Annotated in this window: 106 protein-coding genes and 2 pseudogenes (1 of these 108 only partly in view); 59 read left to right on the forward strand and 49 right to left on the reverse strand. The window is 69.3% G+C overall.

Features of this window, described 5'->3' with window-relative positions; translation table 11 throughout:
• Positions 1 to 3 precede the first annotated feature (3 nt).
• Positions 4 to 522: a GNAT family N-acetyltransferase gene (locus OHN74_RS28380; RefSeq protein ID WP_327697414.1), complete on the forward strand. Its 519-nt coding sequence runs from the start codon at positions 4 to 6 to the stop codon at positions 520 to 522.
• 59 nt (positions 523 to 581) lie between these two features.
• Here the strand turns inward: OHN74_RS28380 and OHN74_RS28385 are convergent, their stop codons facing one another.
• Positions 582 to 1,070 (reverse strand): DinB family protein, encoded by a 489-nt coding sequence (locus OHN74_RS28385; RefSeq protein WP_327697415.1) that lies wholly within the window; start codon positions 1,068 to 1,070, stop codon positions 582 to 584.
• A gap of 89 nt (positions 1,071 to 1,159) precedes the next feature.
• Here OHN74_RS28385 and OHN74_RS28390 point away from each other — a divergent pair, with 89 nt between their 5' ends.
• Positions 1,160 to 1,963: a class I SAM-dependent methyltransferase gene (locus OHN74_RS28390; RefSeq protein WP_327697416.1), complete on the forward strand. Its 804-nt coding sequence runs from the start codon at positions 1,160 to 1,162 to the stop codon at positions 1,961 to 1,963.
• Positions 1,964 to 2,512: 549 nt separating this feature from the next.
• Here the strand turns inward: OHN74_RS28390 and OHN74_RS28395 are convergent.
• The gene (locus OHN74_RS28395; protein ID WP_327697417.1) at positions 2,513 to 2,869 is read right to left on the reverse strand and encodes a DUF192 domain-containing protein; all 357 of its coding nucleotides are present in this window, start codon (positions 2,867 to 2,869) and stop codon (positions 2,513 to 2,515) included.
• Positions 2,870 to 3,617: 748 nt separating this feature from the next.
• Between OHN74_RS28395 and OHN74_RS28400 the strand changes: the two genes are divergently transcribed.
• The 4 genes from OHN74_RS28400 to OHN74_RS28415 all read left to right on the forward strand — a co-directional run bounded on the left by OHN74_RS28400 (position 3,618) and on the right by OHN74_RS28415 (position 8,826).
• Positions 3,618 to 4,394 (forward strand): isoprenyl transferase, encoded by a 777-nt coding sequence (locus tag OHN74_RS28400; protein WP_327697418.1) that lies wholly within the window; start codon positions 3,618 to 3,620, stop codon positions 4,392 to 4,394.
• Between the two features lie 347 nt (positions 4,395 to 4,741).
• A complete protein-coding gene (locus OHN74_RS28405; RefSeq protein ID WP_327697419.1) occupies positions 4,742 to 6,067 on the forward strand; it encodes a PhoH family protein in 1,326 nt (441 codons plus the stop codon).
• Positions 6,068 to 6,505: 438 nt separating this feature from the next.
• Entirely contained in the window at positions 6,506 to 7,219 is a 714-nt protein-coding gene (locus tag OHN74_RS28410; RefSeq protein WP_327697420.1) for a transglycosylase SLT domain-containing protein, read from the forward strand.
• Between the two features lie 170 nt (positions 7,220 to 7,389).
• Positions 7,390 to 8,826, forward strand: coding sequence for an AI-2E family transporter (locus tag OHN74_RS28415; RefSeq protein WP_327697421.1), 1,437 nt, complete (start codon positions 7,390 to 7,392; stop codon positions 8,824 to 8,826).
• 22 nt (positions 8,827 to 8,848) lie between these two features.
• Here the strand turns inward: OHN74_RS28415 and OHN74_RS28420 are convergent, their stop codons facing one another.
• Positions 8,849 to 9,787, reverse strand: a complete 939-nt coding sequence (locus OHN74_RS28420) for a M56 family metallopeptidase (RefSeq protein ID WP_327697422.1) — start codon at positions 9,785 to 9,787, stop codon at positions 8,849 to 8,851.
• Positions 9,788 to 9,942: 155 nt separating this feature from the next.
• Positions 9,943 to 10,476, reverse strand: a complete 534-nt coding sequence (locus tag OHN74_RS28425; RefSeq protein WP_327697423.1) for an alkyl hydroperoxide reductase — start codon at positions 10,474 to 10,476, stop codon at positions 9,943 to 9,945.
• Positions 10,477 to 10,568: 92 nt separating this feature from the next.
• Here OHN74_RS28425 and OHN74_RS28430 point away from each other — a divergent pair, with 92 nt between their 5' ends.
• The 4 genes from OHN74_RS28430 (at position 10,569) to OHN74_RS28445 (ending at position 13,716) form a co-directional block, all read left to right on the forward strand.
• Positions 10,569 to 11,522 carry a hydrogen peroxide-inducible genes activator gene (locus tag OHN74_RS28430; protein WP_327697424.1) on the forward strand — a complete coding sequence of 318 codons (954 nt, stop codon included), beginning with the start codon at positions 10,569 to 10,571 and terminating at the stop codon, positions 11,520 to 11,522.
• 193 nt (positions 11,523 to 11,715) lie between these two features.
• Positions 11,716 to 12,780 (forward strand): MarR family transcriptional regulator, encoded by a 1,065-nt coding sequence (locus tag OHN74_RS28435; RefSeq protein ID WP_327697425.1) that lies wholly within the window; start codon positions 11,716 to 11,718, stop codon positions 12,778 to 12,780.
• 100 nt (positions 12,781 to 12,880) lie between these two features.
• Complete coding sequence (locus tag OHN74_RS28440) at positions 12,881 to 13,279, forward strand: roadblock/LC7 domain-containing protein (RefSeq protein ID WP_327697426.1); 399 nt, start codon at positions 12,881 to 12,883, stop codon at positions 13,277 to 13,279.
• Positions 13,280 to 13,287: 8 nt separating this feature from the next.
• Positions 13,288 to 13,716 (forward strand): hypothetical protein, encoded by a 429-nt coding sequence (locus OHN74_RS28445; RefSeq protein ID WP_327697427.1) that lies wholly within the window; start codon positions 13,288 to 13,290, stop codon positions 13,714 to 13,716.
• 111 nt (positions 13,717 to 13,827) lie between these two features.
• Here OHN74_RS28445 and OHN74_RS28450 read toward each other — a convergent pair whose 3' ends face one another.
• The 5 genes from OHN74_RS28450 to OHN74_RS28470 all read right to left on the reverse strand — a co-directional run bounded on the left by OHN74_RS28450 (position 13,828) and on the right by OHN74_RS28470 (position 18,765).
• Positions 13,828 to 16,158 (reverse strand): ABC transporter permease, encoded by a 2,331-nt coding sequence (locus OHN74_RS28450; RefSeq protein WP_327697428.1) that lies wholly within the window; start codon positions 16,156 to 16,158, stop codon positions 13,828 to 13,830.
• The gene (locus OHN74_RS28455) at positions 16,155 to 16,844 is read right to left on the reverse strand and encodes an ABC transporter ATP-binding protein (RefSeq protein ID WP_327700314.1); all 690 of its coding nucleotides are present in this window, start codon (positions 16,842 to 16,844) and stop codon (positions 16,155 to 16,157) included. The genes OHN74_RS28450 and OHN74_RS28455 overlap by 4 nt, the downstream gene beginning before the upstream one ends.
• Positions 16,845 to 16,852: 8 nt before the next feature.
• Positions 16,853 to 17,380, reverse strand: a complete 528-nt coding sequence (locus OHN74_RS28460) for a PadR family transcriptional regulator (protein WP_327697429.1) — start codon at positions 17,378 to 17,380, stop codon at positions 16,853 to 16,855.
• A 162-nt stretch (positions 17,381 to 17,542) separates the two neighbouring features.
• The gene (locus OHN74_RS28465) at positions 17,543 to 17,821 is read right to left on the reverse strand and encodes a hypothetical protein (RefSeq protein WP_327697430.1); all 279 of its coding nucleotides are present in this window, start codon (positions 17,819 to 17,821) and stop codon (positions 17,543 to 17,545) included.
• Complete coding sequence (locus tag OHN74_RS28470; protein ID WP_327697431.1) at positions 17,818 to 18,765, reverse strand: SPFH domain-containing protein; 948 nt, start codon at positions 18,763 to 18,765, stop codon at positions 17,818 to 17,820. The genes OHN74_RS28465 and OHN74_RS28470 overlap by 4 nt, the downstream gene beginning before the upstream one ends.
• Positions 18,766 to 19,038: 273 nt before the next feature.
• Between OHN74_RS28470 and OHN74_RS28475 the strand changes: the two genes are divergently transcribed.
• Positions 19,039 to 21,480 (forward strand): transglycosylase domain-containing protein, encoded by a 2,442-nt coding sequence (locus OHN74_RS28475; protein WP_327697432.1) that lies wholly within the window; start codon positions 19,039 to 19,041, stop codon positions 21,478 to 21,480.
• 91 nt (positions 21,481 to 21,571) lie between these two features.
• On the opposite strand, the gene OHN74_RS28480 is transcribed toward OHN74_RS28475, so the two are convergent.
• The 5 genes from OHN74_RS28480 to OHN74_RS28500 form a co-directional block, all read right to left on the reverse strand.
• Entirely contained in the window at positions 21,572 to 23,626 is a 2,055-nt protein-coding gene (locus OHN74_RS28480; protein WP_443060464.1) for a SpoIIE family protein phosphatase, read from the reverse strand.
• A 568-nt stretch (positions 23,627 to 24,194) separates the two neighbouring features.
• Positions 24,195 to 24,887 carry a cytidylyl-2-hydroxypropylphosphonate hydrolase gene (fomD, locus tag OHN74_RS28485; protein WP_327697434.1) on the reverse strand — a complete coding sequence of 231 codons (693 nt, stop codon included), beginning with the start codon at positions 24,885 to 24,887 and terminating at the stop codon, positions 24,195 to 24,197.
• A 73-nt stretch (positions 24,888 to 24,960) separates the two neighbouring features.
• Entirely contained in the window at positions 24,961 to 26,346 is a 1,386-nt protein-coding gene (locus OHN74_RS28490) for a class II fumarate hydratase (protein WP_327697435.1), read from the reverse strand.
• 54 nt (positions 26,347 to 26,400) lie between these two features.
• Positions 26,401 to 27,375, reverse strand: coding sequence for a hypothetical protein (locus tag OHN74_RS28495; RefSeq protein WP_327697436.1), 975 nt, complete (start codon positions 27,373 to 27,375; stop codon positions 26,401 to 26,403).
• A gap of 98 nt (positions 27,376 to 27,473) precedes the next feature.
• Entirely contained in the window at positions 27,474 to 29,147 is a 1,674-nt protein-coding gene (locus tag OHN74_RS28500; RefSeq protein WP_327697437.1) for a fumarate hydratase, read from the reverse strand.
• A gap of 180 nt (positions 29,148 to 29,327) precedes the next feature.
• Between OHN74_RS28500 and OHN74_RS28505 the strand changes: the two genes are divergently transcribed.
• Both OHN74_RS28505 and OHN74_RS28510 read left to right on the forward strand, forming a co-directional pair.
• Complete coding sequence (locus tag OHN74_RS28505; protein WP_327697438.1) at positions 29,328 to 30,026, forward strand: DUF1707 SHOCT-like domain-containing protein; 699 nt, start codon at positions 29,328 to 29,330, stop codon at positions 30,024 to 30,026.
• Positions 30,027 to 30,314: 288 nt separating this feature from the next.
• The gene (locus OHN74_RS28510) at positions 30,315 to 30,686 is read left to right on the forward strand and encodes a WhiB family transcriptional regulator (protein WP_327697439.1); all 372 of its coding nucleotides are present in this window, start codon (positions 30,315 to 30,317) and stop codon (positions 30,684 to 30,686) included.
• A gap of 220 nt (positions 30,687 to 30,906) precedes the next feature.
• Here OHN74_RS28510 and glpX read toward each other — a convergent pair whose 3' ends face one another.
• Positions 30,907 to 31,941, reverse strand: coding sequence for a class II fructose-bisphosphatase (gene glpX / locus OHN74_RS28515; RefSeq protein WP_327697440.1), 1,035 nt, complete (start codon positions 31,939 to 31,941; stop codon positions 30,907 to 30,909).
• 119 nt (positions 31,942 to 32,060) lie between these two features.
• Here glpX and OHN74_RS28520 point away from each other — a divergent pair, with 119 nt between their 5' ends.
• Positions 32,061 to 32,600 (forward strand): DUF4245 domain-containing protein, encoded by a 540-nt coding sequence (locus tag OHN74_RS28520; protein WP_327697441.1) that lies wholly within the window; start codon positions 32,061 to 32,063, stop codon positions 32,598 to 32,600.
• Between the two features lie 101 nt (positions 32,601 to 32,701).
• On the opposite strand, the gene OHN74_RS28525 is transcribed toward OHN74_RS28520, so the two are convergent.
• The 3 genes from OHN74_RS28525 to xseA all read right to left on the reverse strand — a co-directional run bounded on the left by OHN74_RS28525 (position 32,702) and on the right by xseA (position 34,928).
• Positions 32,702 to 33,292, reverse strand: a complete 591-nt coding sequence (locus OHN74_RS28525; protein WP_327697442.1) for a malonic semialdehyde reductase — start codon at positions 33,290 to 33,292, stop codon at positions 32,702 to 32,704.
• Between the two features lie 163 nt (positions 33,293 to 33,455).
• A complete protein-coding gene (locus tag OHN74_RS28530) occupies positions 33,456 to 33,710 on the reverse strand; it encodes an exodeoxyribonuclease VII small subunit (protein WP_327697443.1) in 255 nt (84 codons plus the stop codon).
• A gap of 9 nt (positions 33,711 to 33,719) precedes the next feature.
• Positions 33,720 to 34,928 (reverse strand): exodeoxyribonuclease VII large subunit, encoded by a 1,209-nt coding sequence (gene xseA / locus OHN74_RS28535; protein ID WP_327697444.1) that lies wholly within the window; start codon positions 34,926 to 34,928, stop codon positions 33,720 to 33,722.
• Positions 34,929 to 35,105: 177 nt separating this feature from the next.
• Between xseA and OHN74_RS28540 the strand changes: the two genes are divergently transcribed.
• Together OHN74_RS28540 and ppgK are read left to right on the forward strand one after the other, a co-directional pair.
• On the forward strand, positions 35,106 to 36,143 hold the full coding sequence (locus tag OHN74_RS28540; protein ID WP_327697445.1) for a 4-hydroxy-3-methylbut-2-enyl diphosphate reductase: 1,038 nt from the start codon (positions 35,106 to 35,108) through the stop codon (positions 36,141 to 36,143).
• 29 nt (positions 36,144 to 36,172) lie between these two features.
• The gene (ppgK, locus tag OHN74_RS28545) at positions 36,173 to 36,919 is read left to right on the forward strand and encodes a polyphosphate--glucose phosphotransferase (protein WP_327697446.1); all 747 of its coding nucleotides are present in this window, start codon (positions 36,173 to 36,175) and stop codon (positions 36,917 to 36,919) included.
• A 40-nt stretch (positions 36,920 to 36,959) separates the two neighbouring features.
• Here the strand turns inward: ppgK and OHN74_RS28550 are convergent, their stop codons facing one another.
• Positions 36,960 to 37,529: a DUF6542 domain-containing protein gene (locus OHN74_RS28550; protein WP_327697447.1), complete on the reverse strand. Its 570-nt coding sequence runs from the start codon at positions 37,527 to 37,529 to the stop codon at positions 36,960 to 36,962.
• A 203-nt stretch (positions 37,530 to 37,732) separates the two neighbouring features.
• Between OHN74_RS28550 and ychF the strand changes: the two genes are divergently transcribed.
• The gene (ychF, locus tag OHN74_RS28555) at positions 37,733 to 38,821 is read left to right on the forward strand and encodes a redox-regulated ATPase YchF (RefSeq protein ID WP_327697448.1); all 1,089 of its coding nucleotides are present in this window, start codon (positions 37,733 to 37,735) and stop codon (positions 38,819 to 38,821) included.
• Positions 38,822 to 39,320: 499 nt separating this feature from the next.
• Here the strand turns inward: ychF and OHN74_RS28560 are convergent, their stop codons facing one another.
• From OHN74_RS28560 to OHN74_RS28580, 5 genes are all read right to left on the reverse strand, one after another.
• Positions 39,321 to 39,575, reverse strand: coding sequence for a hypothetical protein (locus OHN74_RS28560; RefSeq protein ID WP_327697449.1), 255 nt, complete (start codon positions 39,573 to 39,575; stop codon positions 39,321 to 39,323).
• Positions 39,572 to 40,402 (reverse strand): MBL fold metallo-hydrolase, encoded by an 831-nt coding sequence (locus OHN74_RS28565; RefSeq protein ID WP_327697450.1) that lies wholly within the window; start codon positions 40,400 to 40,402, stop codon positions 39,572 to 39,574. The genes OHN74_RS28560 and OHN74_RS28565 overlap by 4 nt, the downstream gene beginning before the upstream one ends.
• 211 nt (positions 40,403 to 40,613) lie before the next feature.
• Complete coding sequence (locus OHN74_RS28570; RefSeq protein ID WP_327697451.1) at positions 40,614 to 41,753, reverse strand: ABC transporter substrate-binding protein; 1,140 nt, start codon at positions 41,751 to 41,753, stop codon at positions 40,614 to 40,616.
• A 446-nt stretch (positions 41,754 to 42,199) separates the two neighbouring features.
• A complete protein-coding gene (locus OHN74_RS28575) occupies positions 42,200 to 43,231 on the reverse strand; it encodes a LacI family DNA-binding transcriptional regulator (RefSeq protein ID WP_327697452.1) in 1,032 nt (343 codons plus the stop codon).
• Positions 43,228 to 45,633 (reverse strand): glycoside hydrolase family 2 protein, encoded by a 2,406-nt coding sequence (locus tag OHN74_RS28580; RefSeq protein WP_327697453.1) that lies wholly within the window; start codon positions 45,631 to 45,633, stop codon positions 43,228 to 43,230. Before OHN74_RS28580 ends, OHN74_RS28575 begins: the two co-directional genes overlap by 4 nt.
• Positions 45,634 to 45,916: 283 nt before the next feature.
• Between OHN74_RS28580 and OHN74_RS28585 the strand changes: the two genes are divergently transcribed.
• From OHN74_RS28585 to OHN74_RS28615, 7 genes are all read left to right on the forward strand, one after another.
• Positions 45,917 to 47,239, forward strand: coding sequence for an ABC transporter substrate-binding protein (locus tag OHN74_RS28585; protein ID WP_327697454.1), 1,323 nt, complete (start codon positions 45,917 to 45,919; stop codon positions 47,237 to 47,239).
• Between the two features lie 87 nt (positions 47,240 to 47,326).
• Entirely contained in the window at positions 47,327 to 48,295 is a 969-nt protein-coding gene (locus OHN74_RS28590; RefSeq protein ID WP_327697455.1) for a carbohydrate ABC transporter permease, read from the forward strand.
• Complete coding sequence (locus tag OHN74_RS28595) at positions 48,292 to 49,143, forward strand: carbohydrate ABC transporter permease (protein WP_327697456.1); 852 nt, start codon at positions 48,292 to 48,294, stop codon at positions 49,141 to 49,143. The genes OHN74_RS28590 and OHN74_RS28595 overlap by 4 nt, the downstream gene beginning before the upstream one ends.
• A 225-nt stretch (positions 49,144 to 49,368) precedes the next feature.
• Complete coding sequence (locus tag OHN74_RS28600) at positions 49,369 to 51,384, forward strand: glycosyl hydrolase (RefSeq protein WP_327697457.1); 2,016 nt, start codon at positions 49,369 to 49,371, stop codon at positions 51,382 to 51,384.
• A 151-nt stretch (positions 51,385 to 51,535) separates the two neighbouring features.
• Positions 51,536 to 52,948, forward strand: a complete 1,413-nt coding sequence (locus OHN74_RS28605; RefSeq protein WP_327697458.1) for a DUF6351 family protein — start codon at positions 51,536 to 51,538, stop codon at positions 52,946 to 52,948.
• A gap of 132 nt (positions 52,949 to 53,080) precedes the next feature.
• Positions 53,081 to 53,257, forward strand: a complete 177-nt coding sequence (locus OHN74_RS28610) for a hypothetical protein (RefSeq protein ID WP_327697459.1) — start codon at positions 53,081 to 53,083, stop codon at positions 53,255 to 53,257.
• A gap of 135 nt (positions 53,258 to 53,392) precedes the next feature.
• On the forward strand, positions 53,393 to 54,229 hold the full coding sequence (locus OHN74_RS28615; protein WP_327697460.1) for an oxidoreductase: 837 nt from the start codon (positions 53,393 to 53,395) through the stop codon (positions 54,227 to 54,229).
• A gap of 29 nt (positions 54,230 to 54,258) precedes the next feature.
• Here OHN74_RS28615 and OHN74_RS28620 read toward each other — a convergent pair whose 3' ends face one another.
• Positions 54,259 to 55,371: a pyridoxal-phosphate dependent enzyme gene (locus OHN74_RS28620; RefSeq protein WP_327697461.1), complete on the reverse strand. Its 1,113-nt coding sequence runs from the start codon at positions 55,369 to 55,371 to the stop codon at positions 54,259 to 54,261.
• Positions 55,372 to 55,536: 165 nt separating this feature from the next.
• On the opposite strand from OHN74_RS28620, the gene OHN74_RS28625 reads away from it, so the two are divergent.
• The 4 genes and pseudogenes from OHN74_RS28625 to OHN74_RS28640 all read left to right on the forward strand — a co-directional run.
• Positions 55,537 to 56,751, forward strand: coding sequence for a DUF4190 domain-containing protein (locus OHN74_RS28625; protein WP_327697462.1), 1,215 nt, complete (start codon positions 55,537 to 55,539; stop codon positions 56,749 to 56,751).
• A gap of 212 nt (positions 56,752 to 56,963) precedes the next feature.
• On the forward strand, positions 56,964 to 57,716 hold the full coding sequence (locus OHN74_RS28630) for a GntR family transcriptional regulator (RefSeq protein WP_327697463.1): 753 nt from the start codon (positions 56,964 to 56,966) through the stop codon (positions 57,714 to 57,716).
• Positions 57,717 to 58,070: 354 nt separating this feature from the next.
• Positions 58,071 to 58,244, forward strand: coding sequence for an SPOR domain-containing protein (locus OHN74_RS28635; protein ID WP_327697464.1), 174 nt, complete (start codon positions 58,071 to 58,073; stop codon positions 58,242 to 58,244).
• A gap of 64 nt (positions 58,245 to 58,308) precedes the next feature.
• Positions 58,309 to 58,462: pseudogene (locus OHN74_RS28640) on the forward strand (DNA mismatch repair protein MutT); the annotation flags it as partial.
• Positions 58,463 to 58,467: 5 nt separating this feature from the next.
• Here the strand turns inward: OHN74_RS28640 and OHN74_RS28645 are convergent.
• Entirely contained in the window at positions 58,468 to 59,856 is a 1,389-nt protein-coding gene (locus OHN74_RS28645; RefSeq protein ID WP_327697465.1) for an MATE family efflux transporter, read from the reverse strand.
• A gap of 112 nt (positions 59,857 to 59,968) precedes the next feature.
• Here OHN74_RS28645 and OHN74_RS28650 point away from each other — a divergent pair, with 112 nt between their 5' ends.
• Together OHN74_RS28650 and OHN74_RS28655 are read left to right on the forward strand one after the other, a co-directional pair.
• Positions 59,969 to 60,493 carry a PadR family transcriptional regulator gene (locus tag OHN74_RS28650; protein WP_327697466.1) on the forward strand — a complete coding sequence of 175 codons (525 nt, stop codon included), beginning with the start codon at positions 59,969 to 59,971 and terminating at the stop codon, positions 60,491 to 60,493.
• A 75-nt stretch (positions 60,494 to 60,568) separates the two neighbouring features.
• Positions 60,569 to 60,970, forward strand: a complete 402-nt coding sequence (locus tag OHN74_RS28655) for an NUDIX hydrolase (protein ID WP_327697467.1) — start codon at positions 60,569 to 60,571, stop codon at positions 60,968 to 60,970.
• Positions 60,971 to 61,041: 71 nt separating this feature from the next.
• Here OHN74_RS28655 and OHN74_RS28660 read toward each other — a convergent pair whose 3' ends face one another.
• On the reverse strand, positions 61,042 to 61,218 hold the full coding sequence (locus tag OHN74_RS28660) for a hypothetical protein (protein ID WP_327697468.1): 177 nt from the start codon (positions 61,216 to 61,218) through the stop codon (positions 61,042 to 61,044).
• Entirely contained in the window at positions 61,215 to 61,478 is a 264-nt protein-coding gene (locus OHN74_RS28665; protein WP_327697469.1) for a hypothetical protein, read from the reverse strand. Before OHN74_RS28665 ends, OHN74_RS28660 begins: the two co-directional genes overlap by 4 nt.
• Here OHN74_RS28665 and OHN74_RS28670 point away from each other — a divergent pair.
• From OHN74_RS28670 to OHN74_RS28680, 3 genes and pseudogenes are all read left to right on the forward strand, one after another.
• Positions 61,460 to 61,837, forward strand: a pseudogene (locus tag OHN74_RS28670) (NUDIX domain-containing protein); the annotation flags it as partial. The gene OHN74_RS28665 and the pseudogene OHN74_RS28670 overlap by 19 nt on opposite strands.
• A 147-nt stretch (positions 61,838 to 61,984) precedes the next feature.
• A complete protein-coding gene (locus tag OHN74_RS28675) occupies positions 61,985 to 62,416 on the forward strand; it encodes an ATP-binding protein (protein WP_327697470.1) in 432 nt (143 codons plus the stop codon).
• A 310-nt stretch (positions 62,417 to 62,726) separates the two neighbouring features.
• The gene (locus OHN74_RS28680) at positions 62,727 to 65,465 is read left to right on the forward strand and encodes a SpoIIE family protein phosphatase (protein ID WP_327697471.1); all 2,739 of its coding nucleotides are present in this window, start codon (positions 62,727 to 62,729) and stop codon (positions 65,463 to 65,465) included.
• Positions 65,466 to 65,607: 142 nt separating this feature from the next.
• Here OHN74_RS28680 and OHN74_RS28685 read toward each other — a convergent pair whose 3' ends face one another.
• Positions 65,608 to 67,182 carry a hypothetical protein gene (locus OHN74_RS28685; protein WP_327697472.1) on the reverse strand — a complete coding sequence of 525 codons (1,575 nt, stop codon included), beginning with the start codon at positions 67,180 to 67,182 and terminating at the stop codon, positions 65,608 to 65,610.
• A 170-nt stretch (positions 67,183 to 67,352) separates the two neighbouring features.
• Between OHN74_RS28685 and OHN74_RS28690 the strand changes: the two genes are divergently transcribed.
• Entirely contained in the window at positions 67,353 to 67,658 is a 306-nt protein-coding gene (locus OHN74_RS28690) for a hypothetical protein (protein WP_327697473.1), read from the forward strand.
• The gene (locus tag OHN74_RS28695) at positions 67,655 to 68,677 is read left to right on the forward strand and encodes a phosphotransferase family protein (protein WP_327697474.1); all 1,023 of its coding nucleotides are present in this window, start codon (positions 67,655 to 67,657) and stop codon (positions 68,675 to 68,677) included. Before OHN74_RS28690 ends, OHN74_RS28695 begins: the two co-directional genes overlap by 4 nt.
• Before the next feature lie 11 nt (positions 68,678 to 68,688).
• On the opposite strand, the gene OHN74_RS28700 is transcribed toward OHN74_RS28695, so the two are convergent.
• The 4 genes from OHN74_RS28700 to OHN74_RS28715 are packed head-to-tail and all read right to left on the reverse strand — an operon-like array spanning position 68,689 to position 72,582.
• The gene (locus tag OHN74_RS28700) at positions 68,689 to 69,498 is read right to left on the reverse strand and encodes a succinate dehydrogenase/fumarate reductase iron-sulfur subunit (protein ID WP_443060465.1); all 810 of its coding nucleotides are present in this window, start codon (positions 69,496 to 69,498) and stop codon (positions 68,689 to 68,691) included.
• Positions 69,495 to 71,435: a fumarate reductase/succinate dehydrogenase flavoprotein subunit gene (locus OHN74_RS28705; RefSeq protein ID WP_327697475.1), complete on the reverse strand. Its 1,941-nt coding sequence runs from the start codon at positions 71,433 to 71,435 to the stop codon at positions 69,495 to 69,497. The genes OHN74_RS28700 and OHN74_RS28705 overlap by 4 nt, the downstream gene beginning before the upstream one ends.
• On the reverse strand, positions 71,435 to 72,271 hold the full coding sequence (locus tag OHN74_RS28710; RefSeq protein ID WP_327697476.1) for a hypothetical protein: 837 nt from the start codon (positions 72,269 to 72,271) through the stop codon (positions 71,435 to 71,437). Before OHN74_RS28710 ends, OHN74_RS28705 begins: the two co-directional genes overlap by 1 nt.
• A gap of 20 nt (positions 72,272 to 72,291) precedes the next feature.
• Positions 72,292 to 72,582, reverse strand: a complete 291-nt coding sequence (locus tag OHN74_RS28715) for a hypothetical protein (protein ID WP_327697477.1) — start codon at positions 72,580 to 72,582, stop codon at positions 72,292 to 72,294.
• A 314-nt stretch (positions 72,583 to 72,896) separates the two neighbouring features.
• Between OHN74_RS28715 and OHN74_RS28720 the strand changes: the two genes are divergently transcribed.
• Complete coding sequence (locus tag OHN74_RS28720; RefSeq protein WP_327697478.1) at positions 72,897 to 75,164, forward strand: ABC transporter family substrate-binding protein; 2,268 nt, start codon at positions 72,897 to 72,899, stop codon at positions 75,162 to 75,164.
• 93 nt (positions 75,165 to 75,257) lie between these two features.
• On the opposite strand, the gene OHN74_RS28725 is transcribed toward OHN74_RS28720, so the two are convergent.
• A complete protein-coding gene (locus OHN74_RS28725) occupies positions 75,258 to 75,845 on the reverse strand; it encodes a hypothetical protein (RefSeq protein WP_327697479.1) in 588 nt (195 codons plus the stop codon).
• Between the two features lie 326 nt (positions 75,846 to 76,171).
• On the opposite strand from OHN74_RS28725, the gene typA reads away from it, so the two are divergent.
• The 7 genes from typA to OHN74_RS28760 all read left to right on the forward strand — a co-directional run bounded on the left by typA (position 76,172) and on the right by OHN74_RS28760 (position 85,412).
• Positions 76,172 to 78,079 (forward strand): translational GTPase TypA, encoded by a 1,908-nt coding sequence (gene typA / locus OHN74_RS28730; protein WP_327697480.1) that lies wholly within the window; start codon positions 76,172 to 76,174, stop codon positions 78,077 to 78,079.
• 418 nt (positions 78,080 to 78,497) lie between these two features.
• A complete protein-coding gene (locus OHN74_RS28735; protein ID WP_327697481.1) occupies positions 78,498 to 79,544 on the forward strand; it encodes an ABC transporter permease in 1,047 nt (348 codons plus the stop codon).
• A 99-nt stretch (positions 79,545 to 79,643) separates the two neighbouring features.
• Positions 79,644 to 81,437: an ABC transporter substrate-binding protein gene (locus OHN74_RS28740; protein WP_327697482.1), complete on the forward strand. Its 1,794-nt coding sequence runs from the start codon at positions 79,644 to 79,646 to the stop codon at positions 81,435 to 81,437.
• 110 nt (positions 81,438 to 81,547) lie between these two features.
• Positions 81,548 to 82,525: an ABC transporter permease gene (locus OHN74_RS28745; protein WP_327697483.1), complete on the forward strand. Its 978-nt coding sequence runs from the start codon at positions 81,548 to 81,550 to the stop codon at positions 82,523 to 82,525.
• A gap of 15 nt (positions 82,526 to 82,540) precedes the next feature.
• On the forward strand, positions 82,541 to 83,602 hold the full coding sequence (locus OHN74_RS28750; protein WP_327697484.1) for an ABC transporter ATP-binding protein: 1,062 nt from the start codon (positions 82,541 to 82,543) through the stop codon (positions 83,600 to 83,602).
• Positions 83,603 to 83,615: 13 nt separating this feature from the next.
• Positions 83,616 to 84,740, forward strand: a complete 1,125-nt coding sequence (locus OHN74_RS28755; protein WP_327697485.1) for an ABC transporter ATP-binding protein — start codon at positions 83,616 to 83,618, stop codon at positions 84,738 to 84,740.
• Between the two features lie 294 nt (positions 84,741 to 85,034).
• Positions 85,035 to 85,412: a VOC family protein gene (locus OHN74_RS28760; RefSeq protein ID WP_327697486.1), complete on the forward strand. Its 378-nt coding sequence runs from the start codon at positions 85,035 to 85,037 to the stop codon at positions 85,410 to 85,412.
• Positions 85,413 to 85,425: 13 nt separating this feature from the next.
• Here the strand turns inward: OHN74_RS28760 and OHN74_RS28765 are convergent, their stop codons facing one another.
• From OHN74_RS28765 to OHN74_RS28790, 6 genes are all read right to left on the reverse strand, one after another.
• Positions 85,426 to 86,010: a Uma2 family endonuclease gene (locus OHN74_RS28765; RefSeq protein WP_327697487.1), complete on the reverse strand. Its 585-nt coding sequence runs from the start codon at positions 86,008 to 86,010 to the stop codon at positions 85,426 to 85,428.
• 30 nt (positions 86,011 to 86,040) lie between these two features.
• The gene (locus OHN74_RS28770; RefSeq protein ID WP_327697488.1) at positions 86,041 to 87,087 is read right to left on the reverse strand and encodes an ABC transporter ATP-binding protein; all 1,047 of its coding nucleotides are present in this window, start codon (positions 87,085 to 87,087) and stop codon (positions 86,041 to 86,043) included.
• Positions 87,088 to 87,096: 9 nt separating this feature from the next.
• Positions 87,097 to 88,080, reverse strand: coding sequence for an ABC transporter permease (locus tag OHN74_RS28775; protein WP_327697489.1), 984 nt, complete (start codon positions 88,078 to 88,080; stop codon positions 87,097 to 87,099).
• A gap of 189 nt (positions 88,081 to 88,269) precedes the next feature.
• Positions 88,270 to 90,051 carry an ABC transporter substrate-binding protein gene (locus OHN74_RS28780; protein ID WP_327697490.1) on the reverse strand — a complete coding sequence of 594 codons (1,782 nt, stop codon included), beginning with the start codon at positions 90,049 to 90,051 and terminating at the stop codon, positions 88,270 to 88,272.
• Between the two features lie 103 nt (positions 90,052 to 90,154).
• Complete coding sequence (locus OHN74_RS28785) at positions 90,155 to 91,171, reverse strand: ABC transporter permease (protein ID WP_327697491.1); 1,017 nt, start codon at positions 91,169 to 91,171, stop codon at positions 90,155 to 90,157.
• Positions 91,172 to 91,650: 479 nt separating this feature from the next.
• The gene (locus OHN74_RS28790; protein ID WP_327697492.1) at positions 91,651 to 93,807 is read right to left on the reverse strand and encodes a S9 family peptidase; all 2,157 of its coding nucleotides are present in this window, start codon (positions 93,805 to 93,807) and stop codon (positions 91,651 to 91,653) included.
• A gap of 174 nt (positions 93,808 to 93,981) precedes the next feature.
• Here OHN74_RS28790 and OHN74_RS28795 point away from each other — a divergent pair, with 174 nt between their 5' ends.
• Together OHN74_RS28795 and OHN74_RS28800 are read left to right on the forward strand one after the other, a co-directional pair.
• Entirely contained in the window at positions 93,982 to 94,176 is a 195-nt protein-coding gene (locus OHN74_RS28795; RefSeq protein WP_006375723.1) for a hypothetical protein, read from the forward strand.
• Between the two features lie 91 nt (positions 94,177 to 94,267).
• Positions 94,268 to 94,483, forward strand: a complete 216-nt coding sequence (locus tag OHN74_RS28800) for a hypothetical protein (RefSeq protein ID WP_327697493.1) — start codon at positions 94,268 to 94,270, stop codon at positions 94,481 to 94,483.
• Between the two features lie 261 nt (positions 94,484 to 94,744).
• On the opposite strand, the gene OHN74_RS42940 is transcribed toward OHN74_RS28800, so the two are convergent.
• The 3 genes from OHN74_RS42940 to OHN74_RS28810 are packed head-to-tail and all read right to left on the reverse strand — an operon-like array spanning position 94,745 to position 97,179.
• Entirely contained in the window at positions 94,745 to 95,380 is a 636-nt protein-coding gene (locus OHN74_RS42940) for a DUF3592 domain-containing protein (protein WP_443060466.1), read from the reverse strand.
• Between the two features lie 10 nt (positions 95,381 to 95,390).
• Positions 95,391 to 96,854, reverse strand: a complete 1,464-nt coding sequence (locus tag OHN74_RS28805; protein WP_327697494.1) for a hypothetical protein — start codon at positions 96,852 to 96,854, stop codon at positions 95,391 to 95,393.
• Positions 96,847 to 97,179 carry an SAV_915 family protein gene (locus OHN74_RS28810; protein WP_327697495.1) on the reverse strand — a complete coding sequence of 111 codons (333 nt, stop codon included), beginning with the start codon at positions 97,177 to 97,179 and terminating at the stop codon, positions 96,847 to 96,849. Before OHN74_RS28810 ends, OHN74_RS28805 begins: the two co-directional genes overlap by 8 nt.
• Before the next feature lie 143 nt (positions 97,180 to 97,322).
• Between OHN74_RS28810 and OHN74_RS28815 the strand changes: the two genes are divergently transcribed.
• Entirely contained in the window at positions 97,323 to 97,625 is a 303-nt protein-coding gene (locus OHN74_RS28815; RefSeq protein ID WP_327697496.1) for a hypothetical protein, read from the forward strand.
• 239 nt (positions 97,626 to 97,864) lie between these two features.
• On the opposite strand, the gene OHN74_RS28820 is transcribed toward OHN74_RS28815, so the two are convergent.
• The 3 genes from OHN74_RS28820 to OHN74_RS28830 all read right to left on the reverse strand — a co-directional run bounded on the left by OHN74_RS28820 (position 97,865) and on the right by OHN74_RS28830 (position 99,205).
• Positions 97,865 to 98,005, reverse strand: coding sequence for a hypothetical protein (locus OHN74_RS28820; protein WP_327697497.1), 141 nt, complete (start codon positions 98,003 to 98,005; stop codon positions 97,865 to 97,867).
• Positions 98,006 to 98,120: 115 nt separating this feature from the next.
• Entirely contained in the window at positions 98,121 to 98,333 is a 213-nt protein-coding gene (locus OHN74_RS28825; protein WP_327697498.1) for a DUF397 domain-containing protein, read from the reverse strand.
• On the reverse strand, positions 98,330 to 99,205 hold the full coding sequence (locus tag OHN74_RS28830) for a helix-turn-helix domain-containing protein (protein ID WP_327697499.1): 876 nt from the start codon (positions 99,203 to 99,205) through the stop codon (positions 98,330 to 98,332). Before OHN74_RS28830 ends, OHN74_RS28825 begins: the two co-directional genes overlap by 4 nt.
• Before the next feature lie 156 nt (positions 99,206 to 99,361).
• Between OHN74_RS28830 and OHN74_RS28835 the strand changes: the two genes are divergently transcribed.
• From OHN74_RS28835 to OHN74_RS28885, 11 genes are all read left to right on the forward strand, one after another.
• Positions 99,362 to 99,937, forward strand: coding sequence for an ATP-binding protein (locus OHN74_RS28835; RefSeq protein WP_327697500.1), 576 nt, complete (start codon positions 99,362 to 99,364; stop codon positions 99,935 to 99,937).
• Between the two features lie 167 nt (positions 99,938 to 100,104).
• Entirely contained in the window at positions 100,105 to 101,046 is a 942-nt protein-coding gene (locus OHN74_RS28840) for a helix-turn-helix domain-containing protein (RefSeq protein WP_327700316.1), read from the forward strand.
• Positions 101,047 to 101,226: 180 nt separating this feature from the next.
• On the forward strand, positions 101,227 to 101,574 hold the full coding sequence (locus OHN74_RS28845; RefSeq protein WP_327697501.1) for a hypothetical protein: 348 nt from the start codon (positions 101,227 to 101,229) through the stop codon (positions 101,572 to 101,574).
• Positions 101,571 to 101,828, forward strand: coding sequence for a hypothetical protein (locus OHN74_RS28850; RefSeq protein ID WP_327697502.1), 258 nt, complete (start codon positions 101,571 to 101,573; stop codon positions 101,826 to 101,828). The genes OHN74_RS28845 and OHN74_RS28850 overlap by 4 nt, the downstream gene beginning before the upstream one ends.
• A gap of 73 nt (positions 101,829 to 101,901) precedes the next feature.
• Complete coding sequence (mshB, locus tag OHN74_RS28855) at positions 101,902 to 102,810, forward strand: N-acetyl-1-D-myo-inositol-2-amino-2-deoxy-alpha-D-glucopyranoside deacetylase (protein ID WP_327697503.1); 909 nt, start codon at positions 101,902 to 101,904, stop codon at positions 102,808 to 102,810.
• Positions 102,807 to 103,262: a DUF6113 family protein gene (locus tag OHN74_RS28860; RefSeq protein ID WP_327697504.1), complete on the forward strand. Its 456-nt coding sequence runs from the start codon at positions 102,807 to 102,809 to the stop codon at positions 103,260 to 103,262. Before mshB ends, OHN74_RS28860 begins: the two co-directional genes overlap by 4 nt.
• Positions 103,263 to 103,418: 156 nt before the next feature.
• Positions 103,419 to 105,884 carry a hypothetical protein gene (locus OHN74_RS28865; protein ID WP_327697505.1) on the forward strand — a complete coding sequence of 822 codons (2,466 nt, stop codon included), beginning with the start codon at positions 103,419 to 103,421 and terminating at the stop codon, positions 105,882 to 105,884.
• Positions 105,885 to 106,050: 166 nt separating this feature from the next.
• Positions 106,051 to 106,980, forward strand: a complete 930-nt coding sequence (locus OHN74_RS28870; protein ID WP_327697506.1) for an ABC transporter ATP-binding protein — start codon at positions 106,051 to 106,053, stop codon at positions 106,978 to 106,980.
• A complete protein-coding gene (locus OHN74_RS28875; RefSeq protein ID WP_327697507.1) occupies positions 106,977 to 107,717 on the forward strand; it encodes an ABC transporter permease in 741 nt (246 codons plus the stop codon). The genes OHN74_RS28870 and OHN74_RS28875 overlap by 4 nt, the downstream gene beginning before the upstream one ends.
• Positions 107,714 to 108,892 (forward strand): sensor histidine kinase, encoded by a 1,179-nt coding sequence (locus OHN74_RS28880; protein WP_327697508.1) that lies wholly within the window; start codon positions 107,714 to 107,716, stop codon positions 108,890 to 108,892. Before OHN74_RS28875 ends, OHN74_RS28880 begins: the two co-directional genes overlap by 4 nt.
• Positions 108,889 to 109,506, forward strand: coding sequence for a response regulator transcription factor (locus tag OHN74_RS28885; protein ID WP_327697509.1), 618 nt, complete (start codon positions 108,889 to 108,891; stop codon positions 109,504 to 109,506). The genes OHN74_RS28880 and OHN74_RS28885 overlap by 4 nt, the downstream gene beginning before the upstream one ends.
• A 38-nt stretch (positions 109,507 to 109,544) precedes the next feature.
• Here the strand turns inward: OHN74_RS28885 and OHN74_RS28890 are convergent, their stop codons facing one another.
• Both OHN74_RS28890 and OHN74_RS28895 read right to left on the reverse strand, forming a co-directional pair.
• Complete coding sequence (locus OHN74_RS28890) at positions 109,545 to 110,408, reverse strand: transglutaminase-like domain-containing protein (RefSeq protein WP_327697510.1); 864 nt, start codon at positions 110,406 to 110,408, stop codon at positions 109,545 to 109,547.
• A 17-nt stretch (positions 110,409 to 110,425) separates the two neighbouring features.
• Entirely contained in the window at positions 110,426 to 111,424 is a 999-nt protein-coding gene (locus OHN74_RS28895; RefSeq protein WP_327697511.1) for a GNAT family N-acetyltransferase, read from the reverse strand.
• A 141-nt stretch (positions 111,425 to 111,565) separates the two neighbouring features.
• Between OHN74_RS28895 and fdxA the strand changes: the two genes are divergently transcribed.
• Both fdxA and OHN74_RS28905 read left to right on the forward strand, forming a co-directional pair.
• Complete coding sequence (gene fdxA, locus OHN74_RS28900; protein WP_003985062.1) at positions 111,566 to 111,886, forward strand: ferredoxin; 321 nt, start codon at positions 111,566 to 111,568, stop codon at positions 111,884 to 111,886.
• Between the two features lie 131 nt (positions 111,887 to 112,017).
• Positions 112,018 to 113,109 (forward strand): bifunctional succinyldiaminopimelate transaminase/glutamate-prephenate aminotransferase, encoded by a 1,092-nt coding sequence (locus OHN74_RS28905; RefSeq protein WP_327697512.1) that lies wholly within the window; start codon positions 112,018 to 112,020, stop codon positions 113,107 to 113,109.
• 92 nt (positions 113,110 to 113,201) lie between these two features.
• Here OHN74_RS28905 and OHN74_RS28910 read toward each other — a convergent pair whose 3' ends face one another.
• A protein-coding gene (locus OHN74_RS28910) for an ATP-binding protein (RefSeq protein ID WP_327697513.1) crosses the window boundary here: on the reverse strand, positions 113,202 to 113,316 show its end. The gene runs 206 nt beyond the window's last position; 115 of the gene's 321 nt are visible here — the last part of the coding sequence; the start codon falls outside the window, past its right edge; it ends in the stop codon at positions 113,202 to 113,204.

The following is a 113,316-nucleotide window of genomic DNA, read 5'->3' on the forward strand; positions in this document are numbered from 1 at the left end:
ACCATGACCGACAACGTGCCCGAGAAGCCGACCGACGGCGGAGCCGGCAACGACGTTCAGCTCCGCGACGTCGTGGAAGCCGACCTGGAGTTCCTGCTCGCCTGCGAGAACGATCCCGAAGCCGTCCGGCGGTCGCGGTTCACGCCCAGGTCGCGGGACGCCTTCATGGCGCACTGGAAGTCGAAGATCCTCGGCGACAGCACCGTGTTCGTGCAGATGGTCACCGTGGACACCGAGCCGGCCGGCAGCATCGTCGCCTGGTGGGAGGGCGAACAGGGCGTCGGCGGACAGCGCTTCATCGGATACTGGCTCGGGCGGCCGTACTGGGGGAGAGGGGTCGGGAGCGTCGCCCTCGGGCTGTTCCTGCTGCGCGAGACCAACCGGCCCCTCTACGCCGATCCCTTCGCCGGGAACACCGCCTCTGTCCGACTCCTCGAAAAGCACGGCTTCCGTCGCACCGGCACGGTCCGACATGGCGACAACGAGCACATCCTGCTCGTCCTCGACACTGAGAGGTCATGAAGCCGCGAGTCCATGAAGTCGCGAGGCCATGAAGCCTCACCAGGCAATCAGCCCCTGACTTACGACGGTTCGTACTCCCCGGTCACCCCGTCGATCAACTCGCGCACGATGTCCATGTGCCCCGCGTGCCGTGCCGTCTCCGCCGTCATCCGGACCAGGACCCAGCGCAGCGAGCACTCGTCGTCCCGCCATGTCGGCTTGCCCATGGTGTCCAGGGGGAGTTCCGTCAGTACGCGGTCGGCGGCGGCGCGGGCGCGGGCGTAGAAGTCGGTGATCCGTGCCGTGGTCTCGTCCGGGCCCGCGGTCATGTCCTCCCCGAGATAGGGATCGAACCAGAAAGGCTCGGTCTCGCGGCCGAACGTCTCCACGAACCAGCCGTACTCGACCGACGCCAGATGCTTCACCAGCCCCAGCAGACTCGTCCCCGACGGTGTCATCGGCCTGCGGACCTGTTCCTCGCTCAGGCCCTCCAGTTTCCACAGCACCGCGTCCCGCTCCTGGTCGAGCTTCGCGCGAAGCGTCGTCGTTTCGTCATCGGCGTACAGCATGTCCCGGACCACCCCTTCTGCCGTTCTGCTTCCGTCGTGCGGCGGAAATTATCAGCGGCCACTGACAACTGCCTGGGAACATCACCTTCATGTCCGTGCCCGAGCCCGCCTCCGCACCCGTCTCCACCTCCACCTCCGACTTCGAGCAGCTCCTCGCCGAAGGTGCCGCCGTCCCCACCGACGGATGGGACTTCTCCTGGTTCGACGGCCGGGCCACGGAGGCGCGGCCCTCCTGGGGATATGCCCGGGCCATGGGGGAGCGGCTGGCCCGCGTGTCCGCCGCCCTCGATGTGCACACCGGAGGCGGCGAGGTACTCAACACCGCCCCGAAGCTGCCCCCGCTCACCGTCGCCACCGAGGGCTGGCCGCCGAACGTCGCCAAGGCCACCGCCCTGCTCCACCCGCGTGGCGCGGCAGTCGTCGCCGTGCCGGACGACGCGCCGTTGCCCTTCGCCGCCGATGCCTTCGACCTGGTCGTCAGCCGGCACCCCGTCGCCCCGCATTGGACCGAGATCGCCCGCGTCCTGCGACCCGGCGGTACGTACTTCGCCCAGCACGTCGGGCCCGCCAGCGCGTACGAACTCGTCGAGCACTTCCTCGGACCGCAGCCGGCCGAGCAGCGCAGCGCCCGTCACCCCGACCGTGAGCGGGCCGGCGCGGAAGCCGCCGGGCTGGAGATCGTCGAACTGCGCGCCGAGCGGCTGCGGATGGAGTTCTACGACATCGCGGCCGTCGTGCACTTCCTGCGCAAGGTGATCTGGATGGTGCCAGGGTTCACTGTCGACGCCTACCGCCCTCAACTCCGGTCCCTGCACGAGCGGATCGAGGCCGAGGGTCCGTTCGTGGCACACAGCAGCCGCCATCTCATCGAGGCCCGCAAGCCGACTGGCTGATCCGGCTGATCCGGCTGAGCTTCCCGCTCGGCCGGACCGGTTGCCTCTGCCTGCCTTCGACCGCCTCCGCCCCCGCCGGAGGTGTCGCTTCCGCCGAAGAAGCAGAACTGGCGAGTAACCGTCGCCCTGGTCCCATTCGGTCCCATTCGGTCGCCTTGGGGCGCCTTGGGGCGCATCAGCCCAGGAGGTCAGTGGCGATCCTCGGCCTCCACGTCGTCGAATAATCCGGTCGAACCATGGCATCTCATGACTTATCAGTCGCAAACATCCGGATATCGTTCGCGCTCGTCCGAATATTGGCGAGATCTCGGCGCAGGGTGAGTGGTCGCACTCGTCGACCGTGAGACATGTGTGCATATGCCCGAAAAGGTTTCACGAGGTTTCCACATCGTTATCGCGGTCGTTCACGAGCATGGCTCGGCGTCGCGTAAATTTGGCCAAAGGTAATTCGCGTGAGCAAAGTGACGCGGACGGCACCGCGCAGAGGAGGGGCCTGCGCGGTGCCCTGCCTGTCTGCCCGGCGCGCGCACGATTCCGTTCCGCACCTGCTCAGTGGTCCTCCGGTACCGCCTCGCCGGCCCGGATCGTGAGCTGCGCACCCCGGCGTACGCCCCACCCCTCCAGCGCCCCGGCCTCAGCCTCCAGGATCGACCGTACCCAGGGGCGGGGCAGCCCAACTCGGCCCGGACGCATGGTCCTTACCGCCCGGACCCGCGCTTTTCCGTCGAGATAGGCGACGTCGATCGCGAATCGCATCCCGAACGTGTGTACCGAACTCGCGGGCTTCAGCAGCAGCGCGCCCTCGATTCCGTCCCGTCCCAGCAGTCCGCGTCGGCGTGCTCGTCCCGACTCGGCGAGCTCCAGCGGAATCGGCTCCGGTGTCTGAGCGGTGGTGAACGTGGCCATGGCTGCGAAGTTAGCGAGGGCGTCAAGCGGGCGTTCGCGACAGGGTCGCCCCTGGGAGGGACGCCGGGCCCGGAGGTCCGCCCGAGGTCGTCCGGCACCCGGATGGCCCCGGGGTTGTCCAGGGATGTCCACCAGGGGGGTGAAACCCGCCGGATCCCTCTGGATCTCCCTGAATTCCGCGATATTTCCTGGGAATCAGCTGTTTTCCAGCCATGATCCGACCATGGAAACGGGCTTCCGAGACCATCCACGCGTTGTCGGGCGACTTCGGAGAGTAGTTGTTCCGCGTCGATGTACGCAGCATCACTCACGAAGGGTTATGGTGGAAACCCCCCCTCGGGCCGGTCCGTCTCCCCCCCACGGACCGGCCCGTTTTTTGTGCCCGGTCGGAGCCAGCCGGATACCGCCGCTCTCCGACCCCCTTCTCCCCACCCCGCCCCACCCTGCCCCCAGCTCTCCCTTCCTCTTCCTCGCGTCCTCCGTGCCTCCGCTTCCCTCCCTTCGCCATCCTTCTTCTCCGCACTTCTTCTCCATCCGTTCTCTCGGGTCGGCAAGGTCCCCTTTGCCCACCCCTGGCCCTCCCGGGCGCAAGGCCCCCGTTCCCCCGGGCGCAGGACCTCCCTTCCCGCAGCGGTACGCTTCCCTTCCGGGGATCGCCACCCCCGAGGACCGCCATACGGGCAGGGATCGCGCCAGGGATTGCGCCCGGCATCGCCTGTCCGATCCGTACGGAGGGGCTGACAAACACGTGAACCTGCGCGACAACCTGCGCCGACTGCTGGTCCGGGTCTACACACGCAGGGTGGAGGGCCACCTCGACCACGACCAGGTGCCCAAGCACATCGGCGTCATCGTGGACGGAAACCGGCGCTGGGCGAAGGCTGCGGGCTCCACCACCGCCCAGGGGCACCGGGCCGGCGCGGACAAGATCGAGGAGTTCCTCGGCTGGTGCTCCGAGACCGATGTCGAGGTCGTCACCCTCTGGCTGCTCTCCACGGACAACGTCAACCGTCCGCCGGAGGAGCTGGCGCCGCTCCTGGAGATCATCGAGAACGTCGTCACCTCCCTCGCGGCCGACGGCCGTTGGCGCGTGCACCACGTCGGCAACCTCGATCTGCTCCCCGGGCAACTGCGTACCCAGCTCAAGGAGGCGGAAGAGGCCACCGCGCATGTGACGGGCGGGATACTGGTCAACGTCGCCATCGGCTACGGCGGTCGGCAGGAGATCGCCGACGCCGTGCGCTCGATGATGCTCGACGCCCACGACAAGGGCACCTCGCTGGAGGAACTCGCCGAGAACGTCGACATCGACCTGATCGGCAAGCACCTCTACACCAGCGACCAGCCCGATCCCGACCTCGTCATCCGTACCAGCGGCGAGCAGCGGCTGTCCGGGTTCATGCTCTGGCAGACGGCCCACTCGGAGTACTACTTCTGTGAGGTCTTCTGGCCGGCCTTCCGCAAGGTCGACTTCCTGCGTGCCATGCGTGACTACGCGGCCCGCCACCGGCGTTTCGGCGGCTGATCCGGCTGAAACCGGTTCGGCCCCGGAAACCATCCTCCGGGATGAAATTCACCCCCTCTGGGGCGGAAGTAACAAGGAGTTCACCAGCGCGCCGCCATAGGTCGTGGCATGGCCGCGCATGTTCGAGGGCATAAGCCAAGCAGGTCGACACCCGAACCACGGGTGTCGTATCTCAGCAGACGGCACGGGGCCGTCCGCCCGGGAGGCCCTTTGCACCAGCCCGACCGTGTGGTCACAGCACGGGCGAACAGGCGGAGGGCCGGTTCTCGGCCCGCGCAATGGGGCCGTCGACCGGTCCAGATCTCCTTCGTCGCTCCCCGACCTCATCCGAGGGGGTACGTCCTTCCGTGGTGACCAGCACAAAGCGCCGTATGCCAGACCGGCGCACCTATGTTCTCGACACCAGCGTCCTGCTGGCCGATCCAGGCGCCCTGAACCGCTTCGACGAGCACGAAGTCGTGCTGCCGATCGTCGTGGTCACGGAGTTGGAGGCCAAACGGCACCATCCCGAACTCGGCTACTTCGCCCGGCAGGCCCTGCGCATGCTGGACGAGTTCCGGGTCCGGTTCGGTCGTCTCGACGCCCCGATTCCGATCGGGGAACTGGGTGGGACCGTCCGTGTCGAGCTCAACCACTCGGACCCCAGCGTGCTGCCAAGCGGCTATCGCCTGGGGGACAACGACTCCCGCATCCTCGCGGTCGCCCGCAACCTGCAGGCCGAGGGGTACGACGTCACAGTCGTGTCGAAGGACCTGCCGCTCAGGATCAAGGCCTCGTCCGTCGGGCTCCTCGCCGAGGAGTACCGCGCGGAGCTGGCCATCACGGGCTCTTCCGGCTGGACCGGAATGTCCGAACTGACCCTGCCGGGCGAACAGGTCGACCTTCTCTTCGAGGAGGGGCACGCCTACGTCCCCGAGGCCGCCGAACTGCCGGTGCACACCGGTCTGACGATCCAGTCGGAGCGAGGCAAGGCCCTGGGGCGCGTCACGGCCGAGGGCAACGTCCGCCTCGTACGAGGGGATCGCGAGGTCTTCGGTATCAAGGGGAGGAGTGCCGAGCAGCGGATCGCACTCGACATCCTGCTCGATCCGGACATCGGGATCGTGTCCATGGGTGGCCGGGCCGGCACCGGCAAGTCGGCGCTGGCGCTCTGCGCCGGTCTGGAGGCCGTGCTGGAACGGCGGCAGCACCAGAAGGTGATGGTCTTCCGGCCGCTGTACGCGGTCGGCGGGCAGGAACTGGGCTATCTGCCCGGCTCCGAGTCCGAGAAGATGGGCCCCTGGGCGCAGGCGGTCTTCGACACGCTGTCCGCGGTCACCAGTCGCGAGGTCATCGAGGAGATCACCGCACGCGGCATGCTCGAAGTGCTGCCCCTCACCCACATCCGCGGCCGGTCGCTCCACGACGCGTTCGTGATCGTGGACGAGGCGCAGTCGCTGGAGCGGAACGTCCTGCTCACCGTGCTGTCCCGGATCGGCTCCAACTCACGGGTGGTGCTCACCCATGACGTGGCACAACGGGACAACCTGCGGGTCGGCCGCTACGACGGTGTCGTCGCCGTCGTCGAGAAGCTGAAGGGGCATCCGCTCTTCGCACACGTCACCCTCACCCGGTCCGAGCGGTCCCAGATCGCCGCCCTGGTGACCGAAATGCTGGAGGACGGGCAGATCTGACCCTGTTGGGTGGATAGGGACTCGCTCGGGCAATTGGGCAATTGCGCCCGGTTACCCTGGAGTTCGTGAAAGGGCGCCGTCCGGCAAAGGCGAAGAGCCTAGCCGGGCGGCGCTTCCGCGTCTGCGGCTTTCCTCAAATCACCTGGGGCAAACGAGGTGTGAGCTTTCACACGCAACTCAGAATTGCCAGCCGGCGTCCAGGTGCGGCAGAGTCTCACTCCTGTCAGGCCCCGCATACGACACATCTGTACCGCCAGTAGTACGGCAGCACTCAAGCACCGCCTTCAACTCCATACCGTCGTCGTATGCCGCCCGCGCACCACGCGGCGCTCCCCGTAAAGGAGTTGCCCACCGGGCCCGTGTCTCCCGTGACCGTGCAGTTGGGAGGCCAGTGTCTTGGGGGCAAGATTGCGTCCGCCAGGGTCACCGAAGCGGGCGATGCTGGAAGGAAACCGTGTGAGCCGGATTTCGGTCCGGGGACTCGCAGTGGCCTCGGCCACCGCGGTCACCGCTGTCGGCGCAGTTACAGGTGTGGCCTCGGGTAGCACCGGGACCCCCAACGACGCCGAGGCCCTGGTAGGCGACACCACGCTGCTCACGGACATTCCCGTGGGTTCCCAGGCCGAGGTGCAGACCGCGTCCCTGACGCAGCAGGCCGACATCCAGGCCATCGCCGCCGACGCCACCGCCAAGAAGGACGCCGAGGAGTCTGCCCGCAAGCAGGCTGCCAAGGACGCGGTGGCCAAGCAGAAGGCCGCCGAGAAGGCGGAGGCCGAGGCCAAGGCGCGCAAGGAAGCGGAAGAGGCCGCCAGCCGTTCCGCGACGCGTGACGCGTCCAGCTTCCCGCAGCAGGCCTCGTACACGATCGCCGAAGTCCAGGAGATGGCGCGCCAGATCGTCCCGGCGGACCAGTTCCAGTGCTTCAGCAACATCGTGGACCACGAGTCCAGCTGGAACTACCAGGCGGACAACCCGAGTTCCGACGCGTTCGGTCTCGTGCAGGCGCTTCCGGGCTCCAAGATGTCCTCGGCGGGCGCCGACTGGGCGACGAACCCGGCCACCCAGATCAAGTGGGGCCTGAGCTACATGGACGGCCGCTACGGCAGCCCGTGCGGCGCGTGGAACTTCTGGCAGGCCAACAACTGGTACTGAGCGGTTCCGCGACTACCGCGCTCAGTCGTCTCAACCTTTCCGAGCCCCTCACCGTCCTTCGGTGAGGGGCTTCGGCCATGTACGGTCGGCTGTGGACCGCTGCTCCCGAGGCTCCGGAGGCTTTGGGGAGAAGGATGGGCAGAGGGAGATACGGGGGACGAGGGCGCATCATGTCGCGAGTGCCGCAGTGGCTCGGCCGGGTCGGCGTCCGGCTCACCGAGGTGGGTGAGCGGTTGGACGCGCGCCGGGCCGAGGTGGAGAAGGAGCACGCGGACGACGCGGACTCGCCGTACGACCCTCCGAACCCGCCCGACACCTCAGCGCCCGAGCACCGGCACGGGTACGAGGAGACGGAACAACCCCTCCGCGCGCCTACCACCACCACCCCGACGGGCCCTGGCGCGCTCGCCGTCCGGCCCGAGCCCGCCTCCGTCGTCCCCTGGGGCGTACGGGTCGCGGCCGAGGCCGGCTGGCGGCTGCTGGTGCTCGCGGGCACGCTCTGGGTGCTGATGCGGGTCATCAGCGCGGTCCAACTCGTCGTCTTCGCCTTCGTGGTGGCGCTGCTCATCACCGCGCTGCTCCAGCCCGCCGTCGCCCGCCTCACCCGGTGGGGCATGCCGCGCGGGCCCGCGACAGCGCTCACCGCGATCCTGGGGTTCGTCGTGATGGGGCTGATCGGCTGGTTCGTGACCTGGCAGGTCATCGAGAACACCGACCAGCTCTCCGACCAGGTCCAGGACGGCATCGACGAACTGCGCAACTGGCTGCTCAACAGCCCCTTCCACGTCACCGACAAGCAGATCAACAAGATCGCCGAGAACCTGCGCGACGCGATCGGCGCCAACACGGACCAGATCACGTCGGTGGGCCTGGAGGGCGTCACGGTCATCGTCGAGGCGCTGACCGGCATACTGCTCGCCGCCTTCTCGACGCTCTTCCTGCTCTACGACGGCAAGCGCATCTGGGAGTGGACGCTGAAGCTGGTTCCGGCGGCGGCCCGTCCCGGTGTCGCCGGCGCCGGTCCGCGCGCGTGGCGCACGCTGACGGCGTACGTTCGCGGCACGGTGATAGTGGCTCTGATCGACGCCATCTTCATCGGCCTAGGCATCTACTTCCTCGATGTGCCGATGGCCGTCCCGCTGGCCGTGTTCATCTTCCTGTTCTCCTTCATCCCGCTGGTCGGCGCGGTCGCCTCGGGAGCCCTGGCGGTGGTGGTGGCGCTGGTGACCCAGGGCGTCTTCACGGCGGTGCTGGTGGTCGCGGTGGTGCTTGCCGTGCAGCAGATCGAGGGGCACGTCCTCCAGCCGTTCATCCTGGGCCGGGCCGTCCGGGTCCACCCGCTGGCGGTGGTGCTGTCCGTGGCGGCGGGCGGCATGGTGGCGGGGATCGGCGGCGCGGTCGTCGCCGTACCGCTGGTCGCGGTGACCAACACGGTCGTCGGCTATCTGCGCGTGTACTCCCAGGCCTACAGCAACGCGACGGACGCGCTGCGCCACTCCCCGCGGCCGCACGGAGCCACAGCGGTGGACATTGCCCTGACCAAAGCCCAGCAGGTTGCCGCGCAGCCTGAGCAGGCGGCGAAGCCGCCGTCCGACCCGTCTGCCTAGGCTGCCGGTCGGCTGTGGCTGGTCAGCTGAGTACCTTCAGGGCCGGGCTCAGCGCGATCAGCAGCGGGATCAGTGGGGCCAGGGCCGCGGCCAGGAGAGTGGCCGCGCGGTAGGGGGCGTCCAGGCGGGGTGGGGGTGCGAGGAGGCGTTCGACGCGGTCGCCGAGCTGGCCGCGGGTGCAGGCGCAGGACAACACGCCCCGGTGCCGGTTGAGTTCGATCAGGGCGACCGCGGTGGTGCGGTGGCCGCAGCGCCGGGACGCGGTGTCGTCGGCGGCCAGTTCGACCAGACGGTACGTCTGGTCCCGGAAGTGCGCGAAGACCGGGACACGCGGGAAGCCGGTGGCCAGCGCCTGCGAGAGATGCAGCAGCCAGTCGTGGCGGGCGCGGGCATGACCGAGTTCATGGGCGAGTACGGCGTCCAGCTCGTGGTCGGACAGCCGACGCAACGCGCCGGTGGTGACGACGAGTTGGGGTGTCGGCCCGGGCAGCAGCCAGGCGTCGGGATACTCGTCCTCCAGGACCAGCAGCGGCCCCTCGGCGGCCGGGAAACCGGCGGGCAGGTCCGGCGCGCGCTCCCGTAGATGGACGCGCCGCAGCCGGCGCCGTCTGTGTGCCTCGGCGAGTTCCCGGGCGAGCATGGCGACCGTCCAGGCCGCCCCGCAGGCCAGCAGTAGCGTCAGTACGGTGAGCCAGACCGGCGGCTGTCCCAGGTCGTAGGCGGCGGTCACCGAGGGCGGCGCCGGCGCGAACGCGTGGGCCCGGACGGTCCCGAACGCGGCCGTCGTGCCCAGCAGCAGCGCGGCGAGACAGCACACCAGCACGGTGGCGACCAGGCACTGCCACACCCACAGCCCCAGCACCGGCTCCCGGTCGGGCCAGCCGGCCCGGGTCAGCACACGCGGCAGGACAGCGGCGGCGGTCAGGGCGACGACGGCCATCAGCACCAGGGCGACTGTCATTGCGGGTGGCTCCCTCAGTCGGAGAAGGACGGTCCTCGCGGCCGGGACGACGAAGGCGGCGACGAACGGAGTGAGGGTCCGCCCATTGTCGGACGTACCGCCTGCCGAGTCCAGTCGCCCGCCCCCCGGCGACACGCGGCTGCCCGGCGCGGCGCCTACTCCGCGAGGATCGCCTCCGCGTCCAGCGTCGTGCCGACGGCCTGGACGACCGCCGCGATCCTGAACGCCTCCTGCACCGTCTCCCGGTCGACGCCCGCCCCACGCAGCACCCGCTCGTGGGCGTCGAGACAGGCGCCGCAGCCGTTGATCGCCGACACCGCCACCGACCACAGCTCGACGTCGGTCCGCCCGACACCCGGGTCTCCGAGCACGTTCGCCCGCAGACCGGCGCGCAGCTGCCCGTACTCCGGGTCGGAGAGCAGATGGCGGGTGCGGTGGAAGACGTTGCTCATCGCCATCACGGCGGCGGTGGAGCGGGCAGCCGTGTACGCCTCCGGGGAGAGGCGCGCCCTGGCCTCCGGACCGAGCTCGCGCAGCACAAGCGGCGAGCGGGAAGCGATCGCGCACACCAGCACGGTGCCCCACAGCTGCTGCCGGGTGAGCCCGGAGCCGTCGACGACCTTCCCCAGGTTGACGCGCAGATCGGCCGCGTAGTCCGGCAGTGCGGACTTCAGTTCCGCGAGGCCCATACCCACTCACCGCCATTGATCAGGGGAATCGATACACTCGGTCGTGTTGATCAGTGAAACTTATCAGTCAGAGGGAATGAGTGAGTGTGGGCATGGCCGCCGCCAGGAACACCGACGGGCGCCGCCGGCCCAGTCTCGCCCAGCTGCGCGCCTTCGTCGCCGTCGCCGAGCACCTGCACTTCCGGGACGCCGCCGCCGCGATCGGCATGAGCCAGCCCGCGCTCTCGGGTGCCGTCTCCGCGCTGGAGGAGGCCCTCGGCGTCACCCTGGTGGAGCGCACCACCCGCAGGGTGCTGTTGTCGCCCGCCGGTGAGCGGCTCGCCGTACGGGCCCGGGCCGTGCTGGAGTCGGTCGCCGCGCTGATGGAGGAGGCCGAGGCCGTGCGCGCGCCCTTCACCGGGACGCTGCGGCTCGGTGTGATCCCCACCGCCGCGCCCTACCTCCTGCCCACCGTCCTGCGCCTCGTCCACGACCGCTACCCGGACCTCGACCTCCAGGTCCACGAGGAGCAGACCGCGGGCCTCCTCGACGGACTGACCACCGGCCGTCTCGACCTGCTCCTGATCGCCGTCCCGGCCGGGATGCCCGGCATCCTCGAACTCCCCCTCTTCGACGAGGACTTCGTGCTCGTCACGCCCCTCGATCACCCCCTCGGCGGGCATACGGACATCCCGCGCGAGGCGCTGCGCGAGCTCGACCTGCTCCTTCTGGACGAAGGGCACTGTCTGCGCGACCAGGCGCTCGACATCTGCCGGGAGGCCGGGCGCGCGGACGCCCCCGTCACCACCACGGCCGCCGGTCTGTCCACCCTCGTCCAGCTCGTGGCCGGCGGCCTCGGCGTGACGCTGCTGCCGCACACGGCCGTCGACGTCGAGGCGGGTCGCAGCGACCGGCTCCGCACCGGCCGCTTCGCCGCCCCGGCCCCGACCCGCCGGATCGGCCTCGCGATGCGCGCGGGCGCCGTGCGGGGCGCGGAGTACGAGGAACTGGCGGCGGCCCTGCGGGAGGCGCTGCGGCCGTTGCCCGTACGGGTGTGGGGCGACTGAACAGATGGCCTGAACAGGTGACGTTTCGATCAAATGAGCGTCGAACAAGGACCGTTGAACGGCGAGAGAATTCAACTTCCGTCAGGTGGGAAGACCCCGGTCTGAATATGCGCCCGGACTGATACACATACCCCCTCGGTGCTACGCGTCAGGCGTATGTGCGAAATGCCATTGGGCAGGGCCAAGGGGAGTGATGTCGGTCATCCGCGATTCCGTACCCACATCAGCCCCGGATCCCGACTCCATATCCACGCGGGGCGCCTCCCCGGATTCCCTCGGCCGGATCGGCTACGACCTGCTGCTGAACGCCCTCGCCGAGTGCGGGCGCGAGGAGTTCACCGGGGCGCTGCGCGCGACCGGCAGCCCCGGCGGGACCTTCCATCTCCGGCGCGGACTCGTCGTCGGCGCGGAGAGCCCGGGCGCCCCGGGCCCGGAGGCGCTGCTCCTGCGCTCCCGCCGGATCAGCGGTGAGGAGTGGGCCGAGCTGGTGCGTGAGGCCGGGGGAGCGCGCTGGCCGGGCGCGGAACTGATCAGGTACGGGTACGCGGGCGCCGCCCAGCTGCGGGTCGTCTGCATGATGGCGTTACGGGACGCCGTCTTCGCGGTCGTCGCGGGCCGGGTGGACGCCTGTGAGCGCGACCCCGGGGCCGAGCCGCTCGCCCCCGTCCCGGTGGGCGAGGGGCCGATCCGACTCCTCCAGGACGCCAACCGCAAACTGGCCGCCCTCGCCGCCCTGCCCCACCCGGTACGCCCGAACCGTGAGCGCCCGAGCCCGAGTTCGGCGCCGGTCGTGGTGGGCGAGGGGCAGCTCACCCCCGTACAGCAGGAGTTGCTGGCCCAGGCCGACGGTCGCCGGACCGCCCGTGACCTCGCGTTCCGGACCGGCCGGGGGGTGTACACGGTGACGGTCGAGCTGGCGCGGATGCTCGGTGCCGGGCTTCTGGAGTGCGTCGAGGGGGCCGCGCCGCTCCCGGTCGTACGGGTGCCGGAGGTGGGGCTGCGGCAGCGCAGGCCGCCTTCGCCGCCGCCACCCCCGCCGCCCCCGTACGTCGATCCCGCCGTCGTCACCGCGCTTGCCGCCGTCCTCGCCCCCGACGCGCAACCGCTGCCTCGGCCGGCGTCGCCGTCGCAGGCATCCGCCCCCGCACTGCCCCGCCGCGACCCCGGCGCCAGTGGCATCACCGAATCTCTCGCCCCCGAAAAGCGCGGGACGAGCTGGAAAGGGTTCTTTCGCATGAGGAACGGAACCGCCAAATAAGTCCCGACAGAACCTCACGGACTCATGGACGCTCATGGAATGCCATGGAAACCAGTAGAACCCGTAGAAACTCATAGGAATTCATAGGGGAGTTGAGTACATGGACCACAAAGCGCTGGCCATGGAAATGCGCGACCTGCGCGAAAAGGTGGACGGAATCACCGACACGGCGATCGCCGCGACCGACGGACTGCTCATAGCGGCGGACACCGCCGCGTCGATCGACCCCGAGAGTCTCGCCGCCATCGCCGCCGCGGGACTCGGCCTCGCCCGCCGGGCGGCCCAGGCGACCGGCCGGGGCACCCTGCGCCGGACGGTCACCTACGGCAGCCAGGGCTGCGCCGCGTTCTACGCCGTCGGGGACACCGCGCTGATGGTCGTGCTCGGCGACGAGGGCGTCGACGTGGACCGGCTGCACCGTGCGACCCAGCCGGCGCTGCGCCGTATCGGCTCGATCCTCACCGCGACGGAATCAGCCGTGGCGACCGAAGGAGTGTGAAGGAAAGGATGGGGACGAAACGCATGACCACAGGTTTCTCCGACCAGGTCATGAGCCTGGTCAAGGCGCTCCGTACCGATGCCCCCGAGTGTGTCGCGTCGGGGGTGGTCGACATGTCCACCGGGATGCTGCTCTCGTACGAGACGGTCGACAACCATCCGCCGGAGGTGCTCGACCTGCTGGCCGGTGCGACCCTCGACCTGTTCCAGGGCCGTACGGTCGTGATGATCGAGGACGTGTTCAAGGAACGGCGGGGCGTCCAGAGCGACCAGCACTTCTTCCAGGAGGTTCTCGTCAACAGCGAGAACCTCACCCACCTGTTCGTGCGGCTCAACGAGCAGCAGGACGTCGTCGCCGTGGTCGTCTGCCGCAAGGCGGTCAACGTCGGCATGCTCTTCGCCCAGGTGCGGCGGGTGGTCAAGGAGTACAGCCTCTGAACAGCTGAACAGCCGCTGAGCGGAAGAACGCGGACGGGCCCCTCCCCAGGAAACCGAGGTCCTGGGGAAGGGCCCGTGTGGTGAACGGGCGGTGGGCGGGCGCGGGAGGCGCTACTCCGTACGCAGGCCCTCCGGCCGCATCAGCCGCAGCAGCGGCGGCAGACTCAGCACCGTCACCAGCAGTGCGACGCCGGCGCCGATGCCGGTCATCGCCAACACGGCGGCCCAGTCGACGCCGATCGACCTGCTCGTCATCTTCAGCAGGACGACGCCCAGGGTCAGTCCCACCGCCGACGACAGGACGAGCCCCAGTCCGATCGGGATCACCGTCTGCCACAGCACCGACAGGCTCAGGGTGCGCCGCCGGGTGCCGAAGGCGACCAGCGACGACAGCAGCTTCCGGCGCTCGCGAAGCTGCTCGAGCTGGGAGACCAACAGGCTCACCCCGATCAGCAGCAGGACACAGGTGGCGCCGACGAACAGGCCGGTGCGGATCGAGTTGAACTGCTTGGTGCGGTTGCTCGACGTCCAGGTGTAGGGCCCCGTGAGGGGGTCGATCCGCGCCGCCGTGTTGCGGACCAGGTCGGGGGTGTCCGCCACCTCGGGGTCGAGGCCGATGAAGATCTGTCCGGCGGCCTCCGCGACGGTCTCCCTGGGCATGGCGCCCGGAGTGGCCAGGATGCCGCCGCGCTCGGTCCCGGACGGGTCCTCGCGCACGCCGGCCTGCTTGAGGCCTGCCGGTACCGTCCAGGCGACCGACGGCTTCGTGGTCCGGGTGGAGGTCGGGCTGATCCACAACTCCCGGCCCGGCTTGACCAGTCGGGGCGTCTCCGTGTCGTACTCGGCGCCTCGCACGGTGAAGACGTCGCCGTCGCGGCACGAGGGCAGATGGCCCACCTCACGCAGTGTCGCGCAGTCGCCGATGGTCACCTCGACGTAGCTTTCCGGGGACTTGGCCTTCTCGCCGGCCGAGGCGAAGGAGATCAGGGTGATCTTCCGTACGCCCTTGGTGCCGGTGAGTTCCCGGGCCGCCGAGGCCGGCGAGACGTTGTCGGGAACGCTGAACTCCATCTGGGCCCGGTCGAGGTGCTGGTCCGACGCGGTCGTGTAGGCGCCGGAGACCCCGGCGAAGAATATCTGCAGCGCGATCGCACCTGCCACCGCCACCGCGATGCCGTTCACCATGCGGGCCGCCGTACCGCTGCTCAACTGGAGCCGCCGGACGGCCAGTTGCCAGGAGAGCCCGCCGGAGCCGAGCCGGGCGACCACTGCCTCGACAACCCAGGGCAGGAGCGTGGTGACCCCGATGAGCAGCAACGAGACACCGATGATGACAAGGACGTCGTTGAACTGCCCGGCGCTGTCGCCCTGCCCGATCATGGGGGAGAGCGCCGCGACCCCGCCCAGCGGCAGCAGCAGCCGCCACCACAGCCGACGGCGCGGGGGCCGGGCCGTACGCACCACGCCGAGCGGCTCGATCACCACACCGCGCAGCGCGAACAGGGTGACCAGCACGGCGGCCAACGGCACGGCGACCGCGACCAGGACGGCCAGCGCGGGCGCCGGATTCAGGTCACTGGGGAACACGCTCATGTCGAGGACGGCGATGTAGCCCGCGGCCTGACGGCCGATCAGGAAGAAGACGCTGCCGAAGCCGAGCCCGACCGTGGCACCCGCGAACGCCTCGCCCGCGGCGATCCGCCGGGTCATCCCGCCGTCGGCGCCTACCAGCCGCAGCGCGGCCAGCCGCCGGTCGCGCCGCTCACCGCCGAACCGTACGGCCGTGGCGATGAAGACGCCGACCGGCATCAGCAGCACCACGAAGACGACGAGGGTGAGCAGGATCAGGATGGGGTCCATCCCCTCGGACGACGGATGCAGAACCCCGAACCGGTTGATCCGCGTCACCTCACCGACGTCGAAGTGCTTTTCGAGGCCCTCGCCGCCCCGGTAGAAGGAGAGTTCGGCCGGGCCGAGGAGCCCGGTGTCGCCGATGGTGCCGACGATCCGGTCCGACAGCCGTTCCCGCAGCAACTTGCCCTCGCCGGACTTCAGCAGCCGTTCGAGAGCGGGCGAGACGTACATCTCCCCGACTGCGGGAAAACCGTCGAGCCCCGGCGGCAGGGGTGCTCGTGCCCCCTCGGGTTCCAGCTCCCGTCCGTATACGTCGTCCGTGCGGAAGATCGTGTCGACGCGCGCGACGATCAGCGTGTTGTCGGCCTTCGGCATCTGCTTGTCGACGTACATGATGGTCGTCCGGGAGCTCCCGCGTTCGCTCCGGGCCGACAGGGCGCTCGGGATGGCGGTCGTCAGCAGCAGCAGCGCCACCCCGAGCCCGACCCCGACGGCCGTCAGCAGAACCCGTCCCCAGCCCTCGCGCCCGCCCGTGAAGGCGAACCGGACCCCCATGCCCAGGTCCCTGGTCGACTGACGCACGCTCATACGACGCGCTCCATGTCCCGCGACTTCCCGTCCCGTACGACGATCTCGCGGTCCGAGTAGGCGGCCACCCGTGCCTCGTGCGTGACGAGCACGACGGCGGCGTTGGTCGACCGGGCCGCCTCGGTGAGCAGCTCCATCACGCGCTCGCCGTTGAGCGAGTCGAGGGCGCCGGTGGGCTCGTCGGCGAACAGCACCCGGGGGCTGGTGACCAACGCCCGTGCGACAGCGACCCGTTGACCCTGCCCGCCGGACACCTCGCCGGGCCGCTTGCCCTTGAGGTCGTCGACCTCCAGCCGCTCCATCCAGGACAGAGCGGTCCGCTCGGCCTCCTTGCGTGAGGTCCCGTTGAGTCGGAGCGGGAGCGCCACGTTCTCCACGCAGGTGAGCTCCGGCACGAGCTGCCCGAACTGGAACACGAACCCGAACTCGGTGCGCCGCAGCTGACTGCGCTGCGCGTCGCTCATGCCGGCCATCTCACGTCCGTTGTACGTGATGGACCCCGAGTCGGGCGGCACGATCCCGGCGAGACAGTGCAGCAGGGTCGACTTGCCGGACCCGGACGGGCCCATCACGGCGACGACCTCGCCGGGATGGATCGAGAACTCGGCGCCGTCGAGCGCGTTGGTCGGACCGTAGGCCTTGCGCAGTTCGCTCGCGACGAGCAGGGAACCGGGAGGAGCCGTCATCGGAGCGGTCATCGGGCTGTCACCGCCAGAGCGAGCTTGTCGAGACGCGCGGCGGTCAGCTCCAGCCAGCGCAGATCGGCTTCGAGGTGGAACAGGGCGTGATCGCAGATCAGCTGGTCGGCGAGGTCGCCCTTGCGCTTGCGGTCGGTCAGGATGCGCATCATCCGCAGATGCTCGGAGCGCTGCGTGTCGAGGATGTCGCCGGCGTCGCGGTGGGTGAGCAGCGCGAGGACGACCTTGATGTAGAGAGTCGACTGCAGATAGGGCTCGGGCTTCTCGGGCGTCGCGAGCCACTGCTGTACGTCGGTGATGCCGGCGTCGGTGATCGCGTACCGCTTGCGCTCGGGCCCTTCGCCGGCCTCGATCCCGTCGACCTCGACGAGGCCGTTCTTCAGCAGCCGGGACATCGTCGAGTAGACCTGTCCGTAGTGCAGCGGGCGATCCTGACCGAATTTCTCGTCGAAGGCCCGCTTCAGGTCGTAACCGTGTCGGGGGCCGGACTCCAGGAGTCCCAGAAGAGTGTGACCGATGGACATGGGGAGGACTATACGCACGGGGTATACGTGACATGTATACCCACCATGTATAGATGACGTGAGTGCGCAGGTGGGAGCCCATTGTCACGGTTCTGTCACCGGGCATGGCTCCATGCCGGACGGGCGTGAATCAGCCCGTCCGGCGTTCGAGGACGAGGCCCTTCAGGCCGACGGGGGTCTGGGGGCGGAGCCCCCGGGGGGACGGCCGCGGCGCGGGATGGGACCCGCCTCCCCGGGCAGCCGACCCGCCTCCGCCAGCGCCCGCCGCAACACGAACTCGATCTGCGCGTTGGCCGAGCGCAGCTCGTCGCCCGCCCACCGGGCCAGTGCCTCGTACACGGCAGGGTCCAGCCGCAGCAGCACCTGCTTGCGCTGCTGCTGCGGCCGACGCGCGGCACGCTCGGGTTCTTCGGCCGTCGAACCCCCGGAGGGAATGCTCACTGGTAGAGGGACCCCGTGTTCACGACCGGCTGCGCCGCACGGTCGCCGCACAGCACCACCAACAGGTTCGACACCATCGCCGCCTTCCGTTCGGAGTCCAGCTCCACGATGTCCTGCTCGGTGATCCGGGCGAGCGCGGCCTCGACCATCCCCACCGCGCCGTCGACGATCAGCCGCCGCGCCGCGACGACCGCCCCCGCCTGCTGCCGCTGGAGCATCGCCGAGGCGATCTCGGGAGCGTACGCGAGGTGGGTGAAGCGGGACTCGATGATGTGGACGCCGGCCGCCGCCACGCGCGCGTGCAGCTCGACGGCCAGCTTCTCGGTGATCTCCTCGGCGTTGCCGCGCAGCGAGAGCCCGTCCTCGTCATGGGCGTCGTACGGGTACTCGATGGCGATGTGCCGGACGGCGGCCTCGGTCTGGGTGGCCACGAACTCCACGTAGCTGTCCACCTCGAACGTCGCCTGCGCGGTGTCCTTGACCTTCCACACCACGACCGCCGCGAGCTCGATCGGGTTGCCGTAGGCGTCGTTGACCTTGAGGACGGCGGTTTCGTGGTTGCGGACCCGGGTCGAGATCTTGGTGCGAGAGGTGAGCGGGTTCACCCAGCGCAGTCCGTCCTGCCGGATCGTCCCCCGGTACCGCCCGAAGAGCTGGACCACCCGGGCCTCACCGGGTGCCACCGTGTTCAGACCGCACATGGCGATGAAGGAGGAGAGGCCGACCAGGATGCCGGGGACGATCAGCGCGGCCTTGGCCTCGCCGCCGGAGACGGTCGTCGCGCCGACGATCATGCCGACGCCGAGCGCGAGTCCGACCAGCCCCAGCAGCAGGGCGAGCCCGCCCCCGATGCTGTGGGCCGGGAACTCCCGGACCTGTGGATCGGGCATGTCGGGCAGATCGACATCGGGGTCGGCGGTCGGAGCGGAGTCGTGTGCGGTCATGGATGGTGCCCCCGTTTCGTGGCTGTTGTGGCCGTCGTGGTCGTCGCGGCTGTCTCGGTGAGAGCCTAGCAACTTTCTAGCTAAGTGATATCACTTTAGCGGGTCCGGCAACCTTCCGCGGCCCCCAGTGGTCGGTTCCAGTGGGGCGGGTGCTGATTGTCACGTACGGAAAAGAGGGGATCGAAAGCTCGTCGTCTTATCCGCCGGTGTTAGTTTTCTGAGCTGACCTGAGCCATGAACCTGTGCGAAGAAGGAAGCGGAGCGAAGCGACCCATGGGACGAGCGGACGAGAGACGAGCGCGGCAGCATCGCGGTGGCCGCCGCGCGGCGCCCAAGCGCTCCTCCAGAGATGTGTCGACCGAGACCGGAACCGGAGCTGAGACCGGTACCGAGGGCGGGACGGTAACCGCGACCCAGCCCGCGCCCGCGACCCCGGGCAGGGCGGCGAGCAGGGCGGCGGCGCGCGGCAAGAGCGCCAAGAAGGGCAAGGAAGGTAAGAGTTTCCTGCGTCGGCTCTTCACCTGGAAGAAGGTCCTCGGGGCGTTCTTCGGCTTCCTGCTGCTCGGTATGGGCGCCTTCGTCGTGCTGTATCTGATGATCGGCGTTCCCGTGGGCAACGCCGCCGCGGTGAAGCAGAGCAACATCTACAAGTACGGCGACGGCTCCGTCCTCGCCCGCACCGGCACGGTCAACCGCGAGATCGTGGATCTGAGCGAGGTACCCAAGAAGGTCCAGCTGACCTTTGTCGCCGCCGAGAACAAGTCCTTCTACAAGGATTCCGGCGTCGACCTCAAGGGCACCGCCCGCGGTCTGATCAACACGCTGTCCGGCAAGGGCAAGCAGGGCGGTTCGACGATCACCCAGCAGTACGTGAAGAACTACTACCTGGAGCAGGACCAGACCATCACGCGCAAGCTGAAGGAACTGGTCATCTCGCTGAAGGTGGACCAGCAGAAGACCAAGGACTACATCCTCGCCGGCTACATCAACACCAACTACTACGGCCGCGACTCCTACGGCATCCAGGCCGCCGCCCAGGCCTACTACCGCGTCGACGCCAAGAAGCTCACCGTCGAGCAGGGCGCGTACCTCGCCGCGCTGCTCCAGGCGCCGAGCCAGTACGACTGGGCCGTCGCCTCCCCCACCGGCAAGAAGCTGGTCACCGCCCGCTGGAACTACGTACTCGACAACATGGTCGGGGAGGGCTGGCTCGACAAGTCCGAGCGTGACGCCATGAAGTTCCCGGTGCCGAAGGAGCCGAAGGGTGCCCCGGGGCTGGAGGGCCAGACCGGCTACCTCGTCGACGCCGCCAAGGCCGAGCTCGCCAGGCAACTCGTCGCGGACGGCACGGCGGACGACACCAACAGCGCGAACGCGCTGGTCGACAAGGGCGGCTGGACGATCACGCTCAACATCGACCGGAAGAAGCAGACCGCGCTGGAGGCGGCCGTCAAGGGCCAGCTCACCAGCAAGCTCGACGCGAAGAAGCGCAAGGTCGACGGCAACGTCCAGGCCGGTGCCGCGTCCGTCGACCCGAAGACCGGGCGGGTGCTCGCGCTGTACGGCGGCACCGACTTCTTCAAGCACTACATCAGCAACGCGACCAGACGCGACTACCAGCCCGCGTCCACCTTCAAGCCGATCATCCTCGCGGCGGCCATGGAGGAGAAGGCGCGTACGCAGGACGGCGATCTGATCACCCCGGACACCAAGTACGACGGCACGAGCGGCCGGCAGGTCGTGGACGACGGCAACAAGGTCGGCTTCGGCCCGCCGAACGAGGACGACGCGGACTACGGCGACGTCACCGTCCAGACCGCGATGAACAAGTCGATCAACTCGGTGTTCGCGCAGATGGGCGTCGACGTCGGGATGTCCGAGGTCATGAAGGTCGCGGACGAACTCGGCCTGGACACCGAGGGGTTGCAGGCGGTGCCCGCGCAGACCCTCGGCACGATGGGCGCGAGCCCACTGGAGATGGCCGCCGTCTACGCCACTCTCGACAACCACGGCCGCAAGGTCACCCCGGCCGTCATCAAGTCGGCCGAACACAAGGACCGTACGGTCGAGTTCGACTCCCCGATCGGGGAGCAGGTCATCACCCGCGAGGCCGCCGACGCGGTCACGTCGGTGCTGACGGGCGTGGTCGACGACGGTACGGCCAAGGTCTCGGTGGCCCAGGCGAAGAACCGCAAGGGCCAGCAGGTGGCCGGCAAGACGGGTACGTCCGACGAGAACAAGTCGGCCTGGTTCACCGGCTACACGCCCGGTCTGGTCACCTCGGTCGGTCTGTTCGGCGAGGACACGAAGGCCAACAAGCAGGTCTCGCTGACGGGCGCCACGGGCCTCATCCAGGCGGGCGGCGGCCGGATCAACGGCGGTGGCTACCCGGCGAAGATCTGGGCGGAGTACACCTTCGGCGCGATGGGCAAGGTGACCAAGTTCGACCTGGACACCACCCTGGGCGCGGGTGTGAAGCCCACGGCGACCCCGTCGGTGACGCCCTCGGTGACCCCGTCGGTGACGCCGTCCGTGACCCCGTCGGTGACGCCTTCGGTGACCCCGTCCGTGACGCCCTCCGTCACGCCGTCCGTGACCCCGTCGGTGACGCCCTCGGTGACCCCGTCCGTGACCCCGACGACCCCGGCGGCGACCCCGACGGGCGGTTCGGGGGGCATCACCCTGGATCCGCCGGAGCCGGACGACAGCCAGTAGCGGGCAGACAGACAGGCAGTACGTACGAGAGGGGGCTCCCGGTGATCACCGGGAGCCCCCTCTCGTACAGGTCGTACCTACGCGCGACCCCTCACGTCCGGTTCAGCTCGAACCAGACCACCTTCCCCGTGCTCAGCCGGGTCGCGCCCCAGCGCCGGGCCAGCCGGTTGACGAGATACAGCCCTCGCCCGCCCTCGTCCGTGGCCCGCGCCTGCCGCAGCCGCGGCAGCTGCGGCACGTCGTCACCGACCTCGCAGCGCAGTACGTCGGTGCGCAGCAGCCGGAGGGTGATCGGCTTGGACGCGTAACGCACCGCGTTCGTCACGACCTCGCTGACCAGCAGCTCCACCGAGTCCGTCAGGTCCTCCAGGCCCCACCGGGACAGCGCGCGCCGGGCGAGCCGACGGGCCCGGCCGGGCGCCGCGTCCTCCGGGTCCAGGTACCAGTACGCGACATCGCTCGGCGCGATGCCGTCGAAGCGGGCGGCGAGCAGCGCGATGTCGTCGTCCCGGTCGCCCGGGCCGAGCATGTCGAGGACCTCGTCGCACAGCGCTTCGAGGGGCGGCGGATGGTCGGGCCCGGTCAGCTGGGCGGTCGCGGCGAGCTTCTCGCGCAGCTGCTCTATCCCGGTCCAGACGTCGCGCAGCCGGGACTCGACGAGCCCGTCCGTGTAGAGGAAGAGGGTGGCACCGGCGGGCGCGTCCAGTTCCACGGCCTCGAAGTCGACACCGCCGACCCCGATGGGCGCGCCGGACGGCACCTTCAGTACCTCGGCCCGGCCGCCCAGGTGCAGCAGGACGGGCGGCGGATGGCCGGCGTTGGCGATGGTGATCCGGTGGGATACCGGGTCGTACACCGCGTACAGGCAGGTCGCCATGCGGTCCGTACCGAGCCGCTGGGCCTGTTCGTCGAGGTGGTGCAGGACCTCCTGCGGGGGCAGGTCGAGCCCGGCGAGGGTCTGCGCGGTCGTCCGTAGCTGGCCCATGATGGCCGCGCTGGTCATGGAGTGGCCCATGACGTCGCCGACGACGAGCGCGACCCGGCTGCCGGGCAGCGGGATGGCGTCGTACCAGTCACCGCCGACGCGGGCGGTCTCGGCGGCGGGCAGGTACCGGGACGCCAGCCGTACGCCCGTCGGGCGCGGCAGGGTCTCCGGCAGCATCGTGCGCTGCAACTCGTCGGCGATGTAGGCCTCGCGGCCGTACAGCACCGCCTTGTCGATGCCGAGGGCGCTGTGGGTGGCGAGCTGGGCGGCCACGAGGAGGTCGTCCGTCTCGAACGGGATGCGCTCAGGGCGGCGCAGGAACAGCGCGGCCCCGATGACCCGGCGCCGGCCGCGCAGCGGGGCGAGGATCGCCCGCTGTCCGTCCGGCACCTCCAGGTCGCAGGCCTCGCCGAGCAGTTCGGGCAGGGCCGCGCGGGCGGCGGGCGCGTCCGCGAAGACGGGCCGGACGCCGCGCAGCACCTCGGCGAGCGCGCCGCCGGGACGCACCTCGCACAGTTCGGCGCTGACCGGGGACAGCTCGGGCGGCTGCGGGGGGACGGCGGAGGTGGCCAGGAAGCCGTTCTCGGTGTCCCGGTCCTGCGGCAGCCGGTCGGTGCGGCGCAGCCGCAGCACCAGCGGGCCGGTGGGCCGCTCGTCGCCGACCGGCAGCGGATCGCGCAGATAGACGAGGATCGTGTCGGAGAACGTCGGCACGGTCGCCCGGCACAGCCCCATCACGATCTCGTCGAGGTCGATGCCCCGCGCGATACGCCGGGTCGCGGCGCCGACGAACCGCAGCCGGTCGCCGTCCCGCCGCATCGGCAGGGGAGTGCCGGCGGGGTTGCCCTGCCCGGAACGCCGCTCCTTGCCCGCGAGGGCGCTCGCATCCGGGTCGACGCCGTCGGCGGGGCCGTTCGGGCTCGCGTGGTTCTCCGTGGCGTGGTGCTCCGTCGTGTGGTTCTCCGTGCCCGGGCGGGCCGTCTCGGCGCCCGGCTGGACCGGGATGCTGTCCGGCACCGGACGCGGACGGTGTGCGTCGGGCTCGGTCGAGGACGGCTGGTCGGGCTGCGAGTGCTCGGGCCCGGGGGTGGCCGGGGGACCGGTGGGGTTGGGGCCGGTGGAGCCGGACGTACCGGTACCAGTACCCGAGCTGGATGCCATCGCTCCTGTTCCCGCCTCTGTTCCCGCTGTGCCCGCGTCGTGCGCGGCTCTACCGGCGCCACCGACGGTCTCGGGGCTCTCGGAGCCTGTCACGGGGCAGGGGGCGGCCTCCAGTCCACCGGCGGCCCCTCCCTGCCCTGTCGTCTGCTTCGGCAGAGGCTGAGCAGCCGCCGCCTCCGGGGAACGCAGAAGCGCCCCGCGGGTGTCCGCGGGGATGTCCGGCCGGCCGGTGCCCGGCCGACTGCGCTCGTGCGAGGTGGGTTGCTCCGTCACGCGTGTCGAATCCATCCGTCCGGGGCTGCGCGCTGTACACGCAGTTGGTCCCGCCGACTTCCCGATACCCGGAATACGTGCCCCAGGAACGAAAAACCGGCGTGGTCAGAGGTTGTTCCTGGTGCACCGGCAGGCCCTGTTCGGCCCGGACCGGTGCTGCCCTCGTACCCCTCGCTCACGTCCTGCCGCCCCTCGGTGACGTATGGTCAGGCCCGGCGCATTTTCCGGCAGTTACGGTTGTGCGCCCTTGCGGAGGACGATCCTACGGTTGTGCACCGGGGGCGCATCAAGGGTCTCATGACGACATGTGCGCGGGCGTACGGTCCCAGTCCTCCGGCAGAGACGGTACAGCCCACGAGGGATCCGGGCGCCAGTGCTGCCAGCCATCCGCGAACGGCGCCCCCCAGGCATGGATGACCTCCACGGCCGAACGCCCCGCTTCCCTTACCCGTTCGGCGAGTTGGGCGTCCATCAGCCCGGCCTGCTGGGCCTGCGCGAACTCGTCCTCGTCGCGCCATTCCCAAGTCCGGTCGGGATTCACGGTGATGTCGAGGAAATGGTCCTCGGAGTCGACCCCGCCGGCCCAACGGGCAAGAGGCTCCTCCAGGTTCACGTACCAGTTCTTGAACTGCCAGCCCGGTTCCCAGAAGAGCCACACCGACCAGGGCTCGGAGGGCCGCGCCAGCTTCAGCACCCCGGTGCCGAACCAGCGGTCGCGCTGCACGGTCCGGGGCTTGGTGTACCGCGATTCCAGCGGCTCCACATGCACGGGCGTACCGTCGGCGAGCACGGGCTTGACGCACTCGGTGCCGGGGGCCATCCACACGGCGAGCACCTCGGGATCGTCCCGTACGACGGTGACGGGACGCACGATGTGGAAGCGCTCGCCGGAGTTCTCGCGGTACCGCCAAAGGATCTGACTCCCGGCGGACCAGTACGCCGCCGATCCGCCCGCTTCCACTCGTCTCACCGCTCCGTCGTCTGTCATGGAGAGATATTAGGTGCCCCGGGCATACGACGCTGCGGTGCGCGTCACGGTTCTCGCCAGTGGCTCGATGACGTTACGGGCGCGTCATCCGCAGGACATCAAGCGCCGTGTCGAGCTGCTCGACGGTGAGATCGCCGCGCTCCACATACCCCGATTCCAGGACGACTTGGCGAATCGTCTTCTTCTCGGCGAGCGACTTCTTGGCCACCTTGGCCGCTTCCTCGTACCCGATGTACTTGTTCAGCGGAGTGACGACGGAGGGCGAGGACTCGGCGTACTCACGCGCCCGCTCCCGATGGGCGACGATCCCGTCGACGGTCCGATCGGCGAGCAGCCGGGAGACGTTGGCGAGCAGCCGCACGGACTCAAGGACATTCTTCGCGATCACGGGCAGCATGACATTGAGCTCGAAGTTCCCGGCGGCACCGGCGGTGGTGACGGTGACGTCGTTGCCGATGACCTGTGCGGCGACCATGAGCACGGCCTCGGGAATCACGGGATTGACCTTGCCGGGCATGATGGACGACCCCGGCTGAAGATCGGGCAGGCTGATCTCGGCGAGCCCGGTCCGGGGCCCGGAGGCCATCCACCGAAGATCGTTCGCGATCTTGGTCAGCCCGACGGCGATGGTCCGCAGCTGCCCGCTCGTCTCGACGATCCCGTCCCGCGCGCCCTGCGCCTCGAAATGGTCGCGAGCCTCGGTGAGGGGCAACCCGGTGGTACGGGCGACCTCTTCGATCACCGCGGCCGAGAACCCGGGCGGCGTGTTGATCCCGGTCCCGACGGCGGTGCCGCCGAGGGGCAGCTCGGCGAGCCGGGGCAGGGAGGCACGGAGCCGCTCGACGCCGTAGCGCACCTGGGCGGCGTACCCCCCGAACTCCTGTCCGAGCGTCACGGGCGTGGCGTCCATGAGATGCGTACGCCCCGACTTCACGACGTCGGCGAACTCCTCGGACTTGCGGGTGAGGGCGTCGGCGAGGTGGTCGAGGGCGGGGATCAGGTCACGGGTGACGGCGGCGGTGGCGGCGATGTGGATGGAGGAGGGGAACACGTCGTTGGAGGACTGAGACGCGTTGACATGATCATTGGGGTGTACGTCCCTCCCCAACCGCTCACTCGCAAGGGTGGCGATGACTTCGTTGGCGTTCATGTTGGAGGAGGTGCCGGACCCGGTCTGGAAGACGTCGACCGGGAAGTGCTCGTCCCAGTCCCCGGCGGCGACCTGGTCGGCGGCCTCCTGAATCGCCCCGGCGATGTCCTTGTCGATGACCCCGAGCTGAGCGTTGACCTTGGCGGCGGCGCCCTTGATCCGGGCGAGGGCCTCGATGTGAGCCCGCTCGATACGTTGCCCGGAGACGGGGAAGTTCTCGACGGCACGCTGGGTCTGGGCCCGCCACTTGGCGTGGGCGGGGACGCGGATGTCGCCCATGGAGTCGTGTTCGATGCGGTATTCGCTCATGCCGGGTACAGCGATCGGGACATCGCAGATGTTCCGGCCCGTGCGCCGAACGCCTCAGCAGGCCGGGTCGCCCTGGGCCGAGACCGTGCATTCGGTCACGAGGGGATCTCTAGGGCTCACCTCGAACATCTGCTCGCTGTGCTCGGCGATGCCGTGGACGGTGAAGTCCTTGCCGTTGTTCGTGATCTCCTGGGTGTGGGTGCCCTCGGAATCGACATAGGTGGCCTCGAACGACTTCCAGGTGCAGTCCTGCGTCCCGGAGGTGACCGCGATCCGCAGCCCGCCCGGGGTCGCCCCGTTGCCGAGGTCGATCTTGCGGTGGGCGAAGAACGGCTTCCCGAGGTTCTCCTCCGAGATGGCGAGCGCGACGGGATCGGGGCGCGTCAGGTCGAAGAGCATGCCCTCGTAGCCGCTGCCCCCCTGCCCCACGAAGTCGATGGCCGCGACAGCCCGAGCCGGAGTGCATCTCAGACCCTTGACACGCAGGTCGTTGACGACGAGGCCGGCTTGCCGGTCGCTGAGAAGATCCACCAGCCAGGCTTCCGAGTAAGCGGGAGAGGAGCCCTTCATGGCAGCGGGACGGACGGCCGCGTAAAAGACGTCCCGCCCGTGGCGGGCCTTCATGAAGGACCACAGGTTGCCGATGTCCGCCACGCCCATGCCGAGCAGCGTGCGCTTTTCCTCGGTGGAGAACGGCTTGTCGAAGAGAGTCGCGTCGGGGTCGCCGGGGTCCCACGCGTCCGCCCGCACGGAGGCCGTGAACGCCGGACCCGCATGATCGATCTTGTCGTCGGCCTCGCTCGCGACCTGTGCGTCGTGCTCGGCGAACAACCAGTCGGCGCTCCTGGCCCCGAGGGCAGCCAGGACCGTGAGCACCGTCCCGCAGGCCAGGCTGACGGCGATCCGCCGGTTGCGGGCCCGCCGCTCCAGCCCGGCCGCCTCGGGCACGACGGTGGCGATGACATCGTCCGCGAGGGAGGACGACGCCACGGGTTGCCGCTCGGGCGGCGGTGTGTCGGTTTCGGACATGAGGCGGGCCCACCAGAATTCGAGAGACCGTGACGAAAAGGGAGTTGATGCTACGTCACGGACCTCGCCGCAGGTGGGCCCGCCTTGGAAGAGCCGGGTTACGCCAGCCCAGGCCCCCGCACCGGAATCGACGTGAACGTGGGCGCCGGCGCCGGATCCTGGAAGAAGTCGTTGCCCTTGTCGTCGACCACGATGAACGCCGGGAAGTCCTCGACCTCGATCTTCCACACCGCCTCCATCCCCAGCTCCTCGTACTCGACGACCTCGACCTTCTTGATGCAGTCCTGGGCGAGCCGAGCCGCCGGGCCGCCGATCGAGCCGAGATAGAAGCCGCCGTGCGCGTCACACGCGTTGGTGACCTGCGCCGACCGGTTCCCCTTGGCCAGCATCACCTTCGACCCGCCCGCCGCCTGGAACTGCTCCACGTACGAGTCCATACGACCGGCCGTCGTCGGCCCGAAGGAGCCGGACGCGTACCCCTCCGGCGTCTTCGCCGGCCCCGCGTAGTACACCGGGTGGTCCTTCAGGTACTGCGGCATCTCCTCACCCGCGTCCAGCCGCTCCTTGATCTTGGCGTGCGCGATGTCACGCGCCACGACCAGCGGACCGGACAACGACAGCCGCGTCTTCACCGGGTACTTGGTCAGCTCGGCGAGGATGTCGTCCATCGGCTGGTTGAGGTCGATCCTGACCACGTCGCTCTCACCCGACTCGTCCAGGTGCTCGTCCGTCGTCTCCGGCAGGAACCGCGCCGGGTCGGTCTCCAACTGCTCAAGGAAGACCCCCTCCGCCGTGATCTTCGCGACGGCCTGCCGGTCGGCGGAGCAGGACACGGCGATGGCGACGGGGCACGAGGCGCCGTGCCTCGGCAGCCGCACCACGCGCACGTCGTGGCAGAAGTACTTGCCGCCGAACTGCGCCCCGATCCCGATCCTCTGCGTCAGCTCGAAGACCTTCTCCTCCAGCTCCTTGTCCCGGAAGCCGTGTCCGAGCGGCGAACCCTCGGCCGGGATCTCGTCCAGGTAGTGCGCGGAGGCGTACTTGGCGGTCTTGAGCGCGTACTCGGCACTCGTGCCGCCGACCACGATCGCCAGGTGGTACGGCGGACAGGCGGCCGTGCCCAGCGAACGGATCTTCTCCTCCAGGAACTTCATCATGGAGGCCTCGTTCAGGACGGCCTTCGTCTCCTGGTAGAGGAACGACTTGTTGGCCGAGCCGCCGCCCTTGGCCATGAACAGGAACTTGTAGGCGCCCCCGTCGGTGGCGTACAGCTCGATCTGGGCCGGCAGGTTGGAGCCGGTGTTCTTCTCCTCCCACATGGTGAGGGGAGCCATCTGCGAGTAGCGCAGGTTCAGGTTCAGATACGCGTCGTAGATGCCCTGGGACAGGGCTGCCTCGTCACCGCCCGTCGTCAGGACGTTCTGCCCGCGCTTGCCCATGACGATGGCCGTACCGGTGTCCTGGCACATGGGCAGCACGCCCGCCGCCGCGATGTTGGCGTTCTTCAGCAGGTCCAGCGCCACGAACTTGTCGTTGCCCGACGCCTCGGGGTCGTCGATGATCCGCCGCAGCTGGGCCAGGTGGGCCGGCCGCAGATAGTGCTGGATGTCATGGATGGCCTCGGCGGCGAGCTTGCGCAGCGCCTCCGGCTCGACCTTGAGGAACGTGCGCCCGTCGGCCTCGAAGGTGGAGACACCCTCGGAGGTCACCAGCCGGTACGGGGTGGTGTCCTCTCCCATGGGGAGCAGATCGGTGTACGCGAACTCAGGCATCTCGCCCATTCCTCACTCGACGAAGACAGTGGCCGGCCTTCATCGGCGGGCGCCCACCAGGGTATGACCTGCCGGCGAGGGGAAGCTTGTTAGGTAGGACTCAGTTGAGAAGGGGGCAGCTCGAACGAGGTTCCTCCACACCCCTAGTCGCGATCTATCGCGTTTGGGTACGCTGCTGTCGTGGACCTTCAGAAGCAGACCGAACCGCGCGCGTCCGAACTCCGCGCCTCGGACGCCGACCGTGACCGCGTCGCGGATCTCCTGCGCGAGGCGCTGGCCGAGGGCCGCCTCACGCCCGACGAGCACTCCGAGCGCGTCGAGGGGGTGCTGAGCGCCAAGACGGTCGGCGAACTGGAGGTCTTCGTACGGGACCTGCCCGCCGGTCACCGGTCCCACGCGCCCCGGGCCGCGGCGTGGGGATACACGCCCGCGCCCAACCGCCCCACCCCGGGCGCGATCCCGCTCGACCCCGACGACAACGTGGTGGCGGTCTTCAGTGCCGCCGTCCGCAAGGGCCGCTGGCGCGCGGGTCGCCGTATCCACGCGTACGCGATCTTCGGCAGCGTCGAGATCGACCTCAGTGAGGCGATATTCGAGTACCAGCAGGTCGTGATCAAGGCGATCTCGGTCTTCGGCAACGTCGAGATCCGCGTCCCGGAGAACGTCTCGTTGCGCGGCACCGGCGGCGGTGTGCTCGGCAACTTCGAGGTGAGCACGCTGGATTCGGGCGATCCCGACGCACCCGTGGTCTATGTGGACGGACTGGCCATACTCGGAAATGTCGAGGCGAAACCCAAGCGTGGCAAGGTGATCGGGGACATCCTCGACCTCGTCTCCCGCAAGGTCGACAGGAGTTTGCGCAAGCACCTGGACCGTTGACGGTTGTGAATTCGGTCGCACCCGAAGCGATTCGGTCAGGTCACGACGCCCCGACAATGCCCTGGAACCCCAGCGGTTGGGAACTCAGTGCATAGGCGCGCGCACAGCGGGTAGGGCTTGCTGCATCGTCTCTTGGAGGGTGCCGTGGGCTTCACGCGGAACCCGGTACGCCCGGCAAGCGCGCGCCTTGCGATCGCATGCTCCGGACGCTCCGGAACCGTCGCCCCGGCCCACGTGGGCCCCACGGCTCCCTCCAGCTCGCGAAGAAGCCGTCGTCAGGAGTAGACCGTGCTGCAACCGCCGCATTCGTCCCTGCAGGTCGCCGCCGTTCCGCCCCAGCGGGTGCCGGAGCGGGAGAGGGACCAGGACGCCCCGTGGCACACCGAGGCGGTGTGCCGGCGCGACGAGGCGGGTCTCTTCTTCGCCCCATCGAAGGAACCGACCGCGGCCAGGCTCTCCCGGGAGCAGGCGGCCAAGCGGGTGTGCGGCGGCTGTCCCGTCATGGTGGAGTGCCGTGAACACGCGCTGCTGCAACCCGAGCCGTACGGCGTCTGGGGCGGCCTCACCGCCGCCGAGCGCCGTGTGGTCCTGGCCAGGCGCCGCCGCCGCGAAATGGAACTCAAGAAGGCCGCCCACGGCACGATAGCCGCGGCGGGCTGACCCCAGCGGGTCATGACCGAGGGCGCCCTCCCGCACAGAGGGCGCCCCCTTCGGCCGTTGGGATTTTCGTCGCGGGAATCAGACGCGAGCGTGCTGACAGGCGCTCACCGGGGCGCCCCTCAGGGGCGCGGGGCTGTGTCGATCTGCGGCTCCGCCGCGTCGGCGCGACCAGCCACGGTGCACCCGCACCCACCCACAACCCGAAGTCCCCACCCCGGACTTACTTGGCGCGATCAAAGTCGATCGCGCTGTAAGCCCTCAGCTTGCTGAGCCTGTGCTCGGACGAGATCTGCCGGACCGTCCCCGACTTCGACCGCATCACGATCGACTCCGTCGTCGCCGTCTCCGACCGGTAGCGAACCCCGCGCAGCAGCTCACCGTCGGTGATCCCGGTCGCGACGAAGAACACGTTCTCACCGGAGACCAGGTCGTCGGTCGTGAGCACGCGGTCGAGATCGTGCCCCGCGTCCACCGCCCGCTGCCGCTCCTCGTCGTCCTTCGGCCACAGCTTGCCCTGGATGGTGCCGCCGAGGCACTTCACGGCACAGGCCGAGATGATGCCCTCGGGCGTACCGCCGATGCCCAGCAGCAGATCGACGCCGGTGCCCTCGCGCAGGGCGAGGATCGAACCGGCGACATCGCCGTCGGAGATCAGCTTCATGCGGGCGCCGGTCTCCCGGATCTCCTTGATGATGCCGACGTGGCGCGGCCGGTCGAGGATGACGACGGTGACGTCCTCGGGCGTGACCCGCTTCGCCTTGGCGACCCGGCGGATGTTCACGGAGACGGGCGCGTTGATGTCGACGAAGTCGGCGGCGTCCGGACCGGTGACCAGCTTGTCCATGTAGAAGACGGCGGACGGGTCGAACATCGACCCGCGGTCGGCCGCGGCGAGGACGGCGATGGCGTTCGTCATGCCGTTGGCGGTGAGCGTCGTACCGTCGATCGGGTCGACGGCGATGTCGCACTCGGGCCCGGTTCCGTCGCCGACCTGCTCTCCGTTGAAGAGCATGGGCGCCTCGTCCTTCTCACCCTCACCGATGACGACGACGCCGTTCATCGAGACGGTCGAGACGAGGGTCCGCATGGCGCGCACCGCGGCACCATCGGCGCCGTTCTTGTCACCGCGGCCGACCCAGCGGCCCGCGGCCATCGCGGCGGCCTCGGTCACCCGGACGAGTTCCAGGGCGAGGTTGCGGTCGGGAGCTTCGGAGGGGACTTCGAGTTCGGACGGCAGATGATGATGCTCGGTCATCGAGACGCACCTTTCTGATACGGCGACGGCCGGATGAGGGTGTTGGCCCCGACTCTATCGTTAGGCAGACAAAATGAGCAGGGGGCCCCACGGATGAGCGGGCCGGTGCACCTGCGACGATGGGGAGCGTGGCAGGTTCGAACGGCAAGAACGGCAAGCAGAAGACGGCCCGGGACATGATTCTGTCCCTGGGTCTCATCAGTCTCGCGGCGGGAGTGATCTATCTCTTCATCCCGCACGACGACTCCGCTCCCGACCTCAAACGGGTCGACTACCGCGTCGAGTTGCTGACGGCTCGCCGCGCCGCGAGCTACCCGGTGGCCGCGCCCGAGGGCCTGTCGGCCGACTGGAAGGCGACGTCGGTGCGTTTCTCCGGCGAGAACTTCGACAGGTGGCACCTCGGCCTCCATGACTCCGAGGGTGAATACGTGACGGTGGAGCAGTCCACTCAGAAGCCGTCCGTCTTCATCGCCGACGCCACCCAGAGCGCCCGGGAGACGAAGGTCACCCAGCGCATAGGGGACGCGACGTGGACGCGGTACGAGGGCGAGAAGTACGACGCGCTGGTGCTGCGCGAGAAGGGCTCCACGACGGTGGTGGCGGGCACGGCGCCGTTCGACCGTCTGACGAAGGTGGCCCAGGCCCTGAGGACGACGTAGGGAACCGACAGACGCGTGGACACGACTGAGGCCCCCGGCGCGAGCCGGGGGCCTCAGTCATGAACGCGTGTACGCGTGGTGCACCTCGGTGCCCCGGTACCTCAGACGGTGGTGATGACGTCGTCGTACGCCAGGCGCGGGGAGCGCGGGTACCAGGCGTCGGCGCCCGGCTTGCCGATGTTGACGACCATCAGCGGGGTGTGGTCGCCGTCCAGGAACTCCTTCTGGACGCCCGCGAAGTCGACACCGGTCATCGGGCCGGCGGCGAGGCCGGCGGCACGCACACCGATGATGAAGTACGCGGCCTGCAGGGCGGCGTTCAGACCGGCGGCACCCTCACGGGCGGAACGCTCCGAGAAGAAGAGGTCCTTGGCCTGGGGGAAGGCCGGGAGCAGGGCCGGCAGCTCCTCGTGGAACTCGTTGTCCGCGGAGAGGATGGCGACCAGCGGTGCCGTGGAGGTCTTCGCCTGGTTGCCCTCGGCCATGTGCTGCACGAGGCGCTCGCGGGCCTCGGCGGAGCGGACCAGGGTGATGCGCAGCGGGGTCTGGTTGAAGGCGGTGGGACCGTACTTGACCAGGTCGTAGATTGCCTGGACCTGCTCGTCCGACACCGGTTCGTCGGTGAAGGTGTTCGCGGTACGGGCCTCGCGGAACAGCAGGTCCTGGGCGGCGGGGTCAAGAACGAGGGACATGGAAAACCTTCTGTAGGCGTACGTCGGATCCGGGGGGATCGGCTGACATCATCGACAGTACAAAGGGAAAGTTCAAGGTTCAACAAAAGTCGCTGAATGGTGATCCGCTTCACAGGAAGCGAGGCACAGCGAGGCACAGCGAGGCACGCCGAGCGCCGCCGGATCAGCCGGAGCCGGTGCTGGAGTCGTCCTCGTCGTCGCTCCCCGTCTCGGGATTCTCCTCGGCCAGGGCCGCGTCGAGCCGCTTGCGCGCCCCTTCCAGCCACTGCCGGCACACCTTGGCCAGCTCCTCGCCACGCTCCCACAGGGCGAGGGACTCCTCCAGCGTCGTACCGCCCACCTCCAGTCGCCGCACGACGTCGATCAGCTCGTCCCGCGCCTGCTCATAGCCGAGCGACTCACTCACGTTGCTGGTCATGCGCCCACCCTAGACATCGACTCGGACAGTGAACTCACCCTCGGCGACCCGCGCCCGCAGCGTCTCGTCGGCCGCCACCTCGCCCGGATCCCGGACCACGTGCCCGTCGGCCCGCTGCAGCACCGCGTACCCGCGCCGCAGGGTCGCGGCGGGGGAGAGACCCACCACGCGCGCGTGGGTGTGGGACAGCTCGGAGTCCGCGCGGTCGAGGAGATGGCCGAGGGTGCGCCGCGCCCGTTCGACGAGGGAGACGACATGGTCGGCCCGCTCGTCGATCATCCGGTGCGGATCCTCCATCGCGGGCCGGGAGAGGGCGTGCGCGAGCCCGCGCTCCTCCCGCTCGACGAAGGCGTGGACGGACCGTCGGGCCCGGTCGAGCAGCAACCGCACCCGCTCGTACTCCTCGCCCACATCCGGTACGACCTTCTTGGCGGCGTCGGTGGGAGTGGAGGCCCGCAGATCCGCCACGTAGTCGAGCAGCGGATGGTCGGGCTCGTGCCCGATGGCGGAGACGACAGGCGTACGACACGCGGCGACGGTCCGCACGAGCTGCTCGTCGGAGAAGGGCAGCAGGTCCTCCACGCTCCCGCCGCCCCGGGCCACGACGATCACATCCACCTCGTCGAGATCGTCCAGCTCCTTCACGGCCTGGACGACCTGCGGTACGGCGTGCACGCCCTGTACGGCGACGTTGCGCACCTCGAAGCGGACGGCGGGCCAGCGCCGCCGGGCGTTCTCCAGGACGTCCCGCTCGGCGGCGGAGGCCCGGCCGCACACGAGCCCGACGAGGTGGGGCAGAAAGGGCAGCGACTTCTTCCGCTCGGCGGCGAACAGCCCCTCGTTGCCCAGGGCCTTCTTCAACTGCTCCAGCCGGGCGAGCAGTTCCCCGACCCCGACCGGCCGTATCTCGGTGGCCCGCAGCGACAACTGTCCCCTGGGCGCGTACCACTCGGGTTTGGCGAGCACGACGACCCGGGCCCCCTCGCTCACCACATCGGCGACGGTGTCGAACACCTGCCGGTAGCAGGTGACGGCCACGGAGATGTCGTGAGAGGGATCACGCAACGTCAGAAACACCACGCCGGCACCGGGCCGCCGCGACAACTGGGTGATCTGCCCCTCGACCCACACGGCACCGAGCCGGTCGATCCACCCCCCGATGAGCCGCGACACCTCGCCGACGGGCAGCGGAGCGTCAGCGGACGTGTTGAGAGCCATACGCCGAGACTAATGGTCGCCACTGACATCACCGAGGCACGCTGTTTCCGTTTCAGCGTGGGCCAGCATCCTCAGCCCGTCCGGCGTTTGAGGACGAGGCCCGTTCAGGGCCGAAGCGGGGTCTGGGGGCGCAGCCCCCAGGTACACGATCGTTGCCGCGCGGAGCGCGGCCTTACGATGGTTCACATGACTGCTTCGCCTGGCCGCCGTGTCCTGCTCGCCGCCCCCCGGGGCTACTGCGCGGGCGTGGACCGCGCCGTGATCGCCGTCGAGAAGGCCCTCGAACAGTACGGGGCCCCCATCTATGTCCGGCACGAGATCGTGCACAACAAATACGTCGTACAGACCCTCGAAAAGAAGGGCGCGATCTTCGTCGAGCGCACCGCGGAGGTCCCCGAGGGGTCCATCGTCATGTTCTCCGCCCACGGAGTCGCCCCGGTCGTGCACGACGAGGCCGCCGCGGGCAAGCTCGCGACCATCGACGCGACCTGCCCCCTCGTCACCAAGGTCCACAAGGAAGCCGTCCGCTTCGCGGGCGAGGACTACGACATCCTCCTGATCGGCCACGAGGGCCACGAGGAGGTCATCGGCACCTCCGGCGAGGCCCCGGACCACATCACGCTGGTCGACGGCCCGAAGGACGTCGCCAAGGTCGAGGTCCGAGACCCGTCGAGGGTCGTCTGGCTGTCCCAGACCACCCTCTCCGTGGACGAGACGATGGAGACCGTCGACGCCCTCAAGGAGAAGTTCCCGCAGCTGATCTCCCCGCCCAGCGACGACATCTGCTACGCCACCCAGAACCGTCAGCTCGCGGTGAAGCAGATGGGCGCGGAGGCGGAACTGGTGATCGTCGTCGGCTCCAAGAACTCCTCGAACTCGGTCCGGCTGGTCGAGGTCGCGAAGCTCGCAGGCTCCCGCGAGGCGTACCTCGTGGACTTCGCCGACGAGATCGACGAGGCCTGGCTGGACGGCGTGTCGACGGTCGGCGTCACCTCGGGCGCGTCGGTCCCCGAGATCCTGGTCGAGCAGGTCCTGGAGTACCTGTCGCAGCGCGGCTTCGAGGACGTCGAGCTCGTCAAGGCGGCCGAGGAGTCCATCACGTTCTCGCTGCCGAAGGAGCTGCGCCGCGACCTGCGCGCGGAGGCGGCGGAGCTGGTGGCCCAGCGCACGGGTGCCACCGCGCCCCGGACCGCAACGCCCCCCTCGGGCGAGTGACTGTCAGTCCTACGCCGTAACGTAGAGCCATGCACATCTTCGGCGTGGACATCGGCGGGTCAGGGATCAAGGGCGCCCCTGTGGACCTGGACAGGGGCGCCCTCGCGGAGGAGCGCTTCAAGGTGCTCACTCCGCAACCGGCCACACCCGACGCGGTGGCGGACGGCGTGAAGGAGGTCGTCGACCACTTCGGCTGGACGGGTCCGGTCGGCATCACCTTCCCCGGCGTGGTCACCGGCGGCTCGACGATCCGTACGGCGGCGAACGTCGACAAGGACTGGATCGACAAGGACGCGCGCGCGTTGCTGAGCGACCGGCTGGGCGGCCTCCCGGTGACGGTGCTGAACGACGCGGACGCGGCGGGCGTCGCCGAGATGCAGTTCGGCGCCGGCCGCGACCGCAGAGGCACGGTCGCCCTCCTCACCTTCGGCACGGGCATCGGCAGCGCCCTCTTCGTCGAGGGCGTCCTGGTCCCGAACACGGAACTGGGCCATCTGGAGCTGCACGGCCACGACGCGGAGACCCGGGCGTCCACCAAGGCCAAGGACGACAACGAGCTGACGTGGGAGCACTGGGCCCACCGCGTCCAGAAGTACCTGGCCCACGTGGAGATGCTGTTCTCCCCGGAGCTTTTCATCATCGGCGGCGGTGTCAGCCGCAAGTCCCAGAAGTTCCTGCCGCTGATCGAGGGCATCAAGGCGGAGATCGTCCCGGCGGAGCTGCAGAACAACGCGGGGATCGTGGGCGCGGCGATGCGGGCGTCCAAGGAGGCGTGACCGGGCGGGAGGACGCGGGGCGGGTGGCGAACCCGGTGCCTCACACGGGCATACGGGCCCGTCCCGGCCGCCGGTTCATCAGGCGGACCTTCCGGACGGTCGCGATGACGCCCGCGACGAGCGTTCCCCCGTACAGCCACCCGGCCTCGGTGGCGAGCGCGGTGACGATGCCCATCAGGTGGGAGAAGATCCCGCCGTCACCGTCGGCCACGGGCAGCAGGCCCACGGTGAACGCGATGGGTACGACGACGGGCGCGGTCACCAGGTCCGCACCCCGCACCCAGGCCGCGGTCAGCACGCACACCGGCAGGAACAACACGCTGTAGACGGTCAGGGACGCCCCGAACAGCAACTGGTCGAGACAGCCGAGCGCGAACATCACCGCGGTGCAGAACAGCCCGCCGCCGAGCCCGGTGAGCCGGGGGTTCGGCATCCGCCGCAGAGCCTGCACGAACGGCGGGGCGGACCGCCGGGCGGTGGCCGGAGCGCGCCGGGATCCGGCCGCCGCCTGCCCTGCGGCACGGCCGCCGCGCGGGTCCGGCGAGGTGCCGCGGCCGGGCCGGGCGGGGCCGGAGTGCGGGGTACGGGGTCGGATCCTGTGTTGCTCCACTGGTCCAACCTAGGTCGGCGCGTGCACGGAACAGCCCCTCAGACACGCCGAATACGCGCCGAACAAGCGCCCATGACACGCCGACGGACCGGCCTTGGCCAAGCGTTCGATACGTCGCCGGTGAGGGGTCACGTCAGCCCGTAGACTGAGGGACCGTCTCCACCCTCCTCACCTCACCCTCCTCTCGTACGGGAAGTCGCAACGTGTCGCTCACGATCGGAATCGTCGGTCTGCCGAATGTCGGCAAGTCGACCATGTTCAACGCCCTGACCAAGAACGACGTGCTGGCGGCCAACTACCCGTTCGCCACGATCGAGCCGAACGTCGGCGTGGTCGGTGTCCCGGACGCGCGCCTCGCGAAGCTGGCCGAGATCTTCGGCTCCCAGAAGATCCTTCCGGCGACCGTCGACTTCGTCGACATCGCGGGCATCGTGAAGGGTGCCTCGGAGGGCGAGGGCCTGGGCAACAAGTTCCTCGCGAACATCCGTGAGTCCGACGCGATCTGCCAGGTCATCCGTGCCTTCCACGACGAGAACGTCGTGCATGTCGACGGCAAGGTCTCGCCGAAGGACGACATCGAGACGATCAACACCGAGCTGATCCTCGCGGACCTCCAGACGATCGAGAAGGTCCTGCCGCGTCTCCAGCGGGAGTCGCGCATCAAGAAGGACATCGGGCCGAAGGTCGCGGCGGTCGAGGCGGCGAAGGAGATCCTGGAGAAGGGCGACACGCTCTTCTCGCAGGGCATCGTCCAGGGCTCCGGCAACGAGGAACTCCTCCACGACCTGCACCTCCTCACCACCAAGCCCTTCCTCTACGTCTTCAACGTCGACGAGGACGAACTGGTCGACGAGGACTTCAAGGCGGAGCAGCGCGCCCTGGTCGCCCCCGCCGAGGCGATCTTCCTCAACGCCAAGCTGGAGGCGGACCTCGCCGAGCTCGACGAGGAGGAGGCGATGGAGCTCCTGGAGTCGGTGGGCGTCGAGGAGCCCGGCATGGCGACCCTGGCCCGAGTCGGCTTCGACACCCTGGGCCTGCAGACCTACCTGACGGCCGGCCCCAAGGAATCCCGCGCCTGGACCATCAAGAAGGGCGCCACCGCCCCCGAGGCCGCCGGAGTCATCCACACCGACTTCCAGAAGGGCTTCATCAAGGCGGAGGTCATCTCCTTCGAGGACCTGGTGGAAACGGGCTCGGTGGCCGAGGCCCGCGCCAAGGGCAAGGCACGTATGGAGGGCAAGGAGTACGTGATGCAGGACGGGGACGTGGTGGAGTTCCGGTTCAACGTGTAATCGTCCGCTTGCTGCGTGCCGGGCAATCCGTCGAGCGCGCAGGTCGCAAGGGGTCGGGCTCCGGCGAGTCCGACCCCTTCCGCATTCGCGTCCTGATCCGGCGCTGACCTGCTGGGGAGCTCGGACGATGCCGGCGCCCGCACCGCGAGGCCCGCGCGAGAGGGCGCGACTCCGTCGGTCCGGATGACGGTCTCCGCGGTCGCTGCTTGGAGCCCGGGATCTGCTTCTCAAGGCCGATGCGATCGGTGACGGCGACCTTGCGTCCCTTGCATCCCCTGTATCCCTTGTATCCCTCTGGTTCATGGCCGGGCGACTCCTTACGGAGGCTCGCCCGCGCACTGCCGGGCGGTCCGCCACCACGCGGTCGGCCCCCGCGGTGTGCCGGTTCTGGCGGGTCCAGCGGTCCGGGAGCGGGCGGCCCTTCACCACCCGGACCGCCCTTGGGGTGTTCGCGCCGGCCGACCTCGGACTTCGCGGACACCTCGGCCCCCTTCGATCGTCAGCAGCAGGCCGCGGTGCGTGTGCCGGCCGCTGCCGTGACTGTCGGTGTGGTGGTGCTGCTCTCCCGGTCCAGAGCTATGCGGCCGCGCATCATGTTCTCGATGACTTTCATGAGGCGCTGTGTCCCCGCGGTGCCCATGATGAACGGATTCTTGGAGCTGCCTGGGGCGTTGCGCAGTTCTTCCATGCGCTCCAGGCCGTAGTCGGCGAAGCCGTGGTTGCTCAGCTCGACGTCGACCCCGGCTCGCCTCATCCGGGAGGCGAAGGCGAGGGCGGAGGCGAGATAGTCTCCTTGCTGGTGGTGGCCACGGGCGGGTTGGTGCCGCCCCAGAGCATGGCGGTGTGCCGGCGGCCCTGCCAGTGGGCGGGGAACACCGGGGAAACGGTGCCGGGTGTGTGGCCCGGTGTGTGGTTGAGGGTGACGGTCGTGTCGCCGAGGGTGAGTTTCTGGCCGTCGGCGATGTCGAGGTCGCGGACGGGGGCGTTCGCGGGGGAGGTGGTGGCGAGGAGGTCCCAGTCGGCCGGCGCCATCATGACGCGGGCGCCGTACTGGTCGGCCAGGTACTGGGCGCCGCCGAAGTGATCGAGGTGGCCGTGGGTGACGACGACATACCTGATCGTCGAGGGGTCGGCTCCCACGTCGCGCAGGCCCGGGATGATGAACTGTGCTGCTTCGGCAGGTGTGTTGAGGGCGTCGATGAGGATGATTCCCCGTGAGGTGAGGATCGCGGTGGCGGACACCCAGCCGACGCTCACCACCGCGACGTTGTCGAAGATCCGCAGCGGTGCGGGAGCCGGGGGCCGGGGAGGGACGTTGCCGACGGTGAGCGCGCTGACGAAGCCCTTGAGGACGGGGTTGTCGCCGGCCAGTTCGGCGGCCCGGTCGAAGTACTCCTGTGCGGTCCGGGTCCTGCTCGTGGCTGCCGAGGCTGCCGAGGTGCTTGCCGGGAGCAAGGCTGCCGCGCCGGCGGTGAGCGCCGTGGCGGCGCCGAGTCGCCAGAGGCGGCGGCGGGTGAGGGCGTCGTCAGGGTGGCTCTGGGACGGTGCCCGGCGGGGTCCGTCGGCCTGGGATTCGGTCATGCGCGTGACTCCTTGGTGGGGGACCGGCATAGGAGAGGGGGGAGGTTCCGTCTCGTGCGACCGGGAATCCTGCGGGAGTCGACGCGACGTCCACCGCGTGGCCGGGGTGGGGCATCCCCACCCACCGAGGGGTGGGTGGATGGGGATGACGAGGACGTCGTGATGCGACCCCAGGCCGTCGAGCCGGAACGGAACCGATTCTGCTGGGCGGTCAGGCGCCCGGGTGCAGGCCGGGCCAGCCGGGTGTCGGGTCGCCCTTGACCTCGCCGAAGTAGAGGGCGAAGGTCTGCTTCAGGCGCTCGACCTGGGCCCGGTCCTCCATGAAGCGGGGGAACCCGTCCAGGTTGGCGTTCGGGTACTCCCAGACCGGCTTCAGGCCGGTGGGCGGCGCGATGTCCGTGCGCACCGACCAGCCGTTGGAGTTCTGACGCTCGGTGGACAGCTGCCAGTTGAGGTAGAGTTTGGCCGCCGTGGGGTTGGCGGCCTGCTTCAGGATCGCGAGCCGCTGTCCCCACGCCATGAACGGGTGCCCGTCGGTCATCATCCAGCGGTTCGGGCTGGTGGCGAGCGGGTTGCCGCCCGTGCCGACGCCGATGATCTTCTGCTTGTTGGTGACCGCGGTGCCGGGGGAGAAGGAGCCGCGGGCGAACTGCGGCTGCTGGGCGGCGAAGTCGGCCATCCAGTCCCAGCCGTAGGTCTCGGCGTAGAGGGCGAACAGGTAGAGTACCGCGTCGTCGTCGTGCGGGTAGGAGGAGGCGATGGCGCCCTTCCAGCGCGGGTCGACCATGTCCAGCGGCGTCCGCGGCGCGTCGGTCCCGGCCGCCGCCACGTCGTACAGGTAGCTGAAGGCGATGACCATGCCGGCCACCCAGGCACCGTCCGGGTCCCTGAACTTCTTGTGGAGCTTGCCGAAGCCGGCGGGCTTGTAGTGCAGCAGCCGTCCCTGGCGCTTCCAGCGGGTGAAGTCGTGCAGCGTCTGCAGCTGCACCAGGTCGGGGACCAGGGTGTCGGTGGCGAACTGGTTGTCCACGCGGACGTCGTGGTACTTGCTGTAGTCCACGATGAGGTCGAGGTCGATCTGGGGGAACCGCTGGCGGAAGGCGGTCCGGGCGCCGGCACCGCTGCCCGAGTTGGCGAGGTCGCCGCCCGCGTAGATCACGAGCTTGCCGCCTTCGGCGATGGCGGCCTGGTACAGCTCGTCGAGGGTCCTGGTCTCCTCCGCACCGGCGCCGTGCGCGGCTGTGGCCGGGGCGGCCACGGCGGGGGACGCGGTGGCGCCGAGCGCGCCGAGGCCGAGCGCGGCGCCCGCTCCGGTGGCGAGGAGGTGGCGTCGACTGGGAAGGCTGGTCACTTGGGTAAGCCTCTCTGCGTGGGGGCAGGGGTGTTCCCGGCGTACGGGCGGCGGAGCGCCTCGGCCGGGACGGCAGAAGTGGAAACGGCGAAGCCGGTGTTCTGGTACGGCGTGCTCATCAGGGCTCTTCGCTCGTCGGTCGAGAAGAGGGCTCGCTGGACGCGAGCGGTTCGTCTGACGAGATGTTATCTGACTAGTCAGATGTTCTTGTGGCGGGTGTGCAGAGTGTGATGAGCGTCCCAAGTCCCGATCCGATGGCCGGAGGCACGCGGGGCACGCTGAAGACCGAGGTTCCTCCGTCTTCGTGGGACGGTTCTGCCATGCGGCCGAGGGGAGCGACACCCGGGCCGAGTGGGCGCCGAACCCGCAGATCGGAAGGGGCCCACCCACTCCGCTGAGGGCGGGCCCCGCCCCCTCCGGGCCGCGGCAGATCCCGGTCCTACCCCCTACCCCAGAGGCGGTGCCGTCGATCCGCGCGGGGTGAGCGAGGGGGTGGCGACCTGGTGGGACACAGGGTTCTCGTCGTCTATGACCGCGAACAGGGTTCGGGCCACGTCGGCGCCGAACCCGTGCACGTCGTGGCTCATCGCGGACAGCGGGGGGTGGGTCAGCCGGCACAGCTGGGAGTCGTCCCAGGCGAGCAGGGAGAGATCGCGCGGCACCGAGAGGCCCAGTTCCGCGGCGACGGCGTTTCCGGCGACGGCCATGATGTCGTTGTCGTAGAGGATGGCCGTCGGCCGGTCGGCCATCAGCAGCAGCGAACGGGTGGCGCGGGCTCCCTCCTCGCCCTCGTAACCCGTGGCGATCTGAAGGTCGTCGGCGATGCCCAGGGCTCGCGTGGCCTCGACGAACGCCTTCGCGCGGATGGCGCTGTGGCCGAGCCCGGCGGGCCCGCCGACCCGGGCGATGCGGCGATGGCCGAGGGCCGCCAGATACCGTACGGCCTCGGTGGCGGCGGTGGCGTCGTCCGTCCACACCGAGGTGAAGCCGCCCGTCAGCGACGGGTGGGCGACCGCCACCGCGGGGAGACCGATGGCCCGCAGCGCGGGCACGCGGGGGTCGTTCTCGCGGAGGTCGACCAGGATCGAACCGCCGATCTGCTGGCCCTGCCACCACCGTTGTTGGAGTGCGATCTCCTCGTCCACGTCCCGTACCAGGTGCAGCAGGAGCGAGCAGGACCGCTCGGCCAGCACGCTCTCGACCCCGGAGATGAACTCCATGTAGAAGGGTTCCAGGCCGAGCAGCCGGGCCGGCCGGCAGATCGCGAGGCCGACGGTGTCCACCCTGGCGCCGGACGACAGGCCGCGAGCCCGCACGTTGGGCGACCAGCCGAGCTCCCGGGCCGCCTGGAAGATGCGGTCCCGGGTCGTGTCGGACACTCCGGGCCTGCCGTTGAAGGCGAGGGACACCGCCCCCTTCGACACACCGGCCCGGGCCGCGACGTCCTTGATGGTGACGCGTTGGGTGGGAGCACTCACGCCGGGTCCACGCAGAAGATCGCCGAGCGGGCACCGTCGACGGTGGGTTCGGCCCAGCCCCCGACCCTGATGCGGACCTGCTCGCCGCGGAGCAGGGTGACCAGACCCGTGTCGGCCACCGCCTCCGGGGAGAGACGGTCGGGCTGCAGAAGGAGATCGCGTACCAGGGTGCGTGCTGTGACCACGACGTCGACTGTAGCGTCCGATCCTGAGCCGCCGACCTTCTCCACCTGTACGTCGAACAGCGGCTTCGGGTAGGCGAACTCGCGGTCCGGCACGGCGAAGTGCAGCGCGCGCAGTCCGTCGGCGTCCGCCACCAGGAACTCCTTGTAGCCCTCGGTGCCCAGCGCGAGGTCCTCGGGAAGGGGCAGGCGTACCGCGCCGCGCGCGTCCACATCGGCCCCGAGCGTCGCCTCCGCCGTGACCGTGCCGTCGGCGGTCGTCCGGCGCACGGTGACCCGGGCCGCCCAGGTCTCTGCCGACTGGTTGGCCAGGGCCAGCACGACACCGTCCGGGGTGGGCTGGAGGGTGAGCAACCGGTCCGCGTACACGCGTCGCAGCTCGTGGTAGAGCGGCTTGAGCCGGCCGTCCCCGTCGATGGCCGCCCAGGAGCTGACCGGCCAGCAGTCGTTCAGCTGCCATACGACGGTGCCCGCGCAGACCGGCCAGTGGGAGCGCCAGTGCTCGATGCCGGCGGCGACGGCCCGGGCCTGGACCAGCTGTGTCAGGTAGTGCCAGCGGTCGAAGTCGCCCTCGGGGAAGGCGAAATGGCGGGCGACCCCACGGTCGAGCTTGCCGTTTCCGTCCTCGGCCTTCTGGTGGTGGAGCATGCCGGGCGAGTCCGGGGCGAGATCCTCGCCGGGCAGCGCGCGGCGCAGGGTGGCCAGCGCGGGCGGCGCCTGCCAGCCGAACTCGGCGACGAACCGGGGCACGCTGTCGCGGTACTCGGCGAAGTCCCGGCGGTTCCACACCTCCCAGGAGTGGTGGGTGCCGTGTGCCGGGTCGTTGGGATGATGGTCCCAGGAACCGGACCAGGGGCTGCCCGCCGTGTACGGCCGGGTCGGGTCCAACTCGGCGACGACACGCGGCAGCAGGCCCAGGTAGTACCCCTCGCCCCAGGAGTCACCGGCGAGTTCGGACTCCCAGCCCCAGTCCCGGAAGCCCCAGAGGTTCTCGTTGTTGCCGTTCCACAGCACGAGCGAGGGGTGCGGCATCAGGCGTACGACGTTCTCCCGCGCCTCGGCCTCCACCTCGCCGCGCAGCGGCTGCTCCTCGGGGTAGGCGGAGCAGGCGAACAGGAAGTCCTGCCAGACCATCAGCCCGAGTTCGTCGCACACGTCGTAGAAGGCGTCGTCCTCGTAGATGCCGCCGCCCCAGACGCGGACGAGGTCGATGTTCGCCGCGGCGGCCTGGGTGAGGCGATGGCGGTAGCGCTCCGGGGTGACGCGGGAGGGCAGGACGTCGTCGGGGATCCAGTTGACGCCCCGGGCGAAGAGGCGCACCCCGTTGACGACGAGGGTGAAGCCGGTGCCGTGCTCGTCGGCCGTGCGGTCCAGCTCGACCGTGCGGAAGCCGATGCGGCGGTGCCAGGTGTCGAGCGGGGCGGTGCCGTCGGCGAGGGTGACCGTCAGGTCGTACAGCGGTTGTTCGCCGTGGCCGCGCGGCCACCACAGCTCCGGCTCGGAGACGTCCAGGGTGAGGGTCGCCTCGGTGCCCTCGAAGGTGATCTCGGTGTCGACGCCGGCCACCGAGGCCCGCGCGGTCAGGGGGCGCCCGTGGCCGGTGGCGGTGCGCTCCACCGTGAGGTGCGCCTCCACCCGGCCGTGAGTCCCGGTGACCGTGACCAGGGGGCGGACCCCGGCGATCCGGGCGGTCGACCAGTGCTCCAGCCGGGCGGGCCGCCAGATCCCGGCGGTGACGACGGTGGGGCCCCAGTCCCAGCCAAAACCGCACGCCATCTTGCGGATGTACTGGGACGGTTCGGGATAGACGTTGGGCCGGTCGCCGACCGCCGCGCGTACCGCCTCCGCCTCCTCGCGGGCCGGGTCGAAGCGCACCCGGAGCTCCCCGCCGCGGCCGGTGACGTCGAACCGGTGGGTGCGGTGCATGTTGCGGGTGCGGCCGAGAACCTCCTGGTCAAGGATGATCTCGGCCGCGGTGTCGAGGCCCTCGAAGACCAGGTCCGTGCGCTCGTGGGAGTTCCCGGCGGTGAGCCGGGTGGTGTACGTCCAGGCCCGGTCGCCGACCCAGGCCACGGTGTGCTCGTCGGTGCCGAGGAAAGGGTCCGGAATGAGCCCCGCGGTCAGCAGATCGGTGTGTACGCAGCCCGGTACCTGGGCAGGCAGCACCGCGTCCTCATGGCGCAGCCCCCACCCGTCACTGAGCAGGGTGACGTCCTTCATATGCGGTTCCCCTCACGAGACGCAAGGTTGTTTCTGGTAACGGCGCACGCCAACCTAGCTACCCATGCCAACGTTGTCCATAAACCGGTATAGCTTCACTTGCCGTGTCCTATTTATTTGTTTTTCCTTGCTTTTATCCAGTGCAAAACGCCATTCCTGAGGTCTTCGCATAACGATTGGATATCGCGATAGGAAGGGTAGCTTTACCGGTTCAATTTCTCGGTGCCATAGTGCCGACAGCCCAAAGGCGGGCCGAGCCGCAATCTGTAGGGAGTTGGGGCACATGGGGAGGAAGACGTTCGCCGTCGCCGCACTGGTCGCCGTCACCGCGCTCACCGCGACGTCGTGCACGGGGGCGGCGGCGCCGAAGGGCCAGTCCGCTGCCGCCGCGACGGACCCGGGCAGTGTGGACGGCACCATCACCGTCCTGACGCACCGTACGGACCTGGTGCAGAACGGCACGATGAAAAAGTACGCAGCCGAATTCAACAAGATCTACCCGAAGGTGACGGTGAAGTTCGAGGCCATCACCGACTACGAGGGTGAGGTCAAGATCCGCATGAACACCGAGAACTACGGTGACGTGCTGATGATCCCGAACGCCATCGCCAGGAAGGACTACCCCTCGTTCTTCGCCTCGCTCGGCAGCACCGCCGAGCTGAGTGAGAAGTACCGCTTCACCGGCAACACGGACGTCGCGGGCAAGGCGTACGGCCTCGCCACCGTGGGCAATGCCAACGGGTTCGTCTACAACAAGGCCGTGTGGAAGAAGGCCGGTGTCACCTCCTGGCCCACCAGCCCGCAGGAGTTCCTGGTCGGCCTCAAGGCCGTCAAGGCCAAGACCGGTGCGGTGCCGTACTACACGAACTTCAAGGACCAGTGGCCGCTGACCGCCGGCACCGCGGGCATCGGCTCGGTCACCTGCGACGCGCAGGCCAACGACAAGCTGGCGACCTCCGACGCTCCCTGGGCCGAGGGCGCCGACCTGAACGTCATCGACACCCTGCTCTACGACACCGTTCACGAAAAGCTCTCCGAGAAGGACCCCACCACCACCAACTGGGAGAACTCCAAGGGGCTGATAGCCCGCGGTGAGATCGCCACCATGCAGCTCGGCTCCTGGGCCATCAGCCAGATGCAGGCCGCGGCCGAGACGGCCGGGAAGAACCCCGACGACATCGGGTTCATGCCGTTCCCCGCGCAGAAGGACGGCAAGTTCTGCGCGATCCTCTCGTCCGACTACCAGCAGGCGGTGAGCATCCACTCCGAGCACAAGGCCGCCGCGCGGGCATGGATCGACTGGTTCACCGAGAAGTCCGGCTTCGCGCAGAACGAGGGCTCGATCCCGACGGCCAGGTCGGGCGCCCTGCCCGCCACCCTGAAGCCCTTCGAGGACAACGGTGTCACCCTCCTCGAACGGTCAGAGGCCAAGAGCGCCCAGGTCAACGCCATCGACAACGCCGCCGAGATCGGCCTGGGCAAGCCCGACTACCGGCAGAAGCTGGTCGACATGGCCCGCGGCGTCCAGAGCGGCAGCCTGAAGGACTACTTCGCCGACCTCGACAAGAGGTGGAGCGAGGCGGAGAAGAAGGCCGCGGGCTCCTGACGGAGAGCGGCACACGGGCCCGGGGACCGCGATCCCCGGGCCGGGCCCAGCCCGCCGACCGCATCCGCGGACGACCGAAAGGCCGACATGACCCACACCACACACACGCCCACCGCAGGCGTGGGCAAGGAGAGCCCTGCCGCCCGCACGGTACGCCGGGCGGCGACGAGGCGTTCCCGTCCCCCCGGCCGCGGCCCGCTGAGCAGAGTCACTCCCTGGCTGTTCCTGCTGGCCCCGCTGGTTCTGCTGATCACGTTCACCTACGTGCCCGTGGCGAACATGGTCTATTACAGCTTCACCGACTGGGACGGCGTCAGCCCGGAGATCCACCTCGTCGGCGCCGGGAACTACAGCGAGCTGTTCACCCGGCCCGAGCTGTTCCGGGTGTTCTTCGTCAGCTTCTACTACCTGGCCGCGTCCGTCGTGCAGATCGTCGTCGCCCTGTACTTCGCGACCGTCCTGAGCTTCAACCTGCGGCTGCGCAACCTCTTCAAGGGAATCCTGTTCTTCCCGTACCTCATCAACGGCGTCGCCATCGGCTTCGTCTTCCTGTACTTCTTCCAGGACGGCGGCACCCTCGACTCGGTGCTGTCCTGGTTCGGTACGGGCAGCGACCACGCCTGGCTGGGCGATCCGACGTCCGCGAACGTCTCCCTGGCGGGCGTGTCCGTCTGGCGCTTCACCGGCCTGAACTTCGTGCTGTTCCTGGGCGCGATCCAGTCCATCCCGGGCGAGCTGTACGAGGCGGCCCAACTCGACGGCGCCACACGGTGGCACCAGTTCCGGTACCTGATCGTGCCGAGCATCCGGCCCGTGATCAGCCTGAGCGTGATCCTCGCCGTGTCCGGGTCCCTGTCGGTGTTCGAGATCCCCTACATCATGACCGGCGGCGCCACGGGCACCACGACCTTCGTCATCCAGACGGTGAAGCTCGCGTTCCAGTTCAACAAGACCGGCCTGGCCTCCGCCGCGGCCGTCGTCCTGCTCCTGATCGTTCTGCTGGTCACCTGGATCCAGCGCCGCCTCGTGCCCGACGGGAAGGCAGACCTCGTATGAGCACCGACGTGGACGGCCGTCGCCCCCGGGGCATCGCCTCGGCCCTCATCTATCTGTCCCTGGTACTCGCCTCGCTGGTGGTCCTGGTCCCCCTGTCCGTCGTGTTCCTCACCTCGCTGAAGACATCGAAGGAGATGACGGAAGGGGGAGGTGCTTTCCGGCTCCCCGGCGACTGGCTGAACTGGTCCAACTACGCCACCGCCTTCAACGACGGCCACATGCTGTCGGCGTTCGGGAACACCGCCTTCATCCTGCTGTTCTCCATCACCGGCACGGTGATCATCGGCTCGATGACCGCGTACGCGATAGACCGGTTCACCTTCTGCGGCCGGAAACTGGTCATGGGGCTGTTCCTGGTCGCCACCCTGGTACCGGGCGTGACCACGCAGGTGGCCACCTTCCAGGTGGTCAACAGCTTCGGTCTCTTCGACACGCGCTGGGCGCCGATCCTGCTCTACATGGGCACCGACATCGTGTCCATCTACATCTTCCTGCAGTTCATCCGCTCGATCCCCGTCTCCCTCGACGAGGCCGCCCGGCTCGACGGCGCGAACGCGCTCACCATCTACTGGCGGATCATCTTCCCGCTGCTCAAACCGGCGATCGCCACCGTCGTCATCATCAAGGGCATCACCGTCTACAACGACTTCTACATTCCCTTCCTCTACATGCCCTCCGAGGGCATGGGCACCATCTCCACGGCCCTGTTCCGCTTCAAGGGCCCCTTCGGCGCCCACTGGGAGGCCATCTCGGCGGGGGCGATCCTCGTCATCGTGCCCACGCTCGTCGTCTTCCTCTTCCTCCAGCGCTACATCTACAACGGGTTCGCGCGGGGCGCCACGAAGTGAGCCGGGCCCGCACGGAAACGGCCGGCTGAGCGGGCCTCCCTCCGGCAGCGACCCGAGCGGCCCCTCACCCCGGCATACGGCAGCGGCGACCACCTCCCCACCCCCGGTGACACGGACCGTGGGCACGGCCGACGCGCCGCGCACCGCCATGCCCGAAGGCACCCGGCAGCGCCGAGGGCGAGCCACCTCCCGTCACGAGAATCAGCCACGTCAAAGGAGACGTACATGCCCAACCCGCCCCTGAACCGTCGTGCGTTCATCCTCATCGGCGCCACGGTCGCCATCGCAGCGGGCGCCCGGGCGCCGATGGCAGCCGCGGCCACATCCTCCGCGGTGTCCACCGGTGCGCCGATCCCGGTCCGGATCGTCGACGACAGGGCGACTCCCGCCACCCGCGCGCTGTTCGCGTACCTGAAGCGGCAGCAGGGCAAGGGGATCATGTTCGGCCACCAGCACGACCTCACCTACGGCTTCACCTTCGCCACTCCCGACGGCAGGGCGTCCGACACCAGGGCGGCGGTGGGCGACCACCCCGCGGTGTTCGGCTGGGACACCCTCATCCTCGACGGCGACGAGCGGCCCGGGTCCGGGGACGCGACCGAGGCCGAGAACATCGCCGCGCTCAGCCGGTGCATCCGGCAGGGGGACGCACGCGGCGGGATCAACATCCTCAGCGCCCACATGCCGAACTTCGTCACCGGCGGGAACTTCTGGGACACCACGGGCCGAGTGGTCGGCCAGATCCTCCCCGGCGGCGCGAAGCACGCGGACTTCAACGCCTTCCTCGACCGCGTCGCGAAGGCGGTCAGGGGCGCGCGGCGGCCGGACGGCACCCCGATCCCGGTGATCTTCCGCCCCTTCCACGAGAACAACGGCGGCTGGTTCTGGTGGGGCGCCGGCCACACCACCTCCGCCGAGTACATCGAGGTGTTCCGCTACACCGTCGAGTACCTGCGCGACACCAGGGGCGTCCACAACCTGCTCTACGCCTACTCGCCCAACTCGGGATTCGGAGGCGACCCCACCGGCTACCTCAAGACCTACCCGGGCGACGGGTTCGTCGACGTCCTCGGCTACGACTCCTACGACGACTCCGCAGGCTCGACCGCCTGGCTGGACGGCCTCGTGAAGGACCTGGCGATGGTGGTCCGGACGGCGAACGAGCGGGGCAAGGCGCCGGCCCTCACCGAGTTCGGGGAGAGCGGCCCCGAGAGCCGCAACCCGAAGTGGTTCACCCAACTCCTGCAGGCCGTCCGGGCGGACCCGCTGGCCCGTCAGGTGACCCACATGCTCACCTGGGCCAACTTCGGAGGCACCACCCGCGCCTATGTGCCGTACCCGGGCCATGCCCTGCTGCCGGACTTCGTCGAGTACCACCGGGACCCGTACACCCTTTTCGCCGCCGATCTCCGGGGAGTGTTCTCCGCCCGCACCACCGCTGTCGGGAACACCCCGTTCATGCACCTCGTGACTCCCACGGATCGGCAGCGCGTGACGACGGACAGGACCACCGTCCGGGTGCGGATCACATCCGCGAAGGCGAGCAGGGTCACCTGCTCCGTGAACGGCGGCCGTGCCAGACCGCTGCGCCTCGACGCCGACGGCTTCCACTCGGGCGACCTGCCGATCGACCCGGCCTGGACGGCCACCGGCTCGATCACCCTCACGGTGAACGCGAGGGTGGGTGCCGAGACGCTCACCGACTCGGCCCTGGTCCTCCTCGGCGAGGTCGAACCCCTGCCCGCCGGGTGGATCGACGACTTCGAGGGGTACGGCGGAGACGACGTCACCCTGAGCGAGGCGTACAGCCACGTCAACTCCAACACCACCACCCTGTCGGCCGACCACAAGGCCTCGGGCTCCTACGGGCTGGCGTACGCCTACGACTTCACCGGCGCCGAGTACACCGGCATCGGCAGGTCGGTCGACGCGGACTGGTCCGCCTTCACGTCCCTGGCGCTGTGGCTGCGGGGCGACGGTTCCGAGAACGGCGGGGTGCTCCAGATCGTCGCCGACGGCGTCTACTTCGAGCGCCAGTTCCTGTTGGCCGACACGGAGGGGCAGGACATCACGGCACCCTTCAGCGAGTTCGCGCCCGCCCCCTGGGACACCGAACACGCCGGAGCCGTGCTCGACGCGGCTCATCTCGCCAAGGTGTCGGCGTTCAACCTGTACCTCGGCCGGGGGAGCGGCGCGGCGACCACCGGCGTCGTGTTCGTGGACAACATCAGGGCCGAATGACCGCGGCCCGCACTCGGGACTCGCGGATTGTTGTGCATTATCTTGACGGCCGCAATAAATGAGCCCTACATTCCTCAACGTCTTCGTTCAGTGCACTGAGCACATGCACGGTCCCGCTCCGTAGGCCACCCCCCACGCAAGGAGCCGCCCCATGCCCGCCGACACCCGTCCCCGCCCCCGCCGCACCGGTTCGCGTATCGCCCTGGCCGTCCTGGCCACGCTGACCTCGGTGGCGCTCACCACCCTCCCCTCGTCGGCCGCCCAGCCGGATGCGGCCGTCACCGGCCACCTCACCGGCACCCTCGCCGACGGCGCCACCTGGATCGCCGACGTCCCCGACGACTGGAACGGCACCCTCGTGGTGTTCAGCCACGGCTTCGGCCCCACCGTCGCCATGAACGCCCCCACCGAGGCCGTACGCGTCGAGCTGCTCGCCCAGGGCTATGCGCTGGCCGGGTCGTCGTACGATCCCAACGGCTCGATGTGGGCCCTGAACAGCGCCGCACGGGACCAGTTCGCCACCATCGACGCCGTCACCGCGAAGATCGGCGAGCCGTCGCGCACGCTGGCCATGGGCACGTCGATGGGCGGGCTCGTCAACGCCCAACTGGCCCGGGACGGCGGCGGGATCATCGACGGCGCGCTCGGCACCTGCGGTCTGGTCGCGGGCGCCACGGACCTGGACAACTACCAGCTGGACGCCGAGTACACGATCGCCCGTCTGCTGCTGCCCGAACAGGACGTGAAACTCGTACGGTTCGGCACCCCGGCCGAGGCCGCCGCCACCGCCGACCTGCTCACCAAGGCGGTCACCGCCGCCCAGGCCACCCCGCAGGGCCGCGCCCGGGTCGCGCTGGCCGCCGCCTTCCTCAACCTGCCGGCCTGGGCACCCGGGAAGGACCGGCCCGCTCCGACCGACTGGGAGGGCCAGCAGGAGCAGCAGTACACGTGGTTCGCGCAGGGCATCCTGTCGTTCGTCGAGTTCGGCCGGTACGCCATCGAGCAGTCCGTCGGCGGCAACAACTCCTGGAACCGGGGCGTCGACTACGCCCGCCTGCTCGACGGTTCCGCCCACGCGCCCCAGGTGCGCGCCCTCTACCGGGCAGCCGGCCTCGACCTGCGCGCCGACCTGCGCACGCTGACCAAGGGCGCCACGGTCACCGCCGACCCCGCCGCCGTCCGCACCGCACAGCGGACGTCCTCCGCCGGTCAGGGGCTTGAGGTGCCCCTGCTCGACATCCACACCACCGCCGACAACCTGGTTCCGGTGGAGCAGGAGACCCGCTTCGCCGCCCGGGTGCGCGCCTCGGGCGACGGTGCGCTGCTGCGGCAGGCCTACGTCGAGCGACAGGGCCACTGCGCGTTCACCACCGCCGAGACCGTGGCCGCCCTGCACGCCCTCGAACACCGCGTCGACACCGGCCGCTGGGACGACGTGGCCACCCCGGCCGCGCTGCAGCGGTCCGCCACCGCGCTCGGTCTGGACGGGGCGGCGTACATCCCGTACCGCCCGGCACCGCTGACGGTCGGCCGCGACGGGTCGGCGCACCCGACGCGGCACTGACGCCCGAGGGCCGGGCGGTGGGCATGTTTCCCACCGCCCGGGACGGGGACCCGGGGACGTGACCGGGCAAACCGGTGCCACAGGACCGACGCGGTCCCCAACGGGCCGGACACGGAAGGAAGTCGAAGCGCCGTGAGTGCGGAAGTCAGGAAGACGCGGACCACTGTCCGCAGGGCCGAGACCGGCTGGGCGAGGGCCCGCCGACTGCGCGGACGCGGCGTACGTACCTGCGTGCGCGCCACGTTCGACGCTGACGCCGGGGAGACCTGGCGAGGGGCCGAGGGGAACGTCGTCAGGGGCGAGGACTGAAGCCGGACGGGGCCCGTTTCGGCCGTGTGGAGGCGTGCGCCCCCTGTGGATGCCCCTCTCCGTCTAGGCTGCTGCCCGAGCATCTGAGCGGGTTGGCGCAGTGAGCGGACAGCGGTCTACGGGAGGGCTGACCTCATGAGCAGGGTCTGGTTCATCACAGGTGCGAGCAGTGGTTTCGGGCGGGCCGTCGCCGAGGCGGCGGTCGCCGCGGGAGACGTGGTCGTCGGTGCCGCACGAAGGACGGGCGCGCTGGACGGCTTTGTCGCCGCCCACCCCAAACAGGTCCAGGCGCTGCGCCTGGACGTCACCGACCTGGCCGCGATCAGGACCGCCGTGGAGGACGTCGTCGCGTGGCACGGGCGGATCGACGTGCTCGTCAACAACGCGGGACGTACACACGTCGGTGCCGTCGAGGAGACCACCGACGCCGAACTGCGAGACCTGTTCGACCTGCATGTGTTCGGGCCCGCCGCGCTCGTACGGGCCGTGCTGCCGCACATGCGGCAGCGGGGCACGGGCGCGATCGTGCAGATGAGCAGCGTCGGCGGGCAGCTCTCCGCGCCTGGCTTCGGGGCGTACAGCGCGACGAAGTTCGCCCTGGAGGGCATGTCCGAGGCGCTCGCGGCGGAGGTCCGGCAGTTCGGGATCAAGGTACTGATCGTCGAACCGGGTGCCTTCAGGACCGAGTTGTTCGACAGCGGCCGGGCGGGCGTCAGCCGCGATCTCGGCGTCTACGTCCGCACCGTCGGCCCGACCCGCCGGATGGTCAGCGAGGGCGACGGCACCCAGTCCGGCGACCCGGCGAAGGCGGCGGCCCTGATCCTCGCCGCCCTCGACGCGCAGGAGACACCGCTGCGACTGCCTGTCGGCGACGACGCGGTCACCGGCGTACTCGAACATCTCGAACAGGTACGGGGTGATGTCGTCGGCTGGGAGAAGCGCGCGAGGGCGACGGGCTTCGACGACGCCTGAAGCCGGTCGGGTCGGACGTCGGGCCGGCGTCAGTTCGGCGCCAGGCCCGTCTTGAGTCCCGCCCCGCACAACGGCACCACCGCCGTTCGCGCCCCTAGCGACGCCTCGCGCACCGCCGCCCAGCAGGCGACCCCGGTCGACTCCACGTACAGCCCCCGGGACGCCAGGTCCCTTTGCGCGTGCCGGATCTGATCCTCCGTCACCGTGAGGAACGTGCCGCCCGAGTCGCGCACTGCGCGCAGGATCTGGCGGGCCCGGGGCGGGTTGGGGATCGCGATGCCCTCGGCGAGGGTGGGTGTCGGCGGGGGCGGGGCGGCGCCGGTCAGGTCGGTGGCGCCCTCCGTCCAGGCGTGCGCGAGCGGGGCGACCGCCGCGGCCTGCACGGCGTACAGCGCCGGGCGTCGGTCGATGAGCCCCGCCGAGTGCAGCTCGGCGACGGCGAGGGCCGCGCCCAGCAGCAGGGTGCCGTTGCCGACCGGCACGACGACGACGTCCGGGAGCCGGCCTCCCATGTCCTCCCACAGCTCGTGGACGTACGTCTTCGTGCCGTGCAGGAAGTACGGGTTGTAGACGTGGGAGGCGTAGAACGTGCCGGGGGCGTCCGCCGCCTCGCGGGCCGCCGCCGCAGCGGCCTCCCGGCCCCCGTCGACCAGGTTCACGTGGGCCCCGTGCGCCTCGATCTGCTCCAGCTTCTTCGCCGAGGTGCCCTCGGGGACGTACACCGTGCAGGGCAGCCGGGCGCGGGCGCAGTACGCGGCGATCGCCGTACCCGCGTTGCCGCTGCTGTCGGCGACGACCCGGCCGGGGTTCAGCCGGAGGGCCAGTTCGGCCAGGAGCACCGCACCCCGGTCCTTGAAGGACAGGGTCGGCATCAGGAAGTCGAGCTTCGCCGAGATGCCCTCCCGCAGTTCCACGAGAGGGGTGCGGCCCTCGCCGAGAGTTGTGGTGGGGGTGGGGAGGGGGAGCGTCTCCGCGTAGCGCCAGAGGGAGTTGACCCTGCCGGTGAGGGACTTGAGGGTCGCCGGGGTGGGTGCGAAGTCGAGGTCCAGGGGGCCCCGGCAGAGGGGGCAGCACCAGGTGAGGGTGCCTCCGGGGACACGGGTGCCGTCCGTGGGGCAGTAACAGTCCGGCAGTGGGGTCATATACGCAGAGTAGTTGCGTACGGGGTTTCCCACCCACTTGCCCGTTTGCTGCCTCTGTCCAGCGCGGGCCCGGGTGTATCCATCCCGTCCGGCGGGGGCGAAACTCCCTTACCATGCGCCAAGTCGCACGCCAGTTCACATCACCCGACGAGGAGCCCGGCACTCGTGGCCATACCCCCGCCCCCCGGACCCGACCAGCCACAGCCGCCGGCGCCGTACCCCTCGTATCCGGGCCAAGCCCAGCACCCCTACGCCCAGTACCCCCAGGGCCCCTACGCCCCCTGGCCCCAGGGCTACTCCCCGTACAACCGCCCGACGCCCGTCAACGGCGTCGCCATCGCCTCCCTCGTGCTCGGCATCCTCTGCTTCCTGCCCGCCCTCGGCCTCGTCCTCGGGATCTTCGCTCTCGTGCAGATCCGGCAGAAGGGGGAGCGCGGGAAGGGCATGGCGGTGGCCGGATCCGTGCTGTCGACCGTAGGGCTCGCGCTGTGGGCCCTGGTGCTCGGCACCAACGGCCTCTCCGGCGCCTGGGACGGCTTCAAGGACGCCGCCAAGGAGAACAACAGCACCTTCTCCCTCGTCAAGGGCGACTGCTTCGACTCGCCGGACGGCTCCCTGGAGGGCCTCACCTACGACGTCGACAAGGTCCCCTGCTCCGGCACGCACGACGGCGAGGTGTTCGCCACCTTCAAGATGCCGGCCGGTGCCTACCCGGGCGACGACCGTGTCACCGAGGTCGCCGACGACAAGTGCTACGCCCTTGAGGACCAGTACGCGATGGACGCCTGGGCCCTGCCCGACGAGGCCGACGTCTACTACCTCACCCCGACCGGCCAGAGCTGGCGTCTCGGCGACCGCGAGGTGACCTGCGTCTTCGGCAACTACGAGCCGAACGGCACCCTCACCGGCTCGCTGCGCAACGACGAGACGACGCTCGACGCCGACCAGCTGGCGTACCTGAAGGCGGCCCACGTGCTCAACGCGGCGATGGACACGGCGCCCGACGAGGAGTACGTGGACGACGACCTGCCCGGGCACAAGGCGTGGGCGCGGCGGGTGACGGCCGCGCTCGACGAGCAGACCCGCCTGCTCACCGAACACCGGTTCGCCCCTACCGCCTCGTCCAGTGTCGCCGCCCTCGTGAAGGATCTGCGCAGCGCGCGCAAGGAGTGGGCGAAGGCGGCCGAGGCCACGGACGTCGACACCTTCTACGACCACTACGACACCGGCAGCGAGTTGCTCGACGCCGACCGTACGGTCACCCCGCGCAAGGCTCTGGGGCTCGCGACGACCCCGCCCTCGTACGACCCGGAGGACGGCGGCAGTGGGGACGGCGGCGAAGGGGACACCGGCGAAGGGGACACCGGCATCGAGGTGTGACGGCCGAGGTGTGACCGTCGTCGAGGTATGACGGCTGCCGGAACGGGGAGAACCTGCCTGCGTCGCGCCCGGCCGGATGGCTGCCGTCCGCCCGCGTAATGCGTTCCGGCGACGCAAGTCATCACATCGAGTGATTCTCTGGCCTTTGCTTGCATGTCACAACCCATGGTTGCCACGCTGTCGCTGTCTGTACAACCTGATGGGAGCGGCCCGTGACATTCGGTGAACAGCCGGCCTACCTGCGTGTAGCGGGTGATCTGCGGAACAAGATCGTCGACGGTTCACTGCCACCGCACACCCGCCTCCCCTCCCAGGCCAGGATCAGGGAGGAGTACGGCGTTTCGGACACGGTCGCGCTGGAGGCCCGCAAGGTGCTCATGGCCGAGGGCCTCGTCGAGGGCCGCTCCGGATCGGGCACCTATGTGCGCGAGCGGCCCGTGCCGCGCCGGATCGCCCGCTCCGGCTTCCGTCCGGACGGCGGTGCGACCCCGTTCCGCCAGGAGCAGTCCGACGCCGAGGCGCGCGGCACCTGGGAGTCCAGCAGCGCGCAGACCGCGGTGAGCGGCGCCATCGCCGAGCGGCTCTCCCTCCTGCCCGGCGACCGCGTGATGTGCACGAAGTACGTCTTCCGGGACGCCGGCGAGGTGATGATGCTGTCCACCTCGTGGGAGCCCCTGGCCGTCACGGGCCGTACGCCGGTGATGCTGCCCGAGGAGGGCCCGCTCGGCGGTATGGGTGTCGTCGAGCGCATGGCGGCCATCGACGTGATCGTGGACAACGTCACGGAGGAGGTCGGCGCCCGCCCCGGCCTCGCCGAGGAACTGCAGGCCCTGGGCGGTGTCCCCGGGCATGTGGTGATCGTCGTGCAGCGCACGTTCTACGCCTCGGGGCGCCCGGTCGAGACGGCCGACGTCGTGATCCCCGCCGACCGTTACCAGGTGGCGTACCACCTGCCGGTGAAGTAGCCCCGCAGCCCCCGGATCCGGTGAAGTAGCCCACATCCGGGGGCGGTTGGCCTCCCGGATGCTCCCCCTTCACCGCTGCCCCACCAACCGCCGCGATCCGCCGGGCCGTTGGATTCTGGCCGTTTTCGCAGGTCGCCCTGTGGGGCGCGGTGGGCCGCTGACCGGACACACCGTGCTCTTTCGGCGGCGCGTTCGGCGTCGTGCGCCCCTCACCCCTGGCCGGTTGGCGTACCTCTTTGTGAAAAGCCGTGTTCGCTGCGTAAAGGTTAGGCGTAGGCTCGGGCATATGCGGATTGCGGTTTCCTTAGCGGGCGGGGCGCGGCGCAAGCCGGGGGCGGGAAGTGGAGGGGCTCCATGAGCGACGGGACGATCACACTTCCCTGGCTCGTCATACGGCAGGACGACAACGGCAATCGCTACCGTGTGGGCCGGTACGCGACCCGTGCGGAGGCCCAGAAGATCGCCGACAGCCTCGACGACCGCGGCCACAAACAGCTCTACTGGGTCGAGCGGATCGGGCAGAACTGAACCAGGTGATCCGGCGGACCGGGTGACCGGGGCCGGGTGATCCGGCTCCCGTAGGCTCCGGCTCATGACGGAACGGACGGAACCGGCGGCCCGGTCGGAGCGTGCGGTCGAGGGGCAGGTCGTGGTCGTGGGCGCCGCCCTGCTGCGCGGCGGACGCCTTCTCGCGGCACGCCGCAGTGCGCCCCCCCGAGCTGGCAGGCCGCTGGGAGCTGCCCGGCGTTCATTAGGCAAGTCGGTTGTCGGGTGTGGAGTCGTCGGAAGTGGCGGCGGAGATTTTCGGTCGACTGCCGTCGCGGCCGGTGGTCGTCGGGAGTGCCGTGCGCCGGTACATCCCGGCAACGGCCGCACACTGTAGGGCCATGGACGCTGCCATGGCCAAGCAGATGCCGGGCAGTCCTGAACCCGACAGGCCGTAAGCAAGCGCCAGTTGAAGGATCACCCCGCATGCGGTGATCCGCGCGAGGGCGGGGCTGCCCCCGCTGCCTTCGAACACCCCGCCCAGCGCGATGAAAAAGGCGAGCAGTACCAGGTACGGCCCCAGGCACCGGAGGTAGAGCGTGCCAGCCTCGGCTACCGCGCCTTCGCTGCCGAACGCCCGCATGATCCACGGCCCGGCAGTGAGCAGCGCCAGCGTGGCCGCGAGCCCCAGCGCCCCGGCGAGGAGCAGCACCTGCCGCCCGATGGCCCGTCGCTCGTCGTGTCCGGTGCCGAGCAGGTGGGCGGTGCGGATGGCGGCGGCTTGACGTACCGAGTAGAAGGCCATGGTCGCGACGTACATGGCTTTGGTCGCGATGCCGTAGGCGGCGACTTCGGTGACACCGATCCGGGCGACGATGGCTACGAGGGCGAGCGCACCCGTCATCCGCACGACGAAATCGGCTGACATGGGCAACCCTGTTGCGGCAGTCCTACGGGCATCGGAACCGAGTGACCTGGTCCGGTCCAAGGGCGCCCTGGCTGCCTGCTGTAGGAGGGCGTTGCGGCGCAGCGCGATGAATCCGCAGGCAAGCGCAACCGTCCGGCCCAGCACAGTGGCGATCGCGGCCCCCCGTACCCCGAGCCCGAACCCGAGGATGAGCAGGGGATCCAGCGCGAGGATCAGTCCGTTGGCGAGCATGGCGAGTCTCATCGGGGTACGGGTGTCGCCCGTGCCTTTGAGGATGCCGTCGATGACGTTGGTCGCGAAGAACACAGCAATTCCCGGCAATGCGATCGAGAAGTAGCCGGTGGCGAGGGGGAGCGAGCTGCCTTCGCTGCCCCCGAGCACGAGTCGGGCGAGTGGCTCGCGGCACAGAAACCCGCCTATGGCGACGACGGGCGTGACGATTGCCCACAGCGCCCAGCCGCCGCGCACGGCGGATCGCATCGCTGCCGGATCCTCCGCACCTCTGGCCCGCGCGACCAGCACGGTCATGCCTGACCCGGCGACGAGGATGATGCCGAGCAGCAGGTTCTCCAGGTTGGTGGCGACGGCCACCGCGGCGACAGCCTCTCCGCCGAGCCTCGCCACCCAGAGCATGTTGATGATTCCGGCGGTGACGCCCGCGAGCAGTTCGAAGTAGACCGGATACGCCAACGACATCAGCTTGCGCCGGTGCTCTGCTGCCCTCACGACCGCGCCCCCTCTTTTCGTTGTACCTCGAATAGAGGTACAACGAAAAGAGATAGCATGACCGCATGGGACGGGCAAGTGTCCGGACAGGCGCAGGAAGGGGTTCGGCCGCGTGCTGGAGCTGTCGATTCTGGGTTCCCTCTGCGAGGAGCCCTTGCACGGATACGAGTTGAAGGCTCGCATCCAGGGCCTCAGCGGCCACATTCGCCCCGTCAGTGACGGTGCGCTCTACCCGGCCATCACCCGGCTGGTGAAGGCGGGTCTGGTCGAGCAGCGCACCGAGCCGGGAAGCGGTGCGGCACCCCGGCGGATCCTTTCCCTCACCGAGGCGGGCCGCGTTGACCTGCAGGCCCGGCTCCGGGACCCCAAGGACGCCGAAATCACCGATGGGCAGCGTTTTTTCACGCTGCTGGCGTTCCTGCGGTACCTCCCCGACCGGGCAGAGCAGGCCGCTGTCCTCCGCCGCCGGCAGGCCTTTCTCGACACTCCGGCGAGCTTCTTCTACCGCGACGGCGAGCCGGTGCGGGCCGAGGAGGCGCCGGATCTCTTCCGCCAGGGCATGCTGCGCATCGCCCGCGCGACGGGTGCCGAGGAGAAGCAGTGGCTGGCCGAGGCGATCGCGGCCCTGGAGGGCTGAGACCGGCCCGGCGGACGCGTGCCGGTCTCGTTAAGGTCCTGCCTGACGCGGGTTTCGGATAGCGAAGGCGGAGTGATGACGGTCCTGATCGACACGGTGGCGTGGGTGCGTGTGGAGAGCGGCAGGATCCTCTGCGCCAGGCCCCGGGGGAAGGAAGTCTTCTACATCCCCGGTGGCAAGCGGGAGGGCGCGGAGAGCGACCTGGAGACCCTGCTCCGTGAGATCAAGGAGGAGCTGACCGTGCTCCTCGATCCGGACAGTGCGCTGCACGTGGGCACGTACGAGGCCGAGGTGCCCGATCTGCCGGGAGGCGCTGTGGTGCGTATGAGCTGCTACACCGCGGACTATCAGGGGAGCTTGGCGGTGAGCAGTGAGATCGAGGAGATGGCCTGGTTCTCGTACGCGGACCGCCCGTTTGTGCCACCGGTCGACCAGCTGCTCTTCGACGACCTCAAGGCCGGCGGCGAATTGAGGTGAGACGGTGTTGAGCCAGGACCTCCTGCTGGACAGCTCGTTGTCCGGATCCGAGGCGCTCGCGGTGCTCGTGTTCACTTGCGGGGAGGCTGGCGGTGGTGCGTCGGCAGGCTGGTGACTCGGGCGGGCCCGCTGCCCTCACGGGCGGCATGCAGCTCCAGGTCGAGTTCGGCGACGAGGCGGCGGAGGGCTGCGGTGGCCTCGCGCTCCTTGGCCGGCGCGGACGTGGCATCCGTCAGCTTCTGCCTCAACTGCGTGTTCTCGTCGGCCAGGGACTGGGCGAGGGCCGGTGTGTGTGTTGCTGTGTCCGTGCCCTCGCCTGGAACTCCTCGATCAGGTCTTTGTGGTCGCCGTAGGCGATGTCCCGGCGCAGGCCGGATTCACGCAGCAGCTCGGTGACGGTGAGTCGGCCGGACTCCGAGTGCAGGGGGGTGCCTTCCAGGAGCCGGTCGGCGGCGGCTCGCAAAGAGGCACGTTCGCCGCCAGGGTTGCGGGGACGGCGGGTGGTCATGCTGGAACTCCTTCGGTGCGGTCCTGCTCGTGGCGGTGGACGAGAGAGGTGATGGGTTCGGCCTGAGCCGCGGCCCGGTCGAACCGGGTGAGGCGCCGGAGGACGCCCTCGTGCGCGAACTCTGCGAGGAACTGGGTGTCGACGCGGAACCCGTCGAGCGCATCCCGGGGGAGTGGCCCCTGAGGGCGCCGTACGTCCTGCGGGTGTGGACCGCGCGGCTCCCGGCCGGCTCGGCCGAGCCGAAGCCCCTCCAGGACCACGACGAACTGCGCTGGCTGACCCCGGCCGAGATCTGGGACGTGGACTGGCTGGATCAGGACGTGCCGGCGGTACGGGAAGCGGTCGCCCGGCTGGGGTGAGACTCGCGGGGCCGGCCGTCGGCTCGTGGGACCTGTGGGGCACCCGGTGCGCGCGCCCCCTACGCCGTTCGTGCCACAGTGCGCCCCTAGGGGCGGTAATCGGCATCGAATACCGGGTATGTGCCCATTAACCCCACGAAATCGGACATGGGTGGGTCGCTTGCCTGGGAAGTGATCGGCGTGATCGACACCGAAGGCGACTGTGCAGAGTGGAGCTTTCCCGCAGAGCCCGGCGCCGTCCGCGGAGCCCGGGCGGTCGTCCGCGGTCAACTGCGCGACTGGGGACTCGACGCCGTCGGTGACATCGCCGCGCTGCTGGTCAGCGAGCTGGTGACCAACTCGCTGAGGCATGCCACGGGGCCCATCGGTGTACGGCTGGTGCGGCCCGCCGGGGGCGTGGCCACGCTCCTGGTCGAGGTCTCCGACCCGCTGCCCGACCCGCCCCGCGAGCGCGCCGCCAGCCCAGAGGAGGAAGGTGGCAGAGGACTCCAGCTGGTCGCCCACTCGTCGAGCCGCTGGGGCACCCGCCCCGCCGACGCGGGCAAGACGGTGTGGTTCGAATTGCCGGTTCCGGGATGAGGCCCGACCGGGCGGGGAACCCGGCGTCCTGACCGCCGTGAACCGCGCGCCGGGGTGAACAGCGGCCGTACGCCCGCCCCCGCACTGTCGACGGTGTGGTTCAGGCCACTGGCAGTTGTCGCCAATAGGGATTCGACCGGTGGTCCCCTGGTTAGAAGACTGGGAGTGTTGTCGCGGGCCGGTCCGAAAAGCATCGGGATCGTCCCGTGATCGTGAACACCGTGTTGTGGGGCGCCGTAGTGCTGGATACTGCGGGCAGCCGCCTCCGGTGACCGGTGCCGGACGCGGTGAGCTGGAGGGGACGGTTCGCGTGAGCGAGATACCAGCGAAGGCCACGGAGTCCAAGGACCCGTCGGGCGGCGCGAGTGCGGGGGTCGCGGGTGATGCCGCGACCGGTGCGCGACGCCGTGCGGCGGGCGACATGGGCCCCGTCGGCGGTGACGCGATACGCGATGCGACACGTGAAACCACGCGTGACACCATGGGCGATCCGGTGCACGACTCGACACGTGACACCGCGCAGGACCACGCGCGTGATGTGACAGGTGACCCCATGTGGCAGAGCAGCCCCCCCGGCTCGATCTACGACTACATAAAGGTGGCGTCCTTCTCCATCGGCCCCGACGGCCTCGTCGACCAGTGGAGCCTGCGCGCCGAGAAGATCTTCGGCATCCCCGCCGCCCGGGCCGTGGGCATGGATCCCATCGAGGCCTTCATCGACCCCGATCTGCGCGAGCGCGGCCAGCGGAAGATGGCGGAGATCCTCGACGGCCGGGAGTGGACCGGCGTGGTCCCGTTCCGCGTCCGTGAGCCCGAGCCGGGCGAGGGGGGCCGGCGGGAGGGGCTCGCCGAGGTCTATGTGATGCCGACGCGGACGGAGGAGGGCGAGAGGGCCGCCGTATGCATCGTCGTCGATGTCCGCACGCTGAGGCAGATCGAGACGGACCTCGCAGCCTCGCAGGCGATTTTCGGCCAATCTCCGTTCGGCTTCCTGCTGATCGACACCGATCTGAAGGTCCGGCGCGCCAACCAGCGCTTCGCCTCGATCTACGGCGGCGATGTCGACGACCACCGGGGCCGCGGGGTGTACGACTACCTGCGCTCTCCCGAGGCCGAGCGGGTCTCGGCGACGCTCCGGCGGGTCCTGGAGACCGGTGACTCGATAACGGACATGCACATCACCGGCGTCGTGCCCGGCTCCGACGAGCGCCGGCACTGGTCGGTCAACCTGTACCGCGTGCACAGCGGCACCGGCCGCCCCATCGGTGTCGCCTGGCTCGCCCTCGACATCACCGCCCGCCGCGCCGCCGCCCGCGAGGCCGCCGCCGCACGGCGCAATCTCGCCCTTCTGAACGAGGCCGGCTCCCGCATCGGGAACTCCCTGGACCTGGAAACGACAGCGCGCGAACTCCTCGACGTCGTCGTCCCCGGCTTCTGCGACCTCGCGACCGTCGATCTCTACCAGGGACTGCTGGCCGGCGACGAGACCCCGCCCGGGCTCGCCGACGGCAGCGCCGAACTCCGCCGTGTCGCCTTCGCCAGCGCCGTCTCCGACGCACCGTTCGCCGGCGGCCAGGAACCCGTGGGCGTCGGCGCGGTGCACCACTTCCCGTTCAACTCACCCTGCGCGGACGCACTGCGCACCGCCCGCCCGCAGTTCGTCCCCGCCGAGGACAACGGCGCCATCCAGTCCACGCTGGCCGTCCCGATGGTCGCCCACGACACCGTCGTCGGCCTCGCGCAGTTCTCCCGCACGAAGGGCAGCGAGCCGTTCGGGGAGCGGGACCGGTCGCTGGCCTGGGAGCTGGCCGCGCGGGCCGCCGTCTGCATCGACAACGCCCGGCTCTACCGGCGTGAGCACGAGCGGGCGCTGATCCTCCAGCGCTCCCTGTTGCCCCCGGGCGACCCGGAGGCCTCCGGCCTCGACATCGCCTGCCGCTACCTTCCCGGCAACGCGGCCACCGAGGTCGGCGGTGACTGGTTCGACGTCATCGAACTTCCCGGCAACCGCACCGCGTTGGTGGTCGGCGATGTGATGGGACGGGGGCTGCGCGCCGCCGTCGCCATGGGTGAACTCCGCACCGCCGTCCGCACCCTGGCGCTTCTCGACCTCGAACCGGCGGAGGTCCTCTCGGCGTTGGACGAGATCGCGCGCGGCCTCGGCACCCCCGGTGGCGTCCAGCAGGCCACCCGCGCCGCCCGCCAGCCCCGCGACGCCGACCTCGCCGAGGTGTATCTCGCGACCTGTATCTACGCGGTCTACGACTCGGTGACCCGCAGGTGCACCTTCGCCAACGCCGGCCATCTGCCGCCCGTGCTCGTCGAACCGGGCGAGGACGCGTTGATGCTGGACGTGCCGCCGGGCATGCCGCTCGGCGTCGGCGGCGAGCCCTTCGAGGAGGTGGAGGTCGAACTACCCGAAGGTTCGCTGTTGGCGCTCTACACGGATGGACTGGTCGAATCCCGCGACCACCCCCTCGACGAGGGCCTGCAGGCGTTCGTCGGCGCCCTCCGCGACCCCTCCCCGCAGCTGGAGGACGTCTGCGACCACGTCCTCAGCACCCTCGACACCCACCACGGCGAGGACGACATCGCCCTGCTGATGGCACGTGTCCAAGGGCTGCCCGCCGATTCCGTCGGCGACTGGACCCTGCCCCGCGAGCCGCGCAGCGTGGGCCGCGCCCGTGAGTACACCCGCACCCAGCTCACCGCCTGGGGCCTCGAACCCCTCATCGACACCACGGAGTTGCTGGTCAGCGAGCTGGTCACCAACGCCCTGCGCTACGGCGAGGGCGAGATCCGGCTCCGGCTCCTTCTCGACCGCATGCTGGTGTGCGAGGTGTGGGACGCCGGCCTGGTCCAGCCGCGCCGCCGCCGCGCCCGTGACACCGACGAGGGCGGACGCGGACTCCAGCTGGTCGGCCTGCTCAGCGCGGCCTGGGGCTCCCGCAGGACCCCCCGGGGGAAGACGGTGTGGTTCGAGCTTCCCTTGCCGGACGCGGGAACGGTTCTCGCGGACCCGGCGGAGGCACTGCTGAGTCTGTTCTGACGAGGCCCTGCCGGGTTCGGCTGTATGGAACCTGCGGGTTCGTCGTGGCTTGTCGCGCCCACGCGGCGGAGCCGCAAATGTCACAGCCCCGCGCCCCTTGGAGGGGCCTGCGGCCCCGTCACCTCGGCCCGCTCAGGCCCTCTTACGGGATTCCCGGCGAGTTCTTACGTGGCGGGGTCAGACCCCGCCGCGCACGCGTGGCGGGGCCGCCGAACGAACCCGGCGCGCCGCCGGTCAGCGCCTCGCCCTCCGCGTCCGGCAGATCGCCGAGCAGGATCCCGCCGAGGACCGCCCCGGCGACCCCGTTCGTGTGCTCGGGCCGCCCACCGTACGGATTCCCGTGCGCGCGCACGTCCCGCTCGGCCAGTTCAAGGGCCCGCCGTGCGAAGGCGTCGGCCTCGACCGGGTCCTGGTCCAGCAGCCGGCGCGCCTCGGCCAGCCGGGTCCGGGCCTCGGCACCCACCGCACCCCGGTGCGTGCCCACGAAGCCGTCCGCCGCGTCGGTGGCACAGCGTGCGACGAGCCGCACGGCACCGGGCACCGTCCCGAGGGGCGCGGACACCGCAGCGACCCGGCGCAGGGCGTCCAGGGGGTCGTAGGGCCCGGCGGCGGCTTCTCCCCGTACGGCGGCCAGTGTGGCCCGGGCACGGCTGACATGCCCCTCCAGCGCGCCGACGGGCACCCCCGCTCCCGTACCCTCGGCCAACTGCTCACGGGCCTCCACGACCGCGGCCTCCACCTCGTCCAGCGCGTCCGGAACGGCCTGCGCGGCGGCGGCCAGTGCGGACGCGAGACGGTCGACGCCGTCCACGAACACCTCGGCCTGGTCGATCGCACCCTCGGCGGCGCGCAGATGCAGCACAGCCCTGTCCGGTTCGCCCTGGTCGGCGGACTGACGGGCCCGGTTGAGCCCGGTCGTGGCGAACACCAGCCGGTCCTTCGCCTGTTCGAGCCGGCCCGTGACGGAGAAGGAGGCGGTGGGCGCGTACCGCTCATGGAGGTCGGCGAGGGTGGCCTCGGCGGCTCCCGTACGGCCGGTCATTTCCCGGAAGCGCACCTCGGCGTGTCTGAGCGCGCCGGTCATGTCCTGTTCCAGCGCGCGCAGGCGGTCGAAGCCGGCGGCCTCCGCGTCCAGTCGCCGTCCCGCGTCCACACACCGGGCGACGATCTCGTCCAGGGCGCTCCGGGAGGCGTCCGTCGGGTTGTCGTCGTACGCCTGGCGCAGTTGGAAGGCGGCCGTCAGCTCGGCCTCGGCGTAACGCACGGCCTCCGTGAACGGCGCGACCGCCTCGGCGCCGAGCAGCCCCTCCACGAAGCCGAGTTCCTCACGGCTCGTGCGTACACAGTCGTCGGCCGCGACCAGCGACTTGCGGGCCTGCCGGTCGAGTTCGGGGGCCGTGGGCCGCGCGGCAGGAGGCAGCGGAGGGGGCGCGGGAGTCGTACGGGTTTGGGTACGGCGTCTGCGGCGGGCGTAGCCGTACGAGGCCACCGCGACCGCCGTGCCCGCCACCACGAGGGGCAGGACCAGGTCGCCGGTGGAGGACTCCTCCTCCGGGGCTGCGACGGCGGAGGCGCCGGAGCCGTCGGACACGGCCGGTGCGCTGCCGACCGCCGACACGGGTACCTCGTACCCCCCGTACCTCTCGTGGTCCGACGTCATCCCGGGCAGCACGAGCCACATCACCCCGATCACCCCGCCGAGCGCGGTGTGCGCCACGCGCGCGGGTATGTGGGAGGCGGCTCGCCGAGACCGGCCCCGGGTAAGGGAGGGCGTCACGTTTGTGAGCGTATGGGGGTGATCGCGCTCGCGCGACCGGGGCGGGGCAGGGGTGGCGGGAGAGGAAGAGTGGGTAAGGTCCCCGCAGAAATGTTCGAAGGGGGCGGGGGATGGACGAGTACTTGTCGGTGACGGCCGCAGTGCTACTGGGCGGCATGGTCGTGTGCGGTGCGGTGGCGGTCGCAACCGGCTGGCTGCTGCCGTGGCTGCGGCGCCGGACCCTGCGGCCCGCACTGCGGGGCTACGGAACGGTTCTCTTCGGCGGGGGCCTGCTCCTGAGCATGTCGTACGGGGCGTTCGGCGTGTTCGACGATTCCCCGGCCCTTGTCGATGCCGCTTTCCTCGCCAACATGGTGATGATCGTGGCGGGCGGCTACCTCCAGATGCTTTCCACGCGCGAGCGCGTGGACGCGTGACCGGCACGACCCGCAGGGAGTTCACCCGGGCCGACCTCGCTCCGCTGGCCCGCGCCGCCCTCGGCCGGAACCGTTCGCCGACCGGGGTCACCCGGGTGCGCGGCGGCAGCAAGAAGGGCGTCTACCGGCTCGCCCTCGATGACGGCACGACAGTGATCGCGTACGTCTGGTCGCCGGACGAGGACCTCTGGGACGCCGGACCCGTCGACCACCGCGACCCCCTCGGCCACGCCACGGGCCTCGACCTGTTCACGGCGTCCCACGACCGCCTCGCGGCCGTCGGAGTCCGCACCCCGTGCCTCCTGTACGCCGACCACTCGCACACCCACCTGCCGGCGGACACGGCGATCGTCGAGGACGTACGGGGACACCCGGGCGGCGACAGTCTGGAGGTGCTCCTCGACCGCGACCCGGAGACCGGGGCCGAGGTCCTGGACCGCCTCGGAGACCTGCTCGGCGTGCTGCACGGCGCCACCGGACCCCGCCTCGGCAAGGTCCACGTCGTCGACAAGGGCGGGGTGTCCCACGGGAGTTCGTGCGAGCGGATCATCACCGACCGCGCACTGCACGACCTCGACGACCTCGTCGTACGACAGCCGCGAGCCGCCGCCCTGCACGGCGAACTCACGTCGCTGGTACGGCATTTGGCGGCCGAGGTCCGCCCGAGGACCGGCCCCCTGTCCCTCATCCACGGCGAACTCGGCCCGGACCACGTGCTGGTGACCCCGGACGGCGAACCGGCGCTCATCGACATCGAGGGCCTGTTGTACTTCGACGCCGAGTGGGAGCACGTGTTTCTGAGGCAGCGGTTCGGGACGCTGTACAGGAGTCTGGCCGCCCCCGACCTCGACCCGAACCGCCTGCGCCTCTACCGGCTCGCCATGCACCTCTCCCTGGCCACCGGCCCGCTGCGCCTGCTCGACGTCGGCGCGTTCCCGGACCCCGCCTTCATGCGCGGGATCGCCGAACACAGCCTCGAACAGGTCATCGGCCTCCTCATGAGTCCGCGCACCTCATGAACTCCCGGAACTCATGAACTCTCCGACCGCCTCCTGATCTTCGAGCCCAGCCACACCAGCGGGTCGTACTTGCGGTCGACCGCCCGTTCCTTCAAGGGGATCAGCGCGTTGTCCGTGATGTGGATGCCCTCGGGACACACCTCGCTGCAGCACTTGGTGATGTTGCAGTAGCCGAGGCCGTGTTCGTCCTGGGCGGTCTTCTTGCGGTCCAGGCCGGACTCCGCCGCCGCGTCCAGGGGGTGCATGTCGAGTTCCGCGACGCGCATCAGGAAACGCGGGCCGGCGAACGCGGGCTTGTTCTCCTCGTGGTCGCGGACCACATGGCAGGTGTCCTGGCACAGGAAGCACTCGATGCACTTGCGGAACTCCTGCGACCGGTCCACGTCCTCCTGCATCATCCGGTACTCACCGGGGCCCACGCCGTCCGGCGGCACGAAGGACGGCACCTCGCGGGCCTTGGTGTAGTTGAACCCGACGTCGGTGACGAGGTCCCGGACGACGGGGAAGGCCCGCAGGGGAGTCACCGTGATCGTCTCCTCGCGGGTGAACACCGACATCCGGGTCATGCACAGCAGCCGGGGACGCCCGTTGATCTCCGCCGAGCACGAACCGCACTTGCCCGCCTTGCAGTTCCAGCGCACGGCTAGGTCGGGGGCCTGGGTCGCCTGGAGCCGGTGGATGATGTCGAGGACCACCTCGCCGTCGTTCACCTCGACCGCGAAGTCCTTCAGCCCGCCGCCCTTCACATCACCGCGCCACACCTTGAAGCGGGCCTCGTAACTGCTGCTCACTCCGCTGCCGCTTACTGCGCTGCTGCTCACTCGTACAGCTCCTCGTCGGTGAGGTACTTGACCAGCTCCTCTTTCTCGAAGAGGGCGAGCAGGTCGGGGCGGACGGGGTCGGTGGTCTCGCGGGTGAGGGCGATCAGTCCGTTCACCTGGTCGGATCCCGCCAACCCACTTGCGGGATCGGAGAGTCGGCACAGCAGGTTCACGTTGCGCCACCCGCGGTCCATCACCGGATGGTCCTCACGGGTGTGGCCGCCGCGCGACTCGGTGCGCTCCAGGGCCGCCAGGGCCACGCACTCGCTGACCAGCAGCATGTTCCGCAGGTCGAGGGCGAGATGCCAGCCCGGGTTGAACTGGCGGTGCCCCTCGACACCGGCGCGGTGGGCCCGTACCCGCAGCTCGGCCAGTTTCTCCAGCGCCTGTTCCATCTCGCCCTCGCGGCGGATGATGCCGACCAGGTCGTTCATGGTCTGCTGGAGCTCCTGGTGGAGGGTGTACGGGTTCTCCGCCGGGCGGCTGTTCTCCCCGTCCGGGGTCGGTTCCTCCGCCGAGAAGGGGCGCAGGGCCTCCGCCGCCGCGGTGTCGATCTGGTCCTCGTCCATGGGTGGGCGGTCGGCGGCCGAGTTCGCGTACTCGGCCGCGTGCAGGCCCGCCCGGCGGCCGAACACCAGCAGGTCGGAGAGGGAGTTGCCGCCGAGCCGGTTGGAGCCGTGCATCCCGCCCGCGACCTCACCGGCCGCGAAGAGGCCCGGTACGCCGCGTGCGGCAGCGGTGTCCGACTCGACCGCGATACCGCCCATCACGTAGTGGCAGGTGGGCCCGACCTCCATCGCCTCGGCGGTGATGTCGACGTCCGCCAGCTCCTTGAACTGGTGGTACATGGAGGGCAGTCGGCGCCGGATCACCTCGGCGGGCATCCGCGTCGAGACGTCGAGGAAGACACCGCCGTGCGGTGAGCCGCGGCCCGCCTTGACCTCGGAGTTGATGGCGCGGGCCACCTCGTCCCGGGGGAGCAGTTCAGGGGGCCGGCGGTTGTGGTCGGGGTCCTCGTACCAGCGGTCGCCCTCGGCCTCCGACTGGGCGTACTTCTCCTTGAAGACGTCCGGGATGTAGTCGAACATGAACCGCTTGCCCTCGGAGTTGCGCAGCACGCCACCGTCGCCGCGCACCGACTCCGTGACGAGGATGCCCTTGACGGACGGCGGCCAGACCATGCCCGTCGGATGGAACTGCACGAACTCCATGTTGAGCAGCGGTGCCCCGGCGAGCAGCGCCAGCGCATGGCCGTCGCCGGTGTACTCCCACGAGTTCGACGTCACCTTGAAGGACTTGCCGATACCGCCGGTCGCGATCACGACGGAAGGGGCTTCGAGGACGAAGAAACGGCCGGTCTCGCGCTCGTAGGCGAAGACACCGGAGACCCGGTTACCGTTCTTCAACACCCGCGTGACCGTGCACTCCTGGAAGACCTTCAGCCGGGACTCGTAGTCCCCGGTCTCCTTCTTGTCCTGCTGCTGGAGGGAGACGATCTTCTGCTGCAGGGTGCGGATGAGTTCGAGTCCGGTGCGGTCACCGACGTGGGCGAGCCGCGGGTACTCGTGGCCGCCGAAGTTGCGCTGGGAGATCCGGCCGTCGCGCGTACGGTCGAAGAGGGCGCCCCAGGTCTCCAACTCCCAGACCCGGTCCGGCGCTTCCTGCGCGTGAAGCTCGGCCATCCGCCACTGGTTGAGGAACTTGCCGCCGCGCATGGTGTCCCGGAAGTGGACCTGCCAGTTGTCACCCGAGTTGACGTTGCCCATGGCGGCGGCGATCCCGCCCTCGGCCATCACCGTGTGCGCCTTGCCGAACAGGGACTTGCAGATCACCGCCGTACGGGCGCCACGCTCGCGTGCCTCGATGGCGGCGCGCAGTCCGGCGCCACCGGCGCCCACCACTACGACGTCCCACTCCTGGCGGTCGACCACGGACATCAGAACAACCTCGGATCGTCAAAGGCACCGGACGCGACCAGGTACACGTAGAAGTCGGCTAGCCCCACGCTCACCAACGACGCCCAGGCGAGCTGCATATGACGGGCGTTCAGTTTCCCGACCCACTGCCAGGCGCGGTACCGCACGGGATGCTTGGAGAAGTGCTTGAGCTTGCCGCCGACGATGTGCCGGCAGGAGTGGCAGGAGAGCGTGTACGCCCAGATCAGCGTGATGTTGAGCAGGAAGACGAGCGTGCCGAGGCCCATGTGGCCCCAGTTGTAGTGCTCGTCACGGAAGGACAGCACCGTGTCGTAGGTGAGGATGCAGGCGACCAGCAGAGCCGCGTAGAAGAAGTAGCGGTGGATGTTCTGCAGGACGAGCGGGAAACGCGTCTCACCCGTGTACTTCTTGTGCGGCTCGGCCACCGCGCAGGCGGGCGGGGAGGCCCAGAAGCCGCGGTAGTAGGCCTTGCGGTAGTAGTAGCAGGTGAGGCGGAAGCCCAGCGGGAAGATCAGGATGATGATCGCGGGGGAGATGCCCCACCAGCCGCCGAACAGATCGGCGTTGGGGCCGTGCCGCATGGGCGCGCAGTTGTCCGCCAGACAGGGCGAGTAGAACGGTGAGACGTACGGGGCCGCGTAGTAGTCGGTGTTCGCGAACGCCCGCCAGGTCGAGTACACGATGAACGCCAGCAGACCGGCGGCCGTGGCGGCGGGCGCCAGCCACCAGCGGTCGGTCCGCAGGTGCGGGGCGTCGATGGCGGCGCGTGTAGGGGTCCGTACGCCGCCGCGTCGCGGATGGGGGTCCGTATCCGGTAGTTCGGTACCAGTGGCCAAGGAGAGCTCCGGTCGGATTCTCAGGGGGCGTGACGGTCGCGGGCGCCGAGTCCTTCGTCGTCCGAGTCCGTCCACAGGGTGTTGTCGTACGGGGTGTCGGAGATGGACACGAGGTCGGGGCGCCGGGGCTGGGCGAGCGCGGGGGCGGCCTCGCGGAGCAGCGCGAGGCTTTCGCGCAGGTGGTTGGCGTCGCTGCGGAGGCGGCGCATTTCCAGGCCGCCCTTGCCGATCTGCTGTTCCAGGCGGCCCATCGAACGCAACAGGTCGTCCAGGCAGCGCTGTACTGACGTCAGTTCGTCGTGCACGGACATGACGTGACCTCACTTCCGCCGGGCGGGTGTGCCCTTGGTGGAGACGTTCATGCGCCTGAGAGTGTTGCGCGTCACACCTGCCGGTGGGAAGCGGTGTGCATGGATTGGCTGAGGGACAGGGGTGCGCCGGGGTGTGCGTCCCCGGGGCTCCGCCCCCGGATCCCTGACCGAAGATGCGGTAAACGACCGTGGATGCGGCAAATGGGTGGGCTTCCGGAGCGGGCCCGCCGTGTCTCCCCCCGCTGCCGAACCCTTTCCTCTTCAGTGGCCGTACATCTGATCAACGGCATATCACGCCACCGGAGGTAGACCTGATGTCCCACCACGGCGTCGGACTGCGCGCGGTCACGCGCTCGGTCGCCTTCCTCACCGCCGGCGTGCTCGCCGTGCCCCTGGTCAGCGCGTGCGGCGGTGACCAGGACGAAGAGAGCAAGCCACTTGCCGGGCAGGACATCGCGCCCGCCGCCCGCGACCGGCTCGCCGATGGCGGCACCCTGCGCTGGGCCGTGGACGCCGTACCGGAGACACTGAACACCTTCCAGGCGGACGCCGACGCGACGACCACCCGTGTCGCGCAGGCCGTGCTGCCGTCGATGTACCGGCTCGACCCGAACGGGCGGCCCCAGCGCAACGCCGACTTCCTGGAGTCGGCCAAGGTCGTCGAGACCGAGCCCAAGCAGGTCGTCCTCTACAAACTGAACCAGCAGGCCGTCTGGAGCGACGGCCGGGAGATCGGCGCCGCCGACTTCGCCGCCCAGTGGCGTGCCCTGTCCGGCAAGGACTCGGCGTACTGGACCGCCCGCAACGCGGGGTACGACCGCATCGAGAAGGTGCAGCGCGGCGCGAACGACCTGGAGGTCAAGGTCACCTTCGGCAGGCCCTACGCCGACTGGAAGTCGCTCTTCTCGCCGTTGTATCCCAAGGAGGTCATGGGCACCCCGGACTCCTTCAACGACGGGGCGCGACGCAAGCTCAAGGTCACCGCCGGGCCCTTCAACCTCAAGAAGGTCGCCAAGGCGGACGGCGACGTCGTCCTCGTACGCAACCCGCGCTGGTGGGGGCGTACCCCGCGGCTCGACGGGATCGTCCTGCACGCCGTACCGCGCGACAAGCGCGCCGAGGCGCTCGCCGCCGGCAAGGCGGACGTCGCGGAGATCGACCCCGCCGAGGCCGAGCGCATCGTTCTCGCCGCGCGCGGCAAGTCCACCCCCCTCCAGGGCCCCGGCGCCGCGCTCACCCCGGCCCGCGCCCTGCGTTCCTGGGCCCTCGCGCACGGTTCCGACGACGAGGCGGCCGGGGCGGAGGCCGGTGTCCGGCGCAAGCAGCGCGCCGCGGCCACCAAGTACGCCGAGCAGCAGCAGTCGCTCAGTGCGTTCGAGGTGCGCAAGTCCCTCGAACCGGCCTACACGCAGCTCGCCCTCAACGGCGCCGACGGCCCCCTCGCCGACGAGCGGGTCCGTCGCGCGGTCGCCCGTGCGCTGGACCGCGAGGAGATCGCCGGCCTCGTCCTCAAGCCGCTGGGGCTGCCCGCCGTACCCGTCGGCAGTCATCTCGCGCTCTCCGGGCAGACCGCCTACGCCGACAACAGCGGCGCCCTCGGCGGCCAGGACACCGACGAGGCCGAGGAACTGCTCGCCGACGCCGGCTGGGTGCCCGGCGGCCCGCTCGGGAAGCCCGGGAAGAAGGACGGCGAGAAGGTCGCCGGGGGCGAGGGCGAGAAGGCCGGTGGGAAGTCCGCCGCGCCGAAGGCCTCCCCGAAGACGTCACCCAAGGCAGGCAAGGCCGGTGACGACGACGGGACGTATGTCGTCGGCGACGACGACAAGCCGTACGGCGAGCCCGTCCGCGATGACCATCAGAACCCCCGGGACCACCGGGAGCACCGGGACGGTTCGGGGAAGAAGAACCTCGCCCAGGACGGCAAGCAGTCCGTCCAGAAGCACCCGGAGCAGGGCGGTGCGCCCGGTGCCTACGCACCCAAGGGCACCCCCGCTCCCGCCGGGGCCGCCGCCGGGGCACTCGCCAAGGACGGCAAGCCGCTGACCCTGCGGTTCGTACTCCCCTCGGGGCCGGGCTCCGCCACGCTGCGGGCCGTGGGCGAGCGGATCGCGCGGATGCTGGACCGGGTCGGTATCCGTACCGCCGTGACCAAGGTCTCCGACGACAGCTACTTCAAGGACCACATCGCTTCCGGCCAGTACGACCTGGCGCTGTACTCGTGGCCCGCGTCCGCGTTCCCCGCCACCGACGCGCGACCCATCTACGCCAAGCCGGTGCCCGCCGCCGACGGGTCGCTCAACGTCGAGCAGAACTACACCCGCGTCGGCACCGACCAGGTGGACCAGCTGTTCGACCAGGCCATCTCCACCCTGGACGAGGGAAAGTCGGCCTCGCTGGTGCGCAAGGCCGACGCCCGGATCTGGGCGGCCGGCGGGTCCATTCCCCTCTTCCAGCGGCCCCAGCTCATGGCTGTGCGGAAGAACACCGCGAACGTGGGGGCGTTCGGCTTCCAGACGCCTGTTTATGAGGACATGGGGTTCTTGAAGGAGGAGACACTGCCGTCGAGCCCTGCGGGTGACTGAGGAAGCGCCGCGAGTTGCGGGACCCCTGTGACGGGGTACGGCCGGGACCTCTGAGGAGGTCCCGGCCGTGTTCACTGCATGTCGCTCACGGAATCAGCAGTAGCCGTTCTTGGCCGCCCGCTTGATCGTTCCCGCAGCTGGCCTCTCGGTGCACTTGACGCCACCCTCAGCTAGGACGTTCCAGCTCCGCGCCTTGCCGGAGCCTTCCTTGCCGAAGGCCGTTCCAGCGCTGTTGCAGGTCTTGGCGGTCCAGTAGCCGGACGCTCGCTTGACCCCGCTGAAGACGACGTAGGTACCCGGCTTGTTGAAGTTGTAAGTGACCGACTCGCTGCGCTCGCTGGTCTTCTCGCCGGACTTGGACAGAGTTCCGGAGACGTGCGCGTCCATGCTGGAGATCACCCAGCTGGCTGAGTAGCTGGCGCCTGCGGTCACCTCACGCCCCGCCGTCACCGAGGTGCGGTATACCGCGCTCTTCGTGAACGTACCGGTGCTGTCCTGGGCGATGTTGATCTGCTTGGCATGGGTCACGACCCACGTGCTGCTCAGCTGGGTCCACTTAGCGCTCTTGTACCCCGGCTCACAGATGACCGGTGCTGCGCTCGCGGCCGAGACCGGCCCGAGCACGACAGTGGCCATCGCTATGCCGGCGGCAGCAGCCATCGACACGAATTTCTTGCTCACAAAATTTCCCCGTTTCGAGAGCGAATCGCCCCGCTAGATTGACAGGGCAGCGTCAAACTACAGTCGTGTGGTCGAAGGGGACAATGCGATTTGAGGGGAATCTGAGCTTGGACGATCGGTTTTTTAGTGGGCTTTGGGTACCTGCTGGAGTGCCTTGTCCTGACCCCGCGCAGACGCCTTGAAGTCGGGGCAGCAGCTACCCGGAAAGCCTTCTCGCCCAGGGCCCCGTACCATGGGGTAAGGCCGTGGCATGTTCAGCCCGGCAGGGTCCGCGTAACACAGATGTACGCGCAGGCCATCCACTCAAGCCGGGAGTACGCCGCAATATGGCCACGCGCCACGACATCCGCAACGTCGCCATCGTCGCCCACGTCGACCACGGGAAGACGACACTGGTCGACGCCATGCTGAAGCAGGCCGGTGCCTTCGCCGCGCACGCCGCCGAGTCGCTCGACGACCGCATGATGGACTCGAACGACCTGGAACGTGAGAAGGGCATCACGATCCTCGCCAAGAACACGGCGGTGAAGTACCACCCGAAGGACGGGGGGGACGTCATCACCATCAACATCATCGACACCCCGGGCCACGCCGACTTCGGCGGCGAGGTCGAGCGTGGTCTGTCGATGGTGGACGCCGTGGTTCTGCTCGTCGACGCCTCCGAGGGGCCGTTGCCGCAGACCAGGTTCGTGCTGCGCAAGGCGCTCCAGCAGCGTCTGCCGGTCATCCTGTGCATCAACAAGACCGACCGCCCGGACTCCCGGATCGACGAGGTCGTCAACGAGACGTACGACCTCTTCCTGGACCTGGACGCCGACGAGGAGCAGATCGAGTTCCCCATCGTCTACGCGTGTGCGCGTGACGGTGTCGCCTCGCTGACCAAGCCGGAGGACGGCACCGTCCCGGCCGACAGCAACAGCCTGGAGCCGTTCTTCTCCACGATCCTGTCGCACGTCCCGGCCCCGTCGTACGACGAGGAGGCCCCGCTCCAGGCGCACGTCACCAACCTGGACGCCGACAACTTCCTCGGCCGTATCGCGCTGCTCCGCGTCGAGCAGGGCGAGCTGCGCAAGGGCCAGACCGTCACCTGGATCAAGCGTGACGGCTCCATGTCCAGCGTGCGCATCACCGAGCTGCTGATGACCGAGGCGCTCACCCGCAAGCCGGCCGAGATGGCGGGCCCCGGTGACATCTGTGCTGTCGCCGGTATCGCGGACATCATGATCGGCGAGACCCTCGCCGACCCCGAGAACCCGATCGCGCTGCCGCTCATCACGGTCGACGAGCCGGCGATCTCCATGACCATCGGTACGAACACCTCGCCGATGGTCGGCCGTGGCGGCACCGGCAAGGGTGCCGAGAACAAGGCCGTGGTCAAGGACCGCAAGGTCACCGCCCGTCAGGTCAAGGACCGGCTCGACCGCGAGCTCATCGGTAACGTCAGCCTCCGTGTCCTCGACACCGAGCGTCCCGACGCCTGGGAGGTCCAGGGCCGTGGTGAGCTGGCGCTCGCCATCCTGGTCGAGCAGATGCGCCGCGAGGGCTTCGAGCTGACCATCGGCAAGCCGCAGGTCGTCACCCAGATCATCGACGGCAAAATCCACGAGCCCGTCGAGCGCATGACGATCGACGTGCCCGAGGAGCACATGGGCGCGGTCACGCAGCTCATGGGCGTCCGCAAGGGCCGGATGGACAACATGTCCAACCACGGCTCCGGCTGGGTGCGCATGGAGTTCGTCGTGCCCTCCCGCGGTCTCATCGGCTTCCGTACGGAGTTCCTCACGGGCACGCGCGGCACCGGCATCGCGCACTCCATCCACGAGGGCCACGAGCCCTGGTTCGGCGTGCTGGCGACCCGTAACAACGGTTCGCTGGTGGCCGACCGGGCCGGCGCCGTCACCGCGTTCGCGATGACGAACCTCCAGGAGCGCGGTGTGCTGTTCACCGACCCCGGCACCGAGGTGTACGAGGGCATGATCGTCGGCGAGAACTCGCGCTCCGACGACATGGACGTGAACATCACCAAGGAGAAGAAGCTCACGAACATGCGGTCGTCCTCGGCCGACTCGTTCGAGGCGATCGTCCCGCCGCGCAAGCTCTCCCTGGAGCAGTCCCTGGAGTTCTGCCGCGACGACGAGTGTGTCGAGGTCACCCCGGAGGCGGTTCGCATCCGCAAGGTGAACCTGGACGCCCGTGAGCGCGCCCGCTCCGCCAGCCGCGCCAAGCACGGCTGATCGGGCGCTGAACAGGCTCTGATCCGGCGTCACGAGGACCCGGTCCCCCTCGGCGGGGGACCGGGCCTCAGGCATGTCCGCGACGCCACGCCGGAAACGGGTTCGCCCCCCTGTGCGTATCCCTGTCCGCGCGCTGTGCGACGCTGTTCGGATACCGGTGAACCAACGATCAAGTTTCGGACATGTAAACAGAAACCCATCCCTTTATGTCCGTTTGGTGGATTTACTGTTTGACGTGTCAAGCGCGACCAGGTGTCAATCTTTGCAATTTTTGCTCAAAATTTCGACGGTAGGGAGATCCCTATGCCTTCCGGCCTTGACGCGCGTTGACTTACTTGGCGAAAGTTCCCCCAAACCACAGAACCCGCCGGTATCTGTGCTGCGCTCAACTCTCCAACCCCCCGGGGGAAGAACACACATGACCAGTCCAGCCAAGGCTGAAGGCTCCGGGCCCTCGATCGCCTTGGACCCCGAGCTCGATACGAACCCCGGGCCGTCCAAGGGCGCGAAGAACCTCGAGGGCCGTTCTCCCGGCCAGTTGATGTGGCAGCGCTTCAAGCGTGACCGTACCGGTGTCGTCTGCGCTTGCGTAGTCATTTTCTACTTCGTCATCGCGCTGGCGGCGCCCCTGCTCACCAAGCTCAGCGGGACGAACCCCTACACGCTGTACGGCCAGGACCCCACGTACGCGGACACCCCCGTCCTGGACGAGTTCGGGCTGCCGCTCGGCTACTTCGGCGGCGTCTCGGGGACTCACTGGTTCGGCGTGGAGCCGCAGCTGGGCCGTGACGTCTTCGCCATGCTGATGTACGGCATGCGCACCTCGCTGTTCATGGCGGTGGGCGTGACCGTGCTGCTCATGGTCACGGGCATCCTCATCGGTCTGATCGGCGGCTACGTCGGCGGTCGTACCGACTACTGGATCGGCCGGGTCACGGACTTCTTCCTCTCTTTCCCCTCACAGCTGTTCTTCATCGCGTTCATGCCCGTCGTGACCGCGTTCTTCGTGGACCCGCAGGAGGAAACCCCCACGTACCTCCGCGCGGTGGCCATGCTGATCGTGCTGTGGGTGCTGGGCTGGATGGGCATGGCCCGTCTGATCCGCTCCACGGTGCTGTCCCTGCGCGACCGAGAGTTCGTGGAGGCGGCAAAGGTCGCGGGTGCCTCTCCGTGGCGGATCATCCGCAAGGAGATCCTGCCCAACGTGGTCTCGCCGATCCTGGTGCAGTTCACGTACCAGCTGCCCAGCACGATTCTCACCATCGCGTTCCTGTCCTTCGCGGGCGTCGGCTTCGTCGAGCCGACTCCCGACTGGGGGCGCCTGTTCGCCGCCGGTGCCAGGTACGCGGAGCCCGATCCGTCCTTCATGTTCTTCCCGGGCCTGGCACTGGTGATCTTCATCCTGTGCTTCAACCTCCTCGGAGACTCCGTACGGGATGCGTTCGACCCCAAGTCCGGGCGCTGAACCGTCCATTGGTGGGGGGTGACTGCCGCCCCCGCGTGGCCTGTCGGTCACGTCAGGCAGTACTCATGGATAACAACTGACAGGTAGGTATTCGCCAAAATGAAGTCGCTCAATTCGCGTAGAACGCGGGCCATCGTGGTCGCCATCGCGGCCGGCTCCCTCGCGCTCACCGGTTGCTCCGAGAACAAGGGCGGCAGCTCCGGCAAGGACTCCAAGGAGGACCAGTCGAAGGCCGCCGAGCAGTCGAAGGCGGTCGTCTACGCCGACGCAGCCGCGTCGACCGGCCCCGCCGAGGAGGTCGCCGGCGCCAAGAGCGGCGGTACCGTCCAGGTCTACCAGGAGTCGGGCCTCACCCACCTGGACCCGGGTCAGATCTACGTCTCGGACGCCGGCCAGGTCGCCAACCTGCTCTACCGCGGCCTGACCAACTTCGAGGAGGACGGCAAGGGCAACGTCTCGGTCGTCGGTGACCTCGCGACCGACTCGGGCAAGTCCTCGGACGGCGGCAAGACCTGGACCTACACGCTGAAGGACGGCGTCAAGGACCAGAACGGCAACGTCATCACGTCCGCCGACATCCGTCACACCATCGAGCGCCAGTACGCCGCGTTCATCTTCGACGGCCCGACCTACCTGCAGACCTGGCTGAGCGGCCCGAAGTACCGCGACACGCTGAAGGACGGCGGCTTCGGCTCCAAGCACCTGCCGGCCACGATCCTGGACACCCCGGACGCCAAGACCGTCGTCTTCCACTTCGACACGGCGCGTCCGGACCTTCCCCAGACGCTGGCCATGCCGGGCTACTCGGTCGTCCCCGAGAAGACCGACACCAAGGAGAAGTACGACGCGGCCCCGGTCTCGACCGGCCCGTACAAGATCGCCGAGTACAAGGTCGGCAAGTCCATGAAGCTCGTCAAGAACGAGAACTGGGACCCGAAGACCGACTCGGTGCGCCACCAGTACGTGGACGGCTTCAACTTCGACTTCGGTGTCACCGAGTCGACGCAGACCAGCCGTCTGATCGCGGACCAGGGCGAGTCCAAGAACGCCATCCAGCTCACCGGTGGTGTCGAGGCGACCCAGATCCAGAAGGTCATCAGCGACGCGGCCGTGAACAAGCGCACGATCAAGGGCTACCAGCCCTACGTCATGACGCTGACGTTCAACCTGGACCGGGTGAAGAACAAGGCCGTCCGTGACGCGATCACCTACGGCATCAACTCCAAGTCGCTCATCGCCGGTGAGGGTGGCGCCTACGGTGGCGACCCGGCCGCGAACCTGTTCGCCCCGACCCTCCCGGGCTACGAGGCCTCGTACGACCCGTACGGCCGTCTGAAGACGCCCCAGGGCAACATCGCGAAGGCCAAGGAGCTCCTCAAGGACGTTCCGGCCGCCGAGAAGAAGCTCGTCTACGCGTACTCCAACAGCGAGGCCGGCCAGAAGCGCAAGGTCGCCATCGAGGACGCGCTGACGAAGATCGGCATCGACGTCGTCGCCAAGGAAGTCGACTCTGCGAGCTACTACGAGCAGATCGGCAAGGTCAAGAACCCGTACGACATGTACGTCACGGGCTGGGGCCAGGACTGGCCGTCGCCGGGCACGGTCATCACGCCCATCTACGACGGTGACCAGGTCGCCGACGGGTCCGCGAACTACTCGCACATCAACGACCCGAAGGTCCAGGAGCTCATCAAGAAGGCACTGACCCAGGAGCCGACCGCCGCTGCCGTGACCTGGCGGGAAGCGCAGCACTACATCCTGGAGAAGGTCAACCCGGCCGCTCCGCTCTGGTACACCAAGCAGTTCCAGCTCTACGGTTCGAACATCGGCGGTGCCCGCTACAGCACCGAGTCGAGCTACATCGACATCACCCGACTGTTCCTGAAGTCGTAACTCTCTACGGCTGATCGCGGGGGTGCGCACCAGGCGGAGCGCACCCCCGCGGTTCCGTGAACCCGTCCCATCCCGTCTCCGCACGTCTCCGCAGAGAGCAGCCCCCCGCCATGTTTCAGTTCATCCTCCGGCGCACGGTCGGTGCCGTCGTCACCCTGTTCCTGATCGGCGCCACCACGTTCTTCCTGTTCGTCGCGGCGCCCTCCGACTACGCCTCACTGGCCTGTGGCAAGGACTGCTCGCCCGCGAGACTTGAGGACATCCGTCAGGCACTCGGGCTCAACCTGCCCATCGCGCAGCAGTTCTGGGACTTCATGTCCGGCATCGTGACCGGCCGTGACTTCCCGCAGGGCCACTGCAGCGCACCCTGCCTCGGACAGTCGTTCTACTACAACGACATGGTCTGGAACCTCATCAAGGACCGCTTCCCGCTGACCCTGTCGCTGACGATCGGCGCGCTGGTCGTCTTCCTGGTCCTGGGTCTTGGCGCGGGCATGCTCTCCGCCTACAAGCGTGGCTCCCTGGTGGACAAGATCTCCACCGGCGCGTCCATGGTGCTCAGCTCGTTCCAGATCTACTTCCTCGGACCGATCGCGCTGATCGTCTTCGTCTACAGCACCGGCTGGATGGAAGACCCGAAGTACGTGCCGTTCACCGAGGACCCGGTCGGCTGGCTCGTCGGACTCTCCATCCCGATGGTCGTCATGGCCACCATCTTCACCGCGCAGTACACGCGTATGGCGCGCGCCTCGATGATCGAGCAGCTCGCGGAGGAACACGTCCGCACCGCCCGCGCCAAGGGCATGTCACAGAAGTACGTCTTCTTCCGCTACGCCTGGCGCGGTTCGCTGATCCCGATCGTCACCGTGCTCGGCATCGACATCAGCGCCCTACTCGGCGGCGGTGTCGTCACTGAAATCACCTTCTCCCTCCAGGGCATCGGCCGCCTGGCCGTGGACGGCGCGGTCCAGAAGGACCTCCCGCTGACGATGGGCATCATGTTGTTCGGGGCCTTCTTCATCCTGATCCTGAACATCCTTACCGACATCGTGTACGCCTATATCGACCCGCGCGTCCGGCTCTCCTAGGAAGAACGAACCACCGTGACCACACTGACCAAGCCAGAGGACGCACCGGCCCCGACCGGTCCGGACAGCTTCCTCTCGGTCCGCGATCTCAAGGTGCAGTTCTCCACCGAGGACGGCATCGTCAAGGCGGTCGACGGGCTCTCCTTCGACGTCGAGCGCGGCAAGACCCTGGGTATCGTGGGCGAGTCGGGATCCGGCAAGTCCGTCACCAACCTGACGATCCTCGGTCTGCACAACCCCCGGACCAGCACTGTCGACGGCGAGATCGTCTTCGACGGCAAGGAACTCGTCACCGCCACGGAGAAGGAGCTGGAGCAGCTCCGCGGCAACAAGATGGCGATGATCTTCCAGGACCCGCTGACCGCGCTCTCCCCGTACTACACGGTGGGCCGCCAGCTGTCCGAGCCCTACATGAAGCACACCGGCGCCTCCAAGAAGGAGGCCAAGGACCGGGCCGTGCAGATGCTGGAGAAGGTCGGCATCCCGCAGCCCAAGACACGCTTCGACGACTATCCGCACCAGTTCTCCGGCGGTATGCGCCAGCGCGCGATGATCGCCATGGCGCTGATGTGCGACCCCGACCTGCTGATCGCCGACGAGCCCACCACCGCGCTGGACGTGACGGTGCAGGCCCAGATCCTGGACCTGCTCAAGGACCTCCAGCAGGAGTTCGGCTCCGCGATCATCTTCATCACGCACGACCTCGGCGTCATCTCGAACATGGCCGACGACCTGCTGGTGATGTACGCCGGCCGGGCCGTGGAGCGCGGCTCCGTGAAGGAAGTCCTCCGCACGCCGCAGCACCCGTACGCCTGGGGCCTGCTCACCTCCATGCCGCGCCTGGACGGTGACATCAACGAGGCGCTGACGCCGATCCCCGGCTCGCCGCCCTCGCTGCTCAACCCGCCCTCGGGCTGCCCCTTCCACCCCCGCTGCGCGTTCACCAGCGAGGTGTCGGGCAGCCTCTGCACCGACGTACGGCCGTCGCTGGGAGCCGGGCGCGACTCCGCGTGCCATCTGTCGGCGGAGCAGAAGCAGACCATCTTCATCGACAAGATCCAGCCCCGGCTGCGCTAGGGAGCACCGAGACATGAGCGACAACCTCACCCTCCCCACACAGCAGGATTCCACCGGTACGTCGACCGAGGAACTGCTCAAGGTCGAGGGACTCACGAAGCACTTCCCGATCTACGGCGGCTTCCCGATCAAGCGGAAGGTCGGCGCCGTCCAGGCGGTCGACGGCATCGATCTGACCATCGGTGTCGCCGAGAGCGTCGGCATGGTGGGCGAGTCGGGCTGCGGCAAGTCGACCGCCGGCCGGCTCATCACCCGCCTCCTGGAGCCGACCGGCGGCAAGATCACGTACTCCGGCCAGGACATCACGCACGCCTCGCGCAGGCAGCTGGCGCCGGTCCGCTCCGAGATCCAGATGATCTTCCAGGACCCGTACAGCTCCCTGAACCCGCGCCAGACCGTCGGCACGATCATCAAGTCGCCGATGGAGGTCAACGGGATCGAGCCGTCGGGCGGCCGGGAGAAGCGGGTCCGGGAGCTGCTGGAGCTGGTCGGGCTCAACCCCGAGCACTACAACCGCTTCCCGCACGAGTTCTCCGGCGGTCAGCGTCAGCGCATCGGGGTGGCCCGCGCGCTCGCCCTGCAGCCGAAGCTGATCGTGGCGGACGAGCCGGTCTCCGCGCTGGACGTCTCCATCCAGGCCCAGGTGGTGAACCTCCTCAAGAAGGTCCAGGAGGAGATGGGCATCGCGTTCCTGTTCATCGCCCACGACCTGGCCATCGTGCGGCACTTCTCGCAGCGGGTCGCGGTGATGTACCTCGGCAAGATCGTCGAGGTCGGCGACCGCGACTCGATCTACAACCGTCCGCGTCACCCGTACACGCACGCCCTGCTGTCCGCCGTTCCCGAGGTGGCGATGGACGACGAGACGGACGCCCGTGAGCGCATCCGCCTCGCCGGTGACGTCCCCTCGCCGATCCACCCGCCGTCCGGCTGCCGTTTCCGTACGCGCTGCTGGAAGGCCCAGGACAAGTGCGCGAGCGAGGAGCCCCCGCTGGTCCAGATCTCCGGCAACCGTGAGAACCACCTGACGGCCTGCCACTTCCCGGAGGACCCGACGACGGAGGCGCGGGACGAGGACGTCGTGCTCGACCCGGCGCTGAAGGCGCTGGAGGCGGAGGACTCCGTCGGCAAGGAGTAGGACCGGCGTACCGCGGTTGACGTACGTGGCCGGGGGCGGGAGCCGTGTGCTCCCGCCCCCGGCCACGTTCAGGTGTGCCGGGGCGGCGTCTCAGGGGCGCGGGAGGGGCCTTTCAGGAGCGCGAGGCGGTGCCGGTGTGCGGCTCCGCCGCGTGGGCGCGACAAGCTCCCACCGGCCGGCAGCCGACAACCGACCGCCGAACCCCGACCCCTCCGACACTTATTCGCTCGACTTCCGGCCCCGCGTCCGGGAACCTCGCACCCGGTGTTTCTCACAACGGCCAGGAGGCCCAGGTTGTCCTTCCCCACGATCCACAACATCACCTTCGACAGCACCGGTGACCCCTACGATCTCGGCCTGTTCTGGAGCGCGGTGTTCGGCCGCCCGCTGGCCGACGACGACAAGCCCGGCGACCCGGAGGCGGTGCTCCAGGACCCGGACGGCGGGCCTACGCTGCTGTTCATCCGGGTGCCGGAGGGCAAGTCGGTGAAGAACCGCCTGCATCTCGACCTGCGCCCGCACGGGCGCACCCGGGACGAGGAGGTCGAGCGGGTGGTCTCCCTCGGGGCCCGGGTCGTCGCGGACCACCGCAGGGCCGACGGCGGCGGATGGGTGCTGATGGCCGACCCCGAGGGCAACGAGTTCTGTGTGGAGCGGGGGGAGTTGGGCTGACCGTCGGTGGCGTTCAGCTCGGGTCGTTCCCGGCTTTCCCGTAGCGGCGGAACGTGTGGGTCTGCACGGTCCAGGGGCCGACCGGCACCGAGTCGCCGAAGATGTAGGGGTCCTTCTGCTGGTAGCGGCCCTTGCACGGGTCGGAGTGCACCTCGATGGTGCCCGTGCGGGGATCGACGATCATGTAGTGGGCGATGCCCATTGCGGGGTACTCGGTCAGCTTCTCGCCATAGTCGTTGTTCGGGTCGGACGGCGAGACGATTTCGATGACGGCCAGCACCTGGGTAGCGTCGACGGCGAGCCCTTCCTCGTCGAGGACGTCCTCGGGGATGACGACGGCATCCGGGCGGCGCATACGGCTTATGGCCGGGTGCTCGATCTCGGGGCCGTTCTCGCAGACATAGCCGGGGTGCGTGTCCGGCAGCTGGGCGTTGAGCTGGTTACGGATGCGCCGGACTGTGCCCTCGTGACGCTTCGACGGGCTCATCATGGCCAGGAAGGGGCCTGAAGGTCCGATCTCGACGTTCCAGGTCCCTTCGAGCTCTTCGGCGTAGGCCGTGAGCTCCTCGGCGATCGCGCGCATCTTCGCGTAGTCCATACCCAAAGAGTAGCGATCAGGTCCTTCGTGTCATCTTGTGTCCGCACCCACGTAGTCCAGGTAGTACTCCCCGCGCTGGACCGCCGTCAGATGGCAGGCCGCGCCATGGGCGGGCGTCCGGGGCAGAAGGGGGCGGTGGCTCGCGCAGCGGCCCTCCGGGACCTGTTCGGTGAACGCGCAGCGCGGCTCGAAGCGGCAGCCCGGGAGCGGGTCGAGGAGCGACGGAGGAGAGCCCGGGATCGGGGACAGCGGCACGTCCACCGGGGTGCGCAGCGTCGGCATCGAGTCCAACAGGCCCCAGGTGTACGGGTGTTCAGGCGTCCTCAGTACCTCGGCCCGGGTGCCTCGCTCCACCGCCCGGCCCGCGTACATCACCAGGATGTCGTCCGCCATGCGGGAGATGACGCCGAGGTCGTGCGTGATGAAGACGATCGACGTGCCGAACTCCTGCTGGAGATCCCCCAGCAGGTCCATGATCTGGGCCTGGACCGTGACGTCCAGGGACGTCGTCGGCTCGTCGGCGATCAGGAGTTCCGGGTCGCACACCAACGCCAGCGCGATCATCGCCCGTTGGCGCATACCGCCGGAGAACTGGTGGGGGTAGTCGTCCGCCCGCGTGGCCGGCTGCGGGATGCCCACGCGCCTCAGCATCTCCACGGCACGGGCCCTGGACTCCCTGCGCGAAGCCCCGGTGTGCTTGGCGTACGTCTCCGCGATCTGCCGGCCCACCGTGTGGAACGGCGACAGCGACGCCAGCGCGTCCTGGAAGATCATCGCCATCCGGTTGCCGCGGAGCTTCTCCAGCTCCCGTTCCCGGGCCGTCAGCAACTCCTTGCCGTCCAGCAGGATCTGCCCGGTCAGCGTCGTGCGCGTACGGTCGTGCAGGCCCAGGATCGCCAGGTTCGTCACCGACTTGCCCGAGCCGGACTCGCCGACGATGCCCAGGGTCCGGCCGCGCCCGACGTCGAAGGACAGACCGTCCACCGCCCTCACCACGCCGTCGTCGGTGGCGAAGTGCACCTTCAGGTCCCGTACGGAGAGGAAGGCGTCGCTCGGAGGGGTGGGCAGTAAGGTCATCAAGTCCCCCTACGCCAGCCTGATCCGCGGGTCGATCAGCGCGTACACCGCGTCCACCACGATGTTCGCCACGACGATCGCCGCGGCGGCCACCAGGACCACCCCCAGCAGCAGTGGCAGGTCGTTGTCCCGTACCGCCTTGATGGACAGGGCGCCGATGCCGTGCAGGCCGAAGGTCTCCTCCGTGATGATCGCGCCGCCGAGCAGATAGCCGATGTCGAGGCCCAGGATCGTGACGATCGGGCCCATCGCGCCCCGCCAGGCGAACCGGAAGAACACCGTGCGGCGGGACAGACCCTTGGCGCGGGCCGTACGGACGTAGTCCTCGGCGAGGGTCTCCACGAGCTGGGAGCGGGTCATCCGGGTGTAGTTGGCGGTGAAGATGATCGCGAGGACGAACCAGGGCAGCAGCAGGCCCTTGAACCAGGCCGCCGGGTCCTGGGTGAAGCCGACGCTGTCCTGGGGGCGGGGGAGGATGCCCCACTGGTCGGAGAGGTAGTACATGGCCACCACGCCGACGATGTAGATCTGCAGGGACGAGCCGATCAGCGAGATCGACGAGGCGATCTTGTCCAGGGCCCGGCCCTGCTTCACCGCCGCGAGCATGCCCGTGCCGACACCGAGGACCACGAAGACCACCGTGCTGCCCAGCGCGAGGGAGAGCGTGGTGGGGAAACGGTTGGTGATCAGGCCGAGGACCGGCTCGTGGTTGGTGAACGAGTAGCCGAGGCAGGGCGCCGAGCAGTGGCCGAGGCCGGCGTAGTCACGGCCCACGAACACGCCCGCCAGCCAGTGCCAGTACTGCACCGGCAGCGGGTCGTCGATGCCCAGGTTGCGCCGGACGAGCGCGAGCGTCTCCGGCGTGCAGAGCTTGCCGCAGGCGCTGCGGGCCGGGTCGCGCGGGGCGACGTAGAAGAGGACGAAGGTGATCGCGCTGATGACGAGGAGGATCATCAGCGCGCTGAGCGTCCGGCGGAGGATGAAGCGGAACATGGCGATCGGATTCCCTGGCGGAACCCCCGGCACCGGTCCCTGGTGGGCGGGACCGGTGCCGGAGTGGTCGGGTGGGAGGTGGGCGGGGGTATCGATGAACTCCGGTGCGGTAACGCGCCCCTTCAGGGGCGCGGGGAACTGCGCGACCAGCCCCCACCGGCCCGCAGCCGAAGAACCGCGGACCCAGCGCTACTTGGCGAACAACTTGTAAAGCACGAACGACGAGTTGAGCGGGTCGTACTCCGTCCCACCCACCTTGCTGCCGTACAGGTAGAAGCGGCGCTGATACGTCTCGGGGATGATCGGCGCCTCCTTCTCCATGAGCTCCTTGTCCAGCGCCGCCCACGCCGCGTTGGCCTTCGCCGGGTCGGTGAGGGCGGCGGCCTTGTCGATCGCCGCGTCGACCCAGCTCACCTTCAGCTGTGAGACGTTGTTGGCGCCGTTGGCGATCGTCCGGCCGTCGAAGAGGGGCTGGAGCATGGTGTAGCCGGTGGGCCAGTCGGGGGACCAGCCGAACCACATCACGTCGAAGGAGTTGTCGATCTGCTGGACCTGGTCGTAGTAGCTGGTCGACTCCACCGGCTTGACCACCGGGTCGAAGCCCGCGTCCTTCAGGGCGTTGGCGATGACGACCTTCGTCTTCTCGTAGGCGTCGTTGCCACCCTGCGGGTAGGTGTAGACGATCTTCTGGCCGAGCTTGCCGGCCTCCTTCAGCAGCGCCTTCGCCTTCGCGGTGTCGCCCTGCGGTTTCGCCAGCTTGCCGTAGACGTCGAACTTCACCCGGCCCGCCATGTCCGGGCCGAGGATCGTGGTCGCGTAGTCGCCGGCGGACGGGCCGCCGTAGATGGTCCGGATCTGCTGCAACGGCCAGGCGTAGTTGAGCGCCTGACGGACCTTCAGGTCGGTGATCCGCCTGCAGTTGATGGCGTAGTAGTACAGGCCCGTCAGCAGTCCGTCGACGGTACGGCTCTTCAGCGCGGGCGTCGTCAGCACCTTCTGGATGCGCTCGGCCGGTACCCCGCTGTACGCCATCACCGCGTACTGGTCGGTCCCGGAGTCGGCGATCAGCCGGTCGGTGCTCTGGAGCGACTCGGGGCCGAACTCGAAGGCGAACGAGTCCGGGTAGGCGTTGCGGATCGGGTCGGTCGCCGGGTCCCAGTGGGTGTTGCGGACCATCGTCAGCGACTTGTCGACGGAGTGCTGGGAGAGCCGGTAGGGCCCGCAGGAGAACGGGTCCTTGTCGTACTTCTCCTTGGTGTCGTGCTTGGCGGACACCGCTCCGTACGACTGCATCGCCAGCGTCCAGTTGAGGTCCGGGCGGGCCGTCTTGAGGTGGAAGGTGATCGTCTTCTTCGCGGTGTCCGTGACGACCGAGTCGAGGTGCTTGCCGTCGTACGGGCCCTTGTAGACCGAGCGGAAGTCGTTGGTGCCGGTCAGCGCGGCCTGGAGGTAGGTGGCGCCCTCGGTGGTGAAGCTGGCGAAGCCGCGCTCGATGCCGTGCCGTACGTCGTCGACGGTCAGCTCGCTGCCGTCCTCCCACTTCAGCCCGTCCTTCAGGGTGAAGGTCCAGGTCTTGCCGCCGTCCGCCATGGTGCCGGTGTCGGTGGCGAGGTCACCGACGAGCTTCATCGCGCCGCCGTCGACGCGGTAGCCGGTCAGACAGCGGATGTAGAGGTTGCCGACCTCGGAGTTCCACGAGTAGTAGATGCGCTGCGGGTCGAGGTGCGAGAAGTCCTGCGGGCCGATCGGCCGGATCGTGCCGCCCTTCTTCGCCCCCGGGATCTCCGGCGAGGGCCCCGTGGAGTCCTCCTTGGTGCCGATGGTGACCGACGCGAACTTGCTGGTCCCGGCCGCGTCGCCGCCCCCCGACGTACCACCGCCTCCCCCACCGCTGCTGCACGCGGACAGAACCATGGAGCCGCCGGCGGCTACCGAGGTGGCGATGACGAAGTTTCTGCGGGAGAGAGACATGGGGTGTCCTGCCTGAATCAGGGAGAAGGGGTGTTCCCGGGGTTCCCGGAGGTGTCCGGTTTTTTTGGGCGGGGCCGGTGCGGGGCGGTGACGGCGCTGCTGTTCAGCGCCTGGTCTTCGGGTCCAGTGCGTCGCGCACGGAGTCGCCGAGGAGGTTGAAGGCGATCACGAAGATCACCATCGACAGGCCGGGGAAGAGCATGTAGGTGATGTCGTTCTGGTAGACCTGCGCCCCGCGCTGGATCATCACGCCCCAGTCGGGAGTGGGGTCGCTGAGCCCGACCCCGAGGAAGGCGAGCGCCGCCTCGGTGGTGACGTACATGGGCAGCGCGAGGGTGGCCTGGATGAGGATCGGGGTCCACAGGTTGGGCAGCAGCTCCCGGAAGATGATCCGGGCCGGGGAGGCGCCGGTGACCTTGGCGGACTCCACGAACTCCCGCTCGCGCAGGGCGAGCACCTCGCCGCGCAGCAGGCGGGCGATGGGCGCCCAGCCGAACGCGGTCATCACGGAGATGAGGCTGACGACGGTCAGCCAGGTCGGGGTGTTCTCCTCCGGCGACACGAAGACGGAGATCATCACCGGCCAGAAGGCGATGAAGAACAGGGTGGAGGGGAACGCCAGCAGGATGTCGATGACCCGGCCGACGAAGCCGTCGATCCGCCCGCCCAGATAGCCGGCCGTGAGACCGACGGCGATGCCGAAGACGGTGACCAGCACGGTCGTCACCGTGGCGATGAGCAGCGAGTTGCGGATGCCGTAGAGCAGCAGGGTGAAGACGTCCCGGCCGAGCTGCGGTTCGACCCCGAACCAGAAGTCGCCGCTGATACCGCCGTTGGGCCGGATCGGGAAACCGAACTCGTTGAGCAGGCCGGTGCCGTTCTGGCCGTATGTCGTGTACGGGTCCTTGCCGTAGACCTTGGCGATCAGCGGGGCGGCGATGCCCGCCACGAAGAACAGCACGACCACGGCGGCCGAGACGACCCCGGTGCGGTCGCGGCGGAAGCGCAGCCAGGCGATCCGCCCCGGCGAGCGGCCGGTGCCGCCGCGGGCCGGCGCGGATGGCGTCGGCGGTACGGCACCGGAATCGGCCGCCACCTGGGGTGCGGTGGCGGAAGGCATAGGCGAGGTCATGGTGCTCCAGGCCCGGAGTGGTGAGGGCCCCGCGTACAGCAGAACAGCGGGCTGAATATGACTTTTCAGCGCTGATTCAGCTGGCGTCAATGCTTCATTGACGCCTTTGATCTGGACTTTTGTCCTTTGACCCAGGGCTGGGGCGTCGCTTGGTTCAGCTTTGGATGGCCATGACCAAAGCGGGAGGGAACCGGCGACGTGCCTTCCCCGGCCCCGGTTCCCATGTTCTGCCGCCGGCGGTCCCTGCGGAGTTCCGACGGAACTCTCGGACGATCTTGCCGACGGGGTGAAATAACCGCATAAATATGCACGAACCGCGTTAACACGCAGGCAACTTGGCCGACCCGATCTCGATATATGGACGGTCCACTCTGAGGAACGTACGGCCGTGCGGGTGCCGTAAACGGGCTGGGGCTCGCCATGTAGCCCCAGCCCGTTGCCGTACCCGCGTGAGACCTGCGTGAGACCTACGCCGGCCCCAACGCCCTCTTCAGGAAGTCCACCTGAAGCAGCAGCAGGTTCTCCGCGACCTGCTCCTGCGGGGTCATGTGGGTGACGCCCGACAGGGGGAGCACCTCGTGCGGGCGGCCATCGGCCAGCAGGGCCGAGGACAGGCGCAGGGCGTGGGCGAAGACCACGTTGTCGTCGGCGGTGCCGTGGACGACCATCAGCGGCCGGTGCGGCTCGGCGGGCGACGAGAGACCTTCGTCGCCGACGAGCGAACTGTTCGCGTACGCCTCCGGGGTCGCGGCCGGGTCACCGAGATACCGCTCCGTGTAGTGCGTGTCGTACAGCCGCCAGTCCGTCACCGGGGCGCCCGCGATACCCGCGTGGAAGACGTCCGGCCGCCGCAGCACCGCCAGCCCCGCGAGCCAGCCGCCGTACGACCAGCCCCGGATCGCCACCCGGGAGAGATCGAGCGGGTAACGCTCGGCGAGGTCCAGCAGGGCGTCGACCTGGTCGTCCAGCGACACCGTGAAGTCGCCGTGGACGGCTTTCTCCCAGGCGGGCGACCGCCCCGGCGTACCCCGCCCGTCGGCCACGACCACCGCGAACCCCTGGTCGGCGAACCACTGCGAGGTCAGGTGTGCGTTGTGCGCGGCGACCACCCTGGGGCCGTGCGGACCACCGTAGGGGTCCATGAGGACAGGGAGGGGAGTGACGCCGTCGTAGTCGGTCGGCATAAGCAGGGCGCATGGAATTCGGCGTGCGCCCCCCTCGGTGAGGGTCATGCGCGGGGACAAACCGGGGTCTTCCGCATACGAGGTGATGGTCGCAGCTCGCTTCCCGTCGCGCAGCACCTGTACCTGGGCCCCCGGCCGGTCCGGCACCGCCGATACGAGTACGGTCACGCCCCCGGCGCGAACCGCCGAGTGCACGCCGGGCTCTAGCGAGACGCGCTCCAGTCCGAGCTCATTCACTCGATAGACGTGCACTTCGCCGATTTCGCTGCCGACTGCATCCGCACCTGCCGACGCAGACACGAGCACATCGTGGGCCGACACGTCCAGCACCGCCCGGACGTGCAACTGGGCTCCGGTCAGGGGCCGTTCACCGACCGCCAACACCCTGGCGCCCCCCTCGTCGGCGATGCGCACGAGCTGTCCGGAGGGGCTCCAGCAGGGCACACCGGGGAAAAGATCCAGCCAATGTGGATCTTCCTCCGCGTGCACCATCCGGGTCGTCCCCGAATCGGGGTCGACGGCCAGGAAGAGCTGCCCGCGCTGGTCCCGCGACTGCACCAGAAGCAGCGGCGCACCCGCCCCTGACCAGTGCACACGCGCCAGATAGGGGTACTTCTTCCGATCCCAGACGACCTCGGTGCGCACCCCTTCGAGGGTGAGTACGAAGAGCCGCACCTCCGCGTTCGGGGTGCCCGCCGCCGGATACGCGACGCGCTGCGGCTCGCGTTCCGGATGCGCCGGATCGGAGATCCACCAGCGGTCCACGGGCGCGTCGTCGGCCCGCGCGACCAGCAGCCGGTCGGACTCCGGGGACCACCAGAAGCCACGCGAACGGGACATCTCCTCGGCCGCGATGAACTCGGCCAGCCCGTACGTCACGGTCTCCGACTCGGGCTCCGCGAGCGCGCGGGACTCCTCGCCGGCCAGGTCCGTGAGGTGCAGGGCGCCGTCCGCGACGTAGGCGACGAGCCGTCCGTCGGGGGAGGGGCGCGGGTCGATCACCTGCCCCCGGGCGGGGATCTCACGCACTGTCCCGGCCTGCAGTTCGGCCACGAAAAGCCGCCCGGACAAGGCGAAGGCGGCCAGTTCCACGGCCGAGTCGGTGGCGTATCCGACGATCCCGGCGCTGCCCTCCCGGCTGCGCTCCCGGCGCGCCCGCTCCTCGGCGGACAGCTTCTCGTCGGCCCCGCCGAGGAGCGTGAACGGGTCGGCGGCGACCCTCCCCCAGCCTTCGGCCGGGGGGACCCCCATCTCGCTTCGCTCGCCGCCGTCGGGCAGGTCGAGCACCCACAGCTTGTTGGCCCGGTCGGTACCGGCGGAGGACCGCAGGTAGGCGACCCGCGACCCGTCGGGCGCCACGGTGAACGCACGGGGCGCGCCGAGCGTGAATCGCTGGGTGCGGGCGTGCCGACGGGGGAAGGAGACAGGCTCGGTCGTCATGCCCCGACCATATTGGCCATGCGCCCCCTTGTGCGGCCGTGCGCCGACCGATGCGCGCGGGCGAATAGTTATGATCACTGGCGGCAAGTGGGTATGAACCTGCTGGCCACTGTATGGATTTCCTGCCCCCATAGTCCGACCCCCGGTCCCTGGGCCCTTTGGAGGTGAGCCGCCGTGGCGCTCTCGATTTCGGCGGTAGTGCTGCTGGCGATCATCGTCTTCTTGCTGATCAAGAAGTCGGGTCTCAAGGGAGGGCATGCGGTGGTGTGCATGCTGCTGGGGTTCTACATGGCCTCATCGACCTTCGCCCCGACGATCAGCGACCTGACGACGAGCATCGCGGGCATGATCGGTGACCTGAAGTTCTGAGCCGCGCCCGCTGTTCGGGCGCCGGTGCGTGGGCTTCGGTGGGCTCCGGAAGGTGGTTGACCGGAGCCCGAGCTCGCCGGGTGTGTTCCGGGTGGACGGACACAACGCTGACGGTCGGCTCGGGGAGCCGGCGAAGGCGTCGCCCGACTTCTGGCGTCTGTACGGCTACCTGGCCGTCCTGGCCGTCTACGGGGCGCAGGGCGGAACGCATGCCCTGGCCGGCTTGAACGCCGCTTACGCGGGCGGTGGGCAGTTCGGCGAGGTACTTGGCCGAGGAGTTGGTCACCCGGACCGGTGCACGCGTTGAGGGCACCGCCAGATCGACCGCCTCAACGTGCTGACCCAGGCCGGTGAGCTCGTCGGCTGGAGCCGTGGTCCCATGACTTGGCGCGGGACGCCACAGGCCCCTTGGCGACGACTGCACCCACCGTGCTGTGCATGACCAGCACCGCCCGTAAGACGTGAACTACCGCGCCTTGCCTTTGCCCTTCATGCGGAACTTTCGCATTCGCTCACGCTCATGTTGCGGGCCGTGTCACCGGGACTCCGAAGACGAGGATGATACGCACTATTCCTTGGAGAGCCGCGTCGTCTTCCCATTCTCCTCCGCTGCCAAGGAGCTTGAGGGGGAACCGTCCTGCGCGGATACCTTGGCAAGGCTGAGAACCTGATGGCGACGGAGTGTCAGAAAGGCCGCAGCTGCCAGCAGGAGCAAGGCCAGTGCTGCAGTTCCAAACATCGGCAGATTTACGATGGGCGGGCTGTTGACCCAACTTTGAGTAAGTACCCGAGAAGGGTCCTGGGGGTCGTAGCGAACCGTCAGGGTCTGCCCGACCTGTACTTCTGGGCGCATTCCCGCATAGTCGTGCAAATTTGTGGTGACAGTCCCATCAGAACTTCGGAAGCGCACTTCTACGGTCTCAGGTTTGTCGTCGACCTTGGTGACTGCGGCCGTCGCAGTCACCCCGCGGGAACGAAGGTCATCAACGACTCCTTTCGAGGGAAGCCAAAGCGCGAGGAAGATGCCGACGCAAAGAATCCCCAAGCCCGCGAGAGTGAGGACAAGACGAAGCTGAGGGAGCGGCGGGCGAGGATGCCAGCCTTCGGCGACTGTCCTGGCTGCCTCTTTGGCCGCCGCGGCTCGGGCAGAACTCTGTGGGTTCCGAAAAGAGCTGGGTGAGCGTTTCCGTTGTTTCTTGGCCATTACCTATTCCTCATGAGAACCAACCTGAAACGGTATTCTTCACCGCTGAGGCCCCATCGCTGATTGTCTTTCCGGCGCTCTTTACTGATCCGCTGACTGCGTTGACGGCCTTCCTGCCGATCTCAGTGTCCTTGAGGAGGTACGAAGCGGTGTAGCCGACACCGAACCCTACGACAATGCCAGCAGCGATTCCCCAGCCGACCGGTCCACCGACTGCGGCAACGGCTGCCATACCGGCCCAGGTGCCAGCCATGCCGGCGCCCATACCGGCAACGTTGGCGGCAATGGCAACGTCTTTCTCTTCGCCACCGTGGATGTCCCAGGCGATTGCGCCAATCGTCAGGATCGAACCCACCAGTGGGAGTTTGCCACCGGTCCGCAGGATTTTACCGAAGGCGCCAGTGCTGCTTGGCGGATGCACGCTGGGAAGGCTCTTCATGACCCAACTCCCAGCATCGCCCACTGACAATTCCATCAGGCGCGAAAATGGTCCCATGCCGTACTTTGCCAGAGCGCGCTCGGCCTGGCGACCCGACGACTTTGCTGCTTTTGCGGCTCTCCGTGTTTCCTTCTTGAATACGCGCTTTTCTTCTGGAGTCATGGCATTGAGTCGACGCTGGTGGAGGTCGGAAGCCGTGTCGCTAAATTTCTGCGCCTGGGATTGAAAATGGTCAGCGTACTTGAACTGTACGCCGATAACCCCTGCAATCAATCCGGCGTGGTCGGACCAGGTATCGGCGGGATCACCGAGCTTGGCCACTGCTTTTTTGGCGTGATCCCATGCGATCTCCCAGAGCTCTGGATCGTTGCTCTGCATCAAGGCGCGATTGAATACCGCACTTGGCTTATCCTTCGGGATGTCGCCACTGAAGACGGAATAAGCCTTGTCAAAGCCAGGTGCGGGGGACTCGTAATTAACTGCCGCCGTGAACGCAGACCCGAAAATCTTGGTGTCCTCTTTTGCGGTCGGTGCATTCGCGGCCGCAATAGCCAAAGGGAGGTTCTCAAGTAGCTCAGGATTCATTTTGGCGTAGAAGGCCGAAGTGAAGTCCGGGTCGCCCTTGTGCAGGCTCAGAGTTTCTGCGATCCGGTGGAACTCGGCTCCAGCTTGGCTGGGATCAAGATCTCCGGCTTTGTTGACGGCCTCGGCAAGCTCTTTCCCGTCCTTCATGGCCGCGGCTCCGGTGAGGATGGGCTCGCGGAGCTGAATCATCGGAACCTTTGGATCGTAGCCTCCCTCCGTCTCCATTGCAGCCGCCAGCGTCTGGCGCCGCCGCAACATCGGGAGTTCGTCATCGACCCAACTGGCGATCTTTCCGATCTCTGTCAGGCTGCTGGAATCGAGACCGTGCTTTTGGAATCTTCCGAGGAATGCTGCTTTGGCGCCATGCAATTTCCTGCCGCCGGACTCCAGGCTGCTGATGGTCCTGAGTAAATTCTGGGGATTGATTCCCGAGAAGTTTGGGTCAGTCATTGGGGCTACCTCCTACTGCCCCATTCGCCAACTGAGGGTCCACCAAGACCCCTTGGGCGCCCGATCCCTGCAGCGCCTTTTCCATTCGTTGGGTCGGGATCATCACCCAGGCCTGTTCTTGGCCCAGAGCTTCGACAAGCAGGGGAACGGAGGTGAACGCCAGACACACCAGTCGTTCCCCACCGCCTTCGGTAGCTACAGGTACGAGCATCACGTCAACGGTGTCGTGCTGGACCGGGGAGCCGTCGGCGTTCCGAGGAACCTGACTCATGGTGGGAAGCACTAATAGATCGGGAATCTTGGCGGGTGCTGTTGCTGCGGTCATGGAATCAGGCTAGGCGGTATGGACGACGGGAAGCAATGCGATGGCCCGGGAACTACACGATCGGGTCGTGATTGTGGGAGCCAGGGTTCGGGTTGGTACGGTGTTGAGCAGTCGGCAGGTCGGTGTGCATAGAGGGTGCAGTCATGACGGATTCCGAGCTAAAAGTTTCAAATCCGCGTAAAGCGGACTTGGAGAAGTTGCGGCGAGATCTGGCGAAGGAAGTTGAAGGTTTGAGGGAGGCGCTCAAGAAGTCGACTGAGGACATCGGTGGTGACCATGTCTGGGTAGGGAAGAACGCTCGGGCATGGCACAAGGAGCTGGAAGGGCGCAACAAGAAATTGCGTGACCAAGTCGATAAACTGCTTCCCGTTATCGAGGCCGCAATCCGATGTGAGCCGGAAAAGGTATCCGCCACCGAGGCGAGGATGTACCACAACAGCATCTGACCTCGATCCTTCAGCGAGGTTCGTGCTCTGATCGACTCGGCGGTTCGCCCGTAATGTCCTCGCCCCTGTCGAGGTGGGGGGGCGCCTGACGCTGTGGGCGTGCCGGGTTCCAGGGGCCCGAAAATATTGCGGTGTGTCCTCCGTTCCGGTCTTTGTCGGTGCGAGAGTGCCGGTCGTCAGGTGACGGCCGGGCGGTCGGTGAGCCGTTGTCGGCTTGTGGTGAAGGCGCCTGCCCAGGGTTAGCCCTTGTCGATGCGCAGCCAGCGACGACGGGCGTGCTTCGTGAGGCGGGCGCGCAGGTGGTGGAGACGGAAGCGCATGGTGTCGGGCTCTGTGTCGGCGAGGTTCTCAACATCGTGCAGACCAGGAGCCGGACCCATGCGTCCAGGTGAAATGACCCTCGTTTGGTATCAGGGTGTTGGGTACTGCAAGCGCGTAAATGCCAAGCGCGTCAACCCGTGAGGCCGGGCTCGCCGCGGCCGTGCGCCGAGCTGGTCAGCGTTCGGTCGGATACGGCACGAAAGCGGTCCAGCTGGCGGAGGTGAAGGCCAGGCGGGGGCCGCCCATGACGTACTTGGAATCACGTACGTGGATGGTGCCCGGCGTGGTGGCGACCTCGACGCAGGAGTCGCCTTCGCTGCCGCTGCTGTGGCTGCTCTTGAACCACGCCAGGCCGGAGGCGCCCTCGGTCGAGGTGTTGCGGTTCATGTGTCCCCCAGCGCTTGTTCGATGAAGGCCGCTGATTCACGTGGGGTGAGAGCCTGGCCTCGGATGATGCCATACCGCAGTTCAAGGATACGGAGCTGCTTCGCATCGGAGACCGGTCGGCCGTTGGCCACCACTGGCGAACGACCCACCGCCGTACCGTCCGCGAACTTCAGCACCTCGATACTGCCGTCCACACCGGCGTGTTCCTCGCGATCCATCGGCATCACCTGAAGCTCGACGCCGCGCAACTGCCCTGTCTCCAGAAGATGTTCGAGCTGGCAGCGGAGCATCGCCTTCCCCCCGAGCGGGCGCCGAAGTGTCCACTCCTCCAAGACGAAGCCGAGTTCAGGCGCCGGATCCCGTTCGAAGACGGACTTGCGGGCCACCCGCGCCGCGAAGAACCGCTCCACCTCGCTCGCGGTGTACGCGGGGCGCCGCATCATGAGCAGGGCCCGTGCGTACTCCGGCGTCTGCAGCAACCCGTGGATGTTCAGCGGATCGTAGAGCTGAAGCTCGACCGCCTTGGACTCCAGCATCGCGATGGCCCGTACCTTCTTCGGGTGCCGGACCTTCTCCAAGTCCTCGTTCATGGCGGCGATCAGGCCGTCCGCCCCCAGCACCTCGTCCGCCTTCACCAGATACTCGGGCCGGGGGATCCGTTTCCCGCCCTCGACCTTGTAGACGATGTCCTCGCCGTATCCGAGCGCTCTGCCGAAGTCGGCCGCCCGCATCCCTGCCGCCTCCCGGCGCAGCTTCAGCTGACGTCCGACGGTCTCCACGACCGCCACACCCCACTCGTCGTCCGGGTCCACCTCCCGACCCGGCTCGTCCGCCTCGCCCTTGAGCTGCCCCGCGTCGCTGTCCACGCTCATGCCGCGCCCCTCCGTCGTGCCGTGCTGTACTGCTCTCGCTCTACCCGTACGCCCCGTCCCGACAGCCCGGACACGACCGGACATGCTCCGGACAGTCACCGTATGCATCGTCTGAGTCACTGCTCACGGTAGGTGTGTGCGGCCACTCTGAGTGACGTGAATCGACAAATGGCCGCCCCCGAGCCCCAGTTCCAGCCCGAGCACGCCTTCCGCAACTTCAGCGTGCGGCTGTCTCCCACGCCCCGTGGCGCCCGCCTGGCCCGGCTGCTCACCGCCGAGCAACTGCGCTCCTGGGAACTCCCCTTGGACCCGGCCCGCCAGATCGTCGCCGAGTTGGCAGCGAACGCGGTCACTCACGGACGCGTCCCCGGCCGCGATTTCCGGCTCACGGTGTACGTCATCGGCGCCACCCTGCGTATCGAGGTGACCGACACCTGCGGTGACCGTCCGCCGTGTCCTCAACCTCCGTCCGACGACGCGGAGTCCGGGCGGGGACTCGCCCTGGTCGAGGCGCTTGCCGATCGGTGGGGGTGGGGTCCGGGGCTGCGCCCGCGCAAAACGGTGTGGGCGGAAATCGATGTCGCACCGGAACCCGATTCCCCGTGTTCCGGTGCGACCAGCGCTCTTTTCAAAGGAACTCGGGGAGAAAGGAACCAACCAAACCCCACCCCCTCCCGCCCGCCGGAGACGGCGACCACGGCCGCCTCCGCCCAAACTCACTCGCCCGAGTGAACATCAGCAACTCTGCTGGATTCGGGCCCGGTTGCCTGCCCTACGCTCAGCGCAGCAGCATCACCACCAGCACCGACTTCGCGACAACCGCAGACATGAGACGGCCCTCGCCGGGATTGCACTCCCAATGCGAGGGCCTGACCACCAAGGAAGTTAGGCCCTTCCCGATGGACACGAAAAACCTTAGCGTGCCCTCGCACGCCCAAGCCCGGATCCCGGGCAAAAACCACCCTCGCCGGGGCCCCAGTTCCGGTGTCTCGGGCGTGATTCACGACAACGTCCGTCACACCGCCCGCTTCACGGTGATCGGCAACCACCTCGCCCAGCACCCCGAGCTCTCACTGCTCGCGATCGGCCTGGGCGCCCACATCCAGTCGCTGCCCGCCGGTGCCCCCGTCGACATCAAGACCCTCGCCGAGAGGTTCCCCGAGGGTCCGGACCGTATCGCCGCCGCCCTGCGCGAACTGGAAACCCACGGCTACCTGAGTCGAACCCGCGAACGCACCCCCGGCGGCAACATCGTCACCCGCACGGTCTCCTGCAACCAGCCCGGACACCGCACAGGGAGGCACCCCGATCGCCGTACGGAACCCGAAGCAGTGCCGGAGGCAGTCGCCGAGTCGGCTCCCCGGCCTGCCGCCCAGCCCACGCACCCCACCAGCACCCCCGCCCCGCCCAAGAAGCGCGCCCCACGCAAGCCCCTTCCCGCCGTACCGCAGCCCGCGTACAAGGGACCAGGACTCCTCCAGGCCGCCACCGACCTCCTCGCCGGCCTCCGTCGCCACGACCCCGACCTGCTCCTGTCGGCCTGCGACACGGCCCACCTCGCACCCGGCGTCGCCGCCTGGCTGGAGCGAGACGTCAGTCCTACCGCCGTACGACACGCACTGACCAGCGACCTCCCACCCGAAGGCATGCGCCGCCCGGCAGCCTTCCTGGCCCACCGCCTCACCGCGAAGCTGCCGCCCCCGGCGCCGTACCACGCACCAGCCGGGCCATCACCCGTCCGGCACCCCCTCCAGACCTGCGACGGCTGTGAGCGCGCATTCCGGTCGCCCGAGCCCGGCCGCTGCCGCGACTGCCAGGTCACCGTCCCCGTGGCCGCCTGACGCATCCCCGCGCACGTCATCGAATCCACACGGCGAATACGAAAGGCTTAGAGGCCCGCCATGGTCAGCTCGTCACCGGTGGACAGAATCCCCGCCGACGCGTGTCCCGCTTCCTCTCGAGGCCCGGTCGGCCGGCGTCCCGCCCCGATACCCTGGCGACGGCATCTCCAGGAGGACACGATGAGCACCCAGTCTCACCACGGACACGAGCTGATCCCTCGTCCCGAGCACACCCCTGACGCCTTGCGCGCGGCCCTCGCCGTGGTCGCCCCGGGCCGCCTGGAGGAGATGCAGGCCCAGAAAGACGAGGCATTCGCCAGGGCGGTCGAATGGCAATCCCTCAGCCCAGTGCAGAGCTGGGTCCTGGCCTGGGCCAGGAACATCGAAATCGCGCGTCGCCCCGATCTGACTGCCCGCTACACCCAGGCGCAGAGCCACCTGGAGGACGAAGATCCGGCTGCCGCTCAGGAAGCCCTGCGGGAACTGAGTTCCGTATTCGACGAGGCCATGAAGTCAGTCCGCGAGTGAGCTGGAAGTGGGAGTACGCCTTTGGCGCGGAGGAAGTCGCCCGTACCGCTCCAGCCGACTTCCTCGCCACGGTGGAGAGAAAGGCGGACGAGCTCGTCAGGGCAGTCGAAGCCCTCCATGTTCACGGCCAGGCACACAGGGGTGTGGACCCGAAAGGTGGTGACGTCATCGTCCCTGGTGGCATGTTCACCTATCAGGTCGTCGTGCGGAGCGAGCGTGTCTACGTCGTCCAGATCACGTACCTGGGGTTCTGAGTCGTCCGGAGGGCCGGGTCGAGGGCGGGCAGGCGGCATGAGCCCGAAGCCCCGCGCCTCGTAGGCTGACCCCATGACGGAACTGCCCGACCGGCGTCTCCTTCTGGTGCACGCGCATCCGGACGACGAGTCGATCAACAACGGCGCGACCATGGCCAGGTACGCGGCCGAGGGCGCCCGGGTGACGCTGGTCACCTGCACCCTCGGTGAGCGCGGAGAGGTCATTCCGCCCGAGCTCGCGCATCTCACCGGGGCCGCCCTCGGTGAACACCGGCTGCGTGAGCTGGACGCGGCGATGCGTGCCCTCGGTGTCGACGATCACCGGTTGCTCGGCGGGGCCGGCAGGTACGGCGACTCCGGGATGATGGGGCTCGCCGACAACGACGACCCCGACTGCTTCTGGCAGGCGGATGTCGACGAGGCGGCCGGGTACCTCGTCGAGGTGATTCTCGAGGTCCGTCCGCAGGTCGTCGTGACATACGACCCGGACGGCGGCTACGGCCACCCCGACCACATCCAGGCCCACCGCGTGGCCATGCGCGCCGTGGAACTGGCCGTCGAGGCCGGCTGGAGCGTCCCCAAGGTCTACTGGAACCGGGTGCCCCGGCCGGTCGCCGAGGAGGGGTTCGCGCGACTGCGGGAGGCGCTGCCCGGGCTGCCCTTCGCCAAGGCCGGTGTCATCGACGACGTACCGGGTGTCGTGGACGAGGACCGCATCACCACGGCCGTCGACGGAACCGCGTACGCCGCCGCCAAGGCCGCCGCGATGCGCGCCCACGCCACGCAGATCGAGGTGGCCGAGCCCTGGTTCGCCCTCTCCAACCAGCAGGCGCAGCCGCTCTTCACCGACGAGTACTACGAGTTGGTGCGTGGTGAGTGTATTGAGCGCCGCGAGGGTGTTGAGCGTATTTCTGTGCGTGAGACCGATCTGTTCGACGGGATCGCAGTGACTGCAGTGACTGCGGAGGGTGGTGCGGGATGAGTGCGAACGGGAAGGCCCCTGCGGGCGAAGCCCGTGGGAAGGCCGTGGCCGGGGGCGGTCTGCTGGCCCAGCCGCTCGTCGGGCCCTCTCCGGGCCGTTCGGCGGGCTACCTGGGGCTCTTCGTCCTCGGGGCCGTCGTGGGGGTCGCCGGCGGGCTCCTCCAGGCCGCGTGGTTCCCGGGCGGGCTGCTGCTCTCGCTGGGCGGAGCGGCCGGGCTGTTCCTCGGTGGGGCGCGTGCCGTCGGCACGCGCGCCGGGGCGGTCGCGCCCGCGGCCGGCTGGATGGTCGCCGTCATCCTGCTCACCGCCAGCCGCCCGGAGGGAGACTTCCTGTTCGCCGCGGGAGTCGGCTCGTACCTCTTCCTCCTCGGCGGAATGGCCGTCGCTGTGATGTGCGCCACGCTCGCCCAGACGCGGCAACCGGACGGTCCCGCCGTCCGACTTGGCAAGTGACGTACTACTTCGCCGCCGCAACCGCGTGGGGGTCCCGTGATGGTTTCTCCGGCGGTCGTGGGATACGCGCCGGACGCGGCCAGTATGGTGGTGCGCGCCGCCGAGCTGCCCGCGTGAGGTCGCGTCGGGCGGCGGAGCCAACCGGGAGAACCTGCCTTGAGTCGTGAAACTGACAGTCCGTCCTCCGGGCCCAACGGGCGCGGAGGTACCGCCTACCCCTCGGGGACACCGCCGTACGGCACGCCCATGGCGTCCGACGGCGGTGCGGACGCGGGCCGTTCGGCCGCGGAGCCGGACGGGCCCAAGACCGAGACCACGCTGACGACCCGGATCCGGATCAACATCCCAGGATCCAGGCCGATTCCGCCGGTCGTCCTCCGGACGCCCGTCGCGGACACCGAGTCCGCCGAGGAGACCGGGACCCATGCGCGGCCCGGGACGGGAGGCGACGGCAGAACGCCGGGCGCGCCCCAGTCCAACGGCGCCGCCGAGCCGTCCGCCGAATCCCCGGGCCAGCCCGGGGAGAAGACCAGCGACTGGTTCGCGCCGCGCAAGTCCGGTGCTCCCAAGGGCGGTCCGGACGGCGGCGCGAGCAACGGGGCCGGTATGCCCGGTGCTTCGGGCCCCGCGCCCGCAGGCGCCCGTCCGGGCGGCCCGGGCGGCACAGGACCGGCGGGTGCTTCACCTCCCCGCGTTCCGGGCGGTGTTGGTTCCTCGGGCTCACGCCCCGGTCTGGGCGTCATGGGCGCCGCAGGCAACGCGGGCGGCCCTCGCGCCGCGGGCAGTGGCAGCGGCGGCGGTACGAAGGGTGCCGGACTCGGCGGTGCCACAGGTGCCGGTCCCGTGGCGCCGGGGCACGGCGGTGGCACCGGTTCCTTCGACGTGTCCGCGCTGGCGGCCGGGGCGGCCCCGTCGTCGCCGGGCACGTCTGCCTACCCGCCGGCCGGCAACCCCCGTCACCAGGGTGGTCCTGGCGCTGCGGCCGGAGCTCCCGACGGTCGTGGCGAGCCACGCCGCGACGACCTGCCGTACTTCTCGGACAACGGGCAGAGCGGTCAGCCCGGCCAGGGTGGTCAGCCCGGCCAGAACGGCCAGCAGGGTCAGGGCGGCCCGAACGGCCAAGGCGGCCCAGGCGGCCGGAACGGCTTCGGCGGTCCGGGCACCGGGTTCGCCCCCCAGCACGACTTCTCCGCCCAGAACGACTTCACGGCGCCCAACGACTTCGGTGACTTCGGCGGCCCGAGCGGTCAGAACCGTCAGAACGGCTTCGGCGGTCCCGGCGGCCCGGGCGGACGCGGCCCCGCAGGCCCGACCGGCGGTCCCGTCACCGGAGACGGCCCGGTCGTCCCGCCCTTCGTCGGCGACGGCTCCATGGCCCCCGGCACAGGCGGGCTCAACGCCGGGCTCAGCGACGACACCGCGATCCTGACCCCGCAGAAACACGTTCCCGACCCGGGCGCCGACGGCTACGGCGGCTACGGCGGCTCCGTGGACAACGTCTCCAGCTCCACCCTCACCAGCGGCATGCCCGTTGTCCCGACCGACCGGAACTCCCCGTTCGGACCGGGCACGCACGCCGACGGACCGCTTCCGCACACCCCGCCGAAGCTGCCCGAGCCGGTGTCGCCGAGCGTGCCCGCCGCCGCTGCGGCGCCCAAGGGCAAGAAGGCGAAGAAGAAGGGCCGCAGCAAGCTGACCCTGCTGTTCGTCGCCGTCTTCCTCATCGCCGGTGGCGCATACGGCGCCGGGCTGCTGATGAACCACTCCGACGTGCCCAAGGGCACCACCGTGTTCGGTGTCGACATCGGTGGCGGCACCCGTGACGACGCCGTCAAGAAGCTCGACGAGGCCTTCGACAAGCGGATGACGCAGGCGCTGAAGCTGTCCGTCGACGGAAAGACGGTCGAGCTCAGGCCGGACCAGGCGGGGCTCCAGTTCGACACCCAGGCCACGGTCCGGGCGGCTGCCGTCAGCGACTACAACCCGGTGTCGGTGATCGGCTCGCTCTTCGGGCAGCAGCGGGTCGTCGAACCCGTCATGCCGGTCGACGAGGAGAAGCTGGCCGCCGCGCTCCAGCGGGTGGCCGGCGGAGCCACCTCGGCGACCGACGGCACGATCAAATTCGTGTCCGGCAAGGCAGTGGCCGTCTACGGCAAGCCCGGCAAGGGCATCGACGCCGCCGCGGCAGCCGAGTCGGTCGAGAACGCCTACCGCAGCCAGGTGGAGAGCGGCACCAGCACGCCGGTCCAGGTCCCCACCAAGGCGCAGGAGCCGACGATCTCGAACGCCGAGGTCGACCGGATGATGAAGAAGTTCGCCACCCCGGCGATGTCCGCGAACGTCACCGTCCGCGTGGACACCGGCGCGCCGCAGCTGGAGTTCAGCCCGAAGAACTCCCTGTGGAAGTTCCTCCAGGTGAAGGCCGTCAACGGCACACTCGTCGAGGCGTACGACAAGGAAGCGCTCAAGGAGTTGTACGGCGCCACCTTCAGCCAGGTCCTGATCCCCCGCGGCAACGGCAACAAGACCCCCGTCACCGTCGAGGACGTCATCGGCGCGTTGCGCCCGGCCCTGGTCAGTACGACCGACCGGGTCGGCGTCATCGACACCAACCCGTCGTAGCCGCTCGGCCGAGCCAGGCAGCACGTACGTCAGGAGGGCACCCGGGAACACCGGGTGCCCTCCTGACGTATGGGCCGGTCACCCTCGTGCCCGGCCCGCCCATGACATCTGTCATCCGCGAGTCGGGATCACCGGCACTGCCGGGCGGGCCGGGCCCGCGGCCACGATGGACCTCATGGAAACCACCACCGTGGTCGCGTTCGACCAGGTCACGAAGAGCTACGGCGAGGTCCGGGCCGTCGACGGGCTCACGCTCACCCTCCGGCCCGGCGAGACCGTGGCGCTCCTCGGCCCCAACGGCGCCGGCAAGTCGACCACCCTCGATCTGCTTCTCGGCCTCAAGCAGCCCGACAGCGGCTCGGTCCGTGTCCTCGGCCGCAGTCCCCGGGATGCCATCGTCGGCGGGCACGTCGGCGCCATGCTGCAGAGCGGCGGCCTGATGGACGAGGTCACCGTCCGCGAACTCGTCTCGCTGGTCTGTGCCCTGCACCCGCGCCCCTTCCCGGTCGGCGAGGTCCTCTCCCGGGCCGGGATCACCCAGCTCGCCGACCGCAAGGTCAACAAGCTGTCCGGTGGCCAGGAGCAGCGTGTCCGGTTCGCGCTCGCCACGGCCGGGGACAGCGCCCTGATCGTCCTGGACGAGCCCACGACGGGCATGGACGTCACCGCCCGCCAGGCCTTCTGGGCGACCATGCGCGAGCAGGCGGACCAGGGCCGTACGGTCCTGTTCGCCACCCACTACCTGGAGGAGGCGGACGCGACAGCGGACCGCGTCCTCGTCCTGCACCGGGGCCGTCTGCTGGCCGACGGCACGGCCGCCGAGATCAAGGCGAAGGCGGGCGCGCGCCGGATCTCCTTCGACCTGGAGGCCCAGGAGACCCCGGTGGAGGAGGCGGTACTCCGGTCCCTGCCGTTCCTGACCTCGCTCGACGTGTCCGGGCAGACGGTCCGCATCCAGTCCTCCGACGCCGACGCGACCGTCCACGCCGTGTACGGACTCGGCCTCTACCCGCGCAACCTCGAAGTGGCCGGCCTGGGCCTTGAGCAGGCGTTCGTCACCCTCACCGCCGCAGCCGAGGAGGCGCGCACAGCATGAACGACCTCATCCGACTCGAAATCACCCGGGCCCTGCGCAACCGCAAGTTCCTGTTCTTCTCGGTGATCTACCCCTCGGCGCTGTTCCTGCTGATCGCGGGCAGCGCGGACAGCACCACGAAGGTGCCGGGCACCGGTCTCGGCCTCCCGACCTTCTTCATGGTCTCCATGGCCTCCTTCGGCGCCCTGACGGCCGTCCTGATGGGCAACAGCGAGCGCATCGCCAAGGAACGCGAGAGCGGCTGGGTACGGCAGTTGCGGCTGACCACGCTGCCGGGCCGCGGCTATGTCTTCGCGAAGACGGCGAGCGCGGCCGTGGTCAGCCTGCCGTCGATCGTGATCGTCTTCGTGGTCGCGGCGGCGGTGAAGGACGTACGCCTGGACGCCTGGCAGTGGCTCGCGCTCACCGGGGCGATCTGGGTGGGCAGCCTGGTCTTCGCCGCGCTCGGCGTGGCCATCGGCTATCTGGCGAGCGGGGACGCGGTCCGCCCGATCACGATGATCGTCTACTTCGGCCTGTCCATGCTCGGCGGCCTGTGGATGCCGACGACGACCTTCCCGCAATGGCTGCAGGACATCGCGAAGTGGCTGCCCACACACGCGTACGCTGCCCTGGGGCGGTCCATAGAGCTGGGTGACGCCCCGCAGGCGAAGGACGTGGCGATCCTGGCCGTCTCGTTCGTCCTCTTCGCGGGCGGCGCGGCCTGGCTGTACCGGAAGGACACGATGAAGGCGTGAGTGGCGTCGGCATCGGGCAGCGCCCGACGACCCCCAGACGGCGGGTGATGAAATCCCTGTGGATCGGCGTCTGGCTGTTCTACCTGGGCGCGCCGGTCAGCGACCTCCTCCACGGCGGCCACAGCACCGGCGTACGGATCCTCGGCTGGCTGGGCCTGGCGGTCTTCGTCGCCTGGTACGCGGCCCTGGTCTTCCGTACGGGCCGTGGCGAGACCACCCGCCTGGTGGTGGGCTCCCTGGCGGTCCTCGCCGCCCAGGCGTCCGTCCTGTCCCTCAGCCTGGGCCGCGAGTGGCTCGTCCTGTTCGTGTACGTCTCCACCTCGTCCGGTGCCGCCCTGCCGCTGCGCATGTCCCGCTGGGCGATCGCCGCCACGTCGGCCCTGATGACGGCGGTCGCGCTGGCCGTCCCCGGCGGCCACTCCTACCTGGCCTCGCTCCTCGTGCCGGCTCTGCTCGGCGGTGCCGCGATGGCGGGGGTACGACAACTCGTGCGCACGACGATCGAGTTGCGCGAGGCCCGGGCCACGGTCGCCCAACTGGCGGCGAACGAGGAACGTCTGCGCCTGGCGAGGGACCTGCACGACCTGCTGGGTCACTCCCTCTCCCTGATCACCCTGAAGAGCGAGCTGGCCGGGCGGATGCTCCCCGCCCACCCCGAGAAGGCGGCCCAGCAGGTGGCCGACATCGAACAGGTCAGCCGCCAGGCCCTGGTCGACGTACGCGAGGCGGTGAGCGGCTACCGGCGCCCCCGGCTGGCCGGTGAACTGGCGGGCGCGCAGGTCGCGTTGACGGCCGCCGGCATCACGGCCGCCCTGCCCCTCGACCTGGACCCGGTCCCGGCCGACGCCGACGAGGAGGCGGAGTCGGCCCTCGCGTGGGCGCTGCGCGAGGCGGTGACGAACGTCGTACGGCACAGCGGGGCCCGGCGCTGCACGGTGGAGGTGCTGAGCCGACAGACCCTGGGCGGCCCGGTGCTCGAACTGTCGGTCGAGGACGACGGCTCGGGCGACGGCTCCGCCGGCACCCCGGGCAACGGTCTCACCGGCCTCGCGGAACGCCTGGAGAAGGCGGGCGGCTCCCTGGAGGCGTCCCGTACGAAGCACGGCTTCCGCCTGGTGGCGAGGGTGCCGACGGGAACCGCGTCCACTCCGGCGGACGTAGGATCCGGTTCATGAGCCGCATGATCAAGGTCCTGTTGGCGGAGGACCAGTCGATGGTCCGCGAGGCGCTGGCCGCGTTGCTCGGTCTGGAGTCCGACATCGAGGTCGTGGTCCAAGTGGCGCGCGGCGACGAGGTGTTGCCGGCCGCGCGGTCCCACGCCGACCTGGACGTGGCCCTCCTGGACATCGAGATGCCGGGCGCCACGGGCATCGAGGCGGCGGCCCAGCTCCACCGGGAGTTCCCGTCCCTGAAGCTGGTCATTCTCACCACCTTCGGCCGCCCCGGCCACCTTCGCACCGCCATGGAGGCGGGCGCCGACGCCTTCCTGGTCAAGGACGCCCCGGCCGCCCAACTCGCGGAAGCGGTACGCAAGGTACTCGCCGGTGAGCGCGTCATCGACCCGACGCTGGCGGCAGCCGCACTGGCGGACGGTGCCAACCCGCTGACGGACCGCGAACGAGAGGTCCTGCGCGCGGCAGCGGACGGCGCGACCAACGCGGAACTGGCGACGACGCTGCACCTCTCCCAGGGCACGGTCCGCAACTACCTGTCGACGGCCATCCAGAAACTGACGGCACGGAATCGGACGGAGGCCGTGCGGATAGCGAGGGAGAAGGGCTGGTTGTAGGAGGCTGCGGGGATGCGCAACTCACGGGGATGCACAACTCAGTTCAACCTGGCCCGAGCCGCCTTCGCCTGCCCCCGCATCCGCTCAGCCGCAGGCTGGTCAAACGTGGAGACAACCTCCGCATACCCCTCAAGCTCAGCCGCCCCGGCCAGGAACTCCCCCCTCCGCACCAGCAACTGAGCCCGCTCGTAACGCAACCGAGCCGGATGCGAAGGCAGCAGCAATGCCAACTCCACCGCCCACAAGGACACTTCGGACCGCTCGGGCCGCGCCGCCCCCCACGCCCGGACATTGTTCAGTACCCGCAGCACCACATCCAGCGGATCCGCGGGCGCCAGCATCGACGGATCCAACGCCTCGCCCGTGGCCCCGGCGACCAGCAACTCCGCGTCGCCGCCGTCCAGCACCCGCCCCCCGTCGAAGGGATCTGCGAGCACCTGCTCGTCGACCGGACCGAACCCCACGACGAAGTGTCCGGGCAGCGCGACCCCGTACACCGGTGCCCCCGCCCGCCGGGCGACCTCCATCCACACCACGGAAAGCAGGATCGGCAACCCCCGCCGCCGTACCACCACTTCGTGCAGCAGCGACGACTCCAGCCGCTGGTAGTCGGCGGGGCTGCCCCGGAACCCGTGGTTCTCGCCCAGGAGTTCGCGCATGGCCGTCGCCCAGGAACGCGGCCCGCCCGGCCGGAACGGCAACTGCCCGGCCAGCCGGTCGAGTTCCATCTGAACGCCGTCCATGCCCGCCTCGTCGAGCGCCCGGTCCGCGACCGCGCCCATCAGCAGACACAGCATCGTCAGATCGGGCCGCTCGGACCGGGCCTCGTCGGCGAACAGCCGCTGCAACTCCGCGGACCGGCCGGGCTCCGGAGGGTTCGGCAGGGGATGAGGGAAACGCATAACGGGCCCGTGCCCTCTCACACCGATCGATAGTGGTGGTAGGAGTGATGTGCTCCGAACCCCATCCTGGCGTACAGAGCCCGCGCTCCCGAGTTGTCGGCCTCCACCTGGAGCCAGGCGGCCGACGCCCCCTCCTCCAGCGCCCGCCCCGCCAACGCGGCCATGACGGCCGTCGCCAGCCCTCGCCGCCGCTGGGCGGGATCCACCTCGACGGCGCCGAAACCGGCCCAGCGCCCGTCCACGACACACCGCCCGATGGCGGCCGGCGGTTCGCCCCCGCCGCCGGGCACGGTCGCGAACCACACCGAAGGCCCGCTCCCCAGCACCGCCAGCGCCACGTCGCTCACTCCCTTGCGCTGATACCGCGAAAGCCAAGCCTCGTCGGCCTCCCGGGACAGCACCACCCCACCGGTGTCCCCCTGATCGGCGACGGGCGCCAGCCCGCCGACCCACAGCTCGGCCGTCACCTCACGCGTCCAGTCGCGCTCCTCCAGCTGCGCGCACAGCAGTTCCTGCGTGCCCTCGGCGCCGGTGGCGGTCTGGATGTAGGCGGGCAGCCCGCGCTCGGCGTACCAGCGCCGTACGGCGGTCAGCGCCTCGTCGAGCGGGAGGCCGGGGTCGCCGAGCGGCAGCACCGAGTTGGCCCTCCGGGTGAACCCGGAGGCCGCCCGCAGCTCCCACCCGCCCAGCCGCTCGCTCTCCACCGGCTGCCAGGACCGTGCGGAGACCCGCGCCAGTTCCTCGTACGAGGCGGCGGGACCACGGCGGCGGGCGGGGGCCGCCGGGACCACCTTGCCCGCCACCAGGGACGCTGCCGGGACCCGGACGCGCTCGCCGTCCCGCCGTGTGATCAGAAGCACACCGGCCTCTTCGTCCCATGATGTGAGAACACCGACCGTGTCGGTGAACCTCTCACTACCGGGTGCTTCTTCGTTCAGCCGTCGAACAGAGACACGTTTGCCCACGTCAGCGGCGGTGATGCGGACCTCCAGACGGCCGGCCGCAGAGATTTCCACAGGTCAGTTCACCCCTCCTGTATGGATCATGCCCCGGAACGGAGATACTAGGTGCGGGCATCGACGACGCCGCGCTCCCGCGCGCCAGGTGGCGGAGCCTGAAGACGGCTCGCCAGCGCCCTATCGAGGAGGAACGACAGCGTGACCTACGTCATCGCGCAGCCTTGTGTCGACGTCAAGGACAAGGCGTGCATCGAGGAGTGCCCGGTCGACTGCATCTACGAGGGCTCCCGGTCCTTGTACATCCACCCGGACGAATGCGTCGACTGCGGAGCCTGTGAGCCGGTCTGCCCGGTCGAGGCGATCTTCTACGAGGACGACACTCCGGAGGAGTGGAAGGACTACTACAAGGCGAACGTCGAGTTCTTCGACGAACTCGGCTCGCCCGGCGGCGCCAGCAAGCTGGGACTGATCGAGCGCGATCACCCCTTCATCGCCGCGCTGCCGCCGCAGAACGGCTGAGAGCGGCCCGCACAGCCTGCGCCGCCTCGGTCCCGTACGGCCCGATCACTTGATCGCCGTACGGGACCGAGGCGTTTGCCGTACGCATGCAGGTACGCACGCACTTCGTACTTGAAAGTGAGCGAGATCCCGTGTCCGCAGTCTCCGACCGCCTCCCCACCTTCCCCTGGGACAAGCTGGAGCCGTACAAGAAGACGGCCGCCACGCACCCGGACGGCATCGTCGACCTGTCGGTCGGCACGCCGGTCGACCCGGTCCCCGAGCTGATCCAGAAAGCGCTGGTCGCCGCGGCCGACTCGCCGGGCTATCCGACGGTCTGGGGCACGCCGGAACTGCGCGACGCGCTCACCGCCTGGGTCGAACGGCGACTCGGCGCCCGGGGCATCACCCACCACCACGTCCTGCCGATCGTCGGCTCCAAGGAACTGGTCGCCTGGCTCCCGACGCAGTTGGGCCTCGGCCCCGGCGACAGGGTCGCCTACCCGCGCCTGGCCTACCCGACGTACGAGGTGGGCGCCCGCCTGGCCCGCGCGGAGTACGAGGTCTACGACGACCCGACGGACCTGGACCCCACCGACCTGAAGCTGCTCTGGCTCAACTCGCCCTCGAACCCCACGGGCCGGGTGCTGAGCAAGGAGGAGCTGACCCGGACGGTCGCCTGGGCGCGCGAGCACGGCGTGCTGATCTTCTCCGACGAGTGCTACATCGAACTGGGCTGGGAGGCCGATCCGGTCTCCGTGCTCCACCCGGACGTGTGCGGTGGCTCGTACGAGGGGATCGTGTCCGTCCACTCCCTCTCCAAGCGCTCCAACCTCGCCGGCTACCGCGCGGCCTTCCTCGCCGGTGACCCGGCGGTCCTCGGCCCGCTCCTGCAGATCCGCAAGCACGGCGGCATGATGACCTCGGCGCCCACCCAGGCGGCGGTCGTGGCCGCGCTCGGCGACGACACGCACGTGCGCGAGCAGCGCGAACGGTACGTGGCCCGTCGTACGGCCCTGCGCGAGGCCCTGGAGCGGCACGGCTTCCGCATCGAGCACAGCGAGGCCAGCCTCTACCTGTGGGCCACCCGGGACGAGTCCTGCTGGGACACCGTCGCCCACCTCGCCGACCTGGGCATCCTGGTCGCGCCGGGCGACTTCTACGGCACGGCGGGCGAGACCTTCGTCCGCGTGGCCCTGACGGCGACGGACGAGCGGGTGGCGGCGGCGGTCGCCCGCCTGTAGCTGGTACGACGGTCGACAGCGGCCGGTACGACGGAGGGGCCCGGGGAAGATCCCCGGGCCCCTCCGCCATCACCTGTTCACCGCTGCTCGGGTCAGCCCAGCGGCAGGCCCTGCAGGGGCAGCTGGCCGGCGCCCGGCAGGCCCTTGGTGGGGAGAGCGTCCGTGGGCAGGCCGCCCTTCGTCGCGGTCTTCGCGGTGTCGCCGAGG

This window comes from Streptomyces sp. NBC_00459 (assembly GCF_036013955.1).
In the GTDB taxonomy this organism is placed as follows: Bacteria; Actinomycetota; Actinomycetes; order Streptomycetales; family Streptomycetaceae; genus Streptomyces.

Bases quoted from the DNA above. Each gene is read 5' to 3' on its own strand.
- OHN74_RS28380 (WP_327697414.1), top strand. From the start codon at position 4: ATGACCGACAACGTGCCCGAGAAGCCGACCGACGGCGGAGCCGGCAAC.
- OHN74_RS28385 (WP_327697415.1), bottom strand. From the start codon at position 1,070: ATGCTGTACGCCGATGACGAAACGACGACGCTTCGCGCGAAGCTCGAC.
- OHN74_RS28390 (WP_327697416.1), top strand. From the start codon at position 1,160: ATGTCCGTGCCCGAGCCCGCCTCCGCACCCGTCTCCACCTCCACCTCC.
- OHN74_RS28395 (WP_327697417.1), bottom strand. From the start codon at position 2,869: ATGGCCACGTTCACCACCGCTCAGACACCGGAGCCGATTCCGCTGGAG.
- OHN74_RS28410 (WP_327697420.1), top strand. From the start codon at position 6,506: ATGCTGGAAGGAAACCGTGTGAGCCGGATTTCGGTCCGGGGACTCGCA.
- OHN74_RS28415 (WP_327697421.1), top strand. From the start codon at position 7,390: ATGTCGCGAGTGCCGCAGTGGCTCGGCCGGGTCGGCGTCCGGCTCACC.
- OHN74_RS28420 (WP_327697422.1), bottom strand. From the start codon at position 9,787: ATGACAGTCGCCCTGGTGCTGATGGCCGTCGTCGCCCTGACCGCCGCC.
- OHN74_RS28425 (WP_327697423.1), bottom strand. From the start codon at position 10,476: ATGGGCCTCGCGGAACTGAAGTCCGCACTGCCGGACTACGCGGCCGAT.
- OHN74_RS28430 (WP_327697424.1), top strand. From the start codon at position 10,569: ATGGCCGCCGCCAGGAACACCGACGGGCGCCGCCGGCCCAGTCTCGCC.
- OHN74_RS28435 (WP_327697425.1), top strand. From the start codon at position 11,716: ATGTCGGTCATCCGCGATTCCGTACCCACATCAGCCCCGGATCCCGAC.
- OHN74_RS28440 (WP_327697426.1), top strand. From the start codon at position 12,881: ATGGACCACAAAGCGCTGGCCATGGAAATGCGCGACCTGCGCGAAAAG.
- OHN74_RS28445 (WP_327697427.1), top strand. From the start codon at position 13,288: ATGGGGACGAAACGCATGACCACAGGTTTCTCCGACCAGGTCATGAGC.
- OHN74_RS28450 (WP_327697428.1), bottom strand. From the start codon at position 16,158: ATGAGCGTGCGTCAGTCGACCAGGGACCTGGGCATGGGGGTCCGGTTC.
- OHN74_RS28455 (WP_327700314.1), bottom strand. From the start codon at position 16,844: ATGACGGCTCCTCCCGGTTCCCTGCTCGTCGCGAGCGAACTGCGCAAG.
- OHN74_RS28460 (WP_327697429.1), bottom strand. From the start codon at position 17,380: ATGTCCATCGGTCACACTCTTCTGGGACTCCTGGAGTCCGGCCCCCGA.
- OHN74_RS28470 (WP_327697431.1), bottom strand. From the start codon at position 18,765: ATGACCGCACACGACTCCGCTCCGACCGCCGACCCCGATGTCGATCTG.
- OHN74_RS28475 (WP_327697432.1), top strand. From the start codon at position 19,039: ATGGGACGAGCGGACGAGAGACGAGCGCGGCAGCATCGCGGTGGCCGC.
- OHN74_RS28480 (WP_443060464.1), bottom strand. From the start codon at position 23,626: ATGGCATCCAGCTCGGGTACTGGTACCGGTACGTCCGGCTCCACCGGC.
- fomD (WP_327697434.1), bottom strand. From the start codon at position 24,887: ATGACAGACGACGGAGCGGTGAGACGAGTGGAAGCGGGCGGATCGGCG.
- OHN74_RS28490 (WP_327697435.1), bottom strand. From the start codon at position 26,346: ATGAGCGAATACCGCATCGAACACGACTCCATGGGCGACATCCGCGTC.
- OHN74_RS28495 (WP_327697436.1), bottom strand. From the start codon at position 27,375: ATGTCCGAAACCGACACACCGCCGCCCGAGCGGCAACCCGTGGCGTCG.
- OHN74_RS28500 (WP_327697437.1), bottom strand. From the start codon at position 29,147: ATGCCTGAGTTCGCGTACACCGATCTGCTCCCCATGGGAGAGGACACC.
- glpX (WP_327697440.1), bottom strand. From the start codon at position 31,941: ATGACCGAGCATCATCATCTGCCGTCCGAACTCGAAGTCCCCTCCGAA.
- OHN74_RS28520 (WP_327697441.1), top strand. From the start codon at position 32,061: ATGGGGAGCGTGGCAGGTTCGAACGGCAAGAACGGCAAGCAGAAGACG.
- OHN74_RS28525 (WP_327697442.1), bottom strand. From the start codon at position 33,292: ATGTCCCTCGTTCTTGACCCCGCCGCCCAGGACCTGCTGTTCCGCGAG.
- OHN74_RS28530 (WP_327697443.1), bottom strand. From the start codon at position 33,710: ATGACCAGCAACGTGAGTGAGTCGCTCGGCTATGAGCAGGCGCGGGAC.
- xseA (WP_327697444.1), bottom strand. From the start codon at position 34,928: ATGGCTCTCAACACGTCCGCTGACGCTCCGCTGCCCGTCGGCGAGGTG.
- OHN74_RS28540 (WP_327697445.1), top strand. From the start codon at position 35,106: ATGGTTCACATGACTGCTTCGCCTGGCCGCCGTGTCCTGCTCGCCGCC.
- ppgK (WP_327697446.1), top strand. From the start codon at position 36,173: ATGCACATCTTCGGCGTGGACATCGGCGGGTCAGGGATCAAGGGCGCC.
- OHN74_RS28560 (WP_327697449.1), bottom strand. From the start codon at position 39,575: ATGAGGCGAGCCGGGGTCGACGTCGAGCTGAGCAACCACGGCTTCGCC.
- OHN74_RS28565 (WP_327697450.1), bottom strand. From the start codon at position 40,402: ATGACCGAATCCCAGGCCGACGGACCCCGCCGGGCACCGTCCCAGAGC.
- OHN74_RS28580 (WP_327697453.1), bottom strand. From the start codon at position 45,633: ATGAAGGACGTCACCCTGCTCAGTGACGGGTGGGGGCTGCGCCATGAG.
- OHN74_RS28585 (WP_327697454.1), top strand. From the start codon at position 45,917: ATGGGGAGGAAGACGTTCGCCGTCGCCGCACTGGTCGCCGTCACCGCG.
- OHN74_RS28590 (WP_327697455.1), top strand. From the start codon at position 47,327: ATGACCCACACCACACACACGCCCACCGCAGGCGTGGGCAAGGAGAGC.
- OHN74_RS28595 (WP_327697456.1), top strand. From the start codon at position 48,292: ATGAGCACCGACGTGGACGGCCGTCGCCCCCGGGGCATCGCCTCGGCC.
- OHN74_RS28600 (WP_327697457.1), top strand. From the start codon at position 49,369: ATGCCCAACCCGCCCCTGAACCGTCGTGCGTTCATCCTCATCGGCGCC.
- OHN74_RS28605 (WP_327697458.1), top strand. From the start codon at position 51,536: ATGCCCGCCGACACCCGTCCCCGCCCCCGCCGCACCGGTTCGCGTATC.
- OHN74_RS28615 (WP_327697460.1), top strand. From the start codon at position 53,393: ATGAGCAGGGTCTGGTTCATCACAGGTGCGAGCAGTGGTTTCGGGCGG.
- OHN74_RS28620 (WP_327697461.1), bottom strand. From the start codon at position 55,371: ATGACCCCACTGCCGGACTGTTACTGCCCCACGGACGGCACCCGTGTC.
- OHN74_RS28635 (WP_327697464.1), top strand. From the start codon at position 58,071: ATGAGCGACGGGACGATCACACTTCCCTGGCTCGTCATACGGCAGGAC.
- OHN74_RS28655 (WP_327697467.1), top strand. From the start codon at position 60,569: ATGACGGTCCTGATCGACACGGTGGCGTGGGTGCGTGTGGAGAGCGGC.
- OHN74_RS28665 (WP_327697469.1), bottom strand. From the start codon at position 61,478: ATGACCACCCGCCGTCCCCGCAACCCTGGCGGCGAACGTGCCTCTTTG.
- OHN74_RS28675 (WP_327697470.1), top strand. From the start codon at position 61,985: ATGGGTGGGTCGCTTGCCTGGGAAGTGATCGGCGTGATCGACACCGAA.
- OHN74_RS28690 (WP_327697473.1), top strand. From the start codon at position 67,353: ATGGACGAGTACTTGTCGGTGACGGCCGCAGTGCTACTGGGCGGCATG.
- OHN74_RS28705 (WP_327697475.1), bottom strand. From the start codon at position 71,435: ATGTCCGTGGTCGACCGCCAGGAGTGGGACGTCGTAGTGGTGGGCGCC.
- OHN74_RS28715 (WP_327697477.1), bottom strand. From the start codon at position 72,582: ATGTCCGTGCACGACGAACTGACGTCAGTACAGCGCTGCCTGGACGAC.
- OHN74_RS28720 (WP_327697478.1), top strand. From the start codon at position 72,897: ATGTCCCACCACGGCGTCGGACTGCGCGCGGTCACGCGCTCGGTCGCC.
- typA (WP_327697480.1), top strand. From the start codon at position 76,172: ATGGCCACGCGCCACGACATCCGCAACGTCGCCATCGTCGCCCACGTC.
- OHN74_RS28735 (WP_327697481.1), top strand. From the start codon at position 78,498: ATGACCAGTCCAGCCAAGGCTGAAGGCTCCGGGCCCTCGATCGCCTTG.
- OHN74_RS28740 (WP_327697482.1), top strand. From the start codon at position 79,644: ATGAAGTCGCTCAATTCGCGTAGAACGCGGGCCATCGTGGTCGCCATC.
- OHN74_RS28745 (WP_327697483.1), top strand. From the start codon at position 81,548: ATGTTTCAGTTCATCCTCCGGCGCACGGTCGGTGCCGTCGTCACCCTG.
- OHN74_RS28755 (WP_327697485.1), top strand. From the start codon at position 83,616: ATGAGCGACAACCTCACCCTCCCCACACAGCAGGATTCCACCGGTACG.
- OHN74_RS28765 (WP_327697487.1), bottom strand. From the start codon at position 86,010: ATGGACTACGCGAAGATGCGCGCGATCGCCGAGGAGCTCACGGCCTAC.
- OHN74_RS28770 (WP_327697488.1), bottom strand. From the start codon at position 87,087: ATGACCTTACTGCCCACCCCTCCGAGCGACGCCTTCCTCTCCGTACGG.
- OHN74_RS28775 (WP_327697489.1), bottom strand. From the start codon at position 88,080: ATGTTCCGCTTCATCCTCCGCCGGACGCTCAGCGCGCTGATGATCCTC.
- OHN74_RS28780 (WP_327697490.1), bottom strand. From the start codon at position 90,051: ATGTCTCTCTCCCGCAGAAACTTCGTCATCGCCACCTCGGTAGCCGCC.
- OHN74_RS28785 (WP_327697491.1), bottom strand. From the start codon at position 91,171: ATGCCTTCCGCCACCGCACCCCAGGTGGCGGCCGATTCCGGTGCCGTA.
- OHN74_RS28790 (WP_327697492.1), bottom strand. From the start codon at position 93,807: ATGACGACCGAGCCTGTCTCCTTCCCCCGTCGGCACGCCCGCACCCAG.
- OHN74_RS42940 (WP_443060466.1), bottom strand. From the start codon at position 95,380: ATGGCCAAGAAACAACGGAAACGCTCACCCAGCTCTTTTCGGAACCCA.
- OHN74_RS28805 (WP_327697494.1), bottom strand. From the start codon at position 96,854: ATGACTGACCCAAACTTCTCGGGAATCAATCCCCAGAATTTACTCAGG.
- OHN74_RS28810 (WP_327697495.1), bottom strand. From the start codon at position 97,179: ATGACCGCAGCAACAGCACCCGCCAAGATTCCCGATCTATTAGTGCTT.
- OHN74_RS28815 (WP_327697496.1), top strand. From the start codon at position 97,323: ATGACGGATTCCGAGCTAAAAGTTTCAAATCCGCGTAAAGCGGACTTG.
- OHN74_RS28820 (WP_327697497.1), bottom strand. From the start codon at position 98,005: ATGGGTCCGGCTCCTGGTCTGCACGATGTTGAGAACCTCGCCGACACA.
- OHN74_RS28825 (WP_327697498.1), bottom strand. From the start codon at position 98,333: ATGAACCGCAACACCTCGACCGAGGGCGCCTCCGGCCTGGCGTGGTTC.
- OHN74_RS28830 (WP_327697499.1), bottom strand. From the start codon at position 99,205: ATGAGCGTGGACAGCGACGCGGGGCAGCTCAAGGGCGAGGCGGACGAG.
- OHN74_RS28840 (WP_327700316.1), top strand. From the start codon at position 100,105: ATGGACACGAAAAACCTTAGCGTGCCCTCGCACGCCCAAGCCCGGATC.
- OHN74_RS28845 (WP_327697501.1), top strand. From the start codon at position 101,227: ATGAGCACCCAGTCTCACCACGGACACGAGCTGATCCCTCGTCCCGAG.
- mshB (WP_327697503.1), top strand. From the start codon at position 101,902: ATGACGGAACTGCCCGACCGGCGTCTCCTTCTGGTGCACGCGCATCCG.
- OHN74_RS28860 (WP_327697504.1), top strand. From the start codon at position 102,807: ATGAGTGCGAACGGGAAGGCCCCTGCGGGCGAAGCCCGTGGGAAGGCC.
- OHN74_RS28870 (WP_327697506.1), top strand. From the start codon at position 106,051: ATGGACCTCATGGAAACCACCACCGTGGTCGCGTTCGACCAGGTCACG.
- OHN74_RS28875 (WP_327697507.1), top strand. From the start codon at position 106,977: ATGAACGACCTCATCCGACTCGAAATCACCCGGGCCCTGCGCAACCGC.
- OHN74_RS28885 (WP_327697509.1), top strand. From the start codon at position 108,889: ATGAGCCGCATGATCAAGGTCCTGTTGGCGGAGGACCAGTCGATGGTC.
- OHN74_RS28890 (WP_327697510.1), bottom strand. From the start codon at position 110,408: ATGCGTTTCCCTCATCCCCTGCCGAACCCTCCGGAGCCCGGCCGGTCC.